At 56.2% G+C, this 115,343-nt stretch carries 100 protein-coding genes (1 of these 100 running past the window's edge); 46 read left to right on the top strand and 54 right to left on the bottom strand.

From position 1 onward, the window contains the following. Window positions 1-910, bottom strand: partial view of an aspartate aminotransferase family protein gene (locus tag Q1A43_RS19700; RefSeq protein WP_299938086.1) — the 5' portion only. Its footprint begins 482 nt before the window's first position; the window shows 910 of its 1,392 coding nt (coding positions 1-910); it begins with the start codon at window positions 908-910; the stop codon falls past the left edge of the window. 133 nt (window positions 911-1,043) lie between these two features. Between Q1A43_RS19700 and Q1A43_RS19695 the strand changes: the two genes are divergently transcribed. Together Q1A43_RS19695 and Q1A43_RS19690 are read left to right on the top strand one after the other, a co-directional pair. Continuing rightward, window positions 1,044-1,436, top strand: coding sequence for a hypothetical protein (locus tag Q1A43_RS19695; protein ID WP_299938083.1), 393 nt, complete (start codon window positions 1,044-1,046; stop codon window positions 1,434-1,436). A 41-nt stretch (window positions 1,437-1,477) separates the two neighbouring features. Beyond that, window positions 1,478-2,782 carry a PepSY domain-containing protein gene (locus tag Q1A43_RS19690; protein WP_299938081.1) on the top strand — a complete coding sequence of 435 codons (1,305 nt, stop codon included), beginning with the start codon at window positions 1,478-1,480 and terminating at the stop codon, window positions 2,780-2,782. 106 nt (window positions 2,783-2,888) lie between these two features. Here the strand turns inward: Q1A43_RS19690 and Q1A43_RS19685 are convergent, their stop codons facing one another. Beyond that, a complete protein-coding gene (locus Q1A43_RS19685) occupies window positions 2,889-3,563 on the bottom strand; it encodes a GntR family transcriptional regulator (RefSeq protein WP_299938079.1) in 675 nt (224 codons plus the stop codon). A 155-nt stretch (window positions 3,564-3,718) separates the two neighbouring features. Here Q1A43_RS19685 and Q1A43_RS19680 point away from each other — a divergent pair, with 155 nt between their 5' ends. The 5 genes from Q1A43_RS19680 (at window position 3,719) to Q1A43_RS19660 (ending at window position 9,361) form a co-directional block, all read left to right on the top strand. Continuing rightward, on the top strand, window positions 3,719-4,804 hold the full coding sequence (locus tag Q1A43_RS19680; RefSeq protein ID WP_299929262.1) for a polyamine ABC transporter substrate-binding protein: 1,086 nt from the start codon (window positions 3,719-3,721) through the stop codon (window positions 4,802-4,804). Window positions 4,805-4,863: 59 nt separating this feature from the next. After that, a complete protein-coding gene (locus Q1A43_RS19675; protein ID WP_299938077.1) occupies window positions 4,864-6,234 on the top strand; it encodes an ATP-binding cassette domain-containing protein in 1,371 nt (456 codons plus the stop codon). A 111-nt stretch (window positions 6,235-6,345) separates the two neighbouring features. Continuing rightward, window positions 6,346-7,236 carry an ABC transporter permease subunit gene (locus tag Q1A43_RS19670; RefSeq protein WP_299938074.1) on the top strand — a complete coding sequence of 297 codons (891 nt, stop codon included), beginning with the start codon at window positions 6,346-6,348 and terminating at the stop codon, window positions 7,234-7,236. Beyond that, window positions 7,233-8,051 carry an ABC transporter permease gene (locus Q1A43_RS19665; RefSeq protein ID WP_299938072.1) on the top strand — a complete coding sequence of 273 codons (819 nt, stop codon included), beginning with the start codon at window positions 7,233-7,235 and terminating at the stop codon, window positions 8,049-8,051. The genes Q1A43_RS19670 and Q1A43_RS19665 overlap by 4 nt, the downstream gene beginning before the upstream one ends. Then, window positions 8,048-9,361, top strand: coding sequence for an FAD-binding oxidoreductase (locus Q1A43_RS19660; protein WP_299938069.1), 1,314 nt, complete (start codon window positions 8,048-8,050; stop codon window positions 9,359-9,361). The genes Q1A43_RS19665 and Q1A43_RS19660 overlap by 4 nt, the downstream gene beginning before the upstream one ends. Here the strand turns inward: Q1A43_RS19660 and Q1A43_RS19655 are convergent. The 10 genes from Q1A43_RS19655 to Q1A43_RS19610 form a co-directional block, all read right to left on the bottom strand. Next, a complete protein-coding gene (locus Q1A43_RS19655; RefSeq protein ID WP_299938066.1) occupies window positions 9,358-10,272 on the bottom strand; it encodes a DMT family transporter in 915 nt (304 codons plus the stop codon). The two genes, Q1A43_RS19660 and Q1A43_RS19655, sit on opposite strands and share 4 nt — an antisense overlap. A gap of 94 nt (window positions 10,273-10,366) precedes the next feature. Next, complete coding sequence (locus Q1A43_RS19650) at window positions 10,367-10,744, bottom strand: hypothetical protein (protein WP_299929245.1); 378 nt, start codon at window positions 10,742-10,744, stop codon at window positions 10,367-10,369. Between the two features lie 16 nt (window positions 10,745-10,760). Then, window positions 10,761-11,534, bottom strand: a complete 774-nt coding sequence (locus Q1A43_RS19645) for a DUF6478 family protein (protein WP_299929242.1) — start codon at window positions 11,532-11,534, stop codon at window positions 10,761-10,763. A gap of 88 nt (window positions 11,535-11,622) precedes the next feature. Further along, window positions 11,623-12,369 (bottom strand): dihydroxy-acid dehydratase, encoded by a 747-nt coding sequence (locus Q1A43_RS19640; RefSeq protein ID WP_299938063.1) that lies wholly within the window; start codon window positions 12,367-12,369, stop codon window positions 11,623-11,625. 147 nt (window positions 12,370-12,516) lie between these two features. Beyond that, entirely contained in the window at window positions 12,517-13,473 is a 957-nt protein-coding gene (locus tag Q1A43_RS19635) for an MBL fold metallo-hydrolase (RefSeq protein ID WP_299938061.1), read from the bottom strand. A 105-nt stretch (window positions 13,474-13,578) separates the two neighbouring features. Beyond that, window positions 13,579-14,121, bottom strand: coding sequence for a hypothetical protein (locus tag Q1A43_RS19630; protein ID WP_299938059.1), 543 nt, complete (start codon window positions 14,119-14,121; stop codon window positions 13,579-13,581). Window positions 14,122-14,255: 134 nt separating this feature from the next. After that, a complete protein-coding gene (locus Q1A43_RS19625; RefSeq protein ID WP_299938057.1) occupies window positions 14,256-16,430 on the bottom strand; it encodes an esterase-like activity of phytase family protein in 2,175 nt (724 codons plus the stop codon). Between the two features lie 87 nt (window positions 16,431-16,517). Then, window positions 16,518-18,506 carry a VWA domain-containing protein gene (locus tag Q1A43_RS19620; RefSeq protein WP_299938055.1) on the bottom strand — a complete coding sequence of 663 codons (1,989 nt, stop codon included), beginning with the start codon at window positions 18,504-18,506 and terminating at the stop codon, window positions 16,518-16,520. Next, window positions 18,503-19,036: an RNA polymerase sigma factor gene (locus Q1A43_RS19615; protein ID WP_299938053.1), complete on the bottom strand. Its 534-nt coding sequence runs from the start codon at window positions 19,034-19,036 to the stop codon at window positions 18,503-18,505. The genes Q1A43_RS19620 and Q1A43_RS19615 overlap by 4 nt, the downstream gene beginning before the upstream one ends. 74 nt (window positions 19,037-19,110) lie before the next feature. Continuing rightward, window positions 19,111-19,899 carry an alpha/beta hydrolase gene (locus Q1A43_RS19610; protein ID WP_299938051.1) on the bottom strand — a complete coding sequence of 263 codons (789 nt, stop codon included), beginning with the start codon at window positions 19,897-19,899 and terminating at the stop codon, window positions 19,111-19,113. 83 nt (window positions 19,900-19,982) lie between these two features. On the opposite strand from Q1A43_RS19610, the gene Q1A43_RS19605 reads away from it, so the two are divergent. Beyond that, on the top strand, window positions 19,983-21,449 hold the full coding sequence (locus tag Q1A43_RS19605; protein WP_299938049.1) for an NAD-dependent succinate-semialdehyde dehydrogenase: 1,467 nt from the start codon (window positions 19,983-19,985) through the stop codon (window positions 21,447-21,449). A 117-nt stretch (window positions 21,450-21,566) separates the two neighbouring features. Here Q1A43_RS19605 and Q1A43_RS19600 read toward each other — a convergent pair whose 3' ends face one another. From Q1A43_RS19600 to Q1A43_RS19565, 8 genes are all read right to left on the bottom strand, one after another. Then, window positions 21,567-22,685: a Gfo/Idh/MocA family oxidoreductase gene (locus tag Q1A43_RS19600; RefSeq protein ID WP_299938047.1), complete on the bottom strand. Its 1,119-nt coding sequence runs from the start codon at window positions 22,683-22,685 to the stop codon at window positions 21,567-21,569. 1 nt (window position 22,686) lies between these two features. After that, entirely contained in the window at window positions 22,687-23,742 is a 1,056-nt protein-coding gene (locus tag Q1A43_RS19595) for a sugar phosphate isomerase/epimerase (RefSeq protein WP_299938045.1), read from the bottom strand. 21 nt (window positions 23,743-23,763) lie between these two features. Then, a complete protein-coding gene (locus Q1A43_RS19590) occupies window positions 23,764-24,885 on the bottom strand; it encodes a Gfo/Idh/MocA family oxidoreductase (protein WP_299938043.1) in 1,122 nt (373 codons plus the stop codon). Beyond that, window positions 24,878-25,642, bottom strand: a complete 765-nt coding sequence (locus Q1A43_RS19585) for a sugar phosphate isomerase/epimerase (RefSeq protein WP_299938040.1) — start codon at window positions 25,640-25,642, stop codon at window positions 24,878-24,880. The genes Q1A43_RS19590 and Q1A43_RS19585 overlap by 8 nt, the downstream gene beginning before the upstream one ends. A gap of 16 nt (window positions 25,643-25,658) precedes the next feature. Next, on the bottom strand, window positions 25,659-26,738 hold the full coding sequence (locus Q1A43_RS19580) for an ABC transporter ATP-binding protein (protein ID WP_299938037.1): 1,080 nt from the start codon (window positions 26,736-26,738) through the stop codon (window positions 25,659-25,661). An 8-nt stretch (window positions 26,739-26,746) separates the two neighbouring features. Next, the gene (locus tag Q1A43_RS19575; RefSeq protein ID WP_299929346.1) at window positions 26,747-27,592 is read right to left on the bottom strand and encodes a carbohydrate ABC transporter permease; all 846 of its coding nucleotides are present in this window, start codon (window positions 27,590-27,592) and stop codon (window positions 26,747-26,749) included. Window positions 27,593-27,644: 52 nt separating this feature from the next. Next, window positions 27,645-28,496 (bottom strand): carbohydrate ABC transporter permease, encoded by an 852-nt coding sequence (locus tag Q1A43_RS19570; protein WP_299929206.1) that lies wholly within the window; start codon window positions 28,494-28,496, stop codon window positions 27,645-27,647. Window positions 28,497-28,640: 144 nt separating this feature from the next. After that, window positions 28,641-29,870, bottom strand: coding sequence for an ABC transporter substrate-binding protein (locus Q1A43_RS19565; RefSeq protein ID WP_299929203.1), 1,230 nt, complete (start codon window positions 29,868-29,870; stop codon window positions 28,641-28,643). A gap of 155 nt (window positions 29,871-30,025) precedes the next feature. On the opposite strand from Q1A43_RS19565, the gene Q1A43_RS19560 reads away from it, so the two are divergent. The 3 genes from Q1A43_RS19560 to Q1A43_RS19550 all read left to right on the top strand — a co-directional run bounded on the left by Q1A43_RS19560 (window position 30,026) and on the right by Q1A43_RS19550 (window position 33,265). Continuing rightward, a complete protein-coding gene (locus tag Q1A43_RS19560; protein ID WP_299938034.1) occupies window positions 30,026-31,051 on the top strand; it encodes a LacI family DNA-binding transcriptional regulator in 1,026 nt (341 codons plus the stop codon). Window positions 31,052-31,272: 221 nt separating this feature from the next. Next, complete coding sequence (locus Q1A43_RS19555) at window positions 31,273-31,857, top strand: hypothetical protein (RefSeq protein WP_299938031.1); 585 nt, start codon at window positions 31,273-31,275, stop codon at window positions 31,855-31,857. 205 nt (window positions 31,858-32,062) lie between these two features. After that, window positions 32,063-33,265: a M24 family metallopeptidase gene (locus Q1A43_RS19550; RefSeq protein ID WP_299938028.1), complete on the top strand. Its 1,203-nt coding sequence runs from the start codon at window positions 32,063-32,065 to the stop codon at window positions 33,263-33,265. Here Q1A43_RS19550 and Q1A43_RS19545 read toward each other — a convergent pair whose 3' ends face one another. Continuing rightward, window positions 33,266-33,856: an NAD(P)H-dependent oxidoreductase gene (locus Q1A43_RS19545; RefSeq protein ID WP_299938026.1), complete on the bottom strand. Its 591-nt coding sequence runs from the start codon at window positions 33,854-33,856 to the stop codon at window positions 33,266-33,268. A gap of 102 nt (window positions 33,857-33,958) precedes the next feature. Between Q1A43_RS19545 and Q1A43_RS19540 the strand changes: the two genes are divergently transcribed. After that, a complete protein-coding gene (locus Q1A43_RS19540; protein ID WP_299938023.1) occupies window positions 33,959-34,543 on the top strand; it encodes a TetR/AcrR family transcriptional regulator in 585 nt (194 codons plus the stop codon). Between the two features lie 5 nt (window positions 34,544-34,548). On the opposite strand, the gene Q1A43_RS19535 is transcribed toward Q1A43_RS19540, so the two are convergent. Next, entirely contained in the window at window positions 34,549-35,097 is a 549-nt protein-coding gene (locus Q1A43_RS19535; protein WP_299927011.1) for a hypothetical protein, read from the bottom strand. Between the two features lie 90 nt (window positions 35,098-35,187). Next, the gene (locus Q1A43_RS19530; protein ID WP_299927036.1) at window positions 35,188-36,114 is read right to left on the bottom strand and encodes a LysR substrate-binding domain-containing protein; all 927 of its coding nucleotides are present in this window, start codon (window positions 36,112-36,114) and stop codon (window positions 35,188-35,190) included. Between the two features lie 161 nt (window positions 36,115-36,275). Between Q1A43_RS19530 and ugpB the strand changes: the two genes are divergently transcribed. From ugpB to Q1A43_RS19495, 7 genes are all read left to right on the top strand, one after another. Beyond that, window positions 36,276-37,580, top strand: a complete 1,305-nt coding sequence (gene ugpB, locus Q1A43_RS19525; protein ID WP_299938020.1) for a sn-glycerol-3-phosphate ABC transporter substrate-binding protein UgpB — start codon at window positions 36,276-36,278, stop codon at window positions 37,578-37,580. An 80-nt stretch (window positions 37,581-37,660) separates the two neighbouring features. Next, window positions 37,661-38,542: a sn-glycerol-3-phosphate ABC transporter permease UgpA gene (ugpA, locus tag Q1A43_RS19520; RefSeq protein WP_299927005.1), complete on the top strand. Its 882-nt coding sequence runs from the start codon at window positions 37,661-37,663 to the stop codon at window positions 38,540-38,542. Further along, window positions 38,542-39,393, top strand: a complete 852-nt coding sequence (gene ugpE, locus Q1A43_RS19515; protein WP_299927002.1) for a sn-glycerol-3-phosphate ABC transporter permease UgpE — start codon at window positions 38,542-38,544, stop codon at window positions 39,391-39,393. Before ugpA ends, ugpE begins: the two co-directional genes overlap by 1 nt. Before the next feature lie 12 nt (window positions 39,394-39,405). Then, window positions 39,406-40,461 carry a sn-glycerol-3-phosphate import ATP-binding protein UgpC gene (locus Q1A43_RS19510; protein ID WP_299938017.1) on the top strand — a complete coding sequence of 352 codons (1,056 nt, stop codon included), beginning with the start codon at window positions 39,406-39,408 and terminating at the stop codon, window positions 40,459-40,461. 1 nt (window position 40,462) lies between these two features. Then, window positions 40,463-41,437 carry a glycerophosphodiester phosphodiesterase gene (locus tag Q1A43_RS19505; RefSeq protein WP_299938015.1) on the top strand — a complete coding sequence of 325 codons (975 nt, stop codon included), beginning with the start codon at window positions 40,463-40,465 and terminating at the stop codon, window positions 41,435-41,437. Window positions 41,438-41,440: 3 nt separating this feature from the next. Then, a complete protein-coding gene (locus tag Q1A43_RS19500) occupies window positions 41,441-42,352 on the top strand; it encodes an HAD-IIA family hydrolase (protein WP_299938012.1) in 912 nt (303 codons plus the stop codon). Next, window positions 42,288-44,048: a Na/Pi cotransporter family protein gene (locus tag Q1A43_RS19495; protein ID WP_366944279.1), complete on the top strand. Its 1,761-nt coding sequence runs from the start codon at window positions 42,288-42,290 to the stop codon at window positions 44,046-44,048. The genes Q1A43_RS19500 and Q1A43_RS19495 overlap by 65 nt, the downstream gene beginning before the upstream one ends. On the opposite strand, the gene Q1A43_RS19490 is transcribed toward Q1A43_RS19495, so the two are convergent. The 7 genes from Q1A43_RS19490 to Q1A43_RS19460 form a co-directional block, all read right to left on the bottom strand. Further along, window positions 44,049-45,041: an ABC transporter ATP-binding protein gene (locus Q1A43_RS19490; RefSeq protein ID WP_299938009.1), complete on the bottom strand. Its 993-nt coding sequence runs from the start codon at window positions 45,039-45,041 to the stop codon at window positions 44,049-44,051. It abuts the gene before it with no gap. Further along, window positions 45,038-46,087: a Gfo/Idh/MocA family oxidoreductase gene (locus Q1A43_RS19485; RefSeq protein WP_299938007.1), complete on the bottom strand. Its 1,050-nt coding sequence runs from the start codon at window positions 46,085-46,087 to the stop codon at window positions 45,038-45,040. Before Q1A43_RS19485 ends, Q1A43_RS19490 begins: the two co-directional genes overlap by 4 nt. Further along, complete coding sequence (locus Q1A43_RS19480) at window positions 46,084-46,335, bottom strand: hypothetical protein (protein ID WP_299938004.1); 252 nt, start codon at window positions 46,333-46,335, stop codon at window positions 46,084-46,086. Before Q1A43_RS19480 ends, Q1A43_RS19485 begins: the two co-directional genes overlap by 4 nt. After that, window positions 46,332-47,171, bottom strand: coding sequence for a carbohydrate ABC transporter permease (locus tag Q1A43_RS19475; protein WP_299938001.1), 840 nt, complete (start codon window positions 47,169-47,171; stop codon window positions 46,332-46,334). The genes Q1A43_RS19480 and Q1A43_RS19475 overlap by 4 nt, the downstream gene beginning before the upstream one ends. A gap of 12 nt (window positions 47,172-47,183) precedes the next feature. Continuing rightward, window positions 47,184-48,098 carry a carbohydrate ABC transporter permease gene (locus Q1A43_RS19470; RefSeq protein WP_299937999.1) on the bottom strand — a complete coding sequence of 305 codons (915 nt, stop codon included), beginning with the start codon at window positions 48,096-48,098 and terminating at the stop codon, window positions 47,184-47,186. Between the two features lie 70 nt (window positions 48,099-48,168). Continuing rightward, window positions 48,169-49,422, bottom strand: coding sequence for an ABC transporter substrate-binding protein (locus Q1A43_RS19465; RefSeq protein ID WP_299926975.1), 1,254 nt, complete (start codon window positions 49,420-49,422; stop codon window positions 48,169-48,171). 14 nt (window positions 49,423-49,436) lie between these two features. Beyond that, the gene (locus Q1A43_RS19460) at window positions 49,437-50,342 is read right to left on the bottom strand and encodes an N-acetylmuramic acid 6-phosphate etherase (protein ID WP_299937996.1); all 906 of its coding nucleotides are present in this window, start codon (window positions 50,340-50,342) and stop codon (window positions 49,437-49,439) included. A gap of 161 nt (window positions 50,343-50,503) precedes the next feature. On the opposite strand from Q1A43_RS19460, the gene Q1A43_RS19455 reads away from it, so the two are divergent. The 7 genes from Q1A43_RS19455 (at window position 50,504) to Q1A43_RS19425 (ending at window position 55,634) form a co-directional block, all read left to right on the top strand. Beyond that, entirely contained in the window at window positions 50,504-51,376 is an 873-nt protein-coding gene (locus tag Q1A43_RS19455) for a BadF/BadG/BcrA/BcrD ATPase family protein (protein ID WP_299937993.1), read from the top strand. Continuing rightward, complete coding sequence (locus tag Q1A43_RS19450; RefSeq protein WP_299926966.1) at window positions 51,373-52,146, top strand: GntR family transcriptional regulator; 774 nt, start codon at window positions 51,373-51,375, stop codon at window positions 52,144-52,146. Before Q1A43_RS19455 ends, Q1A43_RS19450 begins: the two co-directional genes overlap by 4 nt. Before the next feature lie 2 nt (window positions 52,147-52,148). Further along, a complete protein-coding gene (locus Q1A43_RS19445; RefSeq protein ID WP_299926963.1) occupies window positions 52,149-53,174 on the top strand; it encodes an SIS domain-containing protein in 1,026 nt (341 codons plus the stop codon). Continuing rightward, window positions 53,171-54,295: an N-acetylglucosamine-6-phosphate deacetylase gene (gene nagA / locus Q1A43_RS19440; protein WP_299937990.1), complete on the top strand. Its 1,125-nt coding sequence runs from the start codon at window positions 53,171-53,173 to the stop codon at window positions 54,293-54,295. Before Q1A43_RS19445 ends, nagA begins: the two co-directional genes overlap by 4 nt. Before the next feature lie 42 nt (window positions 54,296-54,337). Next, complete coding sequence (locus Q1A43_RS19435; RefSeq protein ID WP_299937987.1) at window positions 54,338-54,667, top strand: hypothetical protein; 330 nt, start codon at window positions 54,338-54,340, stop codon at window positions 54,665-54,667. A 61-nt stretch (window positions 54,668-54,728) separates the two neighbouring features. Further along, window positions 54,729-54,995, top strand: coding sequence for a hypothetical protein (locus Q1A43_RS19430; protein ID WP_299937984.1), 267 nt, complete (start codon window positions 54,729-54,731; stop codon window positions 54,993-54,995). A 12-nt stretch (window positions 54,996-55,007) separates the two neighbouring features. Continuing rightward, on the top strand, window positions 55,008-55,634 hold the full coding sequence (locus Q1A43_RS19425; protein ID WP_299937982.1) for a DUF1523 family protein: 627 nt from the start codon (window positions 55,008-55,010) through the stop codon (window positions 55,632-55,634). Here the strand turns inward: Q1A43_RS19425 and Q1A43_RS19420 are convergent. The 8 genes from Q1A43_RS19420 to Q1A43_RS19385 all read right to left on the bottom strand — a co-directional run bounded on the left by Q1A43_RS19420 (window position 55,631) and on the right by Q1A43_RS19385 (window position 66,120). Then, complete coding sequence (locus Q1A43_RS19420; protein ID WP_299937979.1) at window positions 55,631-55,975, bottom strand: hypothetical protein; 345 nt, start codon at window positions 55,973-55,975, stop codon at window positions 55,631-55,633. The two genes, Q1A43_RS19425 and Q1A43_RS19420, sit on opposite strands and share 4 nt — an antisense overlap. A 77-nt stretch (window positions 55,976-56,052) precedes the next feature. Then, the gene (locus Q1A43_RS19415; protein ID WP_299937976.1) at window positions 56,053-56,925 is read right to left on the bottom strand and encodes a DmsC/YnfH family molybdoenzyme membrane anchor subunit; all 873 of its coding nucleotides are present in this window, start codon (window positions 56,923-56,925) and stop codon (window positions 56,053-56,055) included. After that, the gene (locus Q1A43_RS19410; protein ID WP_299937974.1) at window positions 56,925-57,674 is read right to left on the bottom strand and encodes a 4Fe-4S dicluster domain-containing protein; all 750 of its coding nucleotides are present in this window, start codon (window positions 57,672-57,674) and stop codon (window positions 56,925-56,927) included. The genes Q1A43_RS19415 and Q1A43_RS19410 overlap by 1 nt, the downstream gene beginning before the upstream one ends. 94 nt (window positions 57,675-57,768) lie before the next feature. Beyond that, window positions 57,769-60,600 (bottom strand): molybdopterin oxidoreductase family protein, encoded by a 2,832-nt coding sequence (locus tag Q1A43_RS19405; RefSeq protein WP_299937971.1) that lies wholly within the window; start codon window positions 60,598-60,600, stop codon window positions 57,769-57,771. A gap of 28 nt (window positions 60,601-60,628) precedes the next feature. Then, window positions 60,629-61,666 carry a YeiH family protein gene (locus Q1A43_RS19400; protein WP_299937969.1) on the bottom strand — a complete coding sequence of 346 codons (1,038 nt, stop codon included), beginning with the start codon at window positions 61,664-61,666 and terminating at the stop codon, window positions 60,629-60,631. Window positions 61,667-61,873: 207 nt separating this feature from the next. Next, window positions 61,874-62,896: a phosphate acetyltransferase gene (pta, locus tag Q1A43_RS19395; RefSeq protein ID WP_299937967.1), complete on the bottom strand. Its 1,023-nt coding sequence runs from the start codon at window positions 62,894-62,896 to the stop codon at window positions 61,874-61,876. 88 nt (window positions 62,897-62,984) lie between these two features. Beyond that, the gene (gene xsc / locus Q1A43_RS19390) at window positions 62,985-64,754 is read right to left on the bottom strand and encodes a sulfoacetaldehyde acetyltransferase (protein ID WP_299926931.1); all 1,770 of its coding nucleotides are present in this window, start codon (window positions 64,752-64,754) and stop codon (window positions 62,985-62,987) included. 262 nt (window positions 64,755-65,016) lie between these two features. Then, window positions 65,017-66,120, bottom strand: coding sequence for a glycosyltransferase (locus Q1A43_RS19385; protein WP_299937966.1), 1,104 nt, complete (start codon window positions 66,118-66,120; stop codon window positions 65,017-65,019). Window positions 66,121-66,351: 231 nt separating this feature from the next. Between Q1A43_RS19385 and Q1A43_RS19380 the strand changes: the two genes are divergently transcribed. After that, on the top strand, window positions 66,352-67,746 hold the full coding sequence (locus Q1A43_RS19380; RefSeq protein WP_299937963.1) for a hypothetical protein: 1,395 nt from the start codon (window positions 66,352-66,354) through the stop codon (window positions 67,744-67,746). 11 nt (window positions 67,747-67,757) lie between these two features. After that, the gene (locus Q1A43_RS19375; RefSeq protein ID WP_299937960.1) at window positions 67,758-69,050 is read left to right on the top strand and encodes a glycosyltransferase; all 1,293 of its coding nucleotides are present in this window, start codon (window positions 67,758-67,760) and stop codon (window positions 69,048-69,050) included. A gap of 6 nt (window positions 69,051-69,056) precedes the next feature. On the opposite strand, the gene Q1A43_RS19370 is transcribed toward Q1A43_RS19375, so the two are convergent. Continuing rightward, window positions 69,057-69,515: a hypothetical protein gene (locus Q1A43_RS19370; protein ID WP_299937957.1), complete on the bottom strand. Its 459-nt coding sequence runs from the start codon at window positions 69,513-69,515 to the stop codon at window positions 69,057-69,059. A 27-nt stretch (window positions 69,516-69,542) separates the two neighbouring features. Here Q1A43_RS19370 and Q1A43_RS19365 point away from each other — a divergent pair, with 27 nt between their 5' ends. Together Q1A43_RS19365 and Q1A43_RS19360 are read left to right on the top strand one after the other, a co-directional pair. Beyond that, the gene (locus Q1A43_RS19365; RefSeq protein WP_299937954.1) at window positions 69,543-70,136 is read left to right on the top strand and encodes a GNAT family N-acetyltransferase; all 594 of its coding nucleotides are present in this window, start codon (window positions 69,543-69,545) and stop codon (window positions 70,134-70,136) included. Window positions 70,137-70,273: 137 nt separating this feature from the next. Further along, complete coding sequence (locus Q1A43_RS19360) at window positions 70,274-70,588, top strand: pentapeptide repeat-containing protein (protein ID WP_366944280.1); 315 nt, start codon at window positions 70,274-70,276, stop codon at window positions 70,586-70,588. Here the strand turns inward: Q1A43_RS19360 and Q1A43_RS19355 are convergent. Then, a complete protein-coding gene (locus tag Q1A43_RS19355; protein ID WP_299937949.1) occupies window positions 70,573-71,079 on the bottom strand; it encodes a serine O-acetyltransferase in 507 nt (168 codons plus the stop codon). The genes Q1A43_RS19360 and Q1A43_RS19355 overlap by 16 nt on opposite strands. 190 nt (window positions 71,080-71,269) lie before the next feature. Here Q1A43_RS19355 and Q1A43_RS19350 point away from each other — a divergent pair, with 190 nt between their 5' ends. Genes Q1A43_RS19350 through Q1A43_RS19340 form a run of 3 tightly spaced genes read left to right on the top strand, consistent with a single transcriptional unit; the run spans window position 71,270 to window position 75,641 of the window. Further along, window positions 71,270-73,324: an acyltransferase family protein gene (locus Q1A43_RS19350; RefSeq protein ID WP_299937947.1), complete on the top strand. Its 2,055-nt coding sequence runs from the start codon at window positions 71,270-71,272 to the stop codon at window positions 73,322-73,324. Continuing rightward, entirely contained in the window at window positions 73,321-74,880 is a 1,560-nt protein-coding gene (locus Q1A43_RS19345; protein WP_299937945.1) for a GMC family oxidoreductase, read from the top strand. Before Q1A43_RS19350 ends, Q1A43_RS19345 begins: the two co-directional genes overlap by 4 nt. After that, the gene (locus Q1A43_RS19340) at window positions 74,877-75,641 is read left to right on the top strand and encodes an SDR family oxidoreductase (protein WP_299937942.1); all 765 of its coding nucleotides are present in this window, start codon (window positions 74,877-74,879) and stop codon (window positions 75,639-75,641) included. The genes Q1A43_RS19345 and Q1A43_RS19340 overlap by 4 nt, the downstream gene beginning before the upstream one ends. Here the strand turns inward: Q1A43_RS19340 and Q1A43_RS19335 are convergent. Beyond that, on the bottom strand, window positions 75,638-76,396 hold the full coding sequence (locus Q1A43_RS19335) for a WecB/TagA/CpsF family glycosyltransferase (RefSeq protein ID WP_299937939.1): 759 nt from the start codon (window positions 76,394-76,396) through the stop codon (window positions 75,638-75,640). The genes Q1A43_RS19340 and Q1A43_RS19335 overlap by 4 nt on opposite strands. A gap of 240 nt (window positions 76,397-76,636) precedes the next feature. On the opposite strand from Q1A43_RS19335, the gene Q1A43_RS19330 reads away from it, so the two are divergent. The 6 genes from Q1A43_RS19330 (at window position 76,637) to Q1A43_RS19305 (ending at window position 84,934) form a co-directional block, all read left to right on the top strand. Then, a complete protein-coding gene (locus tag Q1A43_RS19330; RefSeq protein ID WP_299937937.1) occupies window positions 76,637-77,761 on the top strand; it encodes a Gfo/Idh/MocA family oxidoreductase in 1,125 nt (374 codons plus the stop codon). Then, window positions 77,725-78,720, top strand: a complete 996-nt coding sequence (locus Q1A43_RS19325; protein WP_299937934.1) for an NAD(P)-dependent oxidoreductase — start codon at window positions 77,725-77,727, stop codon at window positions 78,718-78,720. Before Q1A43_RS19330 ends, Q1A43_RS19325 begins: the two co-directional genes overlap by 37 nt. Window positions 78,721-78,725: 5 nt before the next feature. Then, entirely contained in the window at window positions 78,726-79,973 is a 1,248-nt protein-coding gene (locus Q1A43_RS19320; protein ID WP_299937931.1) for a glycosyltransferase family 4 protein, read from the top strand. Continuing rightward, window positions 79,970-80,929, top strand: coding sequence for a glycosyltransferase (locus Q1A43_RS19315; RefSeq protein WP_299937928.1), 960 nt, complete (start codon window positions 79,970-79,972; stop codon window positions 80,927-80,929). The genes Q1A43_RS19320 and Q1A43_RS19315 overlap by 4 nt, the downstream gene beginning before the upstream one ends. 12 nt (window positions 80,930-80,941) lie before the next feature. After that, window positions 80,942-83,041 (top strand): NAD-dependent epimerase/dehydratase family protein, encoded by a 2,100-nt coding sequence (locus tag Q1A43_RS19310; protein ID WP_299937925.1) that lies wholly within the window; start codon window positions 80,942-80,944, stop codon window positions 83,039-83,041. A gap of 228 nt (window positions 83,042-83,269) precedes the next feature. Then, window positions 83,270-84,934: an exopolysaccharide biosynthesis protein gene (locus tag Q1A43_RS19305; protein ID WP_299937922.1), complete on the top strand. Its 1,665-nt coding sequence runs from the start codon at window positions 83,270-83,272 to the stop codon at window positions 84,932-84,934. Between the two features lie 42 nt (window positions 84,935-84,976). On the opposite strand, the gene Q1A43_RS19300 is transcribed toward Q1A43_RS19305, so the two are convergent. The 7 genes from Q1A43_RS19300 to Q1A43_RS19270 form a co-directional block, all read right to left on the bottom strand. Next, window positions 84,977-86,305 carry a Wzz/FepE/Etk N-terminal domain-containing protein gene (locus Q1A43_RS19300; RefSeq protein ID WP_299937920.1) on the bottom strand — a complete coding sequence of 443 codons (1,329 nt, stop codon included), beginning with the start codon at window positions 86,303-86,305 and terminating at the stop codon, window positions 84,977-84,979. A gap of 201 nt (window positions 86,306-86,506) precedes the next feature. Beyond that, window positions 86,507-87,178, bottom strand: a complete 672-nt coding sequence (locus Q1A43_RS19295; RefSeq protein ID WP_299937917.1) for a 4'-phosphopantetheinyl transferase — start codon at window positions 87,176-87,178, stop codon at window positions 86,507-86,509. Window positions 87,179-87,183: 5 nt separating this feature from the next. After that, a complete protein-coding gene (locus tag Q1A43_RS19290) occupies window positions 87,184-91,695 on the bottom strand; it encodes a MupA/Atu3671 family FMN-dependent luciferase-like monooxygenase (RefSeq protein ID WP_299937915.1) in 4,512 nt (1,503 codons plus the stop codon). A 5-nt stretch (window positions 91,696-91,700) separates the two neighbouring features. Continuing rightward, entirely contained in the window at window positions 91,701-92,720 is a 1,020-nt protein-coding gene (locus tag Q1A43_RS19285; RefSeq protein ID WP_299937912.1) for a glycosyltransferase family 2 protein, read from the bottom strand. A 4-nt stretch (window positions 92,721-92,724) separates the two neighbouring features. Then, window positions 92,725-99,159: a type I polyketide synthase gene (locus Q1A43_RS19280; protein WP_299937909.1), complete on the bottom strand. Its 6,435-nt coding sequence runs from the start codon at window positions 99,157-99,159 to the stop codon at window positions 92,725-92,727. Between the two features lie 191 nt (window positions 99,160-99,350). Further along, a complete protein-coding gene (locus Q1A43_RS19275; RefSeq protein ID WP_299926863.1) occupies window positions 99,351-100,712 on the bottom strand; it encodes an oligosaccharide flippase family protein in 1,362 nt (453 codons plus the stop codon). Continuing rightward, the gene (locus Q1A43_RS19270) at window positions 100,709-101,563 is read right to left on the bottom strand and encodes a glycosyltransferase (RefSeq protein ID WP_299937906.1); all 855 of its coding nucleotides are present in this window, start codon (window positions 101,561-101,563) and stop codon (window positions 100,709-100,711) included. The genes Q1A43_RS19275 and Q1A43_RS19270 overlap by 4 nt, the downstream gene beginning before the upstream one ends. A 158-nt stretch (window positions 101,564-101,721) precedes the next feature. Here Q1A43_RS19270 and epsE point away from each other — a divergent pair, with 158 nt between their 5' ends. Next, on the top strand, window positions 101,722-102,933 hold the full coding sequence (gene epsE / locus Q1A43_RS19265) for an exopolysaccharide biosynthesis GT4 family glycosyltransferase EpsE (RefSeq protein ID WP_299926858.1): 1,212 nt from the start codon (window positions 101,722-101,724) through the stop codon (window positions 102,931-102,933). On the opposite strand, the gene Q1A43_RS19260 is transcribed toward epsE, so the two are convergent. Together Q1A43_RS19260 and Q1A43_RS19255 are read right to left on the bottom strand one after the other, a co-directional pair. Next, entirely contained in the window at window positions 102,930-105,875 is a 2,946-nt protein-coding gene (locus Q1A43_RS19260; protein ID WP_299937904.1) for a calcium-binding protein, read from the bottom strand. The two genes, epsE and Q1A43_RS19260, sit on opposite strands and share 4 nt — an antisense overlap. 107 nt (window positions 105,876-105,982) lie before the next feature. Then, window positions 105,983-106,648, bottom strand: a complete 666-nt coding sequence (locus Q1A43_RS19255; RefSeq protein WP_299937901.1) for an SDR family NAD(P)-dependent oxidoreductase — start codon at window positions 106,646-106,648, stop codon at window positions 105,983-105,985. A gap of 291 nt (window positions 106,649-106,939) precedes the next feature. Between Q1A43_RS19255 and Q1A43_RS19250 the strand changes: the two genes are divergently transcribed. From Q1A43_RS19250 to Q1A43_RS19230, 5 genes are all read left to right on the top strand, one after another. After that, window positions 106,940-107,296, top strand: coding sequence for a cupin domain-containing protein (locus tag Q1A43_RS19250; protein ID WP_299937900.1), 357 nt, complete (start codon window positions 106,940-106,942; stop codon window positions 107,294-107,296). A 15-nt stretch (window positions 107,297-107,311) separates the two neighbouring features. Beyond that, the gene (locus Q1A43_RS19245) at window positions 107,312-108,868 is read left to right on the top strand and encodes a 2-isopropylmalate synthase (RefSeq protein ID WP_299937897.1); all 1,557 of its coding nucleotides are present in this window, start codon (window positions 107,312-107,314) and stop codon (window positions 108,866-108,868) included. Window positions 108,869-108,914: 46 nt separating this feature from the next. Next, a complete protein-coding gene (locus Q1A43_RS19240; RefSeq protein WP_299926843.1) occupies window positions 108,915-109,061 on the top strand; it encodes a hypothetical protein in 147 nt (48 codons plus the stop codon). A 90-nt stretch (window positions 109,062-109,151) separates the two neighbouring features. Continuing rightward, window positions 109,152-110,342, top strand: a complete 1,191-nt coding sequence (locus tag Q1A43_RS19235; RefSeq protein WP_299937894.1) for an endonuclease/exonuclease/phosphatase family protein — start codon at window positions 109,152-109,154, stop codon at window positions 110,340-110,342. A gap of 78 nt (window positions 110,343-110,420) precedes the next feature. Then, window positions 110,421-110,858 (top strand): hypothetical protein, encoded by a 438-nt coding sequence (locus tag Q1A43_RS19230; RefSeq protein ID WP_299926838.1) that lies wholly within the window; start codon window positions 110,421-110,423, stop codon window positions 110,856-110,858. Window positions 110,859-110,863: 5 nt separating this feature from the next. Here the strand turns inward: Q1A43_RS19230 and Q1A43_RS19225 are convergent, their stop codons facing one another. Beyond that, window positions 110,864-111,376 (bottom strand): alkylphosphonate utilization protein, encoded by a 513-nt coding sequence (locus tag Q1A43_RS19225; RefSeq protein ID WP_299937892.1) that lies wholly within the window; start codon window positions 111,374-111,376, stop codon window positions 110,864-110,866. A 22-nt stretch (window positions 111,377-111,398) separates the two neighbouring features. Further along, a complete protein-coding gene (locus tag Q1A43_RS19220) occupies window positions 111,399-112,385 on the bottom strand; it encodes a D-glycerate dehydrogenase (protein WP_299926832.1) in 987 nt (328 codons plus the stop codon). 122 nt (window positions 112,386-112,507) lie between these two features. On the opposite strand from Q1A43_RS19220, the gene Q1A43_RS19215 reads away from it, so the two are divergent. Then, the gene (locus tag Q1A43_RS19215) at window positions 112,508-112,990 is read left to right on the top strand and encodes an SH3 domain-containing protein (protein WP_299927030.1); all 483 of its coding nucleotides are present in this window, start codon (window positions 112,508-112,510) and stop codon (window positions 112,988-112,990) included. Window positions 112,991-113,010: 20 nt separating this feature from the next. On the opposite strand, the gene Q1A43_RS19210 is transcribed toward Q1A43_RS19215, so the two are convergent. Both Q1A43_RS19210 and Q1A43_RS19205 read right to left on the bottom strand, forming a co-directional pair. Continuing rightward, a complete protein-coding gene (locus Q1A43_RS19210; protein ID WP_299937890.1) occupies window positions 113,011-114,075 on the bottom strand; it encodes a Hint domain-containing protein in 1,065 nt (354 codons plus the stop codon). A 153-nt stretch (window positions 114,076-114,228) separates the two neighbouring features. After that, entirely contained in the window at window positions 114,229-115,140 is a 912-nt protein-coding gene (locus Q1A43_RS19205; protein ID WP_299937887.1) for a lipid A-modifier LpxR family protein, read from the bottom strand. Window positions 115,141-115,343 lie beyond the last annotated feature (203 nt).

The following is a 115,343-nucleotide window of genomic DNA, read 5'->3' as shown; positions in this document are numbered from 1 at the left end:
CGAGTGATCCGCCAATCGGTTGGTAGCCAGAGCTTAGCCCCTTGGCGATTGTCATGATGTGCGGGCGCAGGCCCAAGGTTTGAGACGCAAACCAATTCCCGGTCCGGCCAAACCCGCAAATCACCTCGTCTGCAATCAACAAGATACCGTATTCTTCAACGATCCTCTGCACTTCTGGCCAATAGCTATCGGGCGCAACGATAACGCCACCCGCCCCCTGCACGGGTTCGGCGATAAAGGCACCAACCTTGTCCGGCCCAATCTCAAGAATCTTTTCCTCAAGCTGGCGCGCCCGTTCAAGACCGAACTCTTCGGGGCTAAGATCGCCCCCTTCGGCCCACCAGTTGGGTTGATCGATATGTTCGATCCCGTCCAAGACGCCGCCCTGAGCGTGCATGCCTTTCATTCCGCCAAGGCTCATCGCCCCCACGGTTGAGCCGTGATAGCCATTCCAGCGCCCGATAATCACGGTCCGCTCTGGCTGCCCTTTGGCCTGCCAATATGTACGAACCATGCGCAAATTTGTATCATTTGCCTCTGATCCGGACCCGGCAAAAAAGACGTGGTTCAAGTCACCGGGGGCCAACTCGGCCAGTTTGGCCGCCAGCGCAATCGCCGGCACATGGCTGGTTTGGAAGAAGGTGTTGTAATAGGGCAGTTCCTGCATCTGACGCGCGGCGGCGGCGGCAAGTTCATCGCGACCATAGCCGATATTCACACACCAAAGCCCGGCCATCGCGTCCAAAATGCGGTTGCCATCGCTATCCGTAAGCCAACATCCCTCGGCCCGTGTCACAATGCGCGCGCCCTTTTCACCTAACTCGGCGTTGTTGGTGAACGGGTGCATATGGTGGGCGGCGTCAATGCGGCGCAATTCTTCGGTCGGGGTGTTGGTGGACAAAATGGTCATGAATCGGGCCTCTGATACGGGTCGCGACCAGAATATGATCAAATTCCAAACTGTCAATCTCAGCGATCACCGGAACTATTGCTTTGCGAATTCTCCTACAACGGGTATTCAGCCCGCAACCAAGGATTAACCAGTGCCAAACTCGCCATCAGACCTCCGCCATTGCCTCAGCGCCGTTTTGCGCTGTGCTTTGGTTGTGGCGGTGGCTATTGGCCTTTTGCTACCGCGCATGTCCGCCGTTTTGGCCGAAGTGCTACCCGGCGTGCAGACCGTGGTTATTTGTACCGGTTACGAAATCACCACGTTGACCCTTGGACCGGACGGCAACCCGATTGAAACCGATGTCATCGCCACGCCGCATTGCACCTTGGGCGACGTTGTGGAAACGATGGAAACGCCGACGCCCGAATGGGTGGCTTTGGCGGCTCCGGACACCATTCACCCCCCAGTTTTGTTGCACCCTGAAGCGGATCAGGATCGCCTGAACCAACTTCGCCTGTCACGGGCCCCGCCCCGGTTGAACTAACTCTCACCTCAACCAACCCCTTAATATGACAGGAATACCTGATGACCGATGCAACCGTATCGGCTTTGCCCGAGTCGCGTGCGACCACTGGCGGAGCCTTTTATCGACTGGTGTGGAAGTGGCACTTCCTCGCCTCACTCTATGTCCTTCCCTTTATGATCATGTTGACGATCACCGGCGGGATTTATCTTTTCAAACCGCAAATCGAAGAGGTGATTTATGCAAGCCGCCTCAACGTCGAAGCGACCGGCGACACATTGCCTTATGAAACCCAAGTCGCCGCCGTGACCGAGGCCGTAGGCATAAAGCGACTGCGCGGCGTTACCATCGAAGACACGCCGGGCCGCGCGACATTGATCGAGTTTAACGATGCCAACAACACCCGCAGCTACGCATGGGTAAACCCCTATACTGCCGAGGTTTTGGCCATCACCCCGCGCGACGAAACCGCGATGCGGATGCTCAAGAAATTCCATGGCGAATTGCTATTGGGCAGCACCGGCACAAAGTTCGTCGAACTGGCCGCGCATTGGGCCATCGTCATGTTCATCACTGGCCTTTATCTGTGGTGGCCACGAGGGCAGCGTAGCCTTGCCAAAGCCGTGTCTTTGCCATCGGGCAAGGGGCGATCATGGTGGCGGGAAACCCATATGTTCACTGGGTTTCTTGCCGCGATCCTTGTGATCCCCTTGCTGATTTCCGGCCTGCCGTGGACGGATGTTTGGGGCGGCGGCTTGTCGTTTGTTCAGGAACAAACCGATCAACAAAGCAAAAGCCTCCGCTTTGGCGGTGGGGCACCGAAATCAACGGCGTCTAGCGGTGAAACGCGAACCTATGCCGAGATTTTTGACACCGCCAAGTCCGAAGGTCTTGCCGCCCCTTATGAAATGCGCCCGCCCAAAGGCGATACCGGGGCCTATTGGATCAGATCGGCAAGCCGCGATCGCTATGAGCAGACCGAGTTGGTGATTGATCAATATAGTGGCGCGGTGCTTGCTCGTGTGGATTTCACCGATAATCCCGCAATCGCTCAGGCCGTTGCGCTGGGAGTGTCGTTCCATCAGGGCGAGCTTTATGGCTGGGTCAACCTTGCGCAAAACGTGCTTGCCGCTGTTTTGGCCTTTGTTCTGGCCATTTCAGGCATGGTTGCGTGGTGGAAACGCAAACCCGCAGGGTCGCTTGGCGTTCCTGCCGCGCCGGAACCTGCCTTTGGGTTTGGCATGGCCATTTTGGTCGTTGCCTTGATGATCCTGCTGCCGCTCATGGGGGCGTCTCTGATCCTTGCCTTGATACTTGATCAGGTTATTTTTCAACGCCTTGGCTGGTTCAAATCCGCTATGGGCTAGTCATTGGGGCGCTGGATATGTGTCGCGTAATTCGTAACCAGGCGTGTGTAACTCGTCCCTTTGTCAGTCCCTACGCACCCCTTTAGTTTCACGAGTGATCCAGCCTCTAATCCTGATCCGGCAGAATAGACTGTCGGATCAGGTCCATCCCCTGCACCACATCCTCGCGCATGGCCTGCGCTGTTGCCTCGGCATCCTTGGCTTGCAACGCGTTCAAAAGCTCTTTGTGGCGATCAGGAAGGTTTCGGGTGCCAAATTGCCCGCAAACAATCCGCAATGATGGCCCAAAGCGAAGCCACAATCCATCAACCATAGAGGTCAAGATCGGGGCATCGGCAATGGAGTTCAATGCCCCATGAAATGTGTGATTCTCTTTGAGGTAAAGCGGCACGTCTCCCCGCTCAATTGCCTCGTCCAACCGCGCATCAATGGTGGCCAACTCCGAAATTTCTTCGTCCGAAACGCGCAATACCGCCCGTTTCGCCAAGATTGGCTCAAGTGCAAGACGCGCTTCGGTCAGCTCTGAAACTGCGGGCAAATCAAGCACTGGCACCATGATCCGCCGGTTGCCTAACGCTTGGAGTGCGCCCTCGGCCGTTAGGCGGCGAAGCGCCTCACGGACCGGGGTCATACCAGCCTCAAGTTTGGCGACAAGCCCTTGAATAGTCAGAGGTTCCCCAGGTTTAAATTCGCCGAACAAAATCGCATCCCGCAAATCGCGATACACTTTTTCATGCGCCGGAATTCCTGCGGTTTCTACCTTGCCTGCCTCGGAATTCATCACTTGCCGTCCCCCTAGACGATTTACCTTTCGACACCCCTTGCGCCGGTCATTTCTGCGTGGAAGCATCGCCGAAGTTGCTTTGTAACGCAACTTATGATCAAAATATTCAGAGACGGGGCGCGCAACGACCCCGCGACCAACGGGAGAATGAGATGACCAAGACACTCACCACCTTGACCGCCGCCTTGGCACTGGTCGCCGGTATGGCCAGCGCCGACGAGGTTCGGGTTTACAACTGGTCCGACTATATCGACGAAGCTCTGCTGAAGAAATTCGAAGAAGAGACCGGCCTGACCCTTATCTATGATGTGTTTGATAGCAACGAGTTGCTGGAAACCAAAATGCTGGCCGGTGGATCCGGATATGACGTCGTCGTTCCCACCGGAAGCTTTATGCAGCGTCAAATTCAGGCGGGCGTGTTTCAGCCCTTGGATAAGTCCAAGCTCGGCAACTACGGCAACCTATGGGATGTCATCCAAGACCGCACCGCGCGGTTTGACCCCGACAACACCTATTCGATCAACTACATGTGGGGCACCACCGGCCTTGGCGTGAATACGGCTAAGGTCAAAGAACTGCTAGGTGATGACGCGCCAATCGACAGCTTGGCCTTGGTGTTTGACCCGGCAAATATGGAAAAGCTCGCGTCTTGCGGCGTACATTTCCTCGACGCCCCGGATGAGATTTTCCCGGCCGCTCTGACCTATCTGGGTATTGATCCCAACACCCACGAAAAGGCCGATCTTGAAAAAGCCGCCGAGCTGATGGAAGCCGTTCGCCCGCATATTCAGAAATTCCACTCGAGCGAATATATCAACGCTTTGGCCAATGGTGACATCTGTGTTTCGGTCGGCTGGTCCGGGGATGTGCTTCAGGCCCGTGGCCGCGCGGAAGAGGCCAAAAATGGTGTTGAAATCGCCTATAACGCCCCCAAAGAAGGCGCGTTGATGTGGTTTGACATGATGGCCATTCCAGAGGATGCGCCCAACGCCGAAGGTGCGCACAAGTTCCTGAACTTCATTTTGGATGCCCAAAACATGGCTGCCGCGTCGAACTATGTGTTTTACGCCAACGGTAACAAGGCCGCGCAAGAGCATCTTGACCCGGCGCTGATTGATGACCCAGCGGTTTATCCATCGCCCGAAGCCCTTGAAACCACCTATATCAAGGACCCCTATCCGGCCAAAGTTCAGCGGACGGTCACCCGTCTTTGGACACGCGTTAAATCGGGCGTCTAAGCCTTTGACATGACAAGCCCGCTCCCGGTTGGGGGCGGGCCATATTGCCGGGAAATCATATGGCGCAGACTGTTTTTGCCCCTTGGAACGACCCCAAGGAAAAGCCCCTGATCGAATTTGTGAATGTGACCAAGCGTTTTGGCGACTTCACCGCAATCGACAACCTGTCTCAGAAAATCTACGCGAAAGAATTCTTCGCGCTTCTTGGTCCGTCGGGCTGTGGCAAAACCACGATGATGCGCATGCTGGGCGGGTTCGAAACACCGACCTCGGGCAAAATTCTTTTGGCGGGACAAGACATTGGGGCGGTACCGCCGAACAAGCGCGCTGTGAACATGATGTTTCAAAGCTACGCTTTGTTTCCGCATATTTCGGTCTGGGAAAACATCGCGTTTGGCCTGAAACGTGAAGGCATGGCCAAAGTCAAGATCGCGGCCCGCGTCGACGAAATGCTACGCCTGACGCGACTTGAAAAGTTTTCAGGCCGCAAACCACACCAAATTTCAGGTGGTCAACGACAGCGCGTGGCGCTTGCCCGATCTTTGGCGAAAGCACCGAAGTTACTGCTTTTGGATGAGCCCCTTGGGGCGTTGGACAAGAAACTGCGTCAAGAAACACAGTTTGAACTGATGGACATTCAGGAAAGCACCGGAACCACCTTTGTCATCGTGACCCACGATCAAGAAGAGGCCATGACCGTGGCCAGCCGCGTGGCGGTGATGGATCACGGAAAGATTGTTCAGGTCGCGACACCGGATGTGATATACGAGGCCCCAAACTCGGTTTATGTCGCTGATTTCATTGGGGATGTGAACCTGATCGAGGGAACGGCCAAAGCGCGCAAAACCTCAAACACGACCAAGCAACTTGCAGCACAGCCCATTGCTGAACCGGAGGTTTCGCCCAAACCAGAGCCTTCCTCGGACCGCAAGCCACAACCGAATGAACGCGGCGAATGGCTTCACGATAAACTGTTGGAACCGGTTTTGGGCAAACGGGCAGCGGTACAAAAAACTGTCGCAACCGCGCCGATTTCCGAGACGGCCACCTCTGTAGCACCAGCGCCAAAACCGTCCGACCTTCCGGACGGCGGTTTGGAAATAGCTTGGTTGGACAACGGCAAGCCCCTTATCGCCAGCAACGCAGACCCATCGCTTGATGGGGCTAAGGTTGTTCTCGCTCTACGGCCTGAGAAACTCAGCATTTCGACCGAAGAACCCGATGCCGCCAATGTGCTGCGCGGCAAGGTGATCGACATCGCTTATCTCGGCAACATCTCGACCTACTATGTGCAGCTAGAAACAGGCACAATGGTCAAAGCCCAGATCGCCAATACGCGCCGTGTCTCGCGCCGGGATATCACCTGGGAAGATCAGGTTTGGCTTAGCTTTAGGGCCACAGCGGGTGTTGTGTTGGAGCAAGAGGCATGAAGCAGCTGGTCTCCTCCCCCCTCAATCTGGCCACCACCCAATTTTCGTGCACGAAAATTGCAAATTCCTTGCAAGGAATTTGGGCACCACGTGCCGCGAGGGGGGCGTAATATGCGGCGGGCTGTCCTTATTGCGGTTCCCTACCTCTGGCTTTTGGCGCTGTTTCTGGTGCCCTTTCTCATCGTCTTCAAAATCTCGCTGTCGGACGCGGCGATTGCCCGACCGCCCTACTTCCCCCAGCTTGAGGTGTCCGAAGGTTGGTCAGGCCTAAAAGAGTTTTTTGCCGAGCTGGATTGGGAAAATTACATCTTCCTCGGCGAAGATGTCCTTTATTATCAGGCCTATCTCAGCTCACTCAAAATCGCACTCATCTCAACGGTACTAACCCTTTTGGTCGGCTATCCGATTGCCTATGGCATGGCGCGGGCGGCCCCCGAATGGCGCCCGACATTGTTGATGTTGATCATTTTGCCGTTCTGGACCAGCTTCTTGATCCGCGTTTATGCGTGGAAAGGCATCCTAAGCACCGAAGGGTTGCTAAACCAACTCTTGATGTCGCTGGGGATCATTTCCGACCCTCTGACCATTCTCAACACCAACACGGCCGTTTATATCGGCATCGTCTACACTTACCTGCCCTTCATGGTCCTTCCGATCTATTCGGCGTTAGAAAAGATGGATGATTCCTTGCTCGAAGCCGCCGAAGACCTTGGCTGTTCTCGCTTCCAAGCCTTCTGGCTTGTGACCTTTCCCATGTCGCGCGCTGGCGTTTTTGCCGGCTGCTTCCTCGTCTTTATTCCGGCTCTAGGTGAATTTGTCATTCCCTCGCTTCTCGGCGGGTCAGACACGCTGATGATCGGCAAGGTGCTCTACGAAGAGTTCTTCTCCAACCGCGATTGGCCCGTGGCAAGCGCAGTGGCGGTTATCTTGTTGTTGATCCTGATTGTGCCGATTGTCCTGTTCCAGCTTAACCAGCAAAAACAGCAGGAGGCAGAGCAATGAGACGGTTTTCCTGGTTCAACGTTACATCGCTGACGCTTGGTTTTGCCTTCCTCTATCTGCCGATGATCATTTTGGTCGTGTATAGCTTCAACTCCTCACGACTGGTCACGGTCTGGGCTGGTTTTTCGACCAAATGGTACGGCGAGCTTTTGCAAAACGAGGACTTTTTGCAAGCGGCTTGGGTCACCATCAAAGTCGCCTTCTTTGCGTCTTCCATTGCTACGGTTTTGGGCACGATGGCTGCCTATGTCCTTGTCCGAGGCGGGCGCTTTCATGGCCGCACATTGTTCTCGGGCATGATTTACGCGCCTCTGGTCATGCCCGAAGTCATCACCGGCCTGTCGCTTTTGCTTCTGTTCATTGGCATCGGCCTGGATCGGGGGATTTTGACCGTCATCTTAGCCCATACGACCTTTGCTATGTGTTACGTCTCAGTCGTTGTCAGCTCGCGTTTGATTAGCTTTGATAGATCATTGGAAGAAGCGGCGCTTGATCTCGGGTGTTCACCGTTCGAGGCCTTCCGCCTTGTCACCCTTCCCATTATCGCTCCGGCGGTCATCTCGGGTTGGTTGCTGGCCTTTACCCTGTCGCTCGACGATCTGGTCATTGCCTCCTTTACCACCGGTCCCGGTGCCACGACCCTACCGATCAAGGTGTTCTCTGCTGTGCGTCTCGGCGTGAGCCCCGAAATCAACGCGCTCTCCACCATCATGATTGGCATTGTCACTATCGGTGTGATCACCACGTCGCTCATCTCCAAGCGCTCGGCAATCAAACAAGCCCGCGAAGAACGCGCCGCAGATCGTAGCACATGAAACGCCTCTACGAACCCGCGGCCTATGCCGAACACAGCGGACGGTTCTGGGAAACCACAACACCTGTGCAAAATTGGCCCGTTTTGGACGCGGATCGCAACATCGACGTCGCGATCATTGGCGGCGGTTTCACCGGATTGAATGCCGCGCTTGGTTTGGCGCAATCGGGGTTAAACACAGCGGTTTTTGAGGCCATGCATCCCGCTTGGGGCGCGTCGGGGCGCAATGGCGGGTTTTGTTGTATGGGCGGTTCCATGCTTCCCCCCAAGCACATGCGCAAACGGTTTGGCGATGCCGCAACCGATGACTGGCATCAGACGCAACTCGCATCGATCCATCACGTTCAATCCTTGCTCACCGATCATTCCATCGACGTCGATGCGCATTCTCAGGGCGAAACATGCGTGGCCCATTCGGCGCGGGCGTGGCGGGCGATGCAGTCCGAGGCGACCGAGATCGAGACCCATTACGGCCTTTCGCCAACTCTGATCCCCAAGAGCGACCTTGCTCAAACTGGGTTGGGCGGCCCGTGGCATGGGGCAATGACAACCCCTATCGGTTTCGCCCTGAACCCACAGAAATACCACAACGGCTTGGCGCAACTGGCCCAAGGTGCCGGGGTGCCGCTGTTTGGCCAATCCCCGGTCACGGCCCTTTACCCGTCCGGCTCTGGTTGGACCCTTACGGTCGGAAACCATACCGTCACCGCCAAACAAGTTGTGTTGGCCACAAACGGCTATTCCTCGGATGACTTGCCCGATTGGATTGGCGCACGCTATCTTCCGGTTCAATCCAGCATCATTCTCACCCGCCCCCTAAGCCAAGACGAACAACAGGCAGCGGGCTGGTGGTCATCCCAGATGGTCTATGATTCACGACAGCTTTTGCATTATTTCAGGCTGCTGCCAGATGGCCGATTTATGTTTGGCATGCGGGGTGGGCTTCGGGCCACTCCTGCCGCTCAGGCCAAGATTGATCGGAAAATCCGTTCTGACTTCAACAAGATGTTCCCCGCTTGGGCCCATGTCGACATCACCCATGAATGGTCGGGGCTGGTCTCGCTTATGTCCGATCTTGTGCCGTTTGTTGGGCCGGTGCCTGATCATCCCGGTCTTTTTGCCGCCATGGGCTATCACGGCAACGGCGTCGCAATGAGCAGCTATTGCGGACATCTATTGTCCCAACACATGATCAAAAACCAACCGCTCCCCAAGGTGTTGCGCCAATCGCCAAAACGTATGCCACTCGGGCGGTATCGGCGCTATCTCTTGGCCCCGGCCTACACCATTTCCGAACTCTTTGACCTTTAGCCCTGTGGTGTCATTCCCGGCCGGGCTTTGCCGCGTTTCAACCCCAACTGGCGTTCGCGCCAGATGATCAATCCACCTGCCGCCATCACAATCGCCGACCCCGCAAGAACCATCTGTGTCGGCACTTCGTCAAAGAAGACATAGCCAAACAGAATGGCAAACAGGATCGACGCATAGTCAAACGGAGCCAAAAGCGCCGCTTCGGCATGTTTGTAAGATGCCGTCAGGAAGATTTGTGCGATGCCGCCGACAAGGCCCGAGGCAATCAACATCACTACCGCCGACATCCCCGGCCATGTCCAACCAAACGGCAAGGACAATAGCGAAAACAGGGTCGCAGTGAGCGAGAAATAAAACACAATGGCAGAGGTCTCTTCTGTCGCAACGAGTTTGCGGATGTGGATCTGGGCCAAAGCCCGCAGAACCGCCGAGATCAAAATGCAGATCACCCCCAACAGGGCCACATCGTCGATTTCATCGACTGACAAACGCGGCCACATCACCACCACAACCCCAACCAAGCCCAAGACAACAGCCGCCATTCGGAATAGGCGAAGGCGCTCGCCCAACAAAACCGCAGCGAAAATCACCGTCAACATTGGCGCGGCGTAGCCAATTGCGGTCACTTCAGGCAAAGGCAGGAAACCCAAGGACGCAAAGCCAAACCCCATCGCCGTCACCCCAATCGCCCCGCGCCAGAAATGCCCGATGGGGCGATTGACCTTGAACCCGGTTTTCAAATCGCCCCGCAAGGCGAGCCAACCAACAATGATTGGCATGGCAAAAAAGCTTCGGAAAAACACCGCCTCACCGGGCGGCACAAGATCGGCTGTCGCCTTGATCAAGGACGCCATAATAGTGAACAAAAAGACAGAGCATAGCTTTAACGCAATGCCGCGAAACGGGGACATGGTGGCTCCTTGCAGGGGATTGGTGCAAGGTGGGCTGAATGTTAGCGCAGGTCAAGCCGCCTCGGGCAACCGCGCGAACAAACAACCAACTGTTCTAGGTTGTCTCAAGGCAATGACGGCGAAACGCCCGTTTGAGCATGTCCAATTCGGCGCGCAGAAGTTCGACTTCGGCGCGAATGTCATCACCAAGAACCTCACCGGCAATCAGGGTGAAGCTATCCAAAACCACATCGGCATTGGCATCGGTGATCAAGAACGTTTGCACACCTTCACTCACCGCTTCGATCGGCACCGGGATTTGGATAACCCAGCGCCCCGGCTCTTTGGTTTCGCTCATCGTGACGCCACGCACAGGCAGGTCGCGCAGGGTTACAGCGATTTCCGGCTGGGCTGCGTCTTTTTCGATGGCGGTCAAAAGACCTTCCCAAAGGCCTTCGCGAAAGCGGGTTTTGGTGAGGGAAAAGGCACTCATAGCGTCGATGCTCCTGTCACAGTTCCGCCCGCTTGCGGCGGCTAAAGGTCAAATCCCGCAGGATCACCTGATTCATTTGTGGCCCTTCAAAGATCAGATCGAGCCACATTTTCTCGACCCGTTTTTCGTTGAGCTTGGTATAGGCCAGATCAAATTCCACAACGATGTCTTCTTCGTTCAACGGCAGTTCGCGCACGATCTGTTCGGTGTTGGGGCCGTGTTTGATGTTAAGCCGCGCAAAGATTTCCAGTGGCTTTTCCATTTCGACAATGGTTTCGATGCGGATCAAATGCTTGCGTAGCAAGCCCCGGCTCGCCTCTTCGGGAATATCGACGGCAAGCGATAGATACGAGCCATCGAACCGGAAGACGTCCATGCGCAACCCAAAGGCGGCCAAATCCTCTTCACGCATATTGCGGATTTGGCGCAGGGTGAGTTCGGAATGCTGGCAGTCGTGAAACAGCGTGACCTCGCCCCCCAGCATCGATTTTGTCTGAACCGAAGAGATACCGGGCACTGGCAAGGGGCCACACCACAGCTCAGGCCGCCACGCCCAATCGGCATCCGCAGGCCGTGGGAAAGACTGATTCCCGATATAGGGAAGCGCAAGACGTGATTCAGCCACATGGATGAGCTGATCGAGATGTTGTTTGAGTTTGCGTGCGCGTGCGCGTTGATTGCGCAGCTCGGTTAGGTCGGTTTTGTCAGCGGCCCGCGATGCCCGCGACCAGCGACGCAGCGCGCCCTGTTCCAACGAACGATCCAGCCAGCCCTGCTTTTCCCCACTCATGTTTTGCCCCCGCAAATCTGTCGTCTGAAACCGCCCACGACCATTTCGATGGGCCAACGCATTTGGCCCAACAGTAGTATTGCAAATCTTAACGCTTGAATAAACGCCCCATAAGCGTTTCTTCCTGCGGTTTTTTGGCGGGTTGCGTGGTCTCAGCCGCCATAGAGCTTGCACTCGGGCTTAGGGATGCGATTTTTGAATGAAGTTTGCGCAAAGCGCCGCCCCCTTTGGCTCCGGCATAGGGGCTTCCTTTTGGGGCATAAAGCGCAAGACCGACAAGGCGATCCCCTTGCAAAAACGCGCCGCGCCAATGCTTTTTGTCGCCGCCCTGCAATTGCGCATCGCCACCACCATCAAGGTTGGCCACAACAAACCCGTCGCCGGTTTCGCCGCCCAACAAGGGTGCGCCCGCAGTCACCGCCAATTGTTGTGGTGTGGGAAGGTCAGAAACTTTGCCCTTGGGGCCGACCGTGACGGTGATCAACAAAGGTTCAACCGCTGCCCCGACTTTGCCATCCGACAAGATGTGGCAGGACGCAATCAACGCAAACCCTCGTTCCTGGGAACTTTGTTTGGTCACCGGGTCAATGCAATATCCGTCGTGACCTGCAACCACAACATCACCACCCGCCAGAGAGGCGCGCGCCAGAGGCGGCTTGGTTTTGCTTGCCGCACCGGGCGTTTTGTCGCTGGATCCACCCAAAATGCCAGACAGGAACCCGTTTGATGCCGGTTTGGCTTGGGAATCTGGTTTGGAATCCGGGATTCCGCCTTCGCAGGCCATCAAGGACAGCGCCATCATCACCGCAGCACAGAACCGGATCACTCGCATCATGTCGTCACCACCCCCTTGGCGTTTTCTCCCCCATTCGGCAGAGTTTCTCTGGGAATAGCGAAGCGCCGAGGAACGGACAAGGTGAAACCACGGGGAAAGCGCGGCCCCGAACATCCAGCTGGGGCCGCGCCAATTGCTAGTCTAAACTCACATGTAATCCCATGACGCCGGTACAAAGCGGAACCCGTCACCCGCCTTTTCAACGAAACCGACACCGGGGAACGGCATGTGCATTCCCGCGATTTTCTGACCGCTTTGCACAACTGACGCAAAGGCATCAGCCCGTGTTTTAGCCGCCAGTTCCTGATCGGTATCAAACCCGATGGTTACCTCGGGGCGTGCCATCTGAACCGGGGCCACATGAACCACATCGCCCCAAATCAACAGGCTGTCCCCAGCGGATTCAATCATCACACCTTGGTGGCCAACCGTGTGACCGGGCATGGGGCGCCCGACCAGACCGGGGGCCAGATCGGCTTCGCCTTCGACGATCCGCACCCGATCTTGATAGGCGGCAATCACGCCCATGGCCAAGTCAAAGCCACCGCGGAATTGTTCGGGTGCTTGGGCTTGGATGTCTTTGGAGGTCCAGAAATCCACGTCCGCCTTTGTCACGACCAGTTCCGCGTTGGGATACATCGCTGCGCCATCCTTGATCGCGCCGCCGATGTGATCGCCATGCATATGGGTCACGATGAGCTTTGAGACATCGCCCGGCATAACGCCCAGCGCGGCCAACACTTCGGCCACATCGCCTAGTGAGGGTCCAAAAACCCCACCCGTTCCGGCATCGATCAACCAGTTTTCGCCACCCGATTGAACGAGGTAGGCATTGACCGCAGCGCGAAAGTTCTCTGGGTCTTGATAGCCTTGCCTAAGCAGCGCAGCGATGTCATCCGGACCGGCCCCCTGCAACATGTCCAAGGGCATATTGAAATAACCATCAGAAATCGCAGTGACGACCATGTCGCCGACTTTAAACTTCTGGGCGGCAATGACTTGGGCCCCGTGACCGTCAGCGGCAACAGCGATGGGAACAATCCCAGCAGTCGCGGCCAAAGCGGCAGCGGCGGGAAAAGTTTTGAGGAATGTGCGGCGCTTCATAGCAGTATCCTTCTGCGTTTAAACAACGCCCTAAGGATAGGGCATCTTGCCCTAGCGGAAAGGGCCGGTCATATTTTTTCTCAACTGCTTAGTTGGAACTCAAAATTAGAGAGCCAAACAGGCTTTGATCGCGGAGACGTCGACGTTGGGCACCGCACCCTTTTCGACGGAAACTAGGTCATCCACATGAATCCCCAAATCGGGGCTAACACGTGTGACCCATGTCGATCCGTGTTCGGTAAATTCGCGGATGGCCCAGGTGTCGTAGGTTTTACCGTCCAGCCAGTAATCAACATCTTTACCGATCACAAAGAACGCGCCCGAGTCCGCCGCTTTACCCGGAGCGAATGGCCAGATTGCATCGATCCCGTCTAGGAACGGATTGTAGCCGCCGTCGCAATGCAAGGATGTCGCCCCGTAGGTGTAGCGGGCCATGTAGCTTCCGTATTCATGATGCTCGACCATGCCAACAAAACTTGTGTCGTCCGATCCCAGCACTGAGATGGTTTCGGTGACGATGGGCACTTCGCCGCCCTCATAGACGCCATATACAAATTTTGTACCGGTGGCCGGGGCGCTATACCCTTGGGCAATCGCCATAGTAGGCAAGGCAAGCACCGCAAAAATCGGCAAACCCATTCTTCGCATCACATCTCTCCCCTGCTTCGCGTTGTCCAGAGGGTAGTCAAATAATGCGTTGCGACAACCCTTTAGGCCCTGTCCAAACAAACGCCCCACGAAGAAACCTTCGCGGGGCCCTCATTTTAGGTTTTCAAATCGACTTAAAACTTGCCGATTGACCAGAAGAAGGTTTCGCCGGAGCTATCATCAACACCATCATTGTCGGTGCTGACAAAGGTAGTTCCGTCCGGCAAGATCGCCAAACCCTCAACCTTGTCGGTGACATAGCCACCAAAGGCCTGCAAATCGGGGATCAGATCGCGGACCTCTTCTTTGGACACAACTGGCAGGTCACCACCCAGCTTGGCTGGCACCATCTCGGCCAATGGAATGCGGTAGATTTTCTTGGTCACCACATCTGCACCGATTTGGTTGTCACGTTCGATGACATAGACAAAATCGCCATGGGCCACGATCTCTGACAAGCCAACCCAACCCTTTTTAGGCTCGGCCTTGGGATAGTGAACCGCGCCCCATTCCTTGGTTTCAAGGTTATAGGAAACAAGCTTTACATGGTTCTTGGGGTCGTCTTTCCATTCGCGCTGAACGGCCATCCATAGGGTGTCGCCAACCTTGGTGATCCCTTCGAAACCAAACCGTTCTTCAACCTCCATCAACGCGGCCGGAAGACCGATTTCCTGTTTGTGGCTTTTGATCAGACCGTCAGCCGTAACATGATAGATCGCATGGGGAATGGCGCGATCTGTCCGCCCTTCAGACGCCAGATAAAAACCACCCTTGCCGTCCAGCGTGATCCCTTCGAGGTCAAGCTTTTGCGCCGGGGCACCATTGGCGCGGTGAACGCGGATCACGTCAACAATCTTGGCCGGTGTCTGGCTTGGATCAATCTTGAAGATCGACGGTTGGAAGCCATAAAAGCTGTCATTCACAGCGTAAATCATGCCGTTTTCGTCGGCGACCATGCCCGAAATCGCGCCCCAGCCGATCAACTCTTCGGCCCCTTTTGAGGTCAGGGTTGGATATTGCGCCGCCGCGTCCTGCAATTCGAACAGCATAACATGGGCACGCGGGCCGCCATCTTCGATCAGGTCTTTTTCATTGGCAGACACCAAGAGATTACGCTCTGGCAGGGCCACATAGCCCTCTGGGCCAACACCCGACGGAAGGATTTGTTTTAGAACCGGAGTGGCCAGATCGGTGACGTCATACACCCCAACGGCGGACCCACGTTCAGAGCCAACAAACACATAAGGCGTGTCGCCGAATTTGGCGAATTCGATGCTTTCCGGTTCAACACCTTTGCTATCGGATCGCTTGTCGGGGTAGTGGCCGATCTGAACCAAAGCGTGCTCAAAGCTCACACCGCTTTCATACACAACCGACCCGTCTTTGTGAAAGATCGTCCAGCCGCGCGAACCGCCGTCCATGTCACCTTCGTTGGCGGTGGCAAAGTGATCGCCATCGATCCATTTCACCGCATCAGGTTCACGCACCACAGCCTTTTGGCTTTCGGTAAAGAGAAGCGCGCCGCGTTCATCCGTGGCGTCGATCCCATCAAGGTCAACAGCACCAGCAGAGAAGTGATTGAGCACCTCACCGTCTTTGGACACCACAACCAAATGGTTGTTTTCCTGCATGGTGACAATGATTTCACCGTTTTCGTTGATATCAACAAATTCGGGTTCTGGGTCTTCTGGCGACACCTCGGCCAGTCCGGTCATCTCAACCTTGTTAAGCGTATCGCAATCCAACACACCTTCGGCGGTCAGTCCAATGGTGACCAGAAAACCCGCAGGCAACTGCCCGGTACGCCCATCGCCCAAATCTTCGTCACGCTCGTTTTCTATTGCTACGGCGGCAAAGGAACCGTCCTTGGCAATCGCAACACTATCGGGTTGGCCGCCAAGATCACAGCGATCGGTTTCAAGACCATCGGCAATGTTGATCGACGCCAAAAAGCCCGACGGATCGGTGTAGCTTTGTGATGTGTTTACACCCACGATGGCAAACCCACCGATGATGCCAACCGATGTCGGTTCGCCGTCCAATGCGATATTGCCAAGCGGCTTGGGGTTGGTGGCGTCGGTGATGTCGATGCGACCCAAAACGCCAAGCGGGCTATCGGTATACACCAATGTGTTGCCATCGGCTGTGGCTGCGATGATCTCAGCCGAGGTTTCGGCACCACGTCCGTCGGCATCGGCGATGTTCAATGGTGTGGCAAAGCTGGCGATGCGGTTGAAATTCATGTCCGCCAGCGCAGAGTTGGCACAAAGCGCCAAGATGCTGGTCAGGCAAAGCGTTCTAAAAGGCATAGGATCCCCCTGTCATGTGGTCCACACGCGGCAATCGTTGGAATTCGTAACAGGGGGATGACGCTTTTGTAACCGTGTGTTGAATTGTTAACGCGACAGGCTCTCGGCAAGGCGCATTAGGGTGATCGCCTCTTGGCGATATCCATAGGGGTCCGCGCCCTTAGCCCCCTGCGCCAAGGTGATAGCCTCGCCAAAGGACCAATCACCAATAAGATCAGACCCACGTAGGATTTGCCCGAACCCGGCAATCGCCAGAGCGAAATTGGCATCTGGCAAGGGCGGCATATCGGCCAAAATCGGGGTTTCGATCAGCTGGCTTTCATCTGCACCCGGCGCTTTGTAGCGCAAGCGCAAGAACCCCAACTCATTGCTGTTTGCTGGTTCTGGCGCTGTGCCATAGCGCAGCGGATCAGTTAGCCGCGCATCGGACCCAACCGGCGTGATCTCATAGATCGCCGTGACCTGATGGCCCGCGCCAATTTCACCGGCATCCACCTTGTCATTGTTAAAATCCTCGCGGTTGAGCGCGCGGGTTTCATACCCAATCAGGCGGTATTCAGCGACCAAGGCCGGGTTAAACTCGACCTGAATTTTCACATCATCGGCGATCGGCACCAAGGCCCCGGTGAGCTGATCCACCAACACCTTTTGCGCCTCGGCCAACGTGTCGATATAGGCCGCCATGCCGTTGCCGGTTTGGGCCAGTGCCTGCATCGTCGCATCATCGAGATTGCCGCGCCCAAAACCCAAAACCGAGAGGTATGTGCCGCTGTCGCGTTCCTTAGCGATATAGGTTTCAAGCTCGTCGGGATCGTGAATGCCGATGTTGAAATCACCATCGGTGGCAAGGATCACGCGCGATACCTCACCCTCCTCAGCCATCTCCTTGGCGGTGGCATAGGCCTGTTGCAAACCGGCCTGCCCTGCGGTGCCGCCACCGGCATGCAGGTTGTCCAGTGCCGCCAAAATCGTGTCGCGATCTGTGGCCGGGGTCGGGTCCAACACCCGCCCAGCGCTCCCGGCATAGGTGACAATCGAGACGCTGTCGTTTTCGGTGAGCTGCCCCAGCATCAAGCGGAAGCTTTGTTTTAACAGTGGCAGTTTGTTGGGCTGATCCATACTCCCCGAGGTGTCGATCAGGAACACCAGGTTCATCGCCGGGCGTTCGGCCGGCATCGTCCCCTGAAGGCCGATATGAACGATCTGAGTGCCGTCTTTCCACGGTGTATCGGATACGCCAATGCTGGCCTTAAACGGCTGATCGCCAGTTGGTGCCGGGTAATCGTAGGAAAAGTAATTCACCATCTCCTCGATCCGCACCGCGCCTTCGGGGGGCAAATTGCCGTAGGTCAGCGAGTTGCGGATGATCGACCAGCTGGCGGTATCCACGTCGATGGAAAAGGTCGACACAGGCTCTTCTGCGGTGACCTTCAGCGGGTTCGCCTCTGCCTCAGAAAAGGCTTCGGTGTTGGCTTCTGGCGCTACGATCATGTCGCGTTGCGGTTTCGCCAACTGCGCCGGTGCTCCGGCGGCAACACGCGATTTGGCCATCGGAGAAGGTGCTGGCATTGGACTTGCAGCAACGCTCGTATCAATGTCTGCATGAAATTCGGTTACAGCCACATCATCGCTCAACGCGCCAATCTCTGCCGAACCGGCAAGCGCAACGTCCCCTTCCGCTCTTGGTTCTGCTTCTTCGACCTCAACCGGCGGCGGGGTTGCAGACAAAAGCCCGCCCTGTGGTCCACTTTGTTCTGTCACAATCAAGTCGGGGCCGTTTGGCAAATTGTCCCACAGCACCGGCACAAACACCACCAAGCCCAAAGCGGCTAAAGCCGTGGAGGCGGTCAAAATCCCTTTGGTTGAAAAATGGGCAATCATGTTTCGTACTCCTCTAAACAGCCCCGTTTTGGGGTCTTCAGAGGTCAGACGCGCGTCATCCGCCTTTCCTTGGCGAGAAAATTGCAAATCATCAAAATTTTCTAGGGCGAGCGAAAAATTCTCGGCTTTGCGGGTGGCATCCGGATCGGGCGTGGCCGCATCCAGCGCACGTTTGAGATCGTCAAACTCACTCATAGCTGGGCCTCCTTCATCGCTTTTAGCTTCTTCTTTGCCTCGGACATGCGCCAGCTGATCGTGCCTTCGGAGACGCCCAAAATCTCGGCCACTTGGGCGTGATTTAATCCTTCAAGCACCAAAACAAGCGTTTCGCGCAGCTCGGGCGGGGTGAGCGTATCCATCGCAAGACGTAACCAATCGGTGCGCTCTTGTGCTTCGACCTCGGCGGCGCGGCGCGACACTTCCCAATCGCCCCAACCACTTGCGGCTTTGGCATGGGTTGATCGACGCCGATGCCGATCGCGCGCGGCGTTCACGACAATCCGGTACAACCATGTCGTCACCCGCGCATCACCGCGAAATTTAGACAGTTTTGCAGGTAAAGCGGCACAAACATCCTGTACCAAATCCTCGGCCTCGGCCCGATTGCCAGATAGCTTGAACGCCAAGCCAAACATGCGGTCATAGACACGGGACAACAGCGCTCCAAACGCCTCCCGGTCTCCCTCTGCCGCCGCAAGGGCCAAGTCTTCATCACTCGTCGTCATACGCATCATGTGCATTGGACGCAGCCCGATGCACAATCCTTGGAAACCTTACCAAGTTTTTTCGTTTCTGGCGGTTAGCCCAGCAAATCGCGGGTCATATCGCTGTTGGGATTGGCCAGCGCCTCGATCACATCAAAATGGTTTCGTCCGGTCACAACCTGATGGCCACACCCCCACGCCTCGGCCAACCAACGCGCTTGATCCAAGAACACTGGCCGTTCATCTCCACCAACCCAAACCGTGACGGGCGCGGTTGGTTTTGGTTGAAAAATCGGGCTTTCGGCTTGGGCTTCGGCCTCATCAACGCGCAGATCGCTGTTCATTGTGAGTTGCATAAGGGGGCGCAAGTCGGACACCGGCGAAATCGGCTGAACCTTGGCCAAGCGGGCGGCGATATCATCGGGCAACACCCCCGGCGCGCACATCCGCGCCACCAAATGACCACCGGCAGAATGCCCCGACAGGCGCACAGGCCCGTCAATTTCCCGTGCCGCGACCGTGACGGCATTGGCGATCTGACGAGTGATGTCGCCAATGCGCACCCGCGGGCACAAATCATAAGACGGCATCGCAACGGCCCAGCCGTTAGCCTGTGCACCCGCCGCCAGATGTGACCAATAGGACCGGTCAAACTTCATCCAATACCCACCATGCACAAAGACAACCAAACCCTTGGGCGTCCCTTCTGGCATGAACAAATCCAAAACCTCGCGCGTGCCGTGACCATACATCAGGCCAAGCCGCGCCCGCCCGGTTAACGCCTGTGATTTGCGAAAGGCATCGGCCTCCGCCTCCCATTTTGCAGGGTAGCTTTCCCCGTTCGGAATATACGGGGCATTGGCATAGGCGTCATCTAGGTCCATCGGGTCTTCTCATTTGGCTATATACATTCACTTCACCAGATGCTCTGCCTCTTGCCAAGCAAGAAACGCCTTAGGAAGACACCATGACCGCTACCAACCTCAAAAGCCTGCTCAAAGATCCGTCGCTGCTCGAGACCCGCGCCTATATCAATGGCGCATGGGTCGACGGCCAAGGTCAGATTGACGTCGACAACCCGGCGCGCGGCGACATCATCGCGCAGGTGGCCGATCTGTCGCGCGACCAAGTCGCCGGGGCCATCGACGCCGCCTATGTGGCGCAAAAAGAGTGGGCGCAATGGACGGGCAAAGAGCGCGCCAATGTGCTGCGCAAATGGTTTGATCTGATGATGGCGAACCAAGACGACCTTGCCACAATCATGACCGCGGAACAGGGCAAACCATTAGCCGAGGCCAAGGGCGAAGTTGCCTATGGTGCGTCTTTCATCGAGTTTTTCGCCGAAGAGGCCAAACGCATCTACGGCGAGACGATACCGGGCCACATGCGCGACAAACGCATCATGGTGATGAAGCAACCCATCGGCGTTGCGGCCTCGATCACGCCATGGAACTTTCCCAACGCGATGATCACTCGCAAGGCCGCACCTGCGCTGGCCGCTGGCTGTGCCTTTGTTGGTCGCCCGGCGTCGGAAACCCCGCTGTCGGCTTTGGCCTTGGCGGTTCTGGCGGACCGCGCGGGCATCCCCGCCGGTGTGTTCAACATCCTTCCCGGTTCCGACGCGTCAGGCATCGGCAAAGAGTTCTGCGAAAACACCAAGGTGCGCAAGCTGACCTTTACCGGCTCGACCGGCGTTGGTCGTATCCTGCTGGCCCAAGCCGCGCATAACGTGATGAAATGCTCGATGGAGCTGGGCGGCAACGCGCCCTTTATCGTGTTTGACGATGCCGATATTGATGCAGCCGTTGAGGGCGCAATCATCTGCAAATTCCGCAACAACGGCCAAACCTGCGTCTGCGCCAACCGCATCTATGTGCAATCCGGCGTTTACGACGAATTCAGCGAAAAGCTCGCTGCGAAGGTGTCCCAAATGAAAGTCGGCGACGGTCTCGAAGCCGGTTCCGAACTCGGGCCTCTCATCACCCCTGCGGCGATCCAAAAGGTTCAAGATCACATCGCCGACGCCAAAGCCAAGGGCGGCGAAGTTGTCTATGCGGGCGAAACCCCGCAGTCGCCGGGCAACTTCCTCGCCCCGACGATCATCAAGGGCGCAACCCGCGACATGGACGTGTCGACCGAAGAAACCTTTGGCCCCCTCGCCCCGATCTTCAAGTTTGAGAGCGAAGACGAAGTCATCGAGCTGGCCAATGACACCATCTTTGGCCTCGCCTCCTATTTCTATGCCAAAGACCTCAGCCGCGTGTACAAAGTCGCCGAAGCGCTGGAATATGGCATCGTTGGCGTGAACACCGGCATCATCTCAACCGAAAACGCCCCCTTTGGCGGTGTCAAACAATCCGGTTTGGGACGCGAAGGCAGCCACCACGGGATCGAGGATTACCTCGAATTGAAATACGTCTGCCTAACGGTTTAAACCAACAGGGCGGGCCTAAAACCCGCCCCCTCATCTTGCACAAAAAAATCTCTGATCCCAAGCTGTTGAGCCTTCGTGATGCCGCGAATGACCGGTCTTGGAAACTGGGCGATCTATCTATTGAAGGTCGACCCAGAACGCTTGGCCGCGTGAAGATCGTTGGCAGGCGTCCACAAAACGCACCCCGTCCAACCCGTCTTCAACACCCAATGTATGTCTGGACTCGCCTTGCGATTTGATAACCTGTGCCGCCTCCCGATAAAGGGTCGCAAAGGCCTCTAGGTATCCCTCGGGATGACCGGCAGGAATACGCGTTACAGCAGATGCCGAGCTGTTCGCCGAGGCCCCGCCGCGTGTCAACATTTGCGGCGCTTTCCCCAGTTCACTAAACCAGAGCACATTCGGATTTTCCTGTGCCCAACGTAGCGCGCCTTTTGACCCATAGACAGCTAGGGTCAGATCATTCTCATGGCCAATCGCCACCTGACTGGCCCAGATATGAGCGCGTGCACCGCCGCTGAAACGCAATGCTACTCGCGCGTCGTCATCAACCATCCGCCCCGCCACGTTAGACGTAAGCATCGCGCTAAGCGCGGTTGCGTGTTGGCCAGAAACGAAACAGGCCAGATTGTAGGCATGGGTGCCAATGTCACCAATCGCGCCGCCACCGGCTTGGGCCGCATCCAAACGCCACTTGGCTTGCTTGTTGTCCGCGTCGGGGGCCTCGCTCAGCCAATCTTGCAGATAGTTGGCCTCGATAAACCGAATATCCCCCAAAGCGCCCTCGGCTACCATCTGCTTGGCCTGCCGGATCATCGGATATCCGGTGTAATTATGGGTCAAAAAGAAATGCCCTTTGGATGCCTGTGCAGCGCTCATGAGGCTTTCTGCTTGTGCCAATGTCGCGGTCATGGGCTTGTCGCAAATAACCGAAATATCATGCGCCAAGAAGGCCTCGGCGATGGGGCCGTGCAAGTGGTTAGGCGTTACAATGGACACCGCATCAATCCCGTCCGGTCGCGCGGCTTCGACCTTGGCCATCTCACGAAAATCTGCATAGGAACGATCTGCGGCGATACCCAGTTCAGCGGCGGAGGCGTGCGCGCGCGTTGGGTCCGAGGAAAACGCACCTGCCACGAGATCAAAGCAACCGTCCAATCGCGATGCCATGCGGTGCACCCCGCCGATAAATGCGCCTTGGCCGCCTCCGACCATGCCAAGTTTGAGCGGTGCCATCTTAGAACCCCATCATTTTGCGAAGGGCTGCGGGGTCGGATTTGCCACCTGCAAAATCATCAAAGGCGCGTTCGGTCGGGCGGATGATGTGGTCGGCGATAAAGGGGGCCCCTTCTGATGCGCCCTGCTCTGGGTGTTTGAGACAGCATTCCCATTCGAGAACCGCCCAACCGTCAAACCCGTATTGGGTAAGCTTGGAAAAAATGCCTTTGAAATCAACCTGCCCGTCGCCCAACGACCGGAAGCGCCCGGCCCGGTCGGTCCAGTCGGCGTAGCCAGAATAGACACCTTGCCGCCCTGTCGGGTTAAACTCTGCATCTTTGACGTGAAAGGCACTGATGCGATCATGATAGATATCAATGAAGGCCAGATAATCCATCTGCTGCAACAGAAAGTGCGAAGGATCATAGGTGATCTTGCAGCGCGGATGATCATCCAATGCCTCCAAGAATTTCTCGAACGTTGTGCCGTCGAATACGTCTTCTCCGGGATGGATTTCAAAGCCAAGGTCAACGCCAGCGTCGTCATAAATATCGAGAATAGGTTTCCAGCGACGGGCCAGTTCGCCAAAGGCTTCGTCGATCAATCCGGCTGGGCGCTGTGGCCAAGGATAGAGATAGGGAAAGGCCAACGATCCCGTGAAACCTACCGCCCCTTTCAGGCCAAGGTTCTGGGAGGCCTTGGCGACTTTGGTCACCTGATCAACCGCCCAAGCCTGACGCTCTACGGGCTTGCCGTGCAGGTGTTCGGGGGCAAAGGCATCAAAAGCCGTGTCATATGCCGGATGCACCGCCACGAGCTGACTTTGAAGGTGGCACGATAACTCGGTTATTGTGACGCTATGCGCGGCGCAGATACTTGTGACTTCGTCGCAATAGGCCTGGCTCGTCGCCGCTTTGTCCAAGTCGAATACCCGCGCATCCCATGTCGGAATCTGCACCCCCTTGTAGCCCAGCCCAGCCGCCCATTCGACAATAGCGGGTAGTGAATTAAACGGTGCCTCGTCTCCCAGAAACTGGGCAAGGAACAACGCGGGGCCCTTTATTGAACTGGTCATGTTACTCTCCAAATATTGCGATTAGGCCAACAGCGCGCTGGCTGCATCGGGGCCAAGCACCTCGGGCCTGTTACAGCTGGTTGTCATTGTCATGACTTTGCCAGTTTCACCTGCCTCAAGGATCGCGGTCATCACCTCGACGACATGGGTCGCAAAGGCGTCATTGCAGCGGTGCGGTCGGCCCTCAGTGATGGCCAGCGCCATATCGGCGAGACCTGCGCCACGGTAGTTTGCTTTTGTCTCTTCAAAGTTAGGCACACCAAACGGGTGATCCCATGAATGCGCCGTTGGCTCCTTGCCGCGCGGGGCCACAGTGACGTCACCGCCAAAGAAATTCGGGTCGGGCACATCAATCGTGCCATCAGTTCCATAAAGCTCCATAATCGGGTGGTTGCTTGAATGAACGTCCCAACTCGACAGCAGTGTAACAATCGCGCCGCTTTCGAACTTCATCACCGCATGGATCGTGGTCGGAGTTTCGACGGGAACTATTTCGCCGTCACGCGGGCCATTGGCGATCGTGCGGGTTTCACTGGCCATGCCAGTCATACTGGTGACCTGCGCAACAGGGCCAAGTATCTGCACAAGATTGCAGATATAATAGGGCCCAAGATCAAGGATAGGGCCGCCCCCCTTTTGAAAGAAGAAGTCCGGATTGGGGTGCCAACTTTCCATACCGCTGGACATGACAACCGCCGCACCAGAGGTGACTTTGCCAATTGCACCATCATCGATAAGGGAGCGTGCCAATTGGTGGCTAGCCCCCAGAATGGTATCCGGCGCTGACCCGATCCGCAGGTCATTCGCTTTGGCAATGTCACCCAGCTCTTGCGCCTCGGCAAGGCTGAGAACAAAGGGTTTTTCGGAATAGACGTGTTTACCCGCCTGAAGGATCGCCCGCGACACATCCACATGGGCGGCAGGGATCGTAAGGTTGATTACAAGGTCAACATCATCGGCAGCAAGCAGGTCATCAACCGTATTTGCACGCACATCAAACTTGGCCGCCTGAGCACGGGCGTTGTCCATGTTGATGTCTGCAACGGCGACTATTTCATACCCTTTGAAAAGCGAAGCCAAGCTGAGATATGCTGTGGAAATATTCCCGCACCCGATGATGCCAACGCCAAGGCCCTTAGTCATGTGTGTTCTCCCAAAGTGTCTTGAACGCCCCTGCCGAACGAGTTGCGTAGGCGACGGGGTCGCTCGGCTTGTCGTGTTCGAGAGCATAGATCAAATCGCTGGAGGCGCTGCGGCACGCCTGAAGCAGAGCGGACCAATCAAGGGTTCCATCACCCAGATCGGACCATCCGTCTTGATCAAGGTTGTCACCCGCGGCCGCGATATCTTTGACGTGTATCGCCGACAGGCGGTCTGCGTAGCGTTTGATATAGTCGATGGGGTCGCGCCCTCCGCGAACGACCCAAGCCAGATCGGCCTCCCATGTAATATCGGGTGCTGCCTCCAATAACGTGTCCATCGGCGTGCTGCCGTCTTTCTGGGCAACGAATTCGAAGTCGTGATTGTGCCACCCAAAAGTGATGCCACGGTCGGCATATTTTTTGCCCGCAGCGTTCAGGCGCTGGCCTAGTGCGGCCCAGCCTTCGGCGGTATCGGGGCGATCCTTTTCCTCAAGGTAGGGCGCAAAAACACGCGTTATCCCAAGGGTGCCAACGATATCCATCGTCGCCTCAAAGTCAGCCTCAATATCATTCAAACCCATGTGGCCCGATGCCATTGTGATCCCATTGGCATCCATCGCCGCGCGATAGGCCGACGGGTCGCTGTAGACACCGCCGTAACCTTCGACCTTGGTAATCCCAAGCGCCGGCAATTGCGCCAAGAGGGCAATTTGATCTGCGCAATCGCGCATCGAATAGAGTTGGAGAGCAGGAGTCATATGTCTGGTTCCAGAATTAAAGACGGATTTCAGTTTTTTCGTCGAACAGGTGGAGCCGGTCGGCGTCGAAGCCAATTGTCAGCGTGTCGCCGGATTTCAGCCCCGTTTGGCCACCGGTACGCACACGCACGGATTGGCCCGCAAAGTTGACCCAGACCAATGTGTCCGACCCCATTGGTTCAACGATGTCGATTTCGGCAGCCCCCGTGAAGGTTGCGCCCTTTGCGGCCTCATCTGTCATGATGTGTTCGGGACGTATCCCAAGCCACGCATTTGTGTCGCTTCTGCCGTGGTTTTCGAACTCATAGCCCGTCACGTCGACCCTAAGACCGTCGCGGCTAAATACATTGCCGCTCAAGTGACCTGCAAAAAGGTTCATGGCAGGCGAGCCGATAAACTCGGCAACGTATTTGTTGCAAGGCTTGGCGTAGATCACTTCAGGTGTGTCGAGTTGCTCAATCAGACCGCCTTTCATGATCGAAATCCGATCCGCCAGCGTCATCGCCTCGACCTGATCGTGCGTCACGTAGATCATGGTGTTTTTCAACTGCTTGTGCAGCCGCTTCAGCTCGACCCGCAGATCTGTCCGCAATTTGGCGTCGAGATTGGAAAGAGGTTCGTCGAACAAGAACACATCGACATCCCGCACAAGGGCGCGCCCGATGGCAACGCGCTGACGCTGGCCCCCGGAAAGAGCGCCGGGCTTGCGATCTAGCAACGGTCCAATCTGAAGAACCTCAGCGACCCGTTCCACCCGCTTTGCGATTTCGGCCTTGGGCACCTTGGCGTTTTTTAACCCAAACGACAGGTTTCCACGCACCGTCATCTGCGGGTAAAGCGCATAAGACTGGAACACCATGCCGATGCCTCGGTCGGATGGCTCTGCCCAAGTGACGTTCTGCCCCTTGATAAAGATTTGCCCGCCAGAGATATCCAAAAGACCGGCAATACAATTCAGAAGTGTCGATTTCCCACACCCTGATGACCCAAGTAGTACGAGGAATTCACCTTCGGCAATATCGAGGTTCAGTTGCTTGAGCACCTGTACCGCACCGAAATTCAGATCGAGATTTTTGATTTCTACCGAGTTTGTCATGATCGTTTTCAACCTTTGACTGCGCCAGCGGCAATGCCGCGAACAAAGAGTTTGCCAGAGGCAAAATAGATGACGAGAGGAACCAGCCCGGTCAGCAGCGTTGCCGCCATATTGACGTTGTATTCTTTGACCCCTTGCACCGAATTCACGATATTATTGAGCTGAACGGTCATCGGATACGTGGCGGGTTTGGTGTAGATCACCCCGAACAAGAAATCGTTCCAGATGCCCGTAACCTGCAGGATGATTGCGACCACAAAGATCGGCAACGCCATCGGCATCATGATCTGGAAATAGATCTGCCAGAAACCGGCACCATCCACGCGCGCCGCCTTGAAAAGCTCCTCTGGAATAGAGGCAAAGTAATTGCGGAACAGCAGCGTCAGGATCGGCATCCCAAAGACAGTATGCACTAGCACCAGACCACCAATGGACCCCATCAGCCCGATCTCGCGCAGCATGATCACGATTGGATAGAGCATGGTCTGATAGGGGATGAAGGCACCAATAATCAGGATCGTAAAGAAGGTTTCAGAGCCTCTGAACTTCCAGTTGGACAGCGCGTATCCATTGATCGACGCGATTGCGATCGAGAGGAGAACCGACGGGATCAAGATACGGACCGAGTTGCCGAAACCGCGCGACAGGCCGTCACAGTTGATACCGGTACAGGCCTCTGACCACGCCTTGACCCACGGCTCGAACGTGATTTCCATCGGCGGCCCAAAGACATTGCCCATCCGTATTTCCGGCATCCCTTTTAGGGAGGTGACGATCATCACATAGAGCGGCAACAGGTAGTACAAAGAGACCATGATCAGCGTGCCATAGAGAAAGATATTGGCGCGCGACATTGCCTTTTTAGGTTTGGGGCCGTGTGGTTCGGTGGGGGTGTTTGTGATCGTATCAGCCACGCTTTCGACCTCCAAATTCAAGATAGGCCCAAGGGATCAAGATGATCACCACAGAGCACAGCATCATGGTTGAGGCCGCAAAGCCTTGCCCCAAATTCTGGGCGCGGAACATGTATTCGATGACGTATTTTGCCGGCACTTCTGAGGACAAACCTGGTCCGCCACCTGTTTGCGCAACCACCAGATCATAGAGTTTGATAATGCCCGAAGCGATAAGCACGAGCGCAGTGATGAACACTGGTCGCATCATCGGAATGATGACCATGACATAGGTTTTGACAACACCGATCCCGTCCACACGGGCTGCTTTCCAAATGTCTTCGTCGATCCCGCGAAGGCCCGCTAACATGATGCACATGATAAGGCCCGTGCCCTGCCATAGCCCTGCGATCAGCAGGCCATAGATGACGGTGTTGGGGTCATTGAGCGGGTTGAAGGTAAAGCTTTCCCAACCCCATCCACGCACCACGCTTTGCAATCCGAATTCGGGGTTCAATATCCACTGCCAAACAAGGCCGGTGACAACGAACGACAAGGCGAATGGATAGAGGAAGATCGTCCGGAACGCGCTTTCAAAACGGATTTTGCGATCCAGGCAGGCGGCAAGGCTAAAGCCAATCACCAGCGTCAAGATCATCGACAGGCAGCCGTAGATCGCAAGGTTCTTGATCGAAATGATCCACCGATCCGTGTTCCAAAGGCGTTCGTACTGATCAAAACCAACCCACTTCGTTTTCGGAAGCATGCGCGAACCCGTGAACGAATACGTAACAGTCCAAGCAGTGCCACCAACGAAGACGACAAGCGCTGTTAGGATCATCGGCAAGGATGCCAGCTTGGCCATCCAGTTCTTGAACAATCGGCGGGGGCGTTTGGCAGAATCGCCCGGGGGGTCCGAGGCCACGGTCATCGTGTCGGCTCCATTTCAATCAAAATGAGATGCAAGTGGCCCGGCAAACTGTGCCGCCGGGCCAGATCAGACGGACGTTTAGTCTGCGTCTTCGATCAGTTGCGCATAGGAGGCTTGCGCATCAGCCGCTGACATATCGCCTGACCAGAACTGCGCCATCAAATCTTCGACCTGAAGCATGGTGTCCTGAGAGAACGCGATGTCGCTAGATGGCAGCACGCCGCCATTTGCCAAAATCTCAAGGCCCTGCTGCATGCAGCCGTTGGCCGTTGACATGTCGATGTCACCACGCACCGGAAGGGAGCCTTTGGCGAGGTTGAAGGACACTTGGACTTCTGGCGAAATCAGCAAGGCGGCAAGCTCTTTCTGGGCCGCTGTAATCTCAGGGTCGTCGTTGACGGGGAAATAGAACGCGTCACCGCCGGTATCGAGAACCGGGTTCAGACCAAGACCGGGAAGGCACGAATAATCGGTCCCTTGGACTTTTTCAGCCACAGCGAATTCACCCTGCGCCCAGTCGCCCATGATTTGTGCGCCGGCTTGACCGGTGATGACCATATTTGTCGCTTGGTTCCAATCCTGAACGTTTGACTCACGGGCGAGCTCGCGGGCATTCGCAACCGCTTCCCAAGCAGCAGTGTACTCTGCGCCGCGTGCGACGTCAGCGTTCTTGTCGATGTTGACTGCCTTCCAGGCATCAAGACCTGCAACCGCAATGGTTATCGCGCCAAAGGCAATGTTTTGCTGCCAGCCCTGCTGCCCCATGGCCAACGGAAGTGTTCCCGCAGCTTTGAGATCGCCTGAAGACGCAACGAACTCATTCCAATCGTTAGGAACGTCTAGCCCGGCTTTTTCATAGGCACCGTGGGACAACCAAATCCACTGAGAGGAATGGATATTCACCGGAACGCAGTAAATGCGGCCATCCAACGTGCAGGCCTCCAACAACGAAGACGGGTTCACGATATCGGCCCAGCCACCCGCTTCGGCAACGTCTGTGAGATCAAGAAGCAGCCCCGCTTCGATCAGTTCTTGCGCCTGACGGCCGTGGTTCAGCTGCGTCGCTGCCATCGGGTCGCCGCCCAAAATGCGGGAAATAATGATAGGGCGCGCGGTGCCACCGGAACCCGCGATCGCGCCATCGACCCAAGTGTTGCCTGTAGCATTCCAGGCCTCGGCGAATTTGGCGACGGCTGCGGCTTCGCCGCCGGATGTCCACCAATGGGTGACTTCCAATTCGACGGCGTTGGCGACAGACGCGGCAGTGAGCGCAGTTCCGACCAACAAAGACTTCATGATTGTGGACATTTTTTCCTCCCAGAAATGCGGATTCCCGCCAATGATTTTTTGATCGCAACGTGCTCCCTTCACTATGCAATCGATTACATCGTGCTATGGTATTGATTGTTGTGTCAAGAAATTCTGTAATCGATTGCAGAGACGCGATATGCCACAAGGGTCAAATGGTAGTGAAAACCTCAACACTTCAGGACGTTGCACGGGTTGCAAATGTTTCGACGGCGACGGTCTCGCGGACGTTGTCGAACCCTGATGTCGTGTCCGAATCAACTCGAACGCGAGTCGCGGAGGCTGTGAAAGCCACCGGATATCGCATCAATCGCGCGGCGCGAAACCTGCGGACACAACGGGCGCACTCGGTGCTCGTCCTGTTGCCCGATCTGGCCAACCCGTTCTTTTCGATGATCCTTGAAGGTATCTCTCGGCATCTGTCACAAGAGGGGTACTCGATGCTCATCGCCAGCACCAAACAGGTACACGACAGTGGCGAGAGATTGATCGACTATCTGGATGACGCGCGTGCCGACGGGATGATCATCCTCGATGGTGGGCTTGATCCCGAAGTTGTGGACATGCTGGAAAGCGCGCCTCAGGCCAAGCGAATTCTCTTTGCCTGTGAGTGGATCGATGGCACGAGCTTCCCGTCGGTTCGGTGTGAGAACCGCGAAGGGGCCCGCATGGCCGTCAACCATCTGTATGACCTTGGTCATCGCAAAATTGCCCATGTGACAGGTCCCGAAGGCAATGTCTTGATGCACAGACGCAAGGATGCTTTCATCGATGAAATTACGAAACTCAAGCTAGAACACAAACCTGACTGGATCATTGCCGGTGAATTTTCACTTGCTGCGGGTTGTCGGGCTGCGCAAGCTTGGATCGCGCTAGACGACCGCCCAACCGCGGTGTTTTGCGCATCGGATCAGTTGGCAATGGCCTTTATAGCAGAGCTTTCACGCCATGCTTTTAAGGTGCCTGAAGATGTGTCGGTAATGGGGTTTGATGACATTGGTTTGGCCGAGCAGTTCATTCCGCCGCTAACCACGATCAAGCAGGATCGCCTGATGATCGGCGAAACCGCGGCTAAAATGCTGATGGCGCGGATCTTGCCCCCAAAAGATAAGAACCTGAACCATGCCGCTGTTCTGCCGGTCTCGCTTGTTGTTCGGAAAAGCACCACGGCCCCGCACTGATACCGCAGACAATTGAACGCGACCGGCACGGCGACCGGTTGAGAGTAGTTTACCGTCAAAGCTTGAGCCGTGAATACTGCATTCGGAAGATCGTATCTGGTTCTGGGCTACCCCTCTCTTAACCAAGCCCGGCTTGGCAGATGTCAGCATCGAGCCCAAATTGACTAGTTCTCTGGTTCAGCCTATCGTCACAGAGCGCTGAAGCGGGTCAGGTAAATAGATTGAAACTGCTAAACATCGCTGAGGCCACAGATTACTTGGGGGAGGACAAATATGCGGTTTCCCTGGAAAACGCGTGGTACCGACGACTTTTGTACCGTGTCGGTGACAGCGTAAGCAAATCTGAACGCGTAGCGCGGTTCTTTGATCCAAGCCCAACTCAACTCTCCCATGTGTTCTTGTCGATGGCGGATTGGCTTCCCAGCAATTCAAATCGACTATTATGGGTCGAACATTCTGAGGACAGTTTCCCATCCCAGAAGAAGCACTTTCTCAAAGTCTTAGGGGAAGACTTGGAGACTGATCACTTAGTTGAAAACCCCGCAATTTTGTTGGGGCCACTTCCCAGCGACCTGTTGGATCAGTTGTCAGGAACAGTTGAACAAAATGCCGAAGCAGAATTATTGATTTCGCTGTGCACGTTTCTAACCGTGGGAGGCTGGGATGCCAAATTGCTAACGACGGGTTCAACGGACTACATCGAGTTTTGGGAAGGGAATGTATTGTTTCATTCCGAGAGCACTGAGGCCCTGATCCGCGCTACGCAAATACTTGATTATTTTGATCTCAAGTCACCCATGACTTGATCTATTAGTGCTTCTTCAACGGCCGCAAAGTCCGCATAGCCGACATTTCCTGCGACAGAGCTTGCCAAGCATACAACTCTCCGCCAATCTCCCCTCGGGCAGACGATGGCGTCGTCAGTTATATGCCCCTTTCCGTCCTGCACGCCGGGACCTTGCTTTGCTAACTGGCGGGGGAAGGTTCCCCAGCCAATCACAGGAGGGTTTCATGGAACGTCCCCAACAATACCGCTTTCACCAGGGTGAAAAAACACTGCCTTTTGCGGCATCCGAATATGATGCACGCTTGGCGAAACTGCGCGCCGAGATGACCGCCCAAGGCGTTGACGCTTGCGTATTCACCTCGATGCATAACATCGCCTACTATTCCGGGTTTCTCTATTGCAGCTTTGGCCGCCCCTATGGCCTCGTCGTCACGCCCACCGAAAGTGTCACGATCAGCGCGGGCATTGACGCAGCGCAACCGTGGCGGCGCAGCCATGCAGACAACATCACCTATACCGATTGGCAGCGGAACAATTATTGGCGCGCGATCCTGTCCGTCACCGGGCCGGGCAAGGTTATCGGTTATGAAGGCGACCACCTGACCTTGGCGCAAAACGCCTTGCTCGACGACTTTCTGTCGCCCAGCGCAAAACATGACATTGCCCCGGCCACCATGCGCCAACGGATGCACAAATCCTCCGCCGAGATTGATTTGATCCGGCACGGTGCGCAGGTCGCCGATGTCGGTGGCTATGCCATTCGCGACGCCATCAAACTCGGGGCGCGCGAGATCGACATCGCTATGGCGGGACGCGACGCAATGGAGTTGGAAATCGCCAAACGGTTCCCAGACGCCGAATACCGCGACACTTGGGTTTGGTTCCAATCCGGGATCAACACCGATGGGGCCCACAACCCTGTGACGGCACGCGAGTTGCAACGGGGCGATATCCTGTCGCTCAACACATTCCCGATGATTTCAGGCTATTACACCGCCCTAGAGCGCACGTTGTTTGTGCAAGAGGTCGACTCCGCCAGCCTGAAAATCTGGGAGGCCAATGTCGCCGCCCATGAATACGGGATGTCGTTGCTAAAACCGGGGGCGAGCTGCGCCGAGATCACCGAGCAAATCAACGCCTTCTTTGCCGAACGCGATTTATTGCAATATCGCACGTTTGGTTATGGGCATAGTTTTGGGGTTCTGTCCCATTACTATGGGCGCGAAGCCGGTCTTGAATTGCGCGAAGATATCGACACGGTTCTGGAACCCGGCATGGTGATCAGCATGGAACCGATGTTGACCATTCCAGAGGGGCAAGCCGGTGCTGGGGGCTACCGCGAACACGATATTCTGGTGATCACCGAAGACGGCAACGACAATATCACCGGCTACCCCTATGGCCCGGAAACCAACGTGGTGGGCTAATCACATCCCTTTGCGGCCAAGCGTTTCGACCTTGGCCGCCCATTTTTCGACCACACCCGGTTTGGGCGTTCCGGCCGGGGCCAACCACGTAAACCGTGTCGGTTTGATCCCAACAAAGCCGGTTACTTGGCCCTTGATCTGCTTTTGAAATGCATCGCCATAGGCCAACCGCTGGAAGATTCGCGGCGTGTCCGAGGTAATGATCACCCGCGCCGAGCGACCCGTAAGCATGGGCGCAGGCAGGCCGATGATATTCGGGTTGCGCGTGTCAAATGCCCGCCCTGCCATCAAGGATCGATCCAGCAACGCCTTGGTTTTCGCGGGATAGCTCCCCCACCACATCGGCATGGTCATCACCAAATGATCACTCCATTCCAACGCTTGCATGAAAGCTTCTAGGTCTGGCTCAAGCGCTTTGGTGTGGCGGTAATGGGTCTGTCCAAAATCCGGGTCAAACGCCATCTGCGATAGTGACTGATGGCGCAGGTCGTGACCGGCGGCCTGAGCCGCAGCCAGATAGGTTTGGGCCATATGGGCATTCAACGTGTCTGCAACCGGGTGGGCATCGAATACGAAAATCTTGCGGGGCATTGGTAGGTCCTCTTAAAAATGACTGCGGTCAATATTCACCAAAAATGACCATGGTCAATATCTAATTTGACCACGGTCACAAATTCATGCAATGGTGCTGCAATGACCAACACAGTCCAAAAACGTACATTGAAAACCCGCGCCAAACTTCTTGATGCGGCACGACAAGTTGTTGAAGAAATGGGATATCCCGGTTTGCGTACCGAAGAGGTGGTCAAGCGCGCCGGCACAGCCAAGGGTACATTTTTCGCCCATTTTCCTGACAAAGACGGGCTATTGGATCACCTAATTGGTGCCGATATGGATGGCATTTTGGATCAGATGCAGGCCAAGACTCGGCCACAAACGGTGCAAGATCTCATTGATTCGCTGATGCCCTTGGTACGCTATATGGGGTCTGAACGCGCGGTGTTTGACGTGATTATCCGTCGCTCCGGGGCCGCCGCGATCGAAGATATCGGGCCGATTGCAGTGACTTTTGAAAGGCAATTCACCCTGTTCTCAGAGTGGATGCGAACGCCGCGCTTTCGTCAAGATGTTGCACCAGAGTTGCTTGCCGAAGGGATACAGGCATTTGTGGTGCAAGCCATCGCGCTGAACTTTTGCGCGCTCCACAATACCCTCGATCTACCGGATCGCCTTGGCCCATATTTGGAGGCCTGGCTCACACCCGGCCCCCCAACGTAACTTCCTTATTGACCAAATTGGGCCATCGCTTTGAAATCCATCTGTTCCAAAACGGCGCGGGCGGAGTCCAAATCACCTTCGGTCTGAACCAAAATTCGGTTCGCAACCAAGGACATCATTTGTTCATCCTGAATGGCAAATCTTTGGCGGTTGATCCGCTCAACCTTCATTCCCATAGCCCCGGCATTGGTGATCATCGCCCCCATACTAGCCACCATCGGGTTGTCGGCCATCAACGTCACCTTGATCTCTGTCCCATCCGCCGAGGTGTACACCCCTTCGGCACCGACTCCGCCGCCCATCATGCCTAAAACCGTATTCATCTCGCTGTTTTTCTCAAACGCCCACCCCTCCGGTGCGGCTGGCAAAAACGCGCCAAGACTATCGGTTTTCATTTCCAAAAGCTTCTGTTTGGCAAATTCAAGCTCTTCCAGAGCGTATTGAATATCGCCCTCCTCATAAGCCGTTATGGCCGATTTGAGCGTATCGCTAACCTCATCCGCATAGGCGGGCAAAGCCAAAAGGGCGGCGGCAATAATGGGTAAAATGCGCATTGTGGTAAATTCCTGATTGGTTCTGCACACTTTTTGCCGTTCTCCCAACGCCATCTCAAGTAGGGAATTCCGCCCCATTTCTTGACATCCTTAGCTGGTCAACCGCGCGGTTTCTGGTGGGGCTTCGGCCAAGAACGGGGTCAGGCTGTCGACAAAGGCGTCGATGAAATCCAACACCACCGGTGTGCGCGACCCGGTCGCCGGGCGTAGTATCGACAGGCGATGAAAGATTTGCGGATCAAACGGCCGGATCACCAATCCGCGCCCGCGAAATTGTTCGGCATCCAAGGCGCTGACAACCGAGGCCCCCAATCCCTCGGCCACCATGGTACAGGCGGTTGTGAACTGGCGCACTTCTATCAAGCTGTTGATTTCTAAGCCTGCGTCGGAAAATGCCCGACTAAGGCGATAGTAAAACCGACTATCCCGGCGGGTGTGGATCAACCGCTCTTCCGCCAAATCCACCGGGCTAATCCGATGTTTTTCGGCCAAAGGATGGCCGTTGGGCAGAATGCAAACCGATTTGATATACAGATCCTGACTTTCGGTGGCCGGGTGTCCGGCAAAACCATCGGTCAGCCCACAATCGTATTGTTCGCCGATGATCCATTCCAAAATCCGCTCTGGTCGATCTGGCTCCAATGTCACCGTCACACCGGGTCGGTCATGCAGAAAATCGACCAACACTTTGGGAAGGTGGCTGGTGGCGAAACCGGGTAAACAGGCAATTCGGATATGTCCGGCGGTGCGTTCGGTTAGGTCACGGCGCAAATCTTCGAGGTGATCCAAGCCATCCAGAATGCGATTCACTTCGGTCAACAAATAGCGCGACTCACTTGTCGGTTCGAGCACCCCGCGCCGCCGCTCGAACAACTCAAATCCGATCGATTTGGCGAAATCCGACAACAAACGGCTCACTGCGGGCTGTGACACGCCTAAATTTTTTGCAGCTCGTGTAATGTTACCGGCTTCTGCTACGGCGCGGAATGCCTCTAGCTGTCTTAGCTGAAATTTCAACGACTTACCCCCCATTTCACCTCTTTGCGATTTAGCGCATTTAGGTCACAACTATAATATCATGTTATGTCTGATTTACAAATGTTTCACTTGAATTATCTTTTCGCATAGCAAATGCTCAGTTTCACAACGACATTTTGTTGCTGTCAGGGAGAGACACAATGACCTTCACCAAATCGCTTTTGGCGAGCACCGCATTCATGGGTGCCCTCGCCAGCGCTGCCTATGCGCAAACCGAAGTCACATGGTGGCACGCTATGGGCGGGGCCAATGGCGAACGCGTTGATAAAATCGCCGCCGATTTCAACGCCAGCCAGTCCGACTATGTTGTGACACCGGCCTACAAAGGCAACTACACCGAAACCATGACCGCCGCGATTGCCGCGTTCCGTGCCGGCGAACAGCCGCATCTGGTTCAGGTATTCGAAGTTGGTACCGCGACAATGATGGCCGCCAAAGGCGCGATCTATCCGGTTGAACAGCTGATGTCCGACGCGGGCGAACCGTTCAATGGCGACGATTACCTACCTGCGGTTGTGTCCTACTACGAAACGCCCGAAGGCCAATTGCTGTCGATGCCGTTCAACAGCTCAACGCCGGTTCTGTGGTACAACGCCGACGCGCTCAAAGCCGCCGGTGTCGAAGCACCGACCACATGGGATGAGGTTGAAACCGCCTCTGCCGCTCTGGTTGCCAATGGCATGAAATGCGGAATTTCCTTTGGCTGGCAGTCATGGGTTATGCTGGAAAACTACTCCGCATGGCACAACATGGAGCTGGGCACCAAAGAAAACGGCTTTGCTGGGTTCGACACCGAATTCACCTTTAACAACGACAAAGTTGCGGCACGTTTGCAATCGGTTGCCGACATGCAGGCCGACAACAAATTTGTTTACGGTGGCCGTCGCGGTGACAGCCTTCCGATGTTCACCAACGGTGAATGCGGCATGTGGATGAACTCGTCGGCCTATTACGGCTCGATCAAATCGCAAGCCAAGTTTGAGTTTGGTCAGACAATGCTGCCGCTCGACACCAAGTTGGCCGATGCGCCGCAAAACTCGATCATTGGTGGCGCAACCCTCTGGGCGCTGGCCGGTCACGAGGCTGAGGAATACAAAGGATTGGCCAAGTTCCTGACCTACCTGTCTTCGCCAGAGGTTCAGGCTTGGTGGCATCAGGAAACCGGTTATGTGCCGATCACCAAAGCCGCCGCAGAGCTGAGCGCCGAGCAAGGGTTCTACGAAAGCAACCCCGGCACCGACACTGCGATCAAACAGCTGAGCTTGAACACACCGACGCCAAATTCGCGCGGTCTGCGTTTTGGTAACTTTGTTCAGGTCCGCGACGTGATCAACGAAGAAATGGAAGCTCTCTGGGCCGGTGACTCCACTGCCCAAGAGGCGCTGGACAACGCGGCCAAGCGTGGCAACGAACTTCTGCGCAAGTTCGAGCGTTCCGCCAAATAATCTCACCGTCCTCCCGGTGAACCGGCCCGGCGACCCCTGTGTTGCCGGGCCATTTTCCACTCTGATCTGTCTGGGACACGATGCTCAAGCGCGTTCACTTTCCGGCGTCCTACCTGCCTTACCTGCTGGTTGCGCCTCAGGTCATCATCACGGTGATCTTCTTTATCTGGCCGGCAAGCCAAGCGGTGTATCAGTCGTTTCTGATCGAAGACGCCTTTGGCCTCTCGACCGAATTCGTCTGGTTCGAAAACTTCGAATATCTGTGGGGCGACAGCCACTACAGAAGCGCCTTTGGCCGGACGCTTTTCTTCTCCGCCGCTGTGGCCTTTCTCTCGATGAGCTTTGCGCTCATCCTTGCCGGTTTCGCCGATCGCATCGTGCGCGGTGCTACCGCCTACCGGACCTTGTTGATCTGGCCTTATGCGGTTGCCCCGGTTCTGGCGGGCGCGCTGTTCTTGTTTATGTTCAACCCGACCATCGGCATCTTTCCCTATGTGCTCGATATGATCGGATATGATTGGAATCATTACCTAAATGGCTCTCAGGCCATGTTCCTTGTCATACTCGCCGCCGCGTGGAAACAGGTTGCCTATAACTTCCTCTTCTACCTCGCGGCGATGCAATCGATACCCAAATCGATCACCGAAGCCGCCGCCATTGATGGCGCTGGTCCGATCCGTCGATTTGCGACGATCATCTTCCCGCTGATCTCACCCACCACCTTTTTCTTGCTGGTGATCAACGCCACCTACGCGTTCTTTGAGACCTTCGGCATCATCCACGCCGTGACCCAAGGCGGCCCGGCCAATTCGACCACCACGCTGGTCTACAAAGTGTTCAACGACGGTTTTGTCGGCCTCGACCTTGGTGGGTCGGCGGCACAATCCGTCATCCTGATGATCCTGGTGATCGGCATGACCGTCATCCAGTTCCGCTTTATCGAGAAAAGGGTGCAATACTGATGATTGAGAACCGCCCCCTCCTCGCCATTGCGTCGCATCTTGTCCTTTTGCTTGGGGTTGCCATGGTTGCCCTGCCGGTTTGGATCACCTTTGTCGGTGCCAGCCACGAGGCCGAGCGCATGCTCCAAGTGCCCATTCCCATGTGGCCCGGTGACCAGTTCTTTGTGAACCTCAAACAAACCTTCTGGGGCTCGGGCCTGTCGGGGACTGCGACCGCGCCGGTCTGGATGATGATGTTCAACTCGCTGATGATGGCGCTGATGATTGCCTTTGGCAAAATCGCCATCTCGCTTTTGTCGGCCTTTGCGATTGTCTATTTCAAGTTCCCCTTCCGCATGGGCTTCTTCTGGATGATCTTCATCACCCTCATGCTCCCGGTCGAGGTTCGGATCTTGCCGACCTTTGAAGTTATTGCAAAACTGGGCATGCTCAACAGCTATTGGGGCCTGACTGTGCCGCTGATCGCTTCGGCCACGGCGACCTTTATGTTTCGCCAAGTCTTCCTCACCATTCCCGATGAAATGCTGGAAAGCGCGCGGATTGATGGGGCCGGACCGATGCGGTTTTTCTGGGATATCGTGATCCCGCTGAGCCGCACAAATATCGCCGCTCTCTTTGTGATCTTGTTCATCTACGGCTGGAACCAATATCTCTGGCCGCTCTTGGTTACCACCGATAGCGACATGTCGACAATCGTGGTCTCGATCAAGCAAATGCTTGAAGCGGCTGAACAATCTCCGCAATGGAACATCATCATGATGACCGCCCTCCTCGCAATGATCCCCCCGATCTTTGTGGTCATCGCAATGCAAAAGCTCTTCGTGCAAGGGCTTACGGAAACCGACAAATAGGACGACGCAGCAATGGCTGGTATCAAGCTAGACACACTTACGAAATCCTACGGTGACACCGAGGTCTTGCACCATATCGATGCGGCGATAAATGACGGCGAATTTGTCGTCATTGTCGGCCCGTCGGGCTGCGGGAAATCCACGCTTTTGCGTATGGTGGCGGGTCTGGAATCCGTCACATCCGGCGATGTTTATATTGGCGACAAGCGGGTCAATGATTTGGAACCGGCGGATCGTGACATCGCTATGGTGTTCCAAAACTACGCTCTTTACCCGCATATGAGCGTGCGCCAAAACATGGCCTACGGGTTGAAAATTCGCAAACTGCCCAAGGATGAAATTGACCGCCGCGTGCGCGAGGCCGCCGATATTCTTGAGATCGGCCAATACCTTGACCGTAAACCTCGGCAATTGTCCGGCGGTCAACGCCAGCGGGTTGCCATGGGCCGCGCCATTGTTCGCGACCCACAGGTATTCTTATTTGACGAACCGCTGTCTAACCTCGACGCCAAGCTGCGCGTGCAGATGCGGCTCGAAATTCGCAAGCTGCAAAAACGCCTTGGCGTGACCTCGATCTTTGTGACCCATGACCAAGTCGAAGCCATGACGTTGGGGGATCGTTTGATGGTTCTAAATGCGGGCTACGTCGAACAATTCGGCACGCCGATTGAGCTTTATGAACGCCCGGCTTCGGTGTTTGTTGCCGGTTTCATCGGGTCACCGGCGATGAATTTCATCCCCTGCAACGCGTCGGGAACAAGTTTGACCATGCCCAACGGCATCGGCCTCGACACAAGACAAACCGCCACTGGCAAGGTCTTGCTTGGCGTGCGCCCCGAACATCTGACGCCCGATGCCACCGGGCACTTTAAAATGACCATCGAGATGCTCGAACACTTGGGTGGCGTCACCCTTTTGCACGGGATATTGGACGGCACAGACATCCAAATTGTTGCTAGCCTAGAAGGCATTACCCAGCATCAAATTGGCGAAGTACTGACTTTGTCTGCGCCAACTGAAAAGCTACATCTCTTTGATGAGGCAACTGAAAAACGGATCGGAGACTGATATGTCCGACCATCTTGCCCCCTTGCGCAAAGCGCCCGGAATTGTCCGTCTGCACGGTCATCGCGCCGCGCGCGGCATCTTGCCGGAAAACACGATGATGGCGTTCCAACACGTGTTTGACACCGGGGTACAGGTGGTCGAACTGGATGTTTTATCAACCGCTGACGGCGTTCCCGTCATCACCCATAATCCGCGTCTGATGGCCGCCTCGACTCGTGGCCCGGATGGGCAATGGTTGGCGGGCGAAGGGCCGCGGATTTACGATCTGACCTTTGAAGAGCTGCAACGCTATGACATCGGCGGATTGCGGGCCGGGACCGATTACGCCAATCGCTATCCCGATCAGGCCTTTTTGACCGGTCAAACGGTGCCGAAACTATCCGATTTGGCCGAGATGGTGAACCAACCGAACTATGACGGCGTCTGGCTGAACCTTGAGGTCAAAAGCCACCCCGACGAGCCGGAGAACACGCCACCGTTGATGGAATACACCGCATCAATCGTCGACGTTTTGGAACAACACGACCTACTAAATCGCGTTATCTTTCAAAGCTTTGATTGGCGTATCCTAAGTTGTGCAAAAAACATCGCCCCCGATCTGCCCCGCTCTCATCTCAGCTATGAGGCCAAACCTAATGCCCCTATGGATGCCAATATCCTCGACGGATCTGACTGGATGGCGGGGGCGTCACGGGCCGATCACGGCGGGTCTCTTCCGCGTTTGATCGCGGCCATGGGTGGCTCGGTTTGGTCGCCCTATTTTGCCGACATTCGTGCCGAAGAAGTCGCGTTGGCCCAAGAGCTTGGCCTGATCGTCAACGCCTGGACGGCCAATGAGATCGCTGATGTTCAAGCCGCGATTGATGCTGGTGTTGACGGGATAATCACCGACTATCCCGGCCGGGTTCAGCGTCAATTATTGGCGCAAGGGCTAAGTTGGCGTGAGGATTTCCGTCCTTTCGCGCAAGCAGGTTAACCTTTGGATTTTACGAAAGAAATATCCACGGATTGGGCCTTTGATCGCTACGAAGCCATCCGCCCGCGTCTCCCGGTTGCCACATTTCCCAAAACCTCGCGCCATGCAGACAACCTTGCCGACTTGGCCGAGCATTTTGACGCCTTTGTCCTTGATGCCTTTGGGGTTCTCAACCGGGGTGAAGAACCGGTTCCCGGCGCGCCCAGCCGAATTGCTGAACTCCGCAAGATGGGCAAAAAGCTTATCGTTTTGACCAATGCAGCCAGCTATACGCGCGATCAACTGCTTGAAAAATATCACCGTTTGGGGTTCGACTTTACCGCGGCCGAAGTTATTTCGAGCCGTGACGTTGCGCTGGCCTCGCTTCCTCTGCTCCCCGGTGATCGCCCATGGGCGGCGGCCTCACTAGCACACGATAGCTATTCCGACAGCACGGTTTCACTGCAGTCCTTGCATGACACCCCCGACCTTTATGAGCGCGCCGGTGGGTTCATTTTACTCTCAAGTGGCCGTTGGGTCGATGCCGATACCAACCGTCTTATCGACGCACTAAGACGCGAGCCGCGCCCGTTGATCGTAGCCAATCCGGACCTAGTTGCACCACGCGACACAGGGTTGAGTATTGAACCGGGCACCATCGCCCATGACATCGCGGATTCGACCGGTATCCAGCCGTCTTTCTTTGGAAAACCTTTTGGAAACGCCTTTCATGTCGCTTCTTCGCGATTGCAGGGCGTTCCAAGTCGTCGCATTGCCATGGTTGGCGATACGCTGCACACAGACATTCTAGGTGGGGCCGCCGCCGGGTTCGGCACGGTTTTGATCACTGATCATGGGTTGTTTCAAGGGCGTGACACCGCGCCTTTCATCACCCGCTCGGGCCTTTGCCCCGATTGGATCGTCCCCACAACCTGAGGCCGCTGGCCCCGCATTAACAACGACAAGAGGCACGAACGCCCTGATTACATTCCTGATTCATATCGCCGGAGCCGCAGCGCTTTTGATCTGGTCCGTGCGCCTTGTGCGCACCGGGGTCGAGCGCGCCTTTTCCGTGCAACTGCGCCTATGGTTGCGCCGCTCGTCCCAAAGCCGCATCCTTGCCGCCGCCACCGGAATGGTGGCCGCCATGATGTTGCAAAGCTCAACCGCCGTGGCGATGTTGGTGTCCAACTTCGCTGCCAAAGGGGCGCTGACCGGGGCGGTTGGTTTGGCGATATTGCTGGGGGCTGATCTAGGATCGGCCATTGTGGCTCAGCTGCTGCTGGTCAAACAAACATTGCTGATCCCGGCTCTATTGCTGGTTGGTACAGTCCTTTTTCTCAAGTCAAGTCAACGCCGTCTGCGCCAAACTGGGCGCATCTTGATCGGCTTGGCGCTGATCTTCGTGTCGCTCGACATGCTACGTGCCGCCACCGCCCCGATTATGGATAGCCCCGGCGCGCTCAGCATCCTGACCTATCTTCAGGGTGACCTTTTGTCGGCCTTTGTGATCGGTGCGCTTTTTGCATGGATGGTGCATTCTAGCGTCGCCGCGGTGTTGGTCTTTGTCACAGCTGTCAGCCAAGGCGCGCTTCCGGTTGAGGCTGCGATGGCTATGGTTCTGGGGGCCAATCTAGGTGGGGCGATGATCGCGTTTATCCTGACCCTCGCCGCGCCGATGCCCGCCCGTCAAATTGTCATGTCGAACCTTGTCCTGCGCGGCGGCGGGGCGGTCCTTGTGCTTGCCGCTCTGATCTTAACCCCAACCACGTTTGACTGGCTCGGGCAATCGGGGGGCGGCCGTGTTGCCAATCTCCATCTGGCTTTCAATGCTGTGCTTTGCATTCTGGCCCTGCCATTCACTCAAAGCCTGCACCGGTTGGTCAGCCGGATGATGCCGCATTCCTCACCGGATGACCAAGTCCGCGCCACGGCGCTTGACGACGCGGCGCTAACGCATCCAAGCCGCGCGCTTGGCTGTGCGGTCCGGGAATCTTTGCAAATGGGTGTGCGGATCGAGGACATGTTGACAGCTGTCAACTCTCTCTACATGTCGTGGGATAACACAACGCGCGCTACCATTCATGCGCATGAACAGGCCGTCCGCGACATTCAGACAGATGTAAAACTTTACCTCGCCAAACTGAACCGCCAAGAGCTTGATGACGAGATCATCAAGGGCGCGATGGACCTATCGCTATTGACAACCAACCTTGCTGCGGCGGCGGATTTGGTTGGGAGGCGCATGGTTCAACTGGCGTCAAAAATGGAACATGAACAGCTTAGCTTTTCTGCCGAAGGGCAACGCGACATTGCCGATTTCTATGACCGTGTTCTGGCCAATGTGCAGCTTGCTCTTAACGTGATGATGACCCGCAACCCCGACGAAGCCCGCGAGCTGGTGGCCGAAAAGGACAACATTCGCCGGATCGAACAAGAGCTGCAACTCAAACACCTCGGCCGTCTCAACCACGGGCAAATCGGCAGTATCGAAGCCAGCAATATCCATCAGGAAACCCTGCGTGTTTTGAAACAGGTCAACACCTGTTTCGCCATGACGGGCTATCCGATTTTGGAGGAAACAGGCGACCTTTTGGAAAGCCGCCTGACCGATACGCAGGTTTCGCGCTAATTACATCCGCTGACCCGCGTCATCAAAGAAGAAGCGTTTTTCAGCTGGGGCCGAAACACGTAGTTCATCCCCGATCCGCGCGCCATGTTGTCCAAACAAGCGCAGGGTGATGTCATGATCCCCAGCCTTGAGGATCACATTGGTGTCGCCCCCCAAAGCTTCGACATGGGTGACGGTGCCGCTGATGTCTCCGACGGCATCAACACGCAGATCCTCGGGGCGAATGCCAAGGGTGCGCGGGTCAGCGCCATCCACCAGAGAGGCCGGCAGAAAGTTCATCGACGGGGCCCCGAGGAAACCGGCGACAAACTGATTGGCTGGGTTGTTGTAAAGCTCCATCGGGCTGCCGACCTGTTCGACGCGACCATCGCGAAGCACGACGATTTTGTCGGCAAGGGTCATGGCTTCGGTCTGATCATGGGTCACATAGATCATCGAGGCCGACAGTTGCCGGTGTAGGTTTGAGATTTCAATCCGGGTATTCATCCGCAGCGCCGCGTCGAGGTTCGAGAGCGGTTCATCGAACAAGAATAACTTGGGCTGACGGACGATGGCGCGGCCAATGGCGACACGCTGACGTTGCCCCCCCGAGAGTTCCGAGGGGTAGCGAGTGAGATACTCTTCGAGGTTGAGCATACGCCCCGCTTCGGCCACACGGGCGTCGATTTCCTCTTTGCTTTGGCCCTCTTGCTTGAGCGCGAGGGTCATGTTGCCCCGCACGTTGAGATGCGGATAAAGTGCGTAGCTTTGGAATACCATGGCGATGCCACGCTTGGCCGGAGGGGTGTGATTGACCACCTCGCCACCGATTTCAACGGTGCCGGAACTGGCGTCTTCTAGCCCGGCGATGACGCGCAGCAAGGTGGATTTACCGCAGCCCGAGGGGCCGACAAAGACGACAAACTCACCGTCTTCGACCTCAAGGTTGATGTCTTTGAGCACATGGGTTTTGCCAAAGGATTTGTTGACGTTTGTGAGGGACAAGGCGGTCATTGGGTGGTCTCCTTGAGCGGGGCAGATAGCGCAACAGGCGCGCCCGTGCGGATGCTTTGATCGGCGGCAAGGCAAATCGCCAGCGATTGCACCGCGTCATTCATGTGTCGGGTTAGGTCGATGTCTTCGACAATGGCGCGGATCATATAGGCCTGTTCGGCGTCACATAGATCTTGATGACCCGGTTCATCGGGCAGGTCGATCAGCGTGTCACCATCGGGGCGATGCACCAAAAGGCCACCCACGGCGGTGTGCCCGTCAATATCGGCCGAGGCCCCTTTGTTGCCATCGGTGATGGACACCGAGCCATTTGGGCTCACGACGTCTTTGACGAAAAACGCGGTTTCCGACATCATCGGGCCCCAGCCCGCTTCGTACCAGCCAACCGATCCATCATCGAATATGACCTGAAACTGGCCGTAATTGTACATATTGGGGTCGATCTCATCCGACAGGCGCAGGCCCATGCCATGCACGCGCACCGGCGTGGCGTCGGTGATCTGACACATGACATCGACGTAGTGCACACCACAATCCACGATCGGTGATGTGGTTTGCATGAGCGCTTTGTGCGTTTCCCATTCCGCGCCAGAGCTTTGTTGATTGAGGTTCATGCGAAAGACAAACGGGCCACCCAAATTGAGCGCCTCTTGGATCAGACGGACCCAAGATGGGTGATGGCGCAGGATATAACCGACCACCAATTTGCGCCCTGTTGCCTTGGCCTTGGCGGTCACGCGGGCGGCATCGGCAACGGTCATCGCCAGAGGCTTTTCGACAAAGACATGCGCCCCGGCCTCCATCGCGGCAATGGCGAAATCGGCATGAGTTTCGGTGTAGGTGGCAACAACGACAAGATCGGGTTTGGTATCGGCCAGCGCCTGATGGAAGTCCGCAAAGATTGGGTAAGATTGCAGATCGCGATGGCCAACGGTGCCCGAGCGACTTACCAGCCCGACGATCTGGGAAGCTGGGTGGGCATGGTGGGCTAAGGCATGGCTTGCCCCCATATTGCCAAGCCCAGCGATGAGAACGCGCAGGGTCATTTCACCACCTCGGGTTCATTCAGGCAGCTAATCATCTGATTGCCATATAGAATGTGTTCGGCCCGCGTCGCGCACATTGCCCGCAACACCGTGTTGTAGACCGGGATCATACGCCGGTCACATTCCGGTTTCTTGGGGTCCACAACCGCAACAATTTCGACATTATGAGTGCCAAAGAGCCATTTCTGACCGCTGTTCGATTGGTCTTTGGCACAGGGACAAACAAGGGCAACAACGCGTTTGGTCATTTCACCGCCCCCGATGTCAGGCCGCGGATCAGCTGGCGCGAGAAGATCACATAGAGGATCAGCACCGGTAGGATCGCCATCGACAAGGCCGAGAGCACCGCGTTCCAGTCGGTGACAAACTGGCCGATAAAGACTTGTGAGCCGAGGGTGAGGGTTTTGACCTCTTCCGCCGGGGCAAGGATCAGCGGGAACCACAGGTCGTTCCAGATCGGGATCATGTTGAACACCGCGACGGTGGCCATGGCCGGGCGCACGAGGGGCAGGACGAGGCGGAAGAAGATGGTGTATTCGGACAAGCCGTCGATACGACCGGCGTTTTTGAGGTCTTCGGAAACCTGCCGCATGAATTCCGAAAGGATGAAGACCGCGAGCGGCAACCCCTGGGCCGTGTAGACAAGGATCAGCGCCCAGAGCGTGTTCACCAGCCCAGTTTGCACCATCATTTCAAGGATGGCGACGGTGCCGATACGGATCGGGATCATGATGCCGAGCGCCAGATAGAGACCCATCAACATGTTGCCTTTAAAGCGATATTCGCTCAGCGCATAGGCGGCCATGGCCCCAAAAAGCAGGATGAAAAACAACGAGCCAACGGTGACGATAAAGCTGTTTTGAAAGTAGAGAAAGAAATCGCCCTGTTTCAGAACGGTTTGATAGCCAACCAGTGAAAAGCTTTCGGCATCTGGCAGGGCCAGCGGTTCGCGAAAGATCTTTTTGCGGGTCTTGAAGCTATTGATCAGGATCACAAAAACCGGAAACAACGCGATGAGCGTGTAGGCGATCAAGGCACCATGCATGGCGATGGCGTTGAACGGATTTGAGCGTGCTTTGTTCATCTTTTCGCCTCCTTACAGCTGATACCGGCGCATCCGGGTTTGGATGCCGAAGAGATAGATACAGACACCCACCAGAATGATCGCGAACATGGCGCTGGCGATAGCAGAACCCATATGCGGATCACCAAGCTGAAGCTGGAAGCCAAAGAAGGTGCGATACATAAAGGTGCCGAGGATGTCGGTTGAGAAATCCGGTCCAGCAAGCGCACCTTGCACAGAGTAAATTAGATCGAAGGCGTTGAAATTGCCCACAAACGTCAGGATTGAGATGATGCCGATAGAGGGCAGGATCAGCGGCAGTTTGATCTTCCAAAAGGCCGAGGCCCCGGTGACACCGTCAATTTCACCCGCTTCTAACACCTCCTCTGGGATGGTCAGAAGGGCGGCGTAGATCAGCATCATCGGGATGCCGACATATTGCCAGACCGAGATCAGCGCGAGGGTGGTCAGCGCGTATTCCTCTTTACCAAGCCACGGAGCGAACAGCGATTTCAGGCCAACCGCGTCAAGCATCGACGGCGCGATGCCCCAGATCGGCGATAGGATGAGTTTCCACGCAAAGCCGACAATCACAAAGCTGAGGATTGTCGGAATGAAGATGGCCGAGCGATAGAGCGCGGCAAACCGTAGGCGCGGGTGGCTAAGAACAGCGGCCAAGGCGATGCCAATCGGGTTTTGCACCAGCATATGGACGACAAAGAACCAGAAGTTATTGCCCAAGGCGTTCCAAAATTGTTCCGACCAGATTGGATCAAGGAACAGGCGTTGGAAGTTTTCCAAGCCGACAAAGACGCGTTCTTGGTCGATCTTGGAAAAAAGCGCCAAGCGTAACGTGTTGAAAAGCGGGAAAATCATCACAGCGGTGTAGACCAGCACGGCAGGAGCCAGAAACACGACAATGTGCCAGCGAAAGCGAGGGCGATCCATGGGGAACCTCCGGTTAGAGTGGTCCGGGCAGGGAAACCCCGCCCGGATCGTCAGCAGTTAAGGGGAGGATTTACTGCTGTGGTGCGTACCAAGATGCGAGGCCGTCTTGCAATTTGGCACCAAGGTCCGCCGGAGCCGAGGTGCCTTTGATCGCGGCGACGGACGCGCCCCATGTGTCGTTTTCGAGGTTCGGCGTGCCACGCGACAGGATTTGATAGGTGGAGCGGATGGTGCTTTCGCATTCACCGCGCCAGCTTACAAATTCCTTGGCGAGCGGATCTTCGAGCTCAACAGGTGTGTTGGACAGCGGGAAGAAACCCGGAAGCGCATTGCCAAAGATCGACGCAAATTCAGGCGATGCCACCCAAGTCAGGAAGGCTTTGGCCGCCTCAGGGTTGGCCGTCGCGGCGTTCATGCCGATGCCGATATCGGTGTGGTCTGAGATATAGCAGGTGTCGCCAGCCGCCATGACCGGGGCCTTGAACGCGCCCATTTCGAAATCAGCCTGTGCATTGAAGCCGGTGATTTCCCAGCTGCCGGCCGGATAGATCGCGGCACGGCCAAGGGTGAACAGGTTTTGGCTATCGGGATAGGTCTGCGCCTCGTAACCGTCGCCAAGATAAGGGGCCCATTTCGCCAATGTTTCATAGGGTTTGGTCCATGCGTCATCGGTCAGCTTCTGCTCACCTTTGATCAGCGCAAGACGCCCCTCTTCACCTTTCCAGTAGTTTGGACCAATGTTGTTGTAGCCCATTGTGGCGGCTTCCCACTGGTCATTGGTGCCCATGGCCATCGGGATATAGTTGCCGTCTTTTTGGAAGGCATCCAGCGCGGCAAAGAACTCAGCTTCGGTGGTAGGAACCTCGACGCCGACCTCGCTAAAGGCCTCTTTGTTATAGATAAAACCGTGGATGACCGACGCCATTGGCACACAGAAGCTTGCCGAGCCATCATCGGTTTGCCAGGCCGATTTCGCCACATCCGAAAAATTGCCCATGGCTTCCATGTCGGCAAGATTGGCGAGATGACCGGCATCATAAAGCGCCAGAGACGCGTCGAATGGGCGGCAGGTGATCAGATCACCGGCGGACCCAGCATCGAGTTTGGAATTCAAAACCGCGTTGTATTCGGTTGGGGCCGACGGGGTGAAATTGACCTTGATGCCGGGGTTGGCGGCCTCAAAGGCCGGGATGATCTTGTCCTGCCACAGGGTCAGGTCATCGTTGCGCCAGCTTTCGATGTTAAGCGTGACATCCTCGGCCATCACGCTTGTCGCGGTTAGGGCCGTGCTGGCCAATGCCAATAGTAGAGCCTTGCGTTTCATGGTTTTCCTCCCAGTTATTTTGGTATCGTGTCGTGTGAGTGTAGCCGCGCGATAGCGGGACCAAGGTGACCCTGCGACCGTATCAATGCGGCGCGGGCCAGTTCGGGTGATTGCGCACCCAAAGCGAGAAGACAGGCGATTTTGACGTCACCACCAGAGCGGGTCAAAGCCGATGCTGCGGTGGCCTCATCAACCTGAGTGACTTGGCGCACGATGCCGCGCGCTCGGGCCAAAAGCTTGAGATTGTCGGCCTTTAGATTGACCATCAGCCCCTGATAAACATGGCCCAACTCAACCCCCATGAGGGTAGACAGCGTGTTGAGCGCTATTTTCTGGGCTGTCCCTGCGCCCATGCGGGTCGATCCCGAAAGGACTTCGGACGGGGTGTCGAGGGCGATGGCATGGTCCGAGGTTTCGAACAACAATGCCTGTGAATTATTGGCGATACCAATGACGGTCGCACCGCCTGCACGGGCCAACTCAGCGGCGCGCAATGTGTAGGGCGTGCTGCCGCTGGCGGTGACGGCGATGAGGCAATCACGATCCGAAACGTTGGCGAGAAGGACAGGCAGTTTGTCGACCTCATCCTCGACATCACCGGGCATATGCGCCGTGGTTGGAACACCGCCCGCCATGAGAATTTCGATTTGGGCAACGGGAATACCGAACGTGCCACCAAGCTCCATCGCGTCGGCGGCGACCATCAGGCCCGACGACCCCGCCGCGACATAATAAAGCGTCCCACCATTGCGAAGAGTTTTCGCCATGGCGCTGGCACCGGCACGGATCACGTCACGACAGGCCAAAACACAACGCGCCGCGTCCACCTGATTGGACACAAGCGCGTCGGTTGCCACATCAATCGTGGCGACATCAAGTGTAGATGCAAGTGCGTGCAACTGTTCCGTCTTGAGCGTCAAAGCGCGATTCCCCCTCTGTTGACCATAAGCATACCCTTTGAATACCAATTGTCTACCATTTTTTCACATATCGGTTTTCTCATCCTAATTCTCGCTTTTTTCGGCAACTTGGTATTCTTTCGGCCTTTCATTTTGCGCAAAGGTATTATATAGGTAGCATCATGACCAGACCACCCGAGATACTTGCCATTGATGGCGGCGGCACCCGATGCCGCGTTGCCTGTGAGGTAAACGGCCAAAGATTCCAGTTTGAATCCGGCAGCTGCAACGTGACCTCTGACCTTGATGGGTCCGTCACGCAAATCATGCGCGGATTGAACGGCTTGGCCGCTGAGATAGGTGCCGAGGAAGCCGACCTTTTGAACATTCCGTGCTACCTCGGGCTGGCCGGCGTCACCGGCGCTGAGAAAGCTCAAGAGGTTGCCGACCGCCTTCCGTTTCAACATGTGCGAATCGAAGAAGATCGAGCACCCGCCGCGCGTGGTGCCCTTGGTCGCCAAGATGGAGCCTTGATCCATTGCGGCACTGGGTCGTTTCAAGCCTTTCAAGTTGATGGGCATGCCCGTTTCGCCGGTGGCTGGGGTGCGCGTTTGGGGGATGAGGCCTCGGCGCAATGGGTTGGGCGGCTGGCGTTGTCGGTAACGCTCGAAGTTCAGGATGGATTGCATCCGGCCAGTGATCTGACCCGTGGTTTGATGGATCATTTCGGCAATGCCACCGAGATCGTCGCCTTTGCCGCCACCGCCGATGCCGCCGCATTTGGCCGCCTAGCACCGCAGGTTACCAAGGCCGCCGCCGAAGCCGACCCTTTGGCACAAGCGATCATGCAACGCGGGGCGGATCGGCTGGCCTTTGCGCTCGCACATCTGGGATGGACATCGGACATGCCTGTGATGCTCACCGGCGGGATCGCCCCTAGCTTTGCCCCCTATTTTGACGCCCCTCTGCAAGCGGCGCTAACCCCGGCGAATGGCACGCCAATCGACGGTGCCATTTCACTCGCCCATGACTTCAGAAAGGAGATCACGGGATGACAGTAGCGGAGTTTCTCGCCCCCGACGCTTGGCTTTCGACCACCGCGGGCCCGCGCTATGTTCAATTGCGCCGCCGCTTGGAACAGGGCATCGAAGAAGGTGTTTTGCCTGCCAATAGCTCGCTCCCTCCGGAACGCGAATTGGCGGATATGACTGATCTGTCGCGGGTCACCGTGCGAAAAGCCATCCATGAGCTGGTCAGCAAAGGGTTGATCGTGCAACGGCAGGGGTCCGGTTCCTTTGTGCGTGAAGCCGAGGCCAAGGTTGAACAATCCCTGTCACATCTGACGTCTTTCACCGAAGATATGAGCCGCCGCGGTATGGAAACCACGTCAAGCTGGTTGGAACGCGGGATTTTCATGCCCTCGCCCGACGAAGTCATCGCGCTGGCCTTATCGACAGGCGACTCGGTGGCGCGGATCACCCGTTTGCGCGAAGCAGGGGGGCGGCCGATGGCGATTGAACGCGCCGCCTTGCCTTTGGACATTCTGCCCAATCCGCTGGAAGTCACCACATCGCTGTATGAGCTGCTCGAAGCCAGCGGCCACCGCCCCGTGCGCGCGGTTCAAAAGATTTCGGCGATCAACCTTTCCGCCAAAGATGCCGAGCTACTTGGCGTGGCCGAAGGCAATGCCGGGCTGAGTATCAAGCGCACCTCTTTTCTCGAAAACGGGCGCGTGGCCGAATACACCCAGTCGCTATATCGCGGCGATGCGTATGATTTTGTTGCCGAATTGCGGCTATCCAACTCTTCCAACGGGCGAGGTTAACCATGTCCACCACACAAACTCAAATGCGTCGTGAGATCGAAGAGATTCCGACAGCGGTTGATCGTCTTTTGTCTACGAGCGCAGGCGCAATTGAAACCGCGATCAGCAAAATCGGCAATGACGTGCCGTTTTTGATGTCGGTGGCGCGGGGGTCATCGGACCACGCCTGTGCCTTTTTGAAATATGCCTGCGAATTGGAATTGGGCCTTCCGATGGCGTCGGTCGGACCTTCGGTGGCGTCGATTTATGGGGCCAAGCTTAGGGTGCCAAACGCGGTCTGCATTTCGGTATCGCAATCGGGCAAAAGCCCCGACATTGTCGAACTCACGCGGGCAATCACCGAAGGCGGGGCCACCAGCGTCGCGATCACCAATGATGCCACGTCGCCCCTTGCAAACACCGCAACCGCCACCTTGCCAATTTGCGCCGGGCCCGAGCTTAGCGTCGCCGCGACCAAGACATTTGTGACCTCGCTTGTGGCCGGGCTATGGTTGCTGGCCGAGTTCAAACAGGACCAAGAGTTGGTCAAAGCCATTCGCGCCCTGCCCGAGCATTTGGAAAAAGCCATTGCCTGTGATTGGACCGTTGCGGCCAATGCGATCACCGGTCAATCGGTTCTGACGCTTGGGCGCGGGCCGTCCTTTGCGATCTCGAATGAGGCGGCGTTGAAGTTCAAGGAAACCTGTCAAATTCACGCCGAAAGCTATTCTTCGGCCGAGGTTATGCATGGCCCGGTGTCGATCGTGGAACGCGGGTTCCCGGTGATCGGGTTTGCCGCAAGTGATGCCGCCGAGGATTCGTTGATTGAGGTCGCTGATGCGTTGACCGAAAAAGGCGCTCTGGCCTTTGTCACCAGCAAAAAGGCCAAGAAAGCCATCTGTTTGCCGCATCAACGTACCGATCATTGGCTCACCGATCCGATTTCAACCATTGTGTCGTTTTACACGATGGTCGAAAAGGTCTCGACCGCGCGCAATATCAACCCGGATGCACCGCGCCACCTAAACAAAGTGACCGAAACGGTATGACCCAGACGCGCCAGATTTTCCGCGGCGGCCCGATTTTTGACGGCGACCAGATGCTAATGGATCACCGGTTGATTGTTGCCGGTGACACGATTGTTGCACTGGAACCGGACCGAGGGGATGGCGCAGCTGGTGACGTGGTTGAGTTGGGCGGTGATGTTTTGTCGCCCGGCTTTGTTGATCTTCAGGTCAATGGCGGCGATGGGATCATGTTCAATGACGCGCCTGAGGTCGAAACCCTTCGGCGCATGGGTCGGGCACATGTTGGTTTGGGCGCGACGTCGATTTTGCCAACGCTGATCACCGACACCGCCGAACAGACGCGCGCCGCCATTGATGCGGCCAAAGCAGCCATCGCCGAAGGCGTTCCCGGTATCGCCGGATTACACCTTGAGGGGCCGCATTTGTCGGTCACCCGCAAGGGCGCGCATTCCGCTGGGTTGATCCGAGAGATGGCACCGGAGGATTTGGACGCCTTGCTGGCCGCGGCCCGTGATTTGCCCGCATTAATGATCACCGTTGCGCCGGAAAACGTCAGCTTGGACCAGGTCGCGGCGCTTGCCGGGGCGGGGGCGATTGTCTCCTTGGGCCATAGCAACGCAGATTTCGCCACATGTTCGGAGTATGTTCGGGCAGGTGCGCGCTGTGTCACGCATTTGTTCAACGCCATGAGCCAGATGGGCAATCGCGAACCCGGATTGGTTGGCGCGGCGCTCGCCCATGGCGATTTGTCCGCCGGTCTGATCGCTGATGCCATTCATGTGCATCCGGCAACGATCCGCGCGGCATGGGATGCCAAACAAGGGCCGGGTGAGATTTTCCTTGTAAGTGATTCAATGGCTTGTGCGGGTAGCATCGCGCAGAGTTTTGAAATTGACGGGCGCAAAGTGTTGCGCCGCGATGGGCGTTTGACGCTGGAAGATGGCACCTTGGCGGGGGCCGATCTGGATTTGGTCACTGCGATACGTGTTATGGTGCAAGAGGTGGGCGTTCCGCTAGCCAATGCGCTGCGCGCAGCAACATCCGTTCCGGCGAAGTTGGCCGGATTGGACGCCGGACACTTGGCACCCGGAACCAACGCGGTCCTCATCCGCATCACACCGGATTTCACGTTGCGCGCCTAACACCCGCTTGACCGCCCCGCGCACCGGCCCCATCTTTCGATCATGTTTCTTGAACTTGCCCTTCCCAGCTTGGCCTTGATGGTTTTGGCCGTGGCGATCCCGCGTGTGATCGAGCCGTTTTTACCCGAAACCCTTCCCGGTATGGCCGTTTTGGTTTTGATCTCGGCGTTGATCTTGTGGCTTGCGTCGGCCATCGGATTTGCCCTTCTTTACCGATTGGAAAACCCGCAGGTTGCCGAACTGCTGTTTTCCAACTCCGATGGCACACGGCATTTTCTAACCTTAGGGGCCAAAGCCGGGGTGATTTGGGGGCCGATCCTTGCCCTTGTTGCGTCCACAACGCCACGCCGCTGGAAAACCAACACTTGGTAACCCGCCACATGGTTGAATTTGGCCAAACCTGCTATCACCTGACTAGGTGAAGGGGAAAGCCATGATCGCGCTTGGGCGTTTGTTGATAATCGGGCTAGTGGTGCTGTCGGTGGTCTACTTGATCACCCTGCTCCGGCTGCGCGCGCAAAAACGCGCCGAGCTCGAAGACGAATGGCGCGATGTCGGGCAACCCGGTGATTTGGACACATTTGTCGACGCAGGCCTTGAAAAACATCAGAAACTGCGGCGCTGGTCGCTGTTTGCGCTGGTCTATGGGCTGCCAATCTGCATTGTGGCGATCATCATCTATCTGACGAATTTCCACTAAGAGGGGCTGGGTATGGCATATATAAAATGGGCGTTTATCATCGTGTTTTGGGTCTTTGTCGCGGCCTTTTTGCACTACACCCTACCCCAGCATGACATCGTGCGGATCACCGACACCTATGAAAAGCGTGTTGATCCCGGTGAAAACAGCCTGTTTTGGGCGCAGGCCGATGTGGGCAGCGACGGAACGCTACCGACACGCGATGTGTTCTTTATCCAGACGGTCGACGTTGATGGCGACATCATGGTCTATCGCAATGAAGACACCGGTTGGGGTTGGCCACCGTACTTCAAGTTCGACACCTCGAACCTCTATGCCGAGGCAAGCGACATGAAGTCGACTGCCGACGCACCGCGTTGGGTTGCCGTGCGTCACTATGGGTGGCGCAACGAGTTTATCTCGATCTTCCCCAACGCCTTGTCCGTACGCGAAGTCGAAAGCCCCGATACGCAAATCATCCCGTGGATGAACATTGCGATCCTTGTCACTTTGTTCGCTCTGTTCTGGGCCGTTCGGGTGCGGTGGAAACGCTTTCAGGCCAAGCGGATTGATCCAGTGGTTCAAAGCGTTGAAGACAAAATCGATGATGGCGGCGATTGGTTGAAAGAGACCTTGGGCACCGACAAGAAGAAGACCTAAAGCCCCTCAATGTCCTCTTGGCAAACCTCCCGGTCGATCTGCATCAGTTCGACCGGGGCGCCGTTGACCTCGATAAAGGCGACGGTTAGGCCCGGAATTGGATCATTGGGTTCTATGATGACCTTTTGGCCCAATAGCGCGGTGGCAAGGTCTTGGACCTCAAACGCCACATGGGCAACGGTTTTGACCAGATCGGGATAGGGCGCGCCATCATCGTAGCGCTGCCATTGAATGCCGAACGGATTGTTCTTGTGATCGCTGACCGTCATCGCCAGATCAGGCAGAGGAATTTCGCCCTCAAACCGATCTGTCGTCGGAATATCAACATGGTTGAACTTCATCACATCGCCCCCCAAGGTTTTACGCACCTTAGGGGCGACACGGCACGGTGCAACACGCCGGCCCTCACGTCTCCGTGTTAACGTTTGCCGTAATAGAGGCCAACAACGTGTTCGGCCTGCGCAAAGAACAACCAACGCGCCACAACAACCCCGGCCAGATGCGACAAGGCCGCAATGATAGCCAAGAGATGATGCGGGTTTGTCAGCAAGATAAGCAACGGCAAAACCGCCATCAGGCCCAAAGCAATCAGGCGTAGTTTATCGCCATGCTTGCGCCCGACCACATAGACAAATTCGTTGAGCAGATAGTTGGTGCCGGTATGAGGCGGTTCAAAGGCGCGGACCTTGCCACGATCACCAAGGCCGGTGGCGGTCCCCATGGTCGAACCAGCCTCGTCAAAACGTTGATCCCCCTGCCAGAACCAATAGGCCTGAACGCAACCGGCAACAGCGATCAGGAAAATCGCGGTTGAGATTTTGCCCGCCAAGAGCGCGCCGCCGCCAAGCGACAGAGCAAAGAACAAGATCGGCGTTGACCAGTGGTGCCAGCGCGGCACGGTCTTGAGCTGGGTATAGATCATCGACGTGGTGCCGACCGTCGCCAAACAAGCCAACGCCCCGAGCCAGCCAAGGATGCCAATATGGGTGTCGAAAATGATCAGGAAGAAACCATAGAGCCCCATCAAAACAAGGGCGGATACGGCGGCCCATGCCTCGCGGCTAAGCCAGCTTGAGCGCCATTGGCTAAAGGCTTTGAGCGCGCGTTCCGGGCGGCCAAGGTGAAAGGTTGAGGCCATGAGCCCACCGATGGTCAGGGCGAAGGCAATCAGGAAAAAGGTAAAACCAACCCAGCCACGGCTCGGGTCGGGGTCAATACCCAGCCAGAACAACAGACCAAGGCCAAGGCCGGACAGGGTGGTAAAGACGATAACGGAGGGAGCTGGATGCATCAGATTTTCTCCAGTGCTTTGTCGAGCCACCCAAGGAAGCCCTGTGGTTCCTGTGCGACGGGTTCAAGCCATGGGGCAAGCACGTCGACCTCGCCCTCCCAACTGTCTTTGGGACGTGGGGGCAGGTACTTGTTGACCGGCTTGGTGCCCTGTTCGGGCATCAAATCCATGCCGCCGCGTTCGGCGCTAAGTTTCGAGACGTTGCTGTCTGGATCGGCGAAATCACCAAAATGACGGGCCCCGGCGGGGCAGGTCCGGACACAGGCCGGTTCGCGATCTTCCTCGGGGAGGTTTTCATTGTAGATGCGGTCAACGCAGAGGGTGCATTTTTTCATCACCCCTTCGGCGGCGTCGAGTTCGCGGGCACCATAAGGGCAGGACCACGCGCAAAGGCCACAGCCGATACAATCGCTTTCGTTTACCAAAACGATGCCGTCTTCGACGCGCTTGTAGCTTGCCCCGGTCGGGCAAACGGTCACGCAGGGGGCATCGTCGCAGTGCAGGCAGGATTTGGGGAAATGCACCAATTGCGCAGCGCCCTGATCGGGCTGGACCTCGTAACTATGGACGCGGTTGAGAAAGGTGCCAACCGGGTCGGCACCATATGGATCTTGATCCGAAAGCGGTGCCCCGTAGTTTTCAGTGTTCCAGCCTTTGCAGGAGATCACACAAGCATGGCAACCGACACAGGTATCAAGGTCAATAACAAGGCCAAGCTTGCGCGTTGTGGTTTCGGGAAGTGAGGTCATTGGTCGGCCTCCGGTGTTGGCTGTGTTGCGATGTGGCGCACGGGGGCCAGCCCCCGAACCCCCGGAGTTTTCTTGGCAATTTGAGTCGATAGGATCATTTGCCCACCTTCCAGCGCAGTTCTTTTGGACCTTGGCCGACAGGGGATTTTTGCGGCGGCACGCTGGGTTGGCTTTCCTCAATCGGGGCCGTGGTTTTCTCGATCCGGACCTTGAGGTCAAACCACGCGGCTTGGCCGGTGATCGGGTCGGAGTTGGCCCAACGTTGCCCATCACCGCGCGGCGGCAAAAGTTCGTTGATCAAGTGGTTGAGCAAAAACCCTTTGGTGGCTTCGGGGGCGTCATTGTCGAGCGCCCAAGCACCTTTGCGTTTGCCAATGGCGTTCCATGTCCAGACGGTTTTTTCGTTGAGTGCGGCCATTTCCATGACCGGCACCGTGATTTCCCCATGGGCCGAGCTTACCCGCGCCCAATCGCCATCGGAAAGATCGTGTTCTCGCATCAGTTTTGTCGGCAAATAGAGCGGATTGCGACCATGAAGCTGGCGCAGCCACGCGTTTTGCGTGCCCCAACTGTGATACATCGCCATCGGACGTTGGGTCAGCGCGTGGACCGGGTAGCGGTCGGGATCAACCATGGTGCCTTCGAAGGGTTCGTACCATTCGGGCAGCGGTTGCATGACCTTTTTGAGACGTTCACGCAAGTGATCGGGCGGCTGGTGGTCGCCGTGGCCTTCGGCGGCGCGTTGGAATTTGCGCACCGGTTCGGAATAGAGCTGAAAGATATAGGGCGTCGGCGCGTCATAAAGGCCGAGATCAACGGCCCAGTCCTGATAGGCGGCGTTCCACGGTTTGAAATAGCTGGCTTCGGCCGGGATGTGATGAACGTGAAAGCCGCCATTTTCGATGTAGCTATCCAGTTGCGCGTCATTCGGGGCGCCGCGCCCGGTGTTGAATCCATCTTCGCCGATACGCCAACCGGTGAGCGGGCCGATGCCCGGCTTGCGTTCGTGATTGGTGATGTAATCGGCATAGTCGGTGTATTTGGCGCTGCCGTCTTCGTTGATAAAGGCCGGGAGACCAAGTTTGACCCCCAGCTGGATCAGCGCCGTTTGGAAACCGCGCACATCGCGGTCAGGTTCGACCACCGGCCAGCGGATCGCATCGGCGGCACCATCAGGTTCGGAGATCGGGCGATCGAGCATCGAGATACAATCATGCCGTTCCAGATAGGTGGTATCGGGCAGGATTAGATCGGCATAGGCCACCATTTCCGAACTATAGGCGTCGGAATAGATGATGTTTGGAATGACGTAATTGCCGTTTTCATCCTTGTCCGTGAGCATCTTCATGACGCCGGATGTATTCATCGACGAATTCCACGACATGTTCGCCATATAAAGGAACAGCGTGTCAATCTTATACGGATCACCGGCATGGGCATTGGCGATCACCATATGCATCAACCCGTGCGAGGACATCGGGTTTTCCCAGGTAAAGGCCTTGTCGATCCGGGCGGCGCTGCCATCCTTGTTGAGCATCAAGTCCTCGGGGCCGCGCACAAATCCGAGATGGGGGCCATCAAGCGGTTGGCCGGGAACCACACCGCAATGGGGTTTGGGGTGGGCCTCGATCGGTTTGGGATAGGGCGGTTTAAAGCGGAAGCCACCGGGGGTTTCGACCGCACCAAGCAAGATTTGCAGAACGTGCAGGGCACGGCAGGTTTGGAATCCATTCGAATGCGCCGAAATTCCGCGCATGGAATGGAAGGATACCGGACGACCAATCATTTGGGCGTGGGTTTCACCCCGGAAATCTGTCCATTCGCGATCAAGAACCACAGGCTCTTCAAAGGCGACACGTGCAAGTTCAGCGGCCAGTGCGCGAATGCGGGTCGCAGGGATGCCACAGCGTTCGGCCACCGCTTCGGGCGCATATTGCGGATCAAGGTACTTTTCCGCCATCTGATGCATAACGGCATGGTGCGTGACACCGGCGCGGCGGATATGGCCGGTTAGGTCGGGCATGATACCGGGTTTGTCAAAGGCAACCAGCTCTTTGGTTTTGCGGTCAATGACCTGTGGCTTGCCATCATCATCACGCAAGAACAGGCCAAAGTTGTCCGATTTTGGATCGCAATCCAAAAGGACCGGCGCATTGGTGTAGCGCGCCAGATAGTCGAGGTCGATCCGCCCCGCCTTGAGCAGCTCATGCACCATCGCAAGGATGAACAACCCATCGGTGCCCGGCGTGATCCCAACCCATTCGTCGGCCACCGCGTTATAACCCGAGCGGATCGGGTTAACGCCAATCACCTTGGCACCGCGACCTTTGATTTTGCCAATGCCCGCCTTGATTGGATTGCTGTCGTGGTCTTCGGCGACACCGAAAATCATGAAAAGCTTGGTATGCTCCCAATCCGGCTGACCAAATTCCCAGAACGCACCACCCATCGTGTAGATGCCCGCAGCCGCCATATTGACCGAACAAAAGCCGCCATGCGCCGCGTAATTTGGCGTGCCGAAACTTTGCGCCCAGAGGCTTGTGAAGCTTTGAGATTGATCGCGACCGGTGAAAAACGCGAGTTTTTCGGGCGCCTTTTCACGCAAAGGTTTGAGATGAGAGGCCGCGATGTCAAAGGCCTCGTCCCAGCTGATCTCTTCGAACTCACCCGACCCACGCGGCCCAACCCGTTTCATCGGTGCGCGTAACCGCGACGGCGCGTTGTGTTGCATGATGCCAGCGGACCCTTTGGCACAGAGCACGCCCTTGTTCACCGGATGGTCGCGGTTGCCTTCGATGTAGGCGACCTTTCCATCCTTCATGTGCACGTTGATCCCGCAGCGACAGGCGCACATATAGCAAGTGGTTTTGCGGACCTCGTCCGAAACCTTGGGGCTGGTGTCTAGTTCAGGTTGCTGGAATGTCATCTGGCGCCCTTGTTCTGCTGCGGTTTGATCAGGTGATGAGACGGATCCCCAAAAGGATGAAGGCCCCGATAAAGAGTGTTTCGACCACAATCAGGGCAATGGCTGCGGCTCCGACGCCGAGCACCTGTTTGAGGTTGGTTTTCATGCCCACGGCGGCGATGGCGATCAGCAAAAGCCAACGCGATGCTTGGCTTAGAAGTTCTGCCAATGCGGCCGGGATAAGATGCGCCGAATTCAGACCAGCGAGGATGAGGAAGGCCAGTACAAAGAACGGCAAAAGCGGCGGGCGGGTTTCACCCGGTGTCGCCGACGCCATCGAGCGGATCGCGATGGAGGCAACAAGGACGACCGGGGCCAACATGGCAACGCGGATCAGTTTCACCAAGGTTGCGGTGTCGCCAGTTTCGACAGAGATCGAAAAGCCAGCGCCGACAACTTGGGCCACGTCATGAATTGTGCCGCCAATGAAGACCCCAGCTTCGGTCGTATTCATGTTCAACATCTCGGCCAAAATTGGATAGAGGATCATCGCCAAAGTGGACAAAACGGTGACGCCGACAACCGTGAAAATTAGCCGTTCTTCGGAACGCTCATCGCGGGGCAGAATAGCGCCGATAGCCATGGCGGCACTTGCCCCACAGATGGCAACGGACCCGGCCGTCAAAAGAGAAAACCGCCATTTGTGGCCAAAAAACCGCCCTACCGCGAGGCCAAAGGCGATGGTCGCCAAAACGCCACCGATTACCAACGCGATCAGCGGGCCACCAAGACCGACTAGCAAGTCGATACTGATACGCGCGCCCAAGAACGCCACCCCAACACGCAGAACGGTGCGGGCGGAAAAGGCGATACCGGGGGCGCATTTTTCATCTTCGGCTAGGAAATGGACCGCAATCCCAAGGAGCAAAGCCATCAGCATGGCGGGGGTGGCGTAGTGTTCAGATAGGAATTTGGCCGCAACCGCGACGAGCAAGGAAACCGCGACGCCCGGAAACAGAACCTGTGCCTTTTGGCTCAGGTTGGCAACGCTGTAGGCTGCAAAAGGAGATGTCCGCGTGTCCGCCATTTGGCCGGGCCTTTCAGGGTTGGATGGCAGCAAATGCCGCCCGTCCGAGAGTCGAGTTCTGGCGTTTTGCCAGTGTGGAGTTTCGCGAAAAGCCCTCTGAGGCTAGGGCAACGGGCGCAAAAAGACACGATGGATCAATGTGCTTTATTGATGAGGCCGAGATCGTTTTGATCTGCGGTTTAGGCGCTGACAAAGGGCGGAACACGGTCATGCAACGCCCTTTGTTGTATGGTCCGACCCAACCGAAACCGTTTGTGCCCCGGTGATAGCGATCATTTGATAAACGTCATCAGCGCTACAGCCGCGGGATAGATCATTTGCAGGATGGGCCAGCCCTTGGAGGATTGGACCAAGAGCGGTCGCCCCACCAATTCGTTGCGCGATTTTATAGCCGATATTTCCGGCGCTCAGGCTTGGGAAAACAAACACGTTGGCGCGCCCCGCCACCTCGGATTCCGGGGCCTTGGAGCTGGCCACCTCTGGGATCAGCGCGGCGTCAAACTGCATTTCGCCATCAATTTTCAAATCCGGGGCTTGAGCACGGATCATCGCCACGGCGCTTTCGATGCGTTCGAGCGATTCATGCGCCTCTTTGGTGACGCTACCCATTGTCGAAAACGACAACATGGCGACGCGCGGCTCTTCGCCCGTCAAGGCCACCAGCGATTTGGCCGAAGACATGGCGATATTGGCCAGCTCGGTGTCGCTAGGTTGGAGGATCAGACCACAATCGCCAAAGATCACCGCCCGTTCATGCGGCGCAGCAAGCAACATCAAGAAACAGCTGGAAACCGCATCGACACCGGGGGCTTTGCCAATGATTTGCAAGGCCGCGCGCACAGTGTCGGCGGTGGTGGCAACAGCGCCCCCCAAAGTTCCATCCGCATCGCCCAAACGCACCATCATCGCCGCATAGCCAAGCGGTGCTGACATATCTTGGCGCGCGCGCTCTTCGGTCATGCCCTTGTGACGGCGCAGCTCAAGATAGGCCGCGCTATAGGCGTCTAGCTTGTCCGACGTCGCCGGGTCGATAACCGATAGGGTATCGCTGCAGTCAAACGAGGCGGCGGCATTTGCAAAGGCGTCGGGGTTGGCCAAAAGAATAACATCGGCAATGCCGTTTTGCTTGGCGCGAATGGCGGCCTCGATGATGCGCGGGTCATCACCTTCGGGCAAAACGATACGCGGGCAAGCAGCACGCGAATTGTCGATGATCTGGTCGAGAATCAAGGCCGCTCCTCCCAAATTGGCCGGGCTGCCGGAACCCGGCAGAAAACGTGGTCACCCCAAGGCATCTCGGGGTGACCCATTGGTCAGATTACTGACGCACCATGTCGTCGGCCGAGATACCGGCCACGGCGACGGGCTTTTTCATCGCGTCGCGGCGGAAGGGTTCACCCAGCTCTTGGTTGATCATGGCTTCGATCAGAGTGGTTTTGCCGTTCTTCTGATCTTCGATCGCTTTGTTAAGTGCGGCGGTCAGCTCATCCATGGTGCGGGCAATGACGCCTTGCAGGCCACAAGCCTTGGCGATGCCAGCGTAGGACACTTGTTCGTCCAGCTCGGTGCCAACAAAGTTGTCGTCGAACCACAGAGTCGAGTTCCGCTTTTCGGCACCCCACTGGTAGTTGCGGAACACGATATGCGTGATCGGAGGCCATTCGCCACGACCAATCGCCGTCAATTCGTTCACCGCGATGCCAAAGGCACCGTCACCCGAGAACCCAACAACCGGCACGTCGGGTTGACCGATTTTCGCGCCAACAATGGCGGGAAGACCATAGCCACAAGGACCGAACAGACCCGGAGCCAAGTATTTGCGCCCCTCTTCAAACGAAGGATAGGCGTTGCCGATGGCACAGTTGTTGCCGATATCAGACGAAATGATCGCCTCTTTGGGAAGCGCCTGTTGGATCGCACGCCACGCCATACGCGGCGACATCCACTCGGGCTTGTCTGCGCGGGCACGCTCGTTCCAGCTGGTGCCGGGATCGTCGTCCTCGTGGGTCATCGAGGTCAGTTCCTGCGCCCATGCCGATTTCTTTTGAGCGATGTCGTCACGACGCGCCTGACGGCCTGTATCACCAGCGGTGTCAGACAGTTGACCAAGGATACCATCCGCCACTTTGGCAGCGTCACCCACAATACCAACCGAGACCTTTTTGGTCAGGCCAATGCGGTCCGGGTTGATGTCGACCTGAATGATTTTCGCATCAGCGGGCCAGTATTCCATGCCATAGCCCGGCAAGGTTGAGAACGGGTTCAAACGGGTGCCAAGGCACAAGACAACATCGGCCTCTTTGATCAACTGCATACCAGCTTTGGAGCCGTTATAACCAAGCGGACCTGCAAAGAGTGGGTGATTGCCGGGGAAGGCATCGTTGTGCTGGTAGCCAACGCAAACAGGCGCGTCGAGACGTTCGGCCAGTTTGATCGACGCATCGATCCCACCGTCAGACAGAACAACACCGGCACCGTTCAGGATAACTGGGTTCTTGGCTTCGGACAAAAGTGCGGCCGCTGCGGTTACAGAAGACGCGCCACCCGAAGAACGCTCGAACTCGATTGGCTCGGGGATTTCGATGTCGATGATCTGGGTCCACATGTCGCGCGGGATGTTAAGCTGCGCTGGGGCCGAGGCACGTTTGGCCTGAGCAATCACACGGGTCAGAACCTCGGCAACACGGGATGGGTCACGCACTTCTTCCTGATAAGCAACACAATCCGCAAACATGCGCATCTGTTCCATTTCCTGAAAGCCACCCTGACCGATGGTTTTGTTCGCGGCCTGAGGAGTCACGAGCAGCAAGGGCGTGTGGTTCCAGTAAGCGGTTTTTACGGCGGTCACAAAGTTGGTGATGCCGGGGCCGTTTTGAGCGATCATCATCGACATCTTGCCGGTGACACGTGTGTAGCCATCAGACATGAAACCACCGGATCCTTCGTGGGCGCAATCCCAGAAGTTAATGCCCGCTTTGGGGAACAGATCCGAGATAGGCATCATCGCCGATCCGATAATACCAAAAGCATGTTCGATGCCGTGGCGTTGCAGGACCTTCACAAAGGCTTCTTCGGTGGTCATTTTCATGTGTGCGTCTCCCAAGAAAGGACGCCGACCAAATGGGCCGGCGCGATTTGAAGCCATCGTAGTCTTGGTAGAGGTGGCTCAATAGGTCCAAAATGGAACTTGATATAGTGCCAATAGGTTTTTCTAAATGATACTTCTGGTCTCATTTTTCAGTAATAATCGGCAGATGCGGTGTTTTCGACACGCTAATTCAGTGCCTAATAACTCATCAAAAACCTGTGATTTGGGCGGTCAAAACGTCAAAATCGATGGAAAATGTGGATTATCCGACAAGGTTTCGCTTTGCGCCAACGCCTGCGCCAAGAATCTGCGAAGCCTTGGCCCCCCATGACGACCAGGTCAATCGTTCCTTGGACTCATCCTGACAACGCCGACTAAGGGCCACATAGGCCCCCGGAGAATCAAGATAAGACCGCACCCAATTTGAGTACTGTTCAGCACCGCTCCGGATAGGAAGGATATGGCCGTTGATGTTTTCCTGAACTGGCGTTTGCCCTGCCTGACAACACAATGTCGGCAAACCACAGGCAGACGCATCACAAACCGAGAACCCAAAACTATCCGACACCGGTCGGATAAGAAAATGAGCCCGTTCAAGTGCGGCACAATAGGCGGCCTGCTCATCTGGTACGGATAAGTTCAAAAACGGATGTACAGTGACCCAGTCATTGACGTGTTTGTCAGGAGGAAGGCACCCGATGACGGTCAGCCGAGCATCAATACCTAAACGCCGGAGGACTTGCAGCGTTTCAAAGGCAATCGCGCCGCCTTCGGAAAGCCAATCCTCGCCAACGAATAAAAGATGGATGGGCGCAACGTGGGAAATCAACCGAGCGCGACCTTGCCCGAGGCAATCGCAATGTCCACCCAAAGGCACCAAGTGAGAACTTGCGCGATTAAGTTGGTATTGCTTGACCGCCCCCTCCTGCAAAACGTCCGTGGGCCAGAGGACCATATCAAGTTGGCGCAACGTTGTTGCATCACGATGAGCAAGCCACCGCGCCATTGGACGGTTAAAAACGTCAAATTCCATTTTACCGCGCCCGGTTGAGCGGGCAGGCACGCCGCGGACCGCATAAGGGATCGCCCCTTGGACTATAGTTTGCGGAATCGCCAGTTTGTGCGTTGGAAGCATCGAAAACACAGACAAAACGACGTCATAGCCGCCATTTGTGATCTGTGTCGAAAGCGCATCGACAGTGGCATGTGGAATACGCCCCCGCGATGGTAGTGGCGCAAATTCTGTGACCTGACCGGCAAAATCACGCAACGCCGTGACCATCTGAAGCTTGGCACGGCCTAGGCTTGGATGTTCGTTTGGTGTGCGATCGCATAAAACCGCGATGTGCATGTCCTTTGCCGCCATGATGTTGCCCCATTTTCGTGTCCCACTCCTTTCTGAGGCATGTTTCTGGCGGGACTTGGGCACGTTTACCAAGTTTTTCAGGGGTTTTGCGGACAATAGGCACCCTTTCAAGAAACTGTTTCGAGTTTCACGATTTCGTACCAATGCTGTCGCGACTTGGCCTTTTGTGACTGGTAGAATGACGCAAATACGGGGCCCATTGGGGGCACCGACACGGGATGATTCTAAAAGATGCCCAACCCGATTGCCTTTCTGGCACTGGCTGTATTTCCAGTGGTGGTGGTCGCCCTTTATGGGCGGCTGCGGGCCGATCGTGCGCTCATCTGGGCCTTGATGCTTGGCTATCTATTTTTGCCTGAATACCCGGCGGTTTTTGACCTGCCGCTTATGCCGCCGCTGAACAAGCACAACATCCCGGCATTGATGGCCTTTATGGTGGCGCTTTGGCGCTATGGGTATGACGGCCCAATTTTGCCGCAAAGCATGCTCGGCAAGGTCTTGCTATTGCTGTTTGTATTTTCACCGATTGCCACGGTTCTCACCAACGAGGAACCGGTCTTTTTCGGTCAGGTCGGGGTTGAGGGTCACAACCTCAAACACGCTCTGGCCTTGCCCATCGAGCAATTTCTGCTGATTGTTCCGTTCCTTATGGCGCGGCAGCATTTGGCCGGCGGCGGATCCCAAAAGGAAATCCTATGGGCCACGATGATTGGCGGATTGGTCTATTCCCTATTGATGCTGATCGAAATTCGCCTGTCACCTCAGCTTAATCTTTGGGTTTATGGCTATTACCAACACCTCTTTGGCCAATCTTTGCGCGCTGGTGGATATCGCCCGGTTGTGTTCTTGTATCACGGGCTTTGGGTTGCCTTCTTTACCATGACGGCGGTGGTGTCGGCCTATGCGCTCTGGCGCTACGAAAAGGGGCCGCGGTTTAAACTGCTCTTGGCAGCGCTTTATCTGACCGCCATTTTGGTGCTGGCCAAATCGCTTGGCTCGCTTTTGTTCATGCTCATGCTTGTGCCGATGGTGGTCTTACTTAGCTCCAAAGCCCAGTTGCGCGTTGCGATTGTGATCGGTTCGATTGCGCTTGCCTATCCGATCCTTAAAGGGGCCGATTTGATCCCGCAGGACCGACTATTGGCCCAAGCTGCCGCGATCGACCCGCAACGAGCCGGGAGTTTGGAGTTCCGGTTTGACAACGAAAACACACTTTTGGAACGCGCCTACCAAAAACCGACCTTTGGCTGGGGTAGTTTTGGCCGAAACCACATTTTGGACCCGGTGAACGGCAATATTCTAACGGTGACTGACGGGCGTTGGATCATCGTAATTGGCGTTTATGGGTGGGTCGGGTTTATTGCCGAATTCGGCTTGCTGCTGCTGCCTTTGCTGCTTTTGGGTCGCGAACTAGCCATGGCTGGCAATCGCGAGGTATCGCCTTATGTCGGCCCACTTAGCCTTTTGCTGGCCATTAACGCGCTGGACATGATCCCAAACGCGACACTAACGCCGCTAACTTGGATGCTTGTTGGGGCCTTGACCGGATACGCCGAAAAACTACGGGCCGAGAGGCTGAAACTCACCAAATATAACGCGACGCTTAAATGGCAGTCAGTGATGTGACGAGGACAATGATGACACGTAAACCCAAGGTTCTGCTGGTCGCGGATGAATGCAATCCGGAATGGCCCAGCCTTCCGATTGTCGGCTATAAATATGCGCTAGAGATTGCCAAACTGTGCGATGTCACCTTGGCCACCCATGTGCGCAACCGCGAAAACATCGAAAAAGCCGGGCCAACGGGATTTGAGATCGCCTATATCGACAATGAATGGATCGCCTCGCCGATGTTCAAGGCCGCGCGGGTCATTCGTGGTGGCGAAGAGGTGGGTTGGTCGACCTCAATGATCTTCAACTACCTTCCGTATTTGGCGTTTGAACACGGGGTTTGGAAACGGTTCAAACCGCAACTCACATCGGGTGAGTTTGATATCGTTCACCGCATCACCCCTATGTCCCCCACGTTGCCAAGCTGGTTGGCCCACAAGGTCAAACAGCCCTTTGTTATCGGGCCATTGAACGGCAATCTCGATTGGCCCGTTGCCTTTGCCGCTGAACAGGCGCGTGAAAAGGAAAAGCTGCGCAAGCTACGGGATTTCTACAAATACCTGCCTTATGCGCGCTCAACATATGATGATGCGGCGGCGGTGCTAAGCGCCTTTTCCCATACGCGCAACGATCTGGCCCGCGTTGAAGACGCGCGGATCATATCCTTTCCTGAAATCGGATTTGATCCGGAAATATTCCATGCCAACGGCGCGAAACCCGCCGGTAGCCGCAGCACCGATGGGAAAATTCACTTTCTATATGCCGGGCGGCTGGTGCCGTACAAATTGCCGGAACTGCCGCTTCAAGCCTTTGCCAAATCCGACATCTTGCGTCAGCACCATCTTCACGTAGTGGGTGATGGCCCTGACCGCGATCGGATGCAGGCAGTGATTGACGAACATGGGCTGGGCGATTGCATCACCATGCATGGCCGCAAAACCCAAGGCGAAGTCGCCGATATGATGCGCGAGGTAGACGCCTTTGTTTTTCCGTCGATCCGCGAATTGGGGGCCGGTGTGGTGATCGAATCCATGGCCTGTGGCAACCATGTTCTGGTCTCCGACTACGGTGCTCCCGGCGATTTGGCCGGTCAAGGGCGCGGGGCCTGTGTTCCGATGGCCGATTTCGACGGGCTGGTCGACGGGTTCAAAGCCGAGATGGAGTATTGCGTGACCGACCCCGCCGCCATGGCGACTACCGCCGCGCGGGCCCAAGCCTATGCAGAGGAAGGATATCCTTGGGCGCAAAAGGGCCGCAAAACCAAAGAAGTGTATGACGCGATTCTTTCGGGCGCACCACTTACCGGTTTGGGCTATTGATCCGGTTTAAGGGCTATACACCTTGACGGTTCCATCCTGCATCTTGACGATACACGACCCTTGGGTGAGCTGCGGATAACGGCTTTGGGTGCTGCTCGCCACTTTTTGCCGGGTCTCGCCGGTACAAAACGGAAGCTCGACCGATTGATAGCCGGTTGATGACATACAGGCCGAATAGGCGCGGGCGCGGGATGATTTGTTGACGTCGACGGAATAGACGTCGCCGCCCTCCCAATACCCGCCGGTCGAGCGGCATTTGCCGTTGTGGCAATGACGATAACCGGGGCGGTAGTATCGCGGGGTGCGGCGGGTGACGATGTTCACCGGATAGGCCGCCGTTGCGCTGCGATTACAGCTTGCGGAATCCGCGTTTCGCTGTGCTGGTGTTCCGCCGGCTTTGTATTGAACTTGAGCCGAACAGCCCGTCAACAAGACAGCCAGCAATGCAAATGCTACAGTTTTCACAACACGCTCCCTTTCGGATACGACTCGATGAATAGCAAATCCCCGAATATTTCTCAAGAAAAGCAAGTGCATGACGCAACAGCAGCCGGTTTTACCTGCTTGAAACCGTTTCAAACTGCACGGCTTTGGGTTTCCTCGTGGCGGGGTACCTTGGAAGACAAATCCGCCCGTCGCAAACTTGAAGCGGATCTATTGGCTATGCTGAGCGAACCAGTTTTGCGCCATCTCCCTGAACGCGTCCAATTGGATGACGGACCCGATGCAATCAAGACTTGGATCGCCGATCGCGACGCAAGTGCCGCGATATTTTTGGTTCAGGACAACGCCGGTTTGGCAGGATTGATGTTCCTGTTCCGCCCGGTGGATACGCCGAAAACCGAACCACTTCATCTTGGCTATTTGTTTGGCGAAACCAGCTGGGGCAAGGGATATGCCTCGGAAATGGTGATCGGGCTTGTTGAGGCGTTAACCGACGGGCCGGTCATGACCTTGCAGGGCGGTGTTGATGTGAACAACCCGGCGTCTGCACGCGTTCTGGAAAAGGCGGGATTTGTGCGTGACGACGCGCTTTGCAGCGATGAGATCGACATCTTTTCACGGCAAGTGGGGTCGGCACAATGACACAAGCAAACCCCAGACCGCTCAAGATTGAAGTGCAAAAATCCGATGGTGAGGTCACAGCCCGCATCCCTCAACAGCATCCTGGCAAGGATTTGGAAGGGTGCGACTTGTCGGGACACGATCTTTATCAAGCGTAACTGCAAGGCCGCAATCTAAAGGGGGCGGTTCTTTATTGGGGTAGCCTATGGAATGCCAATTTGGATGGGGCGTGCTTGGTTGACGCTAATATGCGCGGCGCAAATCTACGAGAGTCGTCGCTCGTTGGCGCGGATTTGAGAAACGCCGACTTAGGTCACGATGCGTTTGGAAAAGGCGCATGGTTGCAGGGGGCGGTCTTGTCCAAGGCCAATTTGAACCGAGCCAATATGGTCGGCGCGTTTTACGATGATGAAACGGTCTTTCCAGCTGAGTTTCACCCAAGACGGCGCGGGATGATTTACGCGCCCGATTGAGCGGTAGAAATCACCCGCGCCGGGATTCCTGCGACGGTGGCCCCGGCGGGTACATCACCTGTCACAACGGCGTTTGCGCCAATCACCGCGTGATCGCCCACCGTCAGCGGCCCAATCAACTTAGCCCCTGCCCCGACATCAACATGACCCCCAAGGGTCACCGGTCCGGCCAAAGTTACCTGATGAAAGATCATGCAATTGGGGCCGATTTTGCTTTCGGGATGGATGATGATTCCAGTTGGATGGGTGAGCCGCAACCCACCGTCGAACTCGGTGGTCAGGTGCAATTCCGATTGGCAGATTGTCGACCACCACAGATGGTTGACCACCCAATATTTCGACGACATTTTGGCTAGGACACCCTCTTTTTGACGCGCGGCTTGATAGCGACGCACGGCGCGGATCATCTTTTTGCCCGGCTCCCAAAACCGGTCAATCTTTTCGCGTGACCAATCGGGATCGGTTGCTGAAATCCCTGTTTCCTGTACCATTTTGTCTCAGTTTCCCCTCGGCCCGCGAAAACGCCAAATTCCTGCCCAGATTTGAGCCATCCTTGAAGGTATGGCAACACTTAGCCGTCACCCTGCGCCACGAATCCCTTGTGGTGAGGCACTGACACCCGGAGAATCCGGAAGGAATTGGAATGATCGCGCGATTTGCCGCCTTGGGGAATGCCCTCACATGACGCAGCACATCTCACATAATCAACCTTATCGCAGTGATATTGATGGGCTGCGCGCCTTTGCCGTGCTGTCGGTTGTGCTCTACCATTTTGGGGTTCCGTTGCAGGGCGGGTTTGTTGGCGTTGATATCTTCTTTGTCATCTCTGGGTTTCTGATCGGCGGGTTGTTGTGGCGTGAATATGATCACACCGGAACAATCTGGTTGTTGAACTTTTACGTGCGGCGATTTCGCCGTTTGGCCCCGGCGTTTTTCGCCATGGTTTTGGTCACGGGCGCATTGGCATGGGCCATCTTGTTGCCCTTTGAATATCGCGAATTTGGCAAGGCTGCGATTGCGGCGACCGTCTATTTGTCGAACGTGCTTTTTTACCGCCAAGCCGGGTATTTCGATGCTGCGTCCGAGGAAAAGCCGCTATTACACACGTGGTCCTTGGCGGTCGAAGAGCAGTTCTACATCTTCTTGCCGCTGCTGATATTGATTTTAGCCCGGTCACGTCGCGCCCTTGTGGCGGCCTTGATCGGGTGCTGGGCCTTATCATTGGTCGCCTGCGTAATGATGACGCCATCACATCCGATGGCCGCGTTTTACCTATTCCCATTCCGGGCCTGGGAAATGCTATCCGGTGTGTTGCTGGCCATCTGGGGATATCAAACCGAACGCAAATGGCGCGGTTTTGCTTTGCTAAGTTGGCTAGGGTTGGCGTTGGTGGTCATATCGGTTGTCATGATCCCAGCCGGGCCAATGTTTCCGGGGGTCTTGGCACTATTCCCCGTCCTAGGCACCGCGCTCTTGCTGGCCAATGGAACCGGCAAGAACACAGTGAACCAGTTGTTGTGCCACCCGGTTGCGGTGTTTTTCGGGCTGATTTCCTATTCGCTCTACTTGTGGCACTGGCCGATCTTTACGCTCTCGACCTATTTGCGTGGCGGTCACGCCAACCTCTTTGAATCAGTGCTCTGGATGGGCCTATCTGTCGCCATTGCGTGGCTGTCTTGGAAGTTTGTCGAAACCCCGGTGCGACGTGCCCGGCTCTTACCCGGCGGGGTGGTTTTGGGGGCGATGGCTGTGGCTTCGCTTGCCACACTCGCTTTCGGCGGATGGATCTTCAAATCTGACGGCGTGCCAAGCCGCTTTGGCCCCGAGGCCCAACCCCATATCGCCGCCACTGGCGATTTCCTTCAGGATTGGAGCCGCTGTTATGTGGCCGACGACCTTCCCTTGGATGGTCTAGAAGTATGCCCCATCGGGCCAGAGGGCGCGCCCAAAGTCTTGGTCTGGGGCGACAGCCATGTCCGCGCCTTCAAAGAGGGCATCGACCTTGTCGCGCATGAGGCCAATGTTCCGGGTTTGATTATTTGGCGCGCTGGGTGCGCGCCGCTATTCGGGCTCCGCAAATCCGAAAATTCGGCGACGCCGGCACAAGATACCGCCTGTACGCATGCCAATCTGCAAATCCAACAAAGCTTTGCCCGGTTGGAAAGCCTTGAAACCGTGCTCTTGGTTGGGCGTTGGGCTTATTATGTATCTGGCACGGGCGTTGGTCTTGATGCTCACAACACCATCTCAATTCACCCCACGGATGGCGCGCAAAAGCTGACGCTCACCCAGCCGCAATTGATCACCAATGCAGCACGCGAATCCGTTGAGTTCTTGAAAGGCCGTTTCAGTCAGGTCCATGTCCTGCGCCAACCGCCGGAAATTCCAAAGTATGACGCCCGCCTCGCAGCCCGTGAAACAGCGCATTATGGCCTGCCTTTGGCCGCCGAACCTGTGACCAAATCAACGGCGACGGTTGACGGGTTGGCGGTTCGCGCCGCGATGGCAGACGCGCCTTGGCTTTCACTGGCCGAAAGTGGGTCCATCAACTGGATCGATAGCTGGCCGGGGTTTTGCGACGGGTCAACCTGCGGGGCGTTGCATGAGAATGTCGGCCAGTATTTCGACAATAACCACGTCACCAACTCTGCCGCTTTGCGCGTGCGCGCCCTTTTTGAACCGGTCTTTGAGTCGGTGACCCGCCAATCCGCATTGGTTCAGGATGTCCAAGAATGACCCTTGCCGAGACGAGTTGGGATGCGATTGTTATTGGCACCGGAATTGGTGGCGGCACCGTTGGACGTGTGTTGGCGGAAGCCGGGCAAAAAGTTTTATTTCTTGAGCAAGGGGCCAAGGGATATCGCAGCGAAGAGAATGGGTTATCCGAAATTTTTGTGCCCGAAGCCCGACTAGCGCGCGGGATGTGGCCGACCCCGATTCATGTGACGCTCAACGGCCAGAATCAAGAGTTTTACGCGCCATTGGGGGCCGGTGTTGGCGGGTCGTCGGCCTTTTACGCCGCGACATTGGAACGCCCGGAACGTCATGACCTTGAGGCAACACCAGACCAGCCTCATCCAACCGATGGCTGGCCCGTGACCTATGACGACATGACCCCGTGGTATGCCAAAGCGGCGGAAGCCTATCGGGTTTATGGGTCTCATGACCCTTTGTCGTCTGAGCCTCCCCTACCTTTGCGCACTCCGCCGGATTTGAATGACACCGAAGCCAGTTTGATGGGTAGTTTGCGTCAATCTGGGTTGCACCCCTACCATGCACATACTGGTATCGAGCGTATCGACGGCTGTCGCAATTGCCTTGGGGTGAAGTGCCCAAAGGTGTGCAAAATGGATGGCCGTTCTGCCGGGGTTGAGCCAGCTTTGGCCACAGGCAATGCCACTTTGGTGACCAATGCCAAAGTGACCCGCCTTGTGGAAAACCAAGGACAGATTTCGGGGGTTGAGGTGATCATCGGCGGGACATCACAAACCCTAAAGGCCGGTCGCTACATTCTTGCCGGCGGGGCCTTGGGGTCGGCGAAATTGCTTTTGGCATCGGCCAACGCGGATCATCCCAAGGGTTTGGCCAATAGTTCCGGGCTTGTCGGGCGCAACCTGATGTTTCATCTGAACGAAATGTTCGCCTTGTGGCCCAAGCGCGGCACCCGCGATAGCGGTGCCACCAAGGCGATTTCCTTGCGGGATTTGTATCATCAAAACGGCGCGCGTTTCGGCACGATCCAAGCCATGGGCATTCGCGCGTCATATGGTGAGATTGTCCATTATCTTAACCTGATGCTGGCCCGATCCCCCTTAGCCAAGGTTCCAGGCCTCGCCCAATTGACCCGCATTCCCGCCGCCATTGCGCACAAGCTTTTTGGCCACGCGCAAATCTTTGTCGGCCTTATGGAAGACCTTCCATATCCTGAAAACCGTGTCATCTATGACCCGACGCAACCCGACAAGCTTGCAGTTGAATATGAGTTTAAGCCGGAGCTTTTGGAGCGGCGGCGGGCGTTTCGTAAGGCGATCCGCAAGGCGATGCGCGGTCATCGCCGTGCTTTCCTTGGGATGAGTCCTGAGCTCAACTACGGGCACCCGTGCGGGACCGTTCGGTTTGGCCATGATCCCAAAACTTCTGTTCTGGATGCCAATTGCCGGGCGCATGATATTGGCAATTTGTGGGTTGTGGACGCAAGCTTTATGCCGACATCAATGGGTGTGAACCCAAGTTTGACCATTGCCGCCAACGCGTTGCGGGTTGGGGACACCATTGCAAAGGAGTCCGCATGACACCCATCACACCCAAAGACGGAATTGCCATTGTCACCGGGGCTGGCTCTGGCCTTGGCCGCGCTTTGGCGACCGAGCTGGTTGAGAAAGGTTTTACCGTTGCAGGGACCGGCCGCCGCCAGAGCGCCCTAGATGAAACTCGCGACCGTCTTGGGCAAAACTTCTTGCCCATCCAGATGGATGTTGCGGACGGGGTTGCGGTTTCGGAGGGGTTTTCCGAGCTTGTTTCGCACCATGGCGACATCGCGATCTTGATCAACAACGCCGCCGTTTATCCCCGTCGTGATTTTTTGGCAGAATCCCCGGATAGCTTTGCCCAAACCCTCCAAATCAACCTCGGCGGTGTCCTAAATTGCAGTCACGCCGCCTTGCAAAACATGGCTCCACGCGGCGAAGGTCGCATTCTCAATGTCGCAACATTTGCGGATTTGAACCCACTACCCGCAAGTTCAGCTTATTCTGTGTCCAAGGGCGCAGCACGCATTTTGACCCGGGCCATGATTGCGGATTTGAGTGACCGGTTTCCGGATATCGTCATAAGCGATTGGATGCCCGGCATGTTGCAAACCGAGATGGGAATTCCGGATGGCATCCCGCCCAAACAATCCGCCGTATGGGGCGCGAGGCTGGCTTTGATGCGTGACCCATCCCTAACCGGATCGGTGTTCGAAATGGGGAGCGAGATCCTGCCGCCGCGCGGATTAAAAGGAAAGATCAAGGACGTGCTTTTGCTACGTCGTCAAAAGCCACGTCAGCTCTAATCCTTGCGCAAGCGCAACATGACAGCGCGAGACATGTGCCTCGGCAAAATCGCCGCACATTTCAGATAGCGACCGGCAAGGCGTTTGGGATCGGACATCATCCGCCAAAGCCATTCGACCTGCAACCGCTGAGCCCATTCCGGTGCGCGTTTTTGCGTCCCGGCAAAGAAATCCAGCCCAGCCCCAATGGACACGAATCCCACCTCAGGGGCCACTTTTCGACCCAGCGCCGCGAATACTTCTTGGCGCGGCGCTCCCATGGCAACAAAACACAACCGAGCCCCGGAATCGGCGACGCGTTCTAGAATGGCCTTTGCGTCATCACCCGCCGGATCAAATCCCATGGGCGGCGCGATACAGCACACAACTTCAAGGTCACGGACCTCGCGCTCCAAATAGGCGGAGGCGGCCTTTAACACTGGGTCAGTTGAGCCGATTAGAGCCACGCCAACCCCCTGTTTTGCTGCCATTTTAGCCAATGGTAGGATGGCTTCGGATCCGGGGATAAGCGACACGGGACGACCCGCGATGTGGGACATCCACACAATCGGATTGCCATCGGCACAGACGAAATCCTGCGCGGCGTAAGCGCTCCGAAAGTCGGCCGAGGCCCCCAGCTTGACCAAATGATCAAGGTTAATAGTTGCCAAGGCAAACCCTTTGCGTTGGGCCCAGCGTTCGGTCACACGTGCCTCAAGGACGGCCCAATTGGGCACGTTCACATCGATTTTTCGTGCGTCGAACTGAAATTCCATGGCAGTCTTTCCTTGATAAGCCTGACATAATGCTATTTGCGCGCAACATAAGTGCCAAATCGGCAACAGCAAGGTGAATTCCCGCGATGGTGATGCCGCGCTGCCGCATTTTTGTGAACAACTCGGGTGGTTTGCCGAATTCTGGCCATGTTTTTGGGGTTAATTCACCGAATAGAAATGGTGGGGCGGTAGACGTGTCAGAATGGACGTTCCGAGTAAGCACCCGAAAGGGGGCATGTGATGACCAATAAGGTGTGCCTTTTGGGCTGCGGATTCGTGGCCGACCTTTACATGCGCTCGCTTGCTGCGATGCCGGGAATCGAGGTTGCCGGAGTCTTTGACTTGAACGCGGCGCGCCTTGAGCAGTTTTGCCGTTTCTGGGACCTACCGGCGAAATCATCTTTCGACGCCCTGTTGTCCGACGCGCCCGACGCGATCATTTTAAACCTAACGAACCCTGCGGCGCATTTCGAAACTACCAAAGCCTGCCTTGAGGCCGGGCGGCATGTCTATTCAGAAAAGCCGCTGGCCATGACGGTTGAAAATGCCAAGACGCTTTATGGTTTGGCCGCTGAAAACGGGCTGATGTTGGCTTCTGCCCCGTGTTCGTCATTGGGTGAGGCGGCGCAAACTTTGGGCCATGCGTTGCGTCATAATGTGGCGGGAACCCCACGCGCGATTTACGCCGAGTTGGATGACGGATTCATCCCGCAAGCGGCTTACAAGAAATGGCTGTCAGAATCCGGGGCACCTTGGCCCTATGAGGATGAATTTCGCGTTGGTTGCACCTTGGAACATGCCGGATATTATCTTGGGTGGTTGATTTCATGGTTTGGGTCGGTGCGCACGGTTGTTGCTGCCTCTGCCGAAACGATCCCCAACAAAGAGGGCACCGGCCCCTTTGCACCGGACCTATCCGTCGCCACCTTGTTCTTTGAAAATGGTCCGGTGACACGATTGACCTGTTCGATCACCGCACCGCATGACCATTCCATCCGTATCACCGGCGACAAGGGGGTGCTCAGCTGCAAGGCCGCGTGGGACAACGCCGCCAAGGTGCGCTTTGCCAAGCGGATGACCGTGCGCCGCCGATTGATGGAAAACCCCTTTCCAAAACGGATCAAATTGGCCCAGCCGACCCATCCCAAGGTTAAACGTTGGGGCGCGGCGGCGATGAACTTTATGCTTGGGCCTGCTGAAATGCTCGAAGCCCTTAACCAAGGTCGCGATTGCCGGCTGTCCAATGACTTTGCGCTTCATATGACCGAGGTCACTCTGGCAATCCAGAACGCGGGCGAACATAGCGGTGCGCAAAAAATGTCGACCACATGTCAGCCGATGGAGCCGATGCCATGGGCAATCTAACCCGTATTTTGATCACCGGTGCCAACGGGTTTGTTGGCCGAGCAGCGGTCGCTGAGGCCCGCCATCAAGGTCTTGAGGTTGTTGCGGTCTATCGCCGGGAACCGCTGGAAAGCTGGGCCGGTGATCCGGGTGTCTTTGCCCAGCGCGCCGACCTCTCGGATCGCGAAAGTATTGGCTTGCTCAAAGAAGCGATGAGCGGTGTCGGGGCCGTCATTCACGCCGCCGCCCATATGGGCGGGGACGCCGATAAACATGCCGACGATACCCTGCGCGGCACGGAAATATTGCTGGAGGCGATGCAGGGGAGTGAGGCCCAGCTTATCTTGGTCAGCTCAATCGCAGTGTATGACACAATGCAATTGGACCCCGGCGCGACTTTGACTGAAAACAGCCCGCTTGAAAGCCCGGAAACGGCCCGCGACGCCTATACCGCCGCCAAACTTCAACAGGAAACGCAGTGCTCCGACACCGGCCGGTCTGTTTGGATAATGCGTCCGGGTGCTGTTTATGGGCCGGGGCGGACATGGCATGCGCTGTTGGGGTTTTGGGCGTCCAAAGCGCATGTACAAATCAATTCGGACGGGCAACTACCTTTAGTCCATGTAGATCATTTGGCAACGTCCTTGATAGCGGCAACCAAAACACCGCCAAACGGCCTCCAAGCGGTGAACATTATTGACGACGACCTTCCGACACGCGCACGTTTTCTGGAAACGCATCGGAAACTCGCTGGCTGGCCACGCTTGGTATTGCCTGTGCCATACTCCCTTTGGTTGGCTGGGGTCCGGTCGCTCAAACCATTGGCGCACAAGCTCCCCGGTTTGTTCCAAGAACCAATCCTGCGGGCCCGGATGATGCCCCTTAGCTATCCCAATACTGCGCTTCGATCGTTTTTAGGCGGGGCGGATCATGCGCCATTCGAAGACATGTTGAAACAAAGTTTGGAGGGCCAAGAGTGACGGGAATGACCCTGCCGAAAATCGCCTATTTGACCGGGGAGTACCCGCGGGCGTCGGACACTTTTATTCAACGTGAGGTCGCGGCGCTGCGCAAGTATGGGCACGAGGTCGAAACCTGTTCGATCCGCACCACAGGGGCTGAACACCTTGTCGGACCCGAACAACGTGACGAACACGCCCGCACCTTCAAGGTTTTGGATGCCGCGAAAAATCCTCTGCGTTTGATCCGGTCACACCTGCGCTGGCTGCGGACGCCCGGACGCTATGCCAAGGCATTGGGATTGGCGTGGCGCACCGCCCCCAAGGGGATCAAGGGCCGTCTCTATAACCTGATCTATTTCCTTGAGGCCGGCGTTTTGGCGGCGCATTTACAGGATCAAGGGGTCACCCATCTACACAACCACATCGCCAAGGCATCTTGCACCGTTGCGATGTTGTCCGAGGCGCTGTCTGGTATCCCCTACAGCTTTACGATTCATGGGCCGGACATTTTCTTTGAGCCGCATCACTGGCGCATCGACGAAAAGACCAAGCGCGCGCGTTTTGTCGCCTGTATCAGCGATTATTGCCGTTCACAGCTTATGTGTTTTGCCGATCAATCAGATTGGGACAAGCTACATATCGTGCATTGTGGGATCGAACCCGACCGTTATGGAAAGACCTGGCATTCAGGGCAGAGGTTGCTGTTTGTCGGACGTTTGGCGGCGGTCAAAGGCGTCCCGATTCTTTTCCAAGCTATTGATAAGCTTAAGGGCGACATGCCCAACCTACAGCTTAAACTGATTGGGGACGGCCCCGAACGCACCGCATTGGAAAGCATGTCGAAACGGCTTGGGATCGATGATCGGGTGGAATTTGTGGGCTACAAAAACCAATCTGAGGTTGCTGAGGCCCTATTGCAAACAGACCTATTTGTCTTGCCCAGCTTTGCCGAAGGTGTGCCGGTTGTCTTGATGGAGGCGATGGCCTCGGGCGTGCCGGTCATCACCACGCAAATTGCGGGTATCCCAGAACTAGTGAGCCACGGCGAAAGCGGTTGGCTTGTCCCGCCCGGTGATGTTGACGCGCTCTGCGCCGCGCTAACCCGCGCCTTCATTGATCCGCCTGAACGCCAAGCCATGGGTGAAGAAGGCCGCGAAACCGTTGAGGCCCATTTCAACACCCACAAAGAAGCCGCTTGGCTATCGCAACTCATTTGTGGCTATGCCGGTGACAACGCTCCAACAACCAAACGCCCGGAGCCAACGCAATGACCCCGGTAGATGTTGTTTTGATCGGCCGCAACGAAGGCGCACGTTTGGTCGCGGCGCTGGCATCCGTTCAAGGTCAGGCGCGTCAGGTTGTTTATGTTGATAGCGGATCAAGCGACAATAGTTTGGTCGAGGCCCGTCAACATGGGGCCACGGTGGTAAAATTAGATATGTCTACTCCGTTTACCGCCGCCCGTGCGCGAAACGCGGGGTTTGACGCCTTGGATGAACCACAATTGGTGATGTTTATCGACGGCGATTGTATGTTGGTTGATGGGTTCATCGTCGCCGGTCGCGCCCATCTAGAGGCCAATCCAAAAACCGGGATGGTGACGGGATGGCGCTCTGAAATCCATCGTGATGCCAGTCTTTACAATCAGCTGTGCGATTGGGAGTGGCGACGCCCCGCCGGTGTGATTGAGGCCTGTGGCGGTGATATGTTGGTCCGGGCCGAGGCATGGCAAGGCATTGGCGGCATGGATCCAACGGTGATCGCCGCCGAAGACGATGAGTTTTGCACACGATTGCGCAAAGCCGGATGGGTCTTGGAACGCATCCCCCATGAAATGACCCGCCATGACGCCAACATGATGCAGTTTGGCCAATGGTGGAGCCGCGCCGTGCGCACCGGGCATGGCTTTGCTCAGGTTGGGCATTTGCACCCCGAATACTTTTCCAAAGAACGCAAGCGCGTCTTGGCCTATGGGCTTGTTGTGCCGCTCCTCATTTTGCTGAGCTTTGCTATTGCTTGGTGGCTCCCCCTGATCTTGATCGGGATTTATGAGCTGAACTATATCCGCACAGCCCAAGGGTTGATCCGCGATGGATTGCCCAAGCGTGAGGCATGGCGGCACGCGTTGCTGCTCACCCTATCCAAATTTCCAAATCTTATCGGTATAGCCAAATTTCACCTGCGCAGGCTGCGTGGTGATGAAATGCGCCTGATTGAATACAAGTAGAGGTCTTGAATTATGTCTTCTGAAACCCGCGTGGGCCTGATCGGGGCCGGTTATATTGCGACATGGCATGCCGATGCGCTTAGGGCGACTTCGGGTGTTTCGCTATGCGCGATTTGTGACGTTAACGAAACGGCGGCCAAAGGGTTCGCAGAGGGCTACGGGCTTCGCGCGTTTTCGTCCGTCCAAGACCTTATTGATGCAAAATGCTGCGACGCGGTCCATATCCTAACCCCGCCGCATCTTCACGAGGCGATTGCCATTCAATGCCTTGAGGCCGGGCTACATGTTTTGGTCGAAAAACCGGTCGCAGAAAGCGCCGATGCCACCCGCGCCATTCAGGCCGCCGCCGAGGCGTCAGGCAAGCATTTTCACGCCGGGCATAATTTCTTGGGGCTACCGTCCTATAACAAGATGAAAGCGGCGATGAACGCCGGCGACTATGGCGTCATCTCTGGTGCTGAAATCACATGGGCCTTGCCGCTGGCCCCTCTGCGCTCGGGGCCGTTTAACCTGTGGCTGTTGCGGGAACCACGCAACCTTCTGCTCGAACTTGGGCCACATCTTGTGGCCTTTGCCCATGATTTGTTTGGTGACATCGAGGTTGTGTTTTCCGACGCGTCCAAACCTGCCTATCTACCGGGCAATGACCCGCGTCCGCAAAGCTTTCGCATTTTGGCGCGCGCCGGCGGTGTCGACATTACCTTTGCCATTTCCATGGTCGAAACCGTCGATGATCGGTCGGTCACGTTGCGCGGATCGTCTGCGCGGGCACGGCTTGACTATGCCCAAGATGTTTTGGTCGTCGAACGGGAAAACCCGTCTGATTTGGTGATCAACCCGCTGCGCAAGCAGCTGGATTTGTCATGCCAACACCTGTGGCAAGGCACCAAAAACGCCGCGATTCAGCTTAAATCGCTGAACACCAAAAACCCCTACGGTCAAAGCTTCCTCGGTATGGACGCTGCGATTTATGATGCCTTGGCCAAGGGCGAGTCAGAGCCACGTTGGGCCGGGCCATCTGCCGTATCAGTGATGCAAACACTGGATGATGCGATCAACCTTTTGCCTTCGGACGTGTTGGCGGTAAAAGCCCCCGCTATTCAAACCCGACCCCCGAAACCAACAGCGATGGTGATTGGCGGCACAGGCTTTATCGGGCGCGAATTGACCCGCCGTTTGGTGGCAGATGGGCGCGACGTGCGCGTGTTGTCACGCGGCAAAACCGGCCCTTTCCCGGACCTACCCGACAATGTTGAAACCGTCGGGGTATCCCTGCACGACTTGGACGGTTTAACCGAGGCGATGAAAGGAATCGACGTTGTTTTCAACCTTGCCAAAGCCATGGAAACCACATGGGCTGATTGCCTGATCAATGACGTTGGTGTTGCCACGCGCATTGGCATGGCCTGTGAAAAAGCCGGGGTCAAACGGCTGGTTTATACCGGCACCATCGCCAGCTATGACATGTCGAACCCCTATTCGAACATCACCGAAGAGACCGGGTTCCCCGAGGATATGAGTGATCGCAACCTGTATGCGCGCTCCAAAGCCGAATGTGAACGTCAGCTCATGACGCTCCATCGTGATCGCGGGTTGCCCGTGGTCATAGCCCGCCCCGGCATTGTGGTGGGCCCCGGTGGTCCCTTGCAGCATTGGGGGATCGGGCGTTGGCACGGGGCCGGTGCGGTGCGTATTTGGGGCCATGGTCGCAATATTCTGCCGTTTGTTTTGAACGAGGACATTGCCGATGGGTTGGTGCGGATGATTGACGCGCCGGTTGAAGGGCAGAGCTTTAATCTCATTGGCGAACCCATGCTCACCGCACGTGATTATTTCGACGCCATTCACGAAGCCTTGGGTGCCCGCATTCGCGTAAGCCCCGGTAATTTGACGGCGTTTTACGCCAGCGATGCGGTCAAATATGCGCTCAAGAAATACGCCCTGCGGCGCAAGGGTGTGATCCGCCCGTCTTTGGCCGATTGGAAAAGTCGCGCGCACTTTACCCCCTTTGTGAACAGCAAACCCAAGGATGTTCTGGGTTGGCGTCCAGAGGGTGATAAGGCGACCTTTATTGAAAAGGCGATCACAAAGGCCAATCTTATTGGGTGTTAACCTAAACCAGAGATCGGAGCGGCGCGGAAACGTGAACAATCCTCGCAAATCTGACTTATTCTAGCCAGATTCACCTGCTTTAACCGGTTTCCAAGTGAAAGGCCCACGCCAGATTGGGCCGAGTGAGTCGGAGTTGAGCAGTCAAATGAGACAGGATGCGAGGATCGCAAAGCGTTTTGCGCGTGGCCAAAAACGTGTCTTCATTGGGCAGCCAATGGAGCGCGAGGCATGAATATGATGGATAAGCGCAAATTCCGCCGCAAATACAAAGGCCTTTCCGAAGCCGACGAGGTTTTGGAAGCCCAACGTTTGGCCGAAGAAAAAGCCAGAAAGGATGCCGCCGAGCAGCTTGCACAGCAAGAAGCAGCGGCTCAGGAGCGCTTGGCCGCGCAACAGCTTGCGGCAGAGAAACAGCGTGAAGCGGAGCAGAGGGCCAAGGAACTGGCCCGGGCCGAACAAGAAAAGCGTGCACAGGAACAAGCCCTTGCCGATCAAGAGGCCAAACGTGTTGCGCAAGAACAGCGCATCGCTGAGGACAAAGCCCGTGCTGAGGGCGAAGCCAAGCTCAAGGCGGAACAGGAACGGCTTGCGCGTGAACAAGCTGAGGCTGAAAAGCTTCGGTTGGCTCAAGAGGCGCGGCTTGCTGAGGAGCAAGCCAAGGAGAAAAACCGCCTTGAACGCGAGAGACGTGCCGCCGAGGAAAAAGCGGAACAAGATCGGCGCACGGCGGAGCGCAAGAAAGCGGAGCTAGAGGCCAAACGCCAAGCCCAGATAGAAGAACAACGCCAAGCAGAAGAAGCCGCAGCAGCCGCTCGTTTAGCCGAAGAAAAACGGCTGGCTGAGAAGCGCGCTTCTGACCGCGCTTTGAAGGAAGCCGCGCGCCGTGCGGAGGCCGAGAAACGTGCCCAAGCTCGCGAAGCGGCTCGAATTGCTGAACAAGAACGTTTGGAGCAAGAGCGCCGTGAGGCAGAGCAAGAGGCGCAACGCCGCGCCGAAGATCAACGTCGCGAGGAGGAACTCAAAGCTCAGAGGGATGCCGAGGAGCGCGCACAAGCGAAACGGCTGGCAGAGGAAAAACGTCTTGCGGAAGCGCGCGCAGAGGAAGCCTTGCGATTGGAGCAAGAGAAGGCCGAGGCCGCCCGTCAGGCGGAATTGTTAGCGAATCCCCCAACTCTCTGGCAACGGCTTGGTGAGTTCCCGGTGAATGCGGCGCATTTGGCGCGTCATCGTATCATCACCGCAGAACGCGAAGACCCGGCCTATACGGCCTTTGACGTGTTGCGGACTCGATTGTTGCAGGCGCTATCCGAAAACGGTTGGAGCCGCGTAGCCATCACCTCCCCTACGAAGGATTGTGGCAAGACCTTTACCGCCGCTAATTTGGCGATCAGCCTGTCACGACAGGAAAATTGCCGTACGCTTTTGTTGGATTGCGACATGCGTCGGCCCAGCTTGCATCGTGCCATGGGTGTCACCGACCCCGGAGCAATGGGTGATATGCTGCGGGGAAAAGTTGACCCTGCCCAGCATTTGGTTCGCCTTGGCGACAATGGTTTCAATGCCGGGCGCAATATCGCCTTTGGGTTCAATAGTATCGTTGAGCCATATGCGTCGGAGCTTTTGCAAGACCCGCGGACCGGTCAAACCCTTGATCGGATCGAGGAAGCTCTGGAGCCGGATGTCATGCTTTTTGACCTGCCACCCGCGCTTTACTACGACGACGTCATCGCATTTAGACCAATGTTTGATGGGGTTTTGCTTGTTGTTGGCGGCGGCACTACAACCGAAAAAGAAATCAAAGAGGTTGAGCGCCGTTTGGGCGAGTCGACGCCCCTGCTTGGGATGGTTTTGAACAAAGCCGAGCAGACCGAGATCAACCGATACCAGTATTGAACAGACACAGCTTTTACGCCGATAAACCAGCCCGCCGGTTCCTTACCCGCGGGCTGTTCGTTGTGTGAACCGTTCAAATAGCGCACCTAATGCCGGGATTTTATCGCCAGCCAGTTGGATCGCCCCCCAAAGCGCAGCAGCACCGGCCCCAATCCAGGCAAAGATTTTCAGCCCACGACCGGTGCGAGTATGGCGTGCCGCCACATGTGGAATGGAGACCACAGGTTGAATGCCCAGCGCGCGATCCATTTGGGCGGCGGTACGAATTGCCGGGTTCATCAGCTCGATTACAAAGGCCACCGCAACCCCGAGAACAAGGGATGCAACGCCCCCCATCACAGCGGTTTTCTTGCGAGACCGCGACACGGGGAATTCGGGTTCGAGCGCCGTTTCCAACACCTCAAAACGATCGGTTTGTTGACGATCTTCAAGCATTTGCCCTAGCTCTGCTTCGGCTTTGCGGCGGGTGATGACTGTATATTGTTCTTGCAGCTGCGTTAACTGACGCTCAAGGTTGTTCAACTCTCGCTCGACTTCGGGCGCCGCGGCAAGTTGCGCCTGAATTTGCGCCACACGTTCGGCAATCAACAGACGGTTTTCCTGAAGCAGCTGAATCTGACGGTCTTTGACCTCTTCTCGTTGCCGCGCCGAACTTGTCTCTAACGTCAAGATTTCACGTGCCAATTCCAGATCAACCTCGCGCAAAGACACAAGTTGACCACGCAGGTCAACCACGCCTTCGGGCAGAGCTTCGGAATTTTGACCTTTGTACTCGGCAATGCTCTGTTCCAGCACTTCAATATCCGCTTTGACTCGCGCCTCTTCGGTCGCAAACAAATCTAGCGTATCGCTGGCGCGGCCGATGCTTCGATCACGGGATTGATCAATGACGGAATACATAAGCTCATTTGCCAAGTCCGCCGCCTTTTTCGGATCACTTAACCGGACAGTAATCAGCAGCCCCGACGGAACATTCGCACTGGGGGAGTAAGGCTGTGCACTATTGACGATTTGATCAATACGAACGGCCTGACGCATCATGGAAATGCGTTCGATGATCGTTACCGTCGGATCATTCGAAAACAGTTCGTGCTTTTGCATGATCGGGAGAAGGTTGTCGCGAGACATAAGGCGCTGTTCGATCAAACGCACACGTCGGCTGGAGTCTTCTGCTTGCGCAGTTGCGCCAGCAAGTTGGTCAGGAACGCGGGCATCTTCGATCTGAACAACGGCGGTGGCTTCGTATTCTTTGACCTGGCTCAGGGCAAAGTACAAAGACAGCATACATCCGACAAAGGTGATTGCCAAAATGATCGATGCACGGCGTCGCAACGCCGAAAGCACTTCGCCGAACGATTGGAACTGGTTCATCTACAAACTCCCGCAAAGTGGCCCCCAATGCGTTCGGAATGATCGCGCCGCCAAAAGACAAGCACATCCATCCACGACACATTGTAGCAAAACTGCCTCAATTTTGCCATGTCATTCCCGGTCGATATTGGAAACAAACCGTGTCGAAAACCGAGACCACGGCCATGATTTTGCCACAATTGCAAATGGATAGAGGTATCTTCATCGAGGTATCGTACACAATGACAGGATCATACCGTCGCAAATCCATTGCTGAAATCCAAGGTCACCACGCCACGCCAAGGGAATCGTCTGCGCTTCGGCATCTTCGGTAAAATGGGCACGTCCATTTTTCAGATCAACGGTCATTGCTTGATACCCATAAACAACCCCAGCAAGGGCATAGTGGGCTTTGTAAACCGCTTCTTTTGCCGAAAAAATTCGCTTTGGTAAAAGCAGTTGATCGGCTGGGGCAACACCCTGCAAGTCTTCTTCGGTGCAAATCTCGGCCACCAGATCAAAATCCATCGGGACATCGGGTTCAAGATCAATTCCAACGCCCGAGAACTCCGTCGCATTCGCAACCGCGGCCATACAAATTTCATCGGCGTGGGTGATGCTTCCTGTTAGGCCATCGGGCCAAACGGGGGATCGATTTTCCGCCATGGGAACGGGGGCCGGATGAACCCCAAGCGACCACATCGCTTTACGCGCCGCCGCGCGACCGCCGGTAAACTCGGCACGGCGGTTCGGAACTGCCTTGGCAATTGCCTTGGCTTCGTCTGGGAAAAGCAACGTGGGGTCATCGACGGGTTCGACCAAACCCCAAGCCAGTCCAAGCGGGAAGTCCGCTTGGGCCAACAGGGTCCGGATGCTTTCTGCCTCCGGGCTCATCACAATCAGGCCCTCCGACGCGAGCGCATTTCACGCCGCCGTGCCATGGCATCAGAACGCGATTGCGCACGATCGTTGCTTTGCGGCTCTGGGGTAGATGGGCTTGGCGCGGTTGGACCGCTCTCCATTTTGGAAGCGACACAAGCCGTGAGATCGGCCAAAACCGGGAAGCGGAAGATGTCGGTGATCGACAATCCTTTGGCCCCAAATTCATCCCGGATCGCGCGGTGCGCTTGAACAGCCAACAAGGAATGTCCGCCAAGGTCAAAGAAACTATCGCGACTGCTAAACCCTTCGACACCAAGGATATTTGTCCAGATCAGCGAGATACCTTGTTCTACCGCCGCAAGATCTCCGGCTGTGGCGTTGGGAACGGAAACGGGTTGCGGAACAACCTCTTTCTGAACGATGGGCGCGGCTTTAGCCTGTGGTTTGGGCAACGCCTTACGATCAACCTTTTTGTTCGGAGTCAAAGGAAAGGTGTCCAACTGAACAAACCGGCCCGGAACCATGAAGGTTGGCAAACTAGTGCCCATAGCCTCGCGCAATGTGGTCTCGTTCTGGCTGTCTCCGGTGTAATATCCAACAAGGCGAATATCGCCCGGCACATCTTCGCGTGCGGCAACAACCGCTTGGGTTACACCGGGTTGCGATTCCAACACGCTTTCAATTTCACCAAGTTCGATGCGGAAACCGCGCAGTTTGACCTGATGATCGACGCGACCAACAAAGTCGATTTTACCATCGGCCCGCCGGCGCACCAAATCGCCGGTGCTGTACATGCGACCATCATGGAATGGATTATCGACGAATTTCTCTGCGGTTAGCTCGGGACGGTTCCAATAGCCGCGGGTCACCCCGTCGCCCCCGATCCATAGCTCACCCTCTTGACCGACGCCAACGGGATTGCGTCCTTCGTCCAGCACATAAAGCTGCTGGTTCACCAGAGGCTTACCGATATTCACGACACTATCGCCAACCTGGGCAACCTCAACCGACGACCAAATGGTTGTTTCGGTTGGCCCATACATATTGGTGATTTTAGCATCGGTAATGTCGCCAAATTCCGCAACCAATGCCCCCGGAAGCGGCTCGCCACCAAGGAATAAATGTTGCACACGACCAAGGGCAAACCGCGCCTCGTCGTTCATGGCAATCATCCGTGCCATAGAAGGCGTGCACTGTAGATGGGTCACATCATGACGCACGATTTGCGCCGCAATAGAATAGTCGTCTTGGGCCAATTCCGGGGCTTTTTGCGCGGCTTTCACAACTTGGGCCAAGGGGCGCAACCCGTCCAGAACAACGTCGCGATCAATGCCGTAATCAACCAAACAGGCGATTTCGGTCACACCAATCCGTTTAAGCTGTTCCGCCCGTGCGAGTGCGTCTTCAACCGTGCCAAAGAGACCGCTATCGTTGAAATAGCGTTCAAAAGCGAAGTCGAGGATCGCATCCAAGTCTTCGGGCTCCAGCACATCCAACTGCAGATCAAAGGCGTTGTTCACACCTTCGGGGCGTTTAAACGCAGGGAACGCCCAAGCGTATTGTTTGATCAACCCCGCCGCCGAGGTGAGATAATCACGCATTGGTTGGCGCGCGGTTTCGCGGGCCTCTTCACGCGTTTCGGCGATATAGGTGTGCAACATCAATGAGACGTTGAAATCCTTGGGGTCATGGCCGGCTTTGCGCAGCTCACCGTGGTAAATCTTGATCTTATCGGCGACCTCATCAATCGACTGCCCCAACAAGTGGGTCAACACGTTGCAGCCCAGCCGCCCGGCCTCGCGCCAAGTATCCGGGTTTCCGGCAATGGTCACCCAAATCGGCAGCTCTTTGGAGACGGGTCGTGGCTGTGTCACCACCTCGTGGAGCGATCCATCGGCACGGGGGAACGGCACCGGTTCACCGCGCCACAATTTGCGGATTTGATCGATGTTTTCGACCATAGCTTTCTTGTTGTTCGGCGGGGCGTTTTCCGGGCGTAGGACAAAATCATCTGGCTGCCAGCCGCTGGCAATTGCCAGCCCAGCGCGGCCATTGGTTAGGTTGTCGATTACCGACCATTCTTCGGCAATACGGGCTGGGTGGTGGAGCGGAGCAACGACCGACCCGGAGCGCACACCGATGTTATGGGTGACTGCGGCCACGGCGGCACCGGTCACCGACGGGTTCGGGTAAGGGCCACCAAAGGCGTGGAAATGCCGTTCCGGGGTCCAAACGGCGCTAAACCCGTTTTCATCGGCAAACTTCGCCCCTTCGAGCAGCATTTTGTACTTATCCCGACCAACGCCATCGTCGTTGCCCCAATAGTAGATCGAAAACTCCATCGCGGCATCGGACATGGGCATCGGCCCGTTAGAGATCAAACTGCGATCTTCATCGGATGTGAGAACAACCTTGAAACCCCGCGATGTTGTCCAAAACAACTCGAGCACCGAGATATCAAAACTTAGGCTGGTCACCGCAAGCCATGTACCGCCAATCGGAATATGTTGATCCATCCCGGCGTAGAAATTGATCACATTGCGATGTTCGATCATCACGCCCTTGGGCTTGCCGGTCGAGCCGCTGGTGTAGATCAGATAGGCCAGATCAGCGGCAGCAGCCGTATCAGGTAAGTTTTCAGAACTGGCCGCAGCAAGGCGCGGTTCGGCATCCAAAACAAGGATTTGCGCGGAATGCTTGGGTAGGTTAGGTTCAACAACTGCCTGCGTCACAATCACTTGGGCGTTGCTATCTTGGACGAAATGCTCAAGCCGATCAGCGGGATAGCTCGGGTCCATGGGCAGGTATGCGCCCCCAGCCTTGAGGATCGCCAATGCCCCAACCATCAGATCAACGGAACGTTGACAGCATAGGCCAACCACCTGACCGGAAGTGACACCCATCTCGCAAAGCACATTGGCGGCGCGGTTCGCGCGGGCGTTGAGGTCTTCATAAGTCAGGCTTTGACCTTCAAACACTAAGGCCGTGGCGTTAGGAGTTTTGGCAACCTGTGCCTCAAAGGCGCGGTGCATGGTTAGATCGTGATCATAATCGGCCTTGGCCGCGTTCCAATCGTTCAAAACCATATTGCGTTCGGCATCTGGCAGCGCTTGTTGAAGCTCCAATCGAGCAATCAGCAGTTCAACCATGGCAGCAGAAATCTTGCCGCTGTCAAAACTTAATTGACCGGTATCCGCGTCCACGGTGATTGCCGTACCATCAATATGACCGACCGACGACAACCCTATTTGCGGAGTTTTCGGCCAATCAAGATCGGGCGAACGTGCAAACAAATCAGTCGCAAAACCGGCTTTGATTTGTAGTTTTTCGTCAAGCGGATCAGCATCGGCGCGGACCGGCACCCAGCCTGACACCATTCCGGTCTTGGCTTGCGTTTGAATAGCTGCATTGGAAAAAGCGAGGTCAACGGCCGGCAATCCGGACAACATCTTGGCCCATTTGGCCACTTGGGCAATACCATTCGAAAGTACGATGGAGCGAGTTTCGATTGGTCCGGTTTCACCGCCAATGCCGCCCATTTCAAGCGGCGTGAAGTCGGAGAAAGCCTTGCGCCACGCGCCATCCCGGCCCGCGATTTGGTTCATAGTCGCGTCAATATCGCTGAAATCACCAGCGGACGGCAATACATCCCCTTCGAGCGCGACGACCACCGGGGCCACCGGTGTGCCGCAAATCCGAGTGATGTCTTCTAGTTCAATCGCCCCATCGCCACAGGCTACGGTTAGATGGTCCGAGGTTTCTTTCAAAACGGTTCCCGGCGCTGCCGATCCTTCGACCACACGGGCGCTTTGGGCAAGCCAAACCTGATCCTTGGCGCGGAATTTCGGGGCGCAAAGTGGGTTGAGATAAGACCCATGATCCAAGGCACGAACAAGGCGCGCCAGCTCTTGGGCCGGACGGGAAAAATCTATCAAACCATAGCCAGATGGCCGATCCGCAAGCGCATGGTAGCTACGCTGTGACAGGTCTTGTTTGATGCGTTTCAAGGCACCGGATTCCAATTGGTCCAAAACATCACCAAAGCTGGCAATCGCGGCCTCATAAGCCTTGGTGTTCAAAGTCAGCGCCGTGTCGGTTGCGCCGATGTCAAAATGACGGGTGGCAAGGATGTCGCCTTCGTCAACGCCGCCTTCGATCATATGCCATGAAATGCCGTGTTGGGTTTCACCCGCGATCAGCGCCCAAACCGGGGCGTTTAGCCCTGCGTGACGCGGCAAAGGGCCATCGTGGAAATTGATCGCCCCTTTGGACGGGATCGCCAAAACAGTGTCGGGAATAATATCGAGATTGGCGATAGAGAGCAGGTAATCGGCCTGAATCCCATTCAAACGATCGGCCAAATCCTTGCCCGGGGCCTCAACCCGAAGTCCAGCGCCGCGTGCCCACTCTGCGATACCCGCATTGCGGGTCACCACCGCTGCAACCGCGTTCCCCCGATCAAGCGCCGCCTGGGCGCATTGCACCAACAGAGATTCGTTGCCGATCACGATACAGGAGAACTGGGTCATATTATTTACTCCGTTAAACCCTCAACAGCGGCACGCCCCGGAATTGGGGTCGCCGCATCACGCTTTCCCGGCAAAGGCCGGACCATCGCTTGCAAGTCATGTAATATAAGATCGCGCAAAAATTGTGGCGGATCCGCCTGTGGTTTGCGCTGAATCACCCGACGCATGCGCCAAAACAGCCCGCCAAGCATATGCATGGACGTGGCCAGAACCGCATAGGCACGGCCGTGATTCTTGGTGAAATAGTGCCAACGACTATCCAGCCAGAATTGTGGGATTCTGGTCCAGACTTTCATGCCGGTTGATACAGAGCCGATATGGGCGACGTGGCTGTCATGAACATAATGCGTTTCATGACCGGCGCGGGCGGCACGCAGGCACAGGTCGGTTTCCTCAAAGTAGAGAAAGAAGGTCTCGTCGAACAAACCAATCTCATCAAGCACGCTTTGCCGCATCATCAGAGACGCGCCAGCCAGCCAATCAACCTTTTGAGTGGTTTCAGGGACGCCAATCGGCACCGATTTGTTTTTCAAAAGTCGAGAGACCGGGCCAAACCGCATCGACCCTTCGAGTTCGGACCAAACGCTTGGGAATCGAAAGGTAGTGATATGCGGCTCGCCATCTTCGCCGTGGATATAGCTTCCTGCGAAACCGGCTTTGGGATGTGTGTCCAGATAGGTTTGCATCAATTTGATCGCATCCGGTGCCGGAAAGGCGTCGGAATTCAGCAAGTAAACATAGTCGGGCTTGGACCCGTCCGACCACCCGGCGCGGATACCGACATTGTTGCCGGCACCAAACCCGCCGTTGTGCCCGGATTGGATAAGCCGGATCGGCGCATCTTGGGCCCAATCGGCACTGGCCAACTCCGCCTGCATTTTCTCGAACGATCCGTCACCGCTGTCGTTGTCGACAAGCACCAATTCGGCGTTCAACCCTTGCATGGCAACCAAGGCCGAGCGGACCGAGCGCAGCGTCATATCCGGCGTTTTGTAGTTCAACGACACAACTAAAAGCTTTGGCATATCGTTACTCCGCCGCCTGGGTTGGGAACGAAACAACTTCGCCATTTCCTGCCGCCTGCGCTTCTGCGGCCTCGATTGCAGCGCGCATTTGCGCCGCCAAGACGCGGACGTTTGGCTCAAGCACCATACTGTCGTGGTCTCCGGGAACCTCAAAGACGTCTACATGCGGAGCGAACAACCCCCAGTCATTGTCATTCGTCAAATAGGTCCGTTCAGAGTTGACCATCACCCCATTGGAGACCTGCCACTTGCCCTGCAAAGGCGGGCGGAACAGCACCAAACGACCGTCCCAAGGTTTGACGTTATAAACGGCGATCGAGCGATAGAACGCGGCCTCAATCTCGGCATTGTGGAAAGCCGCAGAGGTATCGGTTTCATCCGCAACACGGCGCTTTTCGAACTCCCAAGCGATCCGGTTTTTCAACCAGATGAATGGGTACAACGGGCCTTTTTCACCCGCTTGGTGCCATTGAATGATCAATCGATCCTGACGCGACAGAGGCCGGCGTTGTGGCAACGGCGTGTCCAACATCACAACCAAAGACACCTCTTCGCCCATCGCCTCAAGCTGATGGGCGATTTCATAGGCGGTGATCCCACCACCCGAGAAGCCGCCGATCATATAGGGACCGTGCGGCTGCACTTGACGCATCTCTTCGATATAGTCACGCGCGGCATCTTCGATGATTTCATGTGGCGCTTCACCACCCATCAACCCCTTGGCTTGAATACCATAAAACGGCCTGTCCGCGCCAAGGAGATGGGCCAGATGACGCAAGTTCAGAACATTGCCAAACATCCCGGCGATCAAGAAGAACGGCTGACGCGCACCTCCATCGCCATCATGCATCGGCACGATGTGGCGGAACCGACGTTCGGGAGCTTTGGGCGCATCAGAGGTTTCGTCGGCGTCCGGCATCCCGACTTGATCGGCGATCAGGGCGGCACATTTACGGATCGTCGGGGCTTCAAAGAGCACCGAAATCGGGAAATCAACACGGAAGGCTTTCTTGACCTTTGCGAAGAGACGCACAGCAATCAGACTATGCCCGCCAAGGTCAAAGAAACTATCTTCGACGCCGACGTTTTGGACGCCCAAAAGCTCTTCCCAGAATGTCGCCAATTGGCGTTCAATTTCATTCTCAGGGGCAACGAAATCCCCTTCGAGCTGAGGGCGTTCAAATTTCTGCCCCTCGGTCGCATCGGCGGTTGAGGCGGCGGTTTGCCGGGTCAGGGCATCGAGATCCATCGACGAGACGACCACCTGTGGGACGCCCAAAGCCAAGGCGCGATGGAAGGCATCCACCCCTTCGTTTGGCAAAATACCTTGCGACAGGTTGTGAGCGAGCCGTTCCTCAGCCGCAGAAAGCGGTTGCCCGGCCTCTGGGGCCTCATCAAATTCAACCTCGGCGGCGGTCAAACGCGGAGCGGCGCGCAGAATGTCCAAGTTTTCTAGCTTGCGAATGGTAAAGCCGGTGATTTCAACCACAACATTGCCGTCCACATCACACAGGGTGACATCGAAGCTCGCGGTTTCGGCATCGGCCCGGTTGTCGGCGGCATTGCGCACCCAGGACACGATACGATCGGGCAGCGCGTCATGAACACGGACGCGGGAATAGCGCACCGGCACCCAAAGATGGGTTGGCTGATAGCCATCGATCAACTCCATTGCCCACCCCGTGGCAATGTCCAAAAGGGCAGGATGCAACAGGCAATCATCGTTTTGTGCAAGTGTTGGAAGCGACAGTTCCGCGATGCCTTCGCCCTGCCCCAAGGCACGATTGTCGAGCACTTTCCAACGCGGGCCAAAGGCAAGGTGCACCTCTTGCGCCGCAGCGAGTTTTTGCCCCGGCACCCCGGATGGCGCTCCGCAACGGGCATGGATTGCGTTTAAATCAACCGGTGCAGGGCGCGCCATAGGAACCAAGGATAGTGACCCTTGAGCGGTCAGCGCATATCCCTTGCGGCCGCTCAATGTGGCGTCGGCCAACACGTCAAACCCATATCCTTCATCGGTGCGGTTCAACCGAACCCGAACATCCCGCGCTGCGCCATCGGCAACCCGCAACGGTCGCAGGAAGTCGAGATCGCGCAATTCGAAAACACCACTTTGGTGATGGGCGTCTAGCGCATGGGCCGCGAGGGTCAGATAGCCGGTCCCGGGCAAAAGGGCATCGCCCGCTTTGGTCCGGTGTTCATCGATAAACCAATCCTCGGCGCTATAAGAAGCGTGGAAGACCCGATTGCCGTGGGCGTCAAACGTCATGTCATCCAAAAGCGGCAAAGCAACGGTTTCAACCGGAGCTTGCGGCAAATCACCAGCCCGAGCCGCGACGGCTTCGGCGGCCATTCCGACCTCATTCCAGATACCCCAATTGATCGCGACGATCTTGGTTTTGCCGCTATGCGCGCGGGCATAGGCATTTAGGAATTCGTTTGCTGCAACGTAATCGATTTGACCCGCAGGGGCCGTAACGGTGGACGAAGAGCTAAACAATACCATCCAGTCGACACTGCCATCTGGGAAAACCTGCCCCAGAACTTCGGTGCCGTGAATTTTCGGCGTGAAGACGTCTTCGACGGACGCCGGTGTTTTGGTAAGCAACGGCGCATCATCAATGACACCGGCCCCGTGAATAATGCCGGTGATCGGCCCCCATTCGGCTTCGACAGTATCGCGCACAGACTGCATTTGGTCGCGGTTACACACATCGGCGGTTTGCACCATGACCGTTGCACCAGCGGCCTCAAGGCTTTGCACGGCTAGGATGCGGCGCGTGATAGCATCATTGGGGGCGTGGCGCGCCACGTAGTCGTCCCATTGATCGCGGTCAGGCAAATCTTTGCGCGCCAAAAGAACAATCTTTGCCCCTTTGGTCGCAAAATCATTCGCGAGGCTAAGGCCAATCCCGCCAAAACCACCGGTGATAAGATAGGTGCCACCATCTTCAACCTTGGGCGTTTCACCCAGCTTTGCGGGTTTCATGGCCGTTTCAAACCGACGATCCGCGCGCAACGCAGACACGAAATCAGAAGGTTCGGCCAGCATTTCCTCAAGCACACGGTTGCTCAGCGCTTGCATCGCATCTGCATGGGCCGACATCGCTTTGGCGCGACCAAAGAACGACGCTTTGGGCGCAAGCGGCAATTCGATGTCACATGTGCCAACGGTCACACCGGGCAATTCACGCGGAATGACGCGTGCCGGTCCGGCAATGGTCGCCTTGGCCGGATAAGGTAAGGCTTCGTCACGCAATTTCGCCGCGCCATTGGTAAAGACGGTAATATGCGGCTTGGCTGTGCCTTCATCTGCCAGCGCTTGAGCAAGGAACATGAGGGAATAAAAACCCTGTTCTTGTACGCGGTGGAAGAACGAGGATCCGGGACGGTGACTTTCGTCTTGAGTCAGCAACCAGAAATGCGCGATCCGTGTTGGGATCAACCCACGGGCGGACATGTCTTGGAGCAAAAGGTCATAGCCTTCACGCCCTCGTTCAGGCGACAGCAAGTAACGGTCATCAGACAGCCGGGCAAAAGTGTCGCCAACCTGCACCTCAATCACGTCATGGCCAGCGGAACGCAGTTGCGCAGTCGCCCCTGACGCCACCCCAGCATCATCCACAAAGATCAACCATGTCTGAGGATCGGCATCGCCAAGATCGGCAATGTCTAACTCAACCTGCGCCGAGCGCGGTCGCCAAATCGGCTTCCATCCCCAATCTGCAACGTCATCGGTCCGCATGAGAAACTGCGGCGCGGTGTCAGATACCGCCTTGCCGGGTTCAATAAAATAAGGGCTGCGTTGAAAGGCATAGGTCGGAAGCGGTACACGGACACGGCGTGCTTCGCCCCAAATTTGGTCCCAATCAACCGCCGCGCCCAAGGCCCAAAGACGGCCCATGACTTCGAACATGTGCTTGTCATCTGGGATGACATCGTCCGGGTGGCGCAGGGAAGAGACAACTTGGTTGGCGGTGACGTCACCATGCTGACGCGACAATGCGCTAAGCGCTTTGCCCGGACCAACCTCAAGGAAGATACGGTTGTCGGCGGCCAGCGCACCGATGCAATCGGCAAAATGCACCGTACCGCGCAGGTGTTCGACCCAGTATTCCGGGTTGGTCGCCTGTTCAGCCGTCATCAACGCCCCTGTCCGGTTCGAGGTCAGCGGAATCTGAGGCGCATTGAGTTGGATTGATTGCAAATAGGCGCGGAAATCCGACAGGATCGGATCAAGCATCCGACTATGGGCGGCGATATCAATCTGGATGCGTTGCGCATCAATGTCGCGCGACTTTAACTTGGCTTCCAGCTTGTCCAATGCCGCTTGCGGGCCCGAAGCAACCGAAAGCTCAGGCGCGTTAACCGCCCCCAAATCGAGATCATCCCCCAATAAGGGGCGCAAATCATCAGCAGGCATCGCAACGGACAACATGCCCCCCGCCGGAACCGTATCGAAAAGAGTTCCGCGCAGATGCACAAGGCCGATGCAGTCTTCAAACGTCATCACGCCCGCCACACAAGCGGCGGTGTTTTCACCCATCGAATGCCCGGCAAGCGCGGTGGGTTGAATGCCCCAACTCATCCACAATTGCGCCAGAGCGTATTCAACGATCATGATAAGCGGCAATTGCAAGGACGGCTTGCGCAGCGCTTGATCGGCTTGGGCCAGATCGCCCTCAGAGGGCAACCATAGCGCGCGCATGTCGGCGTCGGTCAGCGTCGCAAGATGGTCGAGACCACGATCCATCCATTCGGCAAAGACAGGCTCTGTTTCATACAAATCACGCCCCATGCCCGCATATTGCGCCCCACCACCGGGGAACATGAAGGCGATTTCAGGGGTTTCCAAAGCCGTGTGCGTATGAACACGCCGTGTGTTGTCGCTCGTCAAAAGATCGGCGGCCTCGGCATGGGTTTCTGCAACAACAATCCGCCGCTTTTCAAAGGCGCGGCGCCCGTTTTGCAAAGTCCAAGCCACATCGGCGAGGTCTTGGTCAGGATTGGCGCGCAGATGATCCGCCAAACGATTGGCGTTGTCCTCAAGTGCCGCTTTGGACTTGCCCGAGACCGACAGAATTTGGAACGGAAAATCGCTTTCTTCTGAAGCGGCTCGCGTAGGAGCTTCTTCGAGGATGACATGCGCGTTGGTGCCACCAACCCCAAGCGAATTGACCCCGGCGCGACGCGGATGCCCTTGAACCTTCCAATCGGTCAGACGGTCATTAACACGGAAGGGGGAGTTTTCGAAATCAATGGCGGGATTGGGGGCTTCGAACCCCAAAGAGGGCGGCATTTGCTTGTGATGCAAGGCCAAGGTCGCCTTGATCATGCTTGCCACGCCCGCCGCTGTATCCAAGTGGCCGATATTGGTTTTCACCGAGCCAATCCGGCAATGCCCGATTTTGTCCGACGTCTCACCGAACGCTTGGGTCAAGGCGGCCACTTCGATCGGGTCGCCCAAATAGGTGCCCGTCCCGTGACATTCGACATAATCAACGGTGTCTGCGGTTACATCGGCAATGGCGTGCGCTTCGGCCACGGCTTTGGCTTGGCCATCCACAGACGGCGCAAGATACCCGGCCTTTTGCGCACCGTCATTGTTGACAGCAGTGCCCTTTAGCACGCCCCAAATGTGGTCACCATCCGCGATAGCGTCGGCCATGCGACGCAGTACAACCACTCCGGACCCAGAGCCAAACACCGTCCCCTTGGCACGATGATCAAAGGCATGACAGGCCCCGTCCGGGCTAAGAATTTCATTTTCTTTGTAGAGATAGCCGCGCCCTTGCGGCAGCTCGATGGTCACACCACCAGCAAGCGCCATATCGCACTCGCCGTTCAACAAGGCCTGCGCAGCGTAATGCGTGGCCACCAATGACGTTGAACAGGCAGTTTGGATGCCAATCGATGGTCCGTGAAGGTCGAGAATGTGGCTTAGACGAGTTGTCAGGAAATCCTTGTCATTGCCTGTATGGCGCAACAAGAACATACCAGTGCTTTCAACGAGATCAGGGTTGGAACAGACGTTGAAATAGAAATAGCTCCCCATACCGCAGCCAGCAAAAACGCCGACCTGACCGGGGAAATTTTCCGGGATGTGACCGGCGTTTTCCAACGCCTCCCACGAGGTTTCCAAAAACTGGCGGTGCTGAGGGTCCATTATGGCCGCCTCTTTGGGGGAAAACCCAAAGAATTCAGCGTCAAACATCTCAAACCCATCGAGCGGGGCGGCAAAGGGAACATAGTCGCGGTGGCGAGCAAGGCCGGGGTCTTCGCCTGCGGCCTTCAGATCATCTTCGCTAAGACGACGGATCGAGGACACGCCATCGCGCAGATTGCGCCAATAGCTGGCAATATCATCGGCCCCCGGAAGGTGCGCTGCCATTCCGACAATGGCGATATCATTTTCACCAAAGTTTTCCGTATCACTCATCATGAATCCCATACCCCGCACGTGCGTTCCCGCCAATTTACGCGCCCATTGCGTAGGAAATGGGGCGAATTTGAGGTATTCAAGCCGTGCGGTGCCGCAATTAAACGCGATTTACCCGCACATCTTTTGCGCATGCCACTGTTAGCGAAACAGTCATAGCAATATTGTTTCCACTTTGGAAACGGGAGGGCTCAGACGCTTTTCCCCGCAAAGGACAGGATCGCAGCCCAGTTCACCCAGAGCGCCAAACCCGCAAGGGCCAGCCCAAGCGCCGCGAAGCCAAGGTCATGCAGTGGGTCCCAAGCGCCCATGCGTCGCGCTAACCAAACCACAACCGGATAGGCCAAAATAAAGGCCGCGCCGTAGCCAATCAGCGCCCCTAATAGCCCGGCGGTTTCAAGGCCGATCAGCAAGCAACCAATCATCAACACCGCACGCGCCGCCGCCAAAACAAAGAAACGCTTGGAATCCCCGGCGGCAAGGGCGGCTTGATCATAGGTCATCACGATAAGCATCGGCATTTGCGCAATCGCCAAAATGACGGCAATGGCCCCGGCATCGAGATAGCGATGGTCATACAAAAGATCGACAATCCACACGCCCAAAAGCGCAAAAACCCCAACAAACCCCATCAACAAAAACGACACAGCAACACGCATTTTGCGCAGCTTCAAGAAATTGGCGCGGCTTTCAGTAGGCGGCGTTTCGCGATAGATCGGGATTAGGATTTTTTGCGTGACCATTCCGCCAAGCATCATTGGGAACGACGCCCAAAAGAACCCAATATTGTAGACCCCAAACATATCCAGAGGCACAAACTTCCCGATCAAAATCTTGTCTGCTTGGCTAAAGAAAAAGCCGCAAACGGTAGCAAGGAAAACCCATTTCCCGAAACCAATCAATTCGCGCGCGGCAGGCTTTTCCCAGCGAAACCGGTTCCTTGGCCCAGGTAGATAACGCCAGTTTATGATGACCTCGACAATCGCGGCCACGACGCCGGAAATCACCAACGCCCAAACCGAATGTGTCCACCACGCCAAGGCGATGCCGACGCTCACGCCGACAACTTGCGTGATCATGTCGAGAAGGGTGACTCGGCCAAGATTGAGGTGCCGGTTGGCGGTCACCATTTTGGTCGGTCGAAAGCCGGTAATCAGGAGAGTTAGCGCCGAAACCGGCAACATTTGCAGTAAAAGGTCCTGACCATAGACCCACGCCATAGGCCAAGCACAGGCGCAGGCCACCAGCCAAAGGCCGACGCCACGCACCACCTGAATGCTCCAAGCGGTATCTAGGAAATCGCGGTCATCGCCGCGTTTGCTCTGCATGATGGCGGGCGTCACACCAACGTCGGAGAATTGGCCAAGCCCCATCAGGAACACCATGACCAGCGCCATCAAACCAAAGGCTTCGGGAAACAACAGCCGTGTGAGGATGAGGTTCGAAGCCAGTCGGATCATCTGGCTCATACCAAACCCACCGATCGTCAATACAGACGAGCGCAGGACGCGCGCACCAAGAGACGACCCTTGAAATTTGGCCATCACGCTCATCGGCCGCGGCTCCAACCGGAGGATCGTTTCCGGGTCAATTTGCTGGTCAATGCTACGCCAGAATACACCGCGAATCCAATAGGATCACGCAAGGCGATCCCAAGCTTGCGACCTATCCCAAAGTCAGGTTTGTCATCATTTGCAAGTAGTTCCGGGAATTTGTGTCCGATTTCATCGACACCCACATCTTGGCGACGGCGCACTGTGACAAGGTTTGACCAACCTTCGGCGATTGGCCATTCATATGACGCGGCAACGCCAATCCGTTCGTTAGGAGTGAAGCTTAGACGGACAAACGTGTCATCGGAAATGATGTCTGGGAAGGTTTCCCAGCGCGCACGCCCCGCCGCATTCACCGCAAAGACTCCGCATCCGGGGACGCATTCGGCCATAAAGGGAACCTGACGCCAGATGCGGGCATAAGCGCGGCTAACCCACCCTTTGGCGGTAATGGTGACCGCCCCAGACGCATAACGCGGCGCAGTGCTATCCAAAGCATTGGCCAATTGCCAAAGCAAGCCGCGGCTGACGGTGACATCCGCATCTAGGTAAACCCGCATCGCCCCTTTGGCCGTTGCATCGCCTGCGTTCAACGCACCCAATTTGCCGCCCGAGGGCAAATCCAAAATATCCAATTGCCAGCCACGATCTGAAAACGGCTCAACCATGGCCTGCGCACGCGCGGCGGTGTCATCGGAACACCCGTTGGCAACTACGATCACTTGCAAGCCCAGCCCATCCCAATCCGAGTCCAGAATCGCCGAAAGGCAGCCGCCAATTAGCGCCGCCTCGTTGTTTGCTGGAAGGATCACAGAAAGCCGCACGGCCCCTGTTGTGTTGTTGTTCATCATAACCCGTACCCGAGGGGCCACACCTTGCGAAAATACCGCCCTCTATGCCCTACGTCATCGCAGTTAACTATGGCCAAAGAATGGAAACGCCTAGATTATTTCAGGAAGTCGCCTTTGGGAGGGCGGCGTGCTGCTCAATTTTTCAAGGCTAGATCACAGTGACGCAAAGTTTGCGGATCGGATATATTGTTCCCCAGTTTCCGGGACAAACGCACATTTTCTTTTGGCGCGAGATTCAGGCGCTCGAAGAGATGGGCCACGAAGTACATGTGTTTTCAACGCGTAAGCCACCTCCTGGGTTGATTGCCCATGACTGGTCCGATCAGGCCATGGAACGCACAACCTATTTGGGAAGCGTCAATCCAATCAGTGCTGCCATAGCTGCGACCGGCCTGATGTCCAAGGGCCTTCCCGGTTGGATGCTCCGCGAAGGGGGGCGGTTTGCAAAAGATGCAGTGCTGACTTTTTCGGCGGCTCAGCAACTGGCAAAACACGCCAAGTCCCTGAAACTAGACCATATTCACGCGCATTCCTGCGCCCGTGCGTCTTTGATCGCATGTTTCGCCCATCACTTAGGGGCCCCAAAGTATTCCCACACCTTGCACGGACCTTTGTCCGATTATGGCCCCGGTCAGCGGTTGAAATGGGAATACGCCAGCTTTGCAACCGTCATCACCCAAAAGCTTTTAAATGAGATCAGCAAGGAGCTGGAAGGCCATTTGCCTGAACGAATAGCAATCCGCCCGATGGGGGTTGATACCGATGCCCTGAGCCGCTCAGCACCATATACGGTGCCAGAACGAGGACGGCCGATCAAAGTATTCTCTTGTGGACGTTTGAACATTGTCAAAGGTCATCAGGATCTCATGTCAGCCACGCGCCAATTGATCGACCAAGGTGTCGACATTCGGGTTGAGATCGCCGGCGAGGATGATGACGGCGGGCACGGATACCGCACCGAGCTAGAAGCTCACCTGAAGAAGCTGCACCTGCAAGATCACGTCAAATTGCTTGGTGCGATTGATGCGGATCAGGTCAAAGCCAAGTTGGAAGAATCGCATTTGTTTGTGCTGGCTTCGTGGCACGAACCCTTGGGGGTTGCCTATATGGAAGCGATGTCGATGGGCGTGCCGACCATAGGCACCGACGCAGGCGGAGTGCGTGAGCTTATCGAAGATAGCGTCAACGGCTATTTGGTCGAACCCAAAGCCCCGAGCCAATTGGCGCGGGTGATCCGCACCTTGGCGGGCGACCCAGCGGCTTTGCAACGCCTATCCGAGGCCGGTCGCGCCCATGTCGTGGAAAACTTCCGCGCCTCACTTGGCGCAGAGACATTGGTGTCTGAAATCACCTATCAGTTGAGGCGCTAGAGCCCCGCCACCGTAAGGCTGCGCCCGGCGGCACCTTCAAACAACAGCTCCTCGATCCCGGACATGCGGATAACAGCCGTTTCATTGCGGGCCACGAAAAGTGATCCGTTTTGTTCAAAACGATAGTCTTCGGGGGTTCCCGGTAAGATCGCCTTGTCGGTCCCACTTCCACCATGCAAGATATCGTTCCCCCCACTGCTGACCAAAGTGTCATTGCCCGATCCGGCAATAAGCACGTCTTCGTGGGTGGTTCCTTGCAAACGCTGGTTTCCAGTGCCTGCGATACGGGTGATACCGTTGTTAAACGCCGCAAGATCGCGTTTTTCCCATTCACCGGGACCGGCGGCATTAAAGGCCATCAACATGTCCCAGCGGGGATTACTGTCATCCAAATGCCGAAGCGCGCCCCAACTTCCCCATTTCGTGGCCGGAGCAACATCAACAAAAGCGTTGAACATTGTGCCGCCTGCCTGAACCCACCCAGCGAGTAACAGCTCGTAAAGCTTGGCCATTTCCGGGGTGTAGTTGAACTCTGTCAAAAAGGCGGTCAGCCGATCATCATTGACCTGCGCCCCATGCGCGGTGACATGTGTGCCGCCTTCGTACATGACCAAACGCAACCCGGCCTTGCGGGCTACAGCGGCCTGATAGGGAAAGATTTCTTCGGTCAACTCGCGCAAAGACCCATCTTGCAAGGCCAAGGTCACCGGGGCAATCGCGGCCTCAAACCGGGCTTTCTTAACAAACTCCCGCAAGGCAACGCGGCGCAACCCTTGGGCTTCTCCGGCTTTGGTGGCAATGGCTTCGGATTGATCCAGCCAATTGTTCATAACCTGCGCCATTTCATCGGTGCCCAACTCGTAACCGAAATACCCGGTCACCGCATAGGCATCAAAACTGTCCTGCGGAAAGGCACCCAACTGCAGAAACGCCAAGGGCGCGCGCAAGATGTCCTCTTCTAGGCCCGGCCATCCAGTGTGGGTTCCGACAACACGCACCAATCGATCCTTGCCCGCATCCCCATAGACATCCGACCAAATGTTCATCACCTGCGCCGCGCGCAGCCCATAGAACTGCATCCAGCCTGTATCGCTCTCGCCCCACAGGTCCGTCGCTTGGTTTCGCGCCCAAACGGCCTGAGGGAAGATGTGGTTCCAGACCTCATTGGAGTATTCAACATGCACCTTAAGGCGCGGGTCTAGCCCAGCCTTCACCGTCTCTGCAAACTGGCGGACATAATCGTCATCGGCCATATGCGGCAGGGTGAACCAAGGATCGGCACCGACATGGTTGGCCAAACGCAACATCACCTCAAGCGGCACCCCCCATTGGGTCCAACTCGCATCTGACATGCGCGGGCGATCATCCCACCCCGTCACCGGCGAGCCATTGGTCATCATCCAGTCCATAAACCGGATTGACCGCATGTCTTGAATGCGCTCGACCCACGCCGGGTTGAACAACGCGCCCGCCGCGTACATTTCGACATGATCTTGCTTCAGAATGCGAATATTGCGGATGGGGTTTTGCGCGTCAACTTCGGTGAGTTTCAACCCAACCAAACCCTCACCGGGACTATAGGAAAAGGTAACCTGACCATCGTCATATTTGGCCCGCTTGGCGCGCCCTGTGAGTTGCAATTTGCCCTGCCCTTCATAGGTCAGCACATATTTCCCAGAGATCGATTTTGACCCTTCCGGTTGGCTCGTCAATAGAACCGCTTCGAGCGCGGTCACGCCTTCGGGCACCCCGACAGGCCAGCCGTTTTCATCCAAAAACCCACCGGCGCGAAGCTCTTCCGTGCTCACCGCGCCCCATTGGCTGCCTTTGTGACCAACCCACCCGCGGGCGGATTTCATCAGGTCTAGAAAAGGATGCTGCGTGGACCAATCGGAAATGCCATTTAGCCCCATGCCCAAAACCGGAACACCGTCTGGCCGCGCGCCACTAGGGGGTAAAACCACGCTCAATCGTTCCGGCATAGCCGCTTCCACTGCCTCTGCTTGCTCGGCAACGGCTTGCGGCGCTTGCTCTAACGCGCGCTCAAGCGCTTGGCTTTCCGGCATGGCCTGCCAAATCCGCTCAGAAACCTGCGCGAACTTGTCGACGATATCGGGATGCAGAGTGGTAGGGGGGCGGAAATCTACCGGCGGCTTTTCGTTATAGAGCGAAGAGTAGGTTACCATCGCCGCCAAAAGGTAAAGCGTCGGTGTGCCATGTGGCGCGTCGTCTGAATAAAGTGCTTCGGCTGGCAACCCTTCGAGAACACCGCCATCGGCGAGCAAATCCGACAGAACAGAGGCAACAGGGATCAGTTGGATTTGGTGGTCAGGCCGGGTTAGGTCCAAAGTGTCAATCAACCCCTCATACCACGCGTGGTAGTCGCCCTGATTGAACTTGTGATAACGGCGAAGCCCGCGCCCGCTTGGTGGAAAGCCACCGGTAATTCCGCCCATTTCGGCCCAGCCTTCGTAGACAAACAAACGCGTCTCAGGGCTTTGCTGCGCAACCCAGTCAAATACCTTGATCATGGCCCCCAAAGGGCTTTCATCATTGGGGTTTTCGCCGTCATAGGGGGCGTCGGGCTTTTGATATTGAACAAAATTGGCCGGCGTTACGACAACCGCGTCAAATCCGGTATTGCCAAACCCATTGCGACCCGCGCCTTTGACACCCGGAAAGCTCCAATTTGGCACCGGAGGCAGGCCCTCAGCGAAATTGCGCAAGAACCCCCATTGCCCCTCGACGGCAAAATCCTTGCCTGCGACTTTGGCCATTTCATTGAGCCAATGGGGCACATTGGTGTGGTCATCCTCTTCACTCAGGTGGTGCACCAAAGAGTTGCCGAAAAAGTAGACCGAGCTGGCATCCCGCGCCTGAGCAAAGGCCGCCCCGCCAGCCAAGATTGCAATGCTGACCCATACCGCAAGTCGTTTTATCATCTGCCCACCCGTATCACACATTTTGCCATGGCTTTTATCCTATTATGCCGTAGGTCAGGGCAAGCTCAAACAATCCGTTTGCCGTTATTTGCGCAATCGGTTGAACATTACCAAGGCACCTGTTCGCCCGCCCAATCATAGAAATGGCCGGTTTGGTTCGGTTGCAGATTGTCAATCACCCGCAAAAGGTTACCCGCTGCGGTTTCCGGTGCCACCGAAGGATGCCGACCTAGGTATTTTTGCGTGAAAGGCGTTGCCACGGTGCCGGGGTGCAAGGCGACACAGATGCTGCGTTTGTGACTGCGTGACAATTCAATCGCTGCGCAGCGGATGATTTGATTGAGCGCGGCCTTCGAGGCCCGATAGCTTGTCCAACCACCCAAACGATTGTCGCCAATCGAGCCAACCCGCGCAGATAAGGTCGCGATCACGCTACGCCGGCCTTTTGGCAACAAACGGGCCGCATGGCGCAACACAAGGGCCGGACCAATGGCATTCAGGGCAAACTGATCTGCCATTGCCTGAGCATTCAAGACACGGATTGATTTTTCGGGTGCGGCCCCGGCGATTTCCAACGCCCCTGTTGCAATCAAAACCAAATCGTAAGGTCCGCTCAACTCAGTCAACTGCGCGTCAACGCAACCCTCGTCGGTGATATCGAACCCGGTTTGGCTGCGTGACAGGGTATCAAGCGCAACCCCGCGCGCCGCAATCGCCTTGGATAGCGCACCGCCAATTCCGCCGCTGGACCCTATGATCAATGCTCGTTGCATGGCCTCTCCTTTGATCAAGGACATAGCGCAACAAAGCGTTTGGACAAAAAACCTTCAAAATCCACTTTTCATTCACGCGAAGCGCGGTATAGTCCCGCCCATGCCAATGACCACACATATCGCCAAAATCGCGCGCCTTCCGGTGCCGTTTGCGCGTCGCCCGCTTTCCGGGCGCGATGGCTTGTGCATTGACCTACTCCTAACTCGCCTCTGAGCGCGGCCATTGCGGCGCGCGTGCTCAGAGGAGATGCGATCGCGCCGATAATCCCGCATATCAGTTAGGAAAACTCCATGAACAAAGTTAATCTGGCAAACAAGCTAGCGATGTTTGATAGCCATTGGGACCCGCATGTGGTCGCCAGCTATAATGACAACGATGTGATGGTTGTGAAGTTTCAGGGTGAATACCCGTTTCACAAACATGACACGACCGATGATTTCTTTTTGGTGCTCGAAGGCGAAGTCACCATGGATTATCAAGACCATGACCCGGTGACATTTGGCGCTGGTGAGTTGGTTGTAGTGCCCGCCGGGGTGATCCACCGCCCGCGCGCCGAAAAAGAAGTCAAAGTGCTTTTGATTGAACCCAAAGGCGAACCCAATTCTGGGGATAGCGACCGCGCTCCTGCCCCAAAACCGCATATCTGATCAGGACCAAAGACCATGACCAAAGACAGAGTCGTCATTTTTGACACAACCCTGCGCGACGGCGAACAAAGCCCCGGCGCAACCATGACCCATGACGAAAAGCTCGAAATTGCTGAGTTGCTGGATGATATGGGCGTCGATATTATCGAAGCGGGTTTTCCGATCGCCTCCGAAGGCGATTTCCGTGCTGTTTCCGAGATCGCCCAGCGCTCAAAAAACTCGGTGATCTGTGGGTTGGCGCGTGCGCAGCTGCCTGACATTGATCGCTGTTTTGAGGCGGTGAAACTGGCCGCGAAACCGCGCATTCACACCTTTATCGGTACCTCGCCGTTGCACCGGGCCATTCCGAACCTGACCATGGATGAGATGGCGGATCGTATCCACGAAACCGTCAGCCATGCCCGCAATCTGACCGACAATGTGCAATGGTCGCCGATGGATGCGACCCGCACGGAATGGGATTATCTCTGCCGTGTGGTCGAGATTGCCATCAAGGCCGGTGCCAGCACGATCAATATCCCTGACACCGTCGGTTACACCGCGCCGCGTGAAAGCGCCGATTTGATCAAGCGTCTGATCGAAACGGTTCCGGGGGCCGATGAGGTTGTCTTTGCCACGCACTGTCACAACGATCTTGGCATGGCGACGGCCAACGCGCTGGCCGCTGTCGAAGGCGGTGCGCGTCAGATTGAATGCACCATCAACGGCCTTGGCGAACGTGCCGGTAACACCGCACTCGAAGAGGTGGTCATGGCGCTTAAGGTGCGTGGCGACATCATGCCGTTTGAGACCAATATCGACACCAAAAAGATCATGCACATCTCGCGTCGCGTCGCGACCGTGGCGGGCTTCCCGGTTCAGTTCAACAAAGCCATTGTCGGTAAAAACGCCTTTGCCCACGAAAGTGGTATCCACCAGGATGGTATGCTGAAAAACGCCGAGACCTTCGAAATCATGCGCCCCGAGGATGTCGGCATCGCCGGAACATCCCTACCGTTGGGCAAGCATTCGGGCCGCGCCGCGTTGCGTGCCAAGCTCAAGGACCTTGGGATCGAGGTTGGTGATAACCAGCTTAAGGATATCTTTGTGCGCTTTAAGGATCTCGCGGATCGCAAGAAAGAGGTGTTTGACGATGATATCCTCGCGCTTGTGTCCACCGCCGAAGACGATGAGACTCAGCTGAAGCTGGTCAATATGCGGGTGGTTTGCGGCACCGGTGGCAAAGCCGAAGCCGAGCTTGAGATGGAGATTGACGGCCAAGACGTGACCGCGACCTGTAAAGGCGATGGCCCGGTTGATGCCACCTTCCGTGCGGTGCGCGAGTTGCACCCCAACACCGCACGCCTGCAGCTGTATCAGGTTCACGCCGTCACCGAAGGCACCGACGCGCAGGCCACGGTTACCGTTCGTCTCGAAGAAGACGGCAACATCGCCACCGGCCAGTCCGCCGATACCGATACTGTTGTTGCATCGGCCAAGGCCTATATCCAAGCATTGAACCGTCTTTTGGTGCGCCGGTCTAAAATGGGACCGGGGGCCGATACCAAGGAAATCAACTACAAAGACGTGTAAGTCACTCGGCCTATCCCCGCCTTTGGGGATAGGTCATTTTCAGTCTATGAAACAATTTTTCAAAACCCTCATCGGATACAAACCCGGAATTTTTCGCCGGATGGGTTTTGTATTCCTATCGGTTTTCGGCACAATGCTCGGACTACTGGGCCTAAGCCTTGTGATCCAAATCCTGTTCCACAAGCTCGGCTAACCCATTTGGCGCGAACAAAGATGTCTTTCCCCTTGTCGCCCACAGCCTGATCGTCATGATCCCTGCCAAACACATCTTACAGGCCGTATCATGACCCAATTCACCATCGCCTCTTTTAACGTCAAAAACCTCATTGGTGCGGACAAGGAATATTATAAGTTCCAAACCTACACCCCCGAGGAATACGCGTGGAAACAGGATTGGTTGGCCGATCAATTGCTCACCATGAACGCAGATATTGTCGGGTTTCAAGAGATTTTTGAGGAAGACGCCCTTCAAGCGGTTCTGGATGAGGCCTCGGAACGAGCAGATGCCTTAAACGCGGCGTCGGTTCCGGATCGTTCCAAGCGATATCACCGCAAGGCCATTTTCCGGCGCTTGGCGGTCGCGCCTTATCGTGACGCTGAAGTAGCCTTTGCCCCCAATGCCGCCGATAGCGGTGAGCCGGGTCAACGTCGCCCCGGATTGGCGATCTTGTCTCGGTTCGGGTTCGCAGAACCGCCAGAGATCATCCAAGACCTCGCCGAACCGCTCGACATCCCGTTTTCCGCCTTGCGGGGAATGGAAGACGACGCCGGGCATTTCCGACTGTGCCGCGTGTCGCGTCCAATCCTCAAAGCCCGCATTCCGGTTGGGGATCAGATCATCACGGTTTTCAACTGCCACCTGAAATCCAAGCTAGGCGAATATGACGGCCCTGGCCCTGCGGACCTAACCCAATACGATCCGATGGGTCGTGCTATGGGCGCGTTGCGCGCCGGGCTACGCCGCATGGCCGAGGCTTGGGTGCTCCGCCGAGAAATCCTTAAGGAGATCGACTTGGGTCGGCCTGTCATGGTCATGGGGGATTTCAACGACGGCGAACATGCCGTCAGTTCCGAGATCATCTCCGGCGAAACCCCGTTCAAGAATTACGCCTGGATGTTGCGCCATGACGCAGAGCATTCCGGTGATCGTTATAGCGACACGGAAAACGAACAGATCACCGAGGACATCACTGCTCGACAACTACATTCGGCGGAAAAGCTATTTGTGCGTAAATCCGCGCGCGACATGGTCTATACCACAGCCTTTGGCGGAGTTTTTGAAAGCATCGACCAGATTTACATGTCACGCCATTTTCACCCGGATTTTGCAGGTCGCATAGGTGAGATGGAGTATTTCAGCGTGTTCAACGACCATCTAACCGACGGCAGCCACCCCGAAGCGCCCTATAACAAACTTGCCTCAGATCATGGTCAGATCATGGCGCATATGTCACTAGGAGGTGACGCTAACTAAGGTCACGTTACGTCGTGTGTTCTTTGTTAACCACCAAGGCCTTAGTGTTGGCAGGCTCACAACGCAAAGGTCGAACAAGTGCCCATTTCGGTTGATGTCTATCCAGAGCAACGTTTGCTGCGGACGGTTTATTCCGGCTCTGTATCGGTTGCCGAAGTGTCCGCTGCATATCAGAAGTTTTTGGCAACACCCGGCGCGGAAAAGGTGAAATACGCCCTGAATGACCTGCGCGAACTCGATGAGCTCAAGGCGTTTTACGACGCTGCGGCGGTTATGGCGGATCTTGTCGCTTCGGACGGGGATGAAATGGCCGACCCATGGGACATCGCTATTGTGACCAACAATACTGGGCACTATCCGCTTTTGTTGGATTACGCCTCACGTATTGATGAAACCAGCCAAGTACGGTGCAAAGTGCTGCCCGATATTCCGTCGGCCGTTGTATGGTTCGGACTTGAGCAAGATGCCTTTGGCGCGCTGCTTCCGGAATTGATCCTCGCACCACAGATGCTCTGACGCCGTTAGGATTTCTTCACAAACTTAGTCAAGATAACAATCCGTTGGCCTTCGACCCGACCGGCAATGTGTTCGGCATTGTCCATCTCAAGGGAAATTTTGCGCACCGCAGTCCCTTGTTTTGCGGTGAAACCTGCCCCTTTGACTGGCAGGGCTTTGATCAACGTGACGGTATCTCCGTTTTGGAGGACCGTTCCGTTCACATCGCGATGCACGATGGCATTTTCATCCGGCATACCGGCCTTGGCGATCTCCAATAGCTCAGGCTCCAAATAGGCAATGTCCAGCAAATCACGCGCCCATGCGGCATCGAGGCGAGACAAAAGTCGGTAGGCCAAAACCTGTACCGGCGCGTCTGTGCTCCAAATTGCGTCGTTCAAACATTGCCAATGCGGCGCATCTTTGGGGCCGTCATCGACGCCGGTCCGGCATGTCGCGCATAGGTCAACAGAAACATCACAGCCTGACACGTCAACCGTTTCGGTTTCCGCTGCTTTGCATAAAACGCAACTGGCCATGATGTATTCCCTCAAATAATGCCTAGAGCATCGCAGGCACTACCTGATCTGGTGGACGGTGGCCATCGGCAAATGTCTTGACGTTGATGATGACCTTTTCGCCCATCTCAACCCGCCCTTCTTCGGTTGCCGACCCCATATGCGGCAACATCACGACGTTGGGCATATTGCGCAACTCAGGGTTGCCTTTGATGCCGTGTTCGTAAACGTCCAACCCGGCCCCGGCCAATTCCCCGGCCTTGAGCATGCGTGTAAGGGCGTTTTCGTCGATCACTTCGCCACGCGATGTGTTGATAATCACTGCGCTGGGCTTGAGGAGCTTAAGGCGGCGAGCATTGAGCAAATGGTATGTGCTAGGGGTCGAGGGGCAATTGACGCTGATTACATCCATGCGGGCCGCCATTTGATCAAGACTATCCCAATAGGTCGCTTGCAAGCTGTCCTCAACTTCGGGGCGAAGGCGGTGGCGATTGTGATAATGAATTTGCATACCAAATGCAGCGGCACGGCGGGCAACGGCCTGACCAATGCGGCCCATGCCCAAAATACCCAAACGACGCCCACCCAAGCGGCCACCAAGGAACGCCGTCGGCGCCCAGCCTTGCCAGTCACCAGCCTGCATGACGGACAGGCCTTCTTGAATGCGGCGAGTTACGCCAAGCATCAACGCCAAAACCATGTCCGCCGTGTCTTCGGTCACGACACCGGGGGTGTTTGATACCAAAATACCGCGCTGGCGGGCGGTTGACACATCGATATGGTCAAAGCCCGCGCCGAAATTGGCGATCAATTTCATCTGTGGCCCGGCCTGTCCGATTAACCCGGCATCAATTGCATCGGTTACAGTTGGAACCAGAACATCAGCCGTTTGAACGGCTTGCACCAACTCATCTCGTGTCATTGGGGTGTCAGTGTCCCGGAGCGAGACATCAAACAACTCCTTCAAACGTGTTTCTACGACCTCTGGCAAGCGTCGCGTCACAACAACACTAATACGTTTTGATGACATACAGGCTCTCCCCCAACTTCCATGATTGCCCCTTGTTACGCTAAACTGCACCCGGATCGGACGAGGCACAAGAACCCCGCCGAAATAATCGCGAGCAGGAAAAGAATATGTTCTGGAAGACCATGGCCTTTGGCCTTGTTTTCATGATGTTTGGCAATCTTGTCGCAGCCGGGCAGGACAAAGGGCCGGTGACCAACTTGCCGCTCCCGCGCTTTGTGTCGATGAAAGCGAACGAAGGGAACGTCCGGCGCGGCCCGTCGCTTACCCATCGGATTGATTGGGTGTACAAGCGCCGCGACATGCCATTGGAAATCACCGCTGAACACGGCCATTGGCGCCGGGTCCGCGACCGTGATGGCGCGGGCGGATGGGTGCATTACTCGCTGTTGTCGGGGGTGCGAACGGTGATTGTCGAAAAGGATTTTCTGCAATTACATCAACGCGCTGACCCGAGCACCCCTGTCAAAGCACAGCTCGAACTGGGCGTGATCGCGCGATTAGGTGAATGCGGGTCCACTTGGTGTCACCTAACGGCAGGCGGCTACAAAGGCTGGGCTCCAAAAACCGCACTTTGGGGTGTTGCCCCGGACGAAATCCGAGAATGATTGCAGGGCCTGACTGAACGTCAGGCCACTTCGTGAAACAGGATCGCAGCTTCCGAGCTCGACAGATTGCGTCGTGCGTATGATCCATAGACATGCGGGTTTTCCGCCACTTGTGGCAGACGCTCCATCAAACGAGAACGATCATTGTCATGAATTGTCGATAGTGCGGTGTTGGCGGGGTGGAAGCTTTCGGTTTCGATCCCATTGGCAAATAGCACCTCGTGGCGCGGCAACATCATGTGAATATAGGTCACTTCACGAAGCTGCGTGTCGCGTATCACGCTGTTTCCATTCACCAAATCACGGGCTGCAACCAAAACTTCAGGCGTGTTGAAAAGGGCGCGTGCAACAACGCCTTTGACCAACATCCGGTGCTCGGGGGACACAATGATTTCCTCATCTGGCTCGCCAATGCCAAAGGCACCAGGACGAATGCGGATCGGGCGTAGTTTAGGCATCGCAAACAAACGCGCACCCGTCATTCGGCGGCTGCCGATCCACTGGATTTGCTGAGCACCGTTGTCTTTGGTTTGAACCATGTCGCCTTCGCGCAGGTTTTCAATCCCGACGTTGCCATCCGGTGTCATAATTTTTGTACCGGGAGTGAAGCAAATCACCCCACTGGCTTGCTCACCTGATGCCTGTCCGCGTGCCGCTTCGATATTGTGGTGGACAACCCAGAGTTCACGGCCCTTCGGTGGCAGCTCATCAAGGAACATCAACAATGGCCGCGCGCCGTCACCAACCTCAATCAGAGTAACAGTGTAGCTTTGACTACCATCGGTCACGACAAAGCTGCTGTCACGCAGCGGATGTTCAACATCAACCGTGTCTACACGCGGCTGATGTGTCACGGCCGCGCCAACTAGGCGTCTGACCATGCGCGCTGCGCGTCTTCGAATATCGGCTTCGCCATCTGCCTGATCGAGCCGCAAGATTGATGTAGGTCCATCAACCCGAACAGCTTCACCCAGCCAAGACCATGCGGCCCCGACGGTAAGTGATGACGGTGGTGCGGCCTGAAGACCGTCTATTTCCGTCTGCGACCAAGAAATGACGAACGTGCCGCGATAGCCCGTTCCCATACCTGTCTGCCTGCCTCGTTTTTTATTTTATTAAAGATAAGTTAACGAATTGGCCGCGGGCTGGGAAGTCATTGATTGCCCGCGATATTACTCTAATATTCTCAACCCTTAGATGTGTGTTTTCTTCGCCACACCCCTTGATTCTATTTAGCGTCAGAATTTGACGCGTAAACGAATTGATCCAACCATCTGGCCTTCATCTTGCCCATCGAACTCCTCGGACAAGTAGGTCACGCCGAAAAACGTTGCGTTGCGTTCGCCTTGCCAATGGATGCCTGCGCGTACACGGGCGCGTGTTTCCTCGACTTCATAACCCCGATCTTCGGGAAGGAAGACACTGCTATCGACCCAGGCAAGGTCGCCGCCAAGGACATAGGACATGCCGGGTACGTACTCATAGACACTGCGGTAGCGTTGGCCGGTGACCGGATCTCTCACCAAAAGCTCTCCTTGGCCAACAGGACCAAAAGTGAGGTCCGCTCCTACTCGGGCCAGAGTTTCGGCCCCCCAGCGCAGCTCAGAAAAAGGTCGGATGACGCCCTGACCAACTGCAAACTGTCGTCCGGCCTCCCCCACAAACGTTGGGTGAAAGCCATCTTCGATTTGATCATCCAAAACAGAGGGCTTGGCCGGGTTTTGTTGCAGCATATCATGCAAACCAGTGTGCAAATCACCGAGACCGGTTTGAGGCCCGGTGACAACCAAATCCGCACCTACCGCAAACTCGGTACCACCACGCTGAAAATGCGTGTGTAAACCCAGTGACAAAGCCCCGGCAAAGGGTCGGTCCCCGTCTTCAGGATTGCGGAAATCTTCTGGCGTCATGACCTGACCACCCAAGCGATACTCCAAGATATCAAAGGGTTGATCCGGTAAAAACCCGTTCCAACCATATCCAACGACACGGCTGGATGCGACAGAACCCGATTGCCAACGGTCTTTGAAATCGCCCAGAAGATCATTGGAAACCAGCCGACCATGGCCAAGCATCTCACGCCCTTCGGCGGAGACGGAGTGGACACAAGCGAACACGGCGACAAGCGCCATGGCGAAAAAGCGGATCATATAATCCTCAGCGTTCGTGCCCCCCCGGGCACTTTACGCCTAGCATGCAATGTGGGGAACTCCCAGAGGAAGCAGGTCATTTGCAAAGACCTGTGGCGCCACCCCCTCAGTCTTGCAAAAACCCTTCCCGCCCAATGCTTTCATAAGCGGAGAATCCGGCGCGTTTGGCGTCTTTTGCGGTGTAGACGTTGCGCAGGTCCGCC

It is taken from the genome of uncultured Pelagimonas sp. (genome assembly GCF_947498515.1).
Classification (GTDB): Bacteria; Pseudomonadota; Alphaproteobacteria; order Rhodobacterales; family Rhodobacteraceae; genus Pelagimonas.
The sequence above is the reverse complement of the archived record's forward strand: the minus strand, read 5'-3'. Positions and strand labels throughout refer to the sequence as shown.

What these genes read in the sequence shown, in the direction of transcription:
- Q1A43_RS19690 (WP_299938081.1), top strand. Translation starts at nt 1,478, where the DNA reads ATGACCGATGCAACCGTATCGGCTTTGCCCGAGTCGCGTGCGACCACT.
- Q1A43_RS19685 (WP_299938079.1), bottom strand. Translation starts at nt 3,563, where the DNA reads ATGAATTCCGAGGCAGGCAAGGTAGAAACCGCAGGAATTCCGGCGCAT.
- Q1A43_RS19680 (WP_299929262.1), top strand. Translation starts at nt 3,719, where the DNA reads ATGACCAAGACACTCACCACCTTGACCGCCGCCTTGGCACTGGTCGCC.
- Q1A43_RS19675 (WP_299938077.1), top strand. Translation starts at nt 4,864, where the DNA reads ATGGCGCAGACTGTTTTTGCCCCTTGGAACGACCCCAAGGAAAAGCCC.
- Q1A43_RS19670 (WP_299938074.1), top strand. Translation starts at nt 6,346, where the DNA reads ATGCGGCGGGCTGTCCTTATTGCGGTTCCCTACCTCTGGCTTTTGGCG.
- Q1A43_RS19665 (WP_299938072.1), top strand. Translation starts at nt 7,233, where the DNA reads ATGAGACGGTTTTCCTGGTTCAACGTTACATCGCTGACGCTTGGTTTT.
- Q1A43_RS19660 (WP_299938069.1), top strand. Translation starts at nt 8,048, where the DNA reads ATGAAACGCCTCTACGAACCCGCGGCCTATGCCGAACACAGCGGACGG.
- Q1A43_RS19655 (WP_299938066.1), bottom strand. Translation starts at nt 10,272, where the DNA reads ATGTCCCCGTTTCGCGGCATTGCGTTAAAGCTATGCTCTGTCTTTTTG.
- Q1A43_RS19650 (WP_299929245.1), bottom strand. Translation starts at nt 10,744, where the DNA reads ATGAGTGCCTTTTCCCTCACCAAAACCCGCTTTCGCGAAGGCCTTTGG.
- Q1A43_RS19645 (WP_299929242.1), bottom strand. Translation starts at nt 11,534, where the DNA reads ATGAGTGGGGAAAAGCAGGGCTGGCTGGATCGTTCGTTGGAACAGGGC.
- Q1A43_RS19640 (WP_299938063.1), bottom strand. Translation starts at nt 12,369, where the DNA reads ATGATGCGAGTGATCCGGTTCTGTGCTGCGGTGATGATGGCGCTGTCC.
- Q1A43_RS19635 (WP_299938061.1), bottom strand. Translation starts at nt 13,473, where the DNA reads ATGAAGCGCCGCACATTCCTCAAAACTTTTCCCGCCGCTGCCGCTTTG.
- Q1A43_RS19630 (WP_299938059.1), bottom strand. Translation starts at nt 14,121, where the DNA reads ATGCGAAGAATGGGTTTGCCGATTTTTGCGGTGCTTGCCTTGCCTACT.
- Q1A43_RS19625 (WP_299938057.1), bottom strand. Translation starts at nt 16,430, where the DNA reads ATGCCTTTTAGAACGCTTTGCCTGACCAGCATCTTGGCGCTTTGTGCC.
- Q1A43_RS19620 (WP_299938055.1), bottom strand. Translation starts at nt 18,506, where the DNA reads ATGAGTGAGTTTGACGATCTCAAACGTGCGCTGGATGCGGCCACGCCC.
- Q1A43_RS19615 (WP_299938053.1), bottom strand. Translation starts at nt 19,036, where the DNA reads ATGACGACGAGTGATGAAGACTTGGCCCTTGCGGCGGCAGAGGGAGAC.
- Q1A43_RS19610 (WP_299938051.1), bottom strand. Translation starts at nt 19,899, where the DNA reads ATGGACCTAGATGACGCCTATGCCAATGCCCCGTATATTCCGAACGGG.
- Q1A43_RS19605 (WP_299938049.1), top strand. Translation starts at nt 19,983, where the DNA reads ATGACCGCTACCAACCTCAAAAGCCTGCTCAAAGATCCGTCGCTGCTC.
- Q1A43_RS19600 (WP_299938047.1), bottom strand. Translation starts at nt 22,685, where the DNA reads ATGGCACCGCTCAAACTTGGCATGGTCGGAGGCGGCCAAGGCGCATTT.
- Q1A43_RS19595 (WP_299938045.1), bottom strand. Translation starts at nt 23,742, where the DNA reads ATGACCAGTTCAATAAAGGGCCCCGCGTTGTTCCTTGCCCAGTTTCTG.
- Q1A43_RS19590 (WP_299938043.1), bottom strand. Translation starts at nt 24,885, where the DNA reads ATGACTAAGGGCCTTGGCGTTGGCATCATCGGGTGCGGGAATATTTCC.
- Q1A43_RS19585 (WP_299938040.1), bottom strand. Translation starts at nt 25,642, where the DNA reads ATGACTCCTGCTCTCCAACTCTATTCGATGCGCGATTGCGCAGATCAA.
- Q1A43_RS19580 (WP_299938037.1), bottom strand. Translation starts at nt 26,738, where the DNA reads ATGACAAACTCGGTAGAAATCAAAAATCTCGATCTGAATTTCGGTGCG.
- Q1A43_RS19575 (WP_299929346.1), bottom strand. Translation starts at nt 27,592, where the DNA reads ATGTCGCGCGCCAATATCTTTCTCTATGGCACGCTGATCATGGTCTCT.
- Q1A43_RS19570 (WP_299929206.1), bottom strand. Translation starts at nt 28,496, where the DNA reads ATGGCCAAGCTGGCATCCTTGCCGATGATCCTAACAGCGCTTGTCGTC.
- Q1A43_RS19565 (WP_299929203.1), bottom strand. Translation starts at nt 29,870, where the DNA reads ATGTCCACAATCATGAAGTCTTTGTTGGTCGGAACTGCGCTCACTGCC.
- Q1A43_RS19560 (WP_299938034.1), top strand. Translation starts at nt 30,026, where the DNA reads ATGGTAGTGAAAACCTCAACACTTCAGGACGTTGCACGGGTTGCAAAT.
- Q1A43_RS19550 (WP_299938028.1), top strand. Translation starts at nt 32,063, where the DNA reads ATGGAACGTCCCCAACAATACCGCTTTCACCAGGGTGAAAAAACACTG.
- Q1A43_RS19545 (WP_299938026.1), bottom strand. Translation starts at nt 33,856, where the DNA reads ATGCCCCGCAAGATTTTCGTATTCGATGCCCACCCGGTTGCAGACACG.
- Q1A43_RS19540 (WP_299938023.1), top strand. Translation starts at nt 33,959, where the DNA reads ATGACCAACACAGTCCAAAAACGTACATTGAAAACCCGCGCCAAACTT.
- Q1A43_RS19535 (WP_299927011.1), bottom strand. Translation starts at nt 35,097, where the DNA reads ATGCGCATTTTACCCATTATTGCCGCCGCCCTTTTGGCTTTGCCCGCC.
- ugpB (WP_299938020.1), top strand. Translation starts at nt 36,276, where the DNA reads ATGACCTTCACCAAATCGCTTTTGGCGAGCACCGCATTCATGGGTGCC.
- ugpA (WP_299927005.1), top strand. Translation starts at nt 37,661, where the DNA reads ATGCTCAAGCGCGTTCACTTTCCGGCGTCCTACCTGCCTTACCTGCTG.
- ugpE (WP_299927002.1), top strand. Translation starts at nt 38,542, where the DNA reads ATGATTGAGAACCGCCCCCTCCTCGCCATTGCGTCGCATCTTGTCCTT.
- Q1A43_RS19510 (WP_299938017.1), top strand. Translation starts at nt 39,406, where the DNA reads ATGGCTGGTATCAAGCTAGACACACTTACGAAATCCTACGGTGACACC.
- Q1A43_RS19505 (WP_299938015.1), top strand. Translation starts at nt 40,463, where the DNA reads ATGTCCGACCATCTTGCCCCCTTGCGCAAAGCGCCCGGAATTGTCCGT.
- Q1A43_RS19490 (WP_299938009.1), bottom strand. Translation starts at nt 45,041, where the DNA reads ATGACCGCCTTGTCCCTCACAAACGTCAACAAATCCTTTGGCAAAACC.
- Q1A43_RS19485 (WP_299938007.1), bottom strand. Translation starts at nt 46,087, where the DNA reads ATGACCCTGCGCGTTCTCATCGCTGGGCTTGGCAATATGGGGGCAAGC.
- Q1A43_RS19480 (WP_299938004.1), bottom strand. Translation starts at nt 46,335, where the DNA reads ATGACCAAACGCGTTGTTGCCCTTGTTTGTCCCTGTGCCAAAGACCAA.
- Q1A43_RS19475 (WP_299938001.1), bottom strand. Translation starts at nt 47,171, where the DNA reads ATGAACAAAGCACGCTCAAATCCGTTCAACGCCATCGCCATGCATGGT.
- Q1A43_RS19470 (WP_299937999.1), bottom strand. Translation starts at nt 48,098, where the DNA reads ATGGATCGCCCTCGCTTTCGCTGGCACATTGTCGTGTTTCTGGCTCCT.
- Q1A43_RS19465 (WP_299926975.1), bottom strand. Translation starts at nt 49,422, where the DNA reads ATGAAACGCAAGGCTCTACTATTGGCATTGGCCAGCACGGCCCTAACC.
- Q1A43_RS19455 (WP_299937993.1), top strand. Translation starts at nt 50,504, where the DNA reads ATGACCAGACCACCCGAGATACTTGCCATTGATGGCGGCGGCACCCGA.
- Q1A43_RS19450 (WP_299926966.1), top strand. Translation starts at nt 51,373, where the DNA reads ATGACAGTAGCGGAGTTTCTCGCCCCCGACGCTTGGCTTTCGACCACC.
- Q1A43_RS19445 (WP_299926963.1), top strand. Translation starts at nt 52,149, where the DNA reads ATGTCCACCACACAAACTCAAATGCGTCGTGAGATCGAAGAGATTCCG.
- nagA (WP_299937990.1), top strand. Translation starts at nt 53,171, where the DNA reads ATGACCCAGACGCGCCAGATTTTCCGCGGCGGCCCGATTTTTGACGGC.
- Q1A43_RS19435 (WP_299937987.1), top strand. Translation starts at nt 54,338, where the DNA reads ATGTTTCTTGAACTTGCCCTTCCCAGCTTGGCCTTGATGGTTTTGGCC.
- Q1A43_RS19430 (WP_299937984.1), top strand. Translation starts at nt 54,729, where the DNA reads ATGATCGCGCTTGGGCGTTTGTTGATAATCGGGCTAGTGGTGCTGTCG.
- Q1A43_RS19425 (WP_299937982.1), top strand. Translation starts at nt 55,008, where the DNA reads ATGGCATATATAAAATGGGCGTTTATCATCGTGTTTTGGGTCTTTGTC.
- Q1A43_RS19420 (WP_299937979.1), bottom strand. Translation starts at nt 55,975, where the DNA reads ATGAAGTTCAACCATGTTGATATTCCGACGACAGATCGGTTTGAGGGC.
- Q1A43_RS19415 (WP_299937976.1), bottom strand. Translation starts at nt 56,925, where the DNA reads ATGCATCCAGCTCCCTCCGTTATCGTCTTTACCACCCTGTCCGGCCTT.
- Q1A43_RS19410 (WP_299937974.1), bottom strand. Translation starts at nt 57,674, where the DNA reads ATGACCTCACTTCCCGAAACCACAACGCGCAAGCTTGGCCTTGTTATT.
- Q1A43_RS19405 (WP_299937971.1), bottom strand. Translation starts at nt 60,600, where the DNA reads ATGACATTCCAGCAACCTGAACTAGACACCAGCCCCAAGGTTTCGGAC.
- Q1A43_RS19400 (WP_299937969.1), bottom strand. Translation starts at nt 61,666, where the DNA reads ATGGCGGACACGCGGACATCTCCTTTTGCAGCCTACAGCGTTGCCAAC.
- xsc (WP_299926931.1), bottom strand. Translation starts at nt 64,754, where the DNA reads ATGAAAATGACCACCGAAGAAGCCTTTGTGAAGGTCCTGCAACGCCAC.
- Q1A43_RS19385 (WP_299937966.1), bottom strand. Translation starts at nt 66,120, where the DNA reads ATGGCGGCAAAGGACATGCACATCGCGGTTTTATGCGATCGCACACCA.
- Q1A43_RS19380 (WP_299937963.1), top strand. Translation starts at nt 66,352, where the DNA reads ATGCCCAACCCGATTGCCTTTCTGGCACTGGCTGTATTTCCAGTGGTG.
- Q1A43_RS19375 (WP_299937960.1), top strand. Translation starts at nt 67,758, where the DNA reads ATGACACGTAAACCCAAGGTTCTGCTGGTCGCGGATGAATGCAATCCG.
- Q1A43_RS19365 (WP_299937954.1), top strand. Translation starts at nt 69,543, where the DNA reads ATGAATAGCAAATCCCCGAATATTTCTCAAGAAAAGCAAGTGCATGAC.
- Q1A43_RS19355 (WP_299937949.1), bottom strand. Translation starts at nt 71,079, where the DNA reads ATGGTACAGGAAACAGGGATTTCAGCAACCGATCCCGATTGGTCACGC.
- Q1A43_RS19350 (WP_299937947.1), top strand. Translation starts at nt 71,270, where the DNA reads ATGACGCAGCACATCTCACATAATCAACCTTATCGCAGTGATATTGAT.
- Q1A43_RS19345 (WP_299937945.1), top strand. Translation starts at nt 73,321, where the DNA reads ATGACCCTTGCCGAGACGAGTTGGGATGCGATTGTTATTGGCACCGGA.
- Q1A43_RS19340 (WP_299937942.1), top strand. Translation starts at nt 74,877, where the DNA reads ATGACACCCATCACACCCAAAGACGGAATTGCCATTGTCACCGGGGCT.
- Q1A43_RS19335 (WP_299937939.1), bottom strand. Translation starts at nt 76,396, where the DNA reads ATGGAATTTCAGTTCGACGCACGAAAAATCGATGTGAACGTGCCCAAT.
- Q1A43_RS19330 (WP_299937937.1), top strand. Translation starts at nt 76,637, where the DNA reads ATGACCAATAAGGTGTGCCTTTTGGGCTGCGGATTCGTGGCCGACCTT.
- Q1A43_RS19325 (WP_299937934.1), top strand. Translation starts at nt 77,725, where the DNA reads ATGTCAGCCGATGGAGCCGATGCCATGGGCAATCTAACCCGTATTTTG.
- Q1A43_RS19320 (WP_299937931.1), top strand. Translation starts at nt 78,726, where the DNA reads ATGACCCTGCCGAAAATCGCCTATTTGACCGGGGAGTACCCGCGGGCG.
- Q1A43_RS19315 (WP_299937928.1), top strand. Translation starts at nt 79,970, where the DNA reads ATGACCCCGGTAGATGTTGTTTTGATCGGCCGCAACGAAGGCGCACGT.
- Q1A43_RS19310 (WP_299937925.1), top strand. Translation starts at nt 80,942, where the DNA reads ATGTCTTCTGAAACCCGCGTGGGCCTGATCGGGGCCGGTTATATTGCG.
- Q1A43_RS19305 (WP_299937922.1), top strand. Translation starts at nt 83,270, where the DNA reads ATGAATATGATGGATAAGCGCAAATTCCGCCGCAAATACAAAGGCCTT.
- Q1A43_RS19300 (WP_299937920.1), bottom strand. Translation starts at nt 86,305, where the DNA reads ATGAACCAGTTCCAATCGTTCGGCGAAGTGCTTTCGGCGTTGCGACGC.
- Q1A43_RS19295 (WP_299937917.1), bottom strand. Translation starts at nt 87,178, where the DNA reads ATGAGCCCGGAGGCAGAAAGCATCCGGACCCTGTTGGCCCAAGCGGAC.
- Q1A43_RS19290 (WP_299937915.1), bottom strand. Translation starts at nt 91,695, where the DNA reads ATGACCCAGTTCTCCTGTATCGTGATCGGCAACGAATCTCTGTTGGTG.
- Q1A43_RS19285 (WP_299937912.1), bottom strand. Translation starts at nt 92,720, where the DNA reads ATGCCAAAGCTTTTAGTTGTGTCGTTGAACTACAAAACGCCGGATATG.
- Q1A43_RS19280 (WP_299937909.1), bottom strand. Translation starts at nt 99,159, where the DNA reads ATGAGTGATACGGAAAACTTTGGTGAAAATGATATCGCCATTGTCGGA.
- Q1A43_RS19275 (WP_299926863.1), bottom strand. Translation starts at nt 100,712, where the DNA reads ATGAGCGTGATGGCCAAATTTCAAGGGTCGTCTCTTGGTGCGCGCGTC.
- Q1A43_RS19270 (WP_299937906.1), bottom strand. Translation starts at nt 101,563, where the DNA reads ATGATGAACAACAACACAACAGGGGCCGTGCGGCTTTCTGTGATCCTT.
- Q1A43_RS19260 (WP_299937904.1), bottom strand. Translation starts at nt 105,875, where the DNA reads ATGATAAAACGACTTGCGGTATGGGTCAGCATTGCAATCTTGGCTGGC.
- Q1A43_RS19255 (WP_299937901.1), bottom strand. Translation starts at nt 106,648, where the DNA reads ATGCAACGAGCATTGATCATAGGGTCCAGCGGCGGAATTGGCGGTGCG.
- Q1A43_RS19250 (WP_299937900.1), top strand. Translation starts at nt 106,940, where the DNA reads ATGAACAAAGTTAATCTGGCAAACAAGCTAGCGATGTTTGATAGCCAT.
- Q1A43_RS19245 (WP_299937897.1), top strand. Translation starts at nt 107,312, where the DNA reads ATGACCAAAGACAGAGTCGTCATTTTTGACACAACCCTGCGCGACGGC.
- Q1A43_RS19240 (WP_299926843.1), top strand. Translation starts at nt 108,915, where the DNA reads ATGAAACAATTTTTCAAAACCCTCATCGGATACAAACCCGGAATTTTT.
- Q1A43_RS19235 (WP_299937894.1), top strand. Translation starts at nt 109,152, where the DNA reads ATGACCCAATTCACCATCGCCTCTTTTAACGTCAAAAACCTCATTGGT.
- Q1A43_RS19225 (WP_299937892.1), bottom strand. Translation starts at nt 111,376, where the DNA reads ATGGCCAGTTGCGTTTTATGCAAAGCAGCGGAAACCGAAACGGTTGAC.
- Q1A43_RS19220 (WP_299926832.1), bottom strand. Translation starts at nt 112,385, where the DNA reads ATGTCATCAAAACGTATTAGTGTTGTTGTGACGCGACGCTTGCCAGAG.
- Q1A43_RS19215 (WP_299927030.1), top strand. Translation starts at nt 112,508, where the DNA reads ATGGCCTTTGGCCTTGTTTTCATGATGTTTGGCAATCTTGTCGCAGCC.
- Q1A43_RS19210 (WP_299937890.1), bottom strand. Translation starts at nt 114,075, where the DNA reads ATGGGAACGGGCTATCGCGGCACGTTCGTCATTTCTTGGTCGCAGACG.
- Q1A43_RS19205 (WP_299937887.1), bottom strand. Translation starts at nt 115,140, where the DNA reads ATGATCCGCTTTTTCGCCATGGCGCTTGTCGCCGTGTTCGCTTGTGTC.